We start from the raw sequence: 94,893 nt of genomic DNA, 5'->3' as shown, positions 1-94,893 counted from the left end.
CTAATCAAAAACAACAAAAACTTATATTTAGGGCTTGCTTGAATAACTAACCAATCCTGATCTTGCTTTTTTATTACTTTTTCAGCAACCCCTATTTAGGAACGTGGATTAAATAAAATGCAAAACTTCATCCTGTATCAAGCTTCCCTCTCCTTTATAAGGAGAGGGATTGAGGGTGAGGTAAGCCAGGGACATAAATTGTATGTTATTTAATTCTTATTCATTAGTAAGCTAATAAGCATTTAAGTTGATTTAATACTCAATTCCTGGTTGCGCCTTCACACCTTGATCGCGGAAAGGGTGCTTAACTAAGGTCATTTCGGTTACGAGGTCAGCACGCTCAATTAAAGCAGCCGGTGCGCCTCTGCCTGTGAGAATAACGTGTTTGTTAGCTGGTTTTTGCGCCAAACCCGCTAAAACGTCTTCTACTGGTAAGTAAGCCATTTTGAGGGCGATATTGATTTCATCTAACAAAACCAGATGAAAGTCTGGGTTGCGGATGTATTCTAATGATTTCTCCCAGGCGGCGCTAGCTTTTTCGAGATCGCGATCGCGATCTTGAGTTTCCCAGGTAAAGCCTTCGCCCATTGCGTGAAATTCTATCTGGTCTTCCCAATAGCTGAAAACCCTTTTTTCTGAAGGTTCCCAGCTACCTTTGATGAATTGCACGATCGCTACTTTATACCCGTGACCGAGCGATCGTAACACCATCCCCAAAGCCGCAGTGGTTTTACCCTTGCCGTTACCAGTATTTACAATAATTAACCCTTTTTCTGGTACAGCTTCTGCTATGCGCTTGTCTTGCACTTCTTTGCGTCGCTGCATCTTTTTGCGGTACTGTTCATCAGTCAGAGATGAAGACATTACCTCATCAATTAAGCGCCCAATTTCTTGGTCTGGGTTCAATTCTTGTGGTGTATTGTTTTGCATCAAGCTTGTCTTAGAAATAACTGTTAAAAGTGTTGAAAATGAACCAAAATAGTCTTACTTATCCAATTTCACTTAAATAACTTGATTGGAAATGTCCAGAAAGTTTTCATGGGAAATATTAATAGTGTGTTAGCTTTATTAATGATTTGCAGACAAGTGTGGAAATATATATGATATACAAGCCTAACTTATAATTTGAGTTTACTATTACTGTTTTAAATAATTTAATATGTTCATTAAAGCACTTTACGAGTAAAGATTTATTATTATCTCCTTTGGTACAGTCATAAGTTAGAGTAGCAACCGAGGGCGTTGGTTTAAGTCTTGGAGTATGATGTTTGATATCGAGAGTTATACATTTATTTTTGAATTTTGAGTTTTGAATTTTGAATTGTTAAGGATGTTGTTGTTTCCATTTTTCCCATAAAGGGTGCGTATCCTCTGGTTGCCCGTCATAGTTGAGCAATTGGTCTGAAATTATCACCCATGACTGGGCACTGCGTGTCCAAATGTTACCCACTGGGCGTAACCAACTTGTATCATCTAAGGTTCCGGCTTTGACATTGATAGTATTTGAGTTGTAAGTCCGTTCATGGAACAATCGCGTTCCGCAGTCGCCACAGAACAGGTTATTTACTTCACGTCCGCGATCATTTTTACGAGTCCAAGCCTTCGGTTTTCCTTGAACAATCACAACAGCATCTCGTGGTACGGTAAGAGACATTCCAAAGGCACTAGAGGATTGTTTCTGACACTCTTTGCAGTGGCATAGGTAAAGGGTTAACGGTTGGGCATGAATTTCATAACGAATCTGTCCACATTGGCAACCTCCAGTATATGGAAAACTCATAGGTTTCGCCTCCTGACAATTTGTTCCTCTAAAGGGAGAGATGGGGAAGATGAGGAAGAAGATACTTCTTTATCTTTTTTCTCTCTCTCATTCTTCATCCGATTCATCATCCTCACTCCAATACTGTTGAGGTGCATTTCCGTGAACTTCTAAAATCTTTGGTTTTTTGATTTTATTATCAGGCGGATTAATTGCTTCTAACTGGACATCAAATTTCCAGTTATCACCAAAATCATAAAGATAGGTCATTTTAGCACCCGGTTCTAGAGACAAATCACCAATCTGTACTTGGTCTGCAAATGGGGGTGTTTCCATGTAGGGATGACCGATTTTTATTATGCGACCAAAACGGTCTTTATAACTAAACTCGTACAGGTGATCGTAATCAAAGTCAAAAGCATCGAGAATTTTCTCTGCTAGCCAGCCTAATGGTTTTTTCGCTGGTATGGCAATGCGTCGCCAAGCCCGATAAATGGACACTTTAAAAATATAAATACCATCAGTGAAGCCTTGCTTGGGAACAAGTAGATTATGCTCCCATTCTGGAAAGAATAATTGAAAATGTGACTGCAATTTTCCAAAAGTTACATTTACATCATTCTGTAATTCTCCTCGTATCCCCAACGGAAATAGTAACTGCAACAGAGCATCACCAAAGGGCAAGCGTTGTAAACCAGTAATCCGCCATCCTTTGCCTGCTTGTGGTTTTCCATGTTTAATAGCTAGCAATCCAAATAACTCTAACAAAGCAACGTTATGCAGACCAGGGTAATAACTAATATCATGTTGGTCTTCATATTTAGGAAATGTTAAACCTTTATCTGGGACGCGAGGCCAAAGTTGAATGCATCTAAATAAATTGCCGAATGAGTCTTGATGCTCACCCAAAATTTCGTTATTTCCCCAAATTAACCAGGCTTCTAATAAGTTGAAATAGCGTTCTGTCGGGTTGAGATTTGACCATGATTCTAAGGTGGCTGCGTCTAATATTAAAATTTGCTTCTTCCCTTGGGATCTGATTTGGGCTATCCCAGAACTGCGTAATAACAGATATAGCCCATTAATGTAGGGGTATGATTTCTGTACGGGGCGTTTGAGTTTAGTTTCAATTGGGTGACTTAACTGAGAATTAAGTTCTGATAGTACTTTTAGCGGTAGAAGGTTATTAACACTACTAACTTCCACTCCATTTGGTTGTAATAAATCTATCAGAGTTTGAAAGTCATGCCCAATCGTACCGGGTTGATTTTCATCAATAGTGACTTTTTGTAGGAGTTGTTGTTGTGACTCTGTTAGGGAAGGCAGTTCAGGATTGAGTGTGCGTTCTAGCCGCGCAAATAAATCTTCCATAAATAAAAATTCTAAATTTTAAATTCACAATTTAACCTTCCGTAAAACCCTGTTTTCTTTATACTATGACTTCAGCAGTTACTCTAAAAAACATCGACTTGCCAAGTGTCACTGTCGGACTATCAACACCGTAAGCTTAATGAAATGTGAATGATAATATTTTCACCTTCTAGTTGACAATCCCAGGAATTTGATATGAATAGTAACACTCGTCTACAGATGATTTTAGCTGATACACGTATTGATATAGTATTAAGAGCGATCGCTCAACTAAATCTACCTAACTGGTGGTTAGCCGGGGGTGCAATCCGAAACACCGTTTGGCATTCAATTTTTGGTGAGAATTGTGGGTTAGGTATTAAAGATTTTGATATTGCATTCTTTGATATAGAGGGGAATCGTTCCCAAGAACTAGCAGCAAAGGCGACTCTCACAGAACAATTTCCTTATGACCAGTTTGATGTAAAAAATCAAGCCAGTTTTGCTCGTTGGCGTCTTGGTAGCAGACCCTACACTAGTACAGAGGATGCCATCACAGATTGGCTGCACACGGCTACTGCTGTAGGAGTTCGATTAGATGTTCAAGGTCAATGGCAATTTTTTACTCCCTACGGGTTAGATGACTTATTTGGTGGCATTATTCGACCTACGCCAGCACATACTCATAACCTAGACGCCCACAATAAGGCATCTGGGTTTTTACAAAAGTGTCCTTATCTGCGGTTGGCGTAAGGGATGCAGTCAGATTTTAATACAAGGGGCTTAAGCCCCTTGTCTCAACCCTTCGCGAGTAGTTTTATTCCAAAGATGACGCACGGGGATAACCATAGCAAGGCTTTGTAAGGAAAGCCCAGATTTTGGGTTGATAAAGCTCACCAATAGCACTAATGGGTACAGTCCAAACTTCACGAATTTCTCTGCGATGATGTGCTTTTTCAATCCGTTTATCATAACCTGCTTATCTTGTTTAATTTGTCAAGTTTTCATGATCCCAAATTAGATGAGCTTACCCTGCTAATACGGTTTGGATAAGTATCCTTTACCTTCCATATGGTCTGGGAAAAAGGTAAGAAACAAAAGGAAAGGGGTGAATATTTGAATTCACCCCTTTTTTTCTCAATTCACCGAAATTTGATGCGATATACAACACAGTTTTGCATTCAAGAATTTAGTGAATAAAATATCCTAATCTTAGTGTTAGCAAACTTTTGAAGTTAGCCTTGATTTTGTTTGATATATGAGTAGAGAAGTTCGCGATCGCTGTGGGGATTTACAATTAAGCATGGACTACTACCGCCACTTCTATTACTTACAAGAACGACAGTAACGCCCATCCGTGGACAAACCCCTAAACAACTGGTGCTAACAACTCGAAATTCACCCCATAATCCCTCAAATTTCAGACGAGATTTCAACCAATTCTCTAAGTCTTCGGAAGCCGTTGAGCCTGATTGCTCGTTTACACATTGTGAACACACAAGCAGCAAACCAGACTCCCATCGGGGAGAAATACTGGGAATAGATGTGTCTAATGGGCGAGAACTCAAGGGTGAATATTGGGGCGATGTCTGCTGAGAATTGGCTGAAAACCTCTTGAGGATACGTCGGAGCAATGTCTTACTCCACCGGATCAGTTTCTTCATGGACGACCCTACCTATTTCTCTGACAGAATAATATAAGTTTCCCCTTTAGTCTGTTCTATTTGGTCATCTAGTTCCAACAAAAATCAGATTGAGCAAGCAAAACCAAGTATACTGAAGAGGACATGAGGCTGAGAGAGCATTTCTAATTAGCTTTGCCATTCCCCTGAAAATTTAACGAGTGATCATCATTGACCCAAATTGCTTGTTGAGGTACAGAAATAGAAATTCCAGCTTGATCTAATGCAATTTTTAGGCGACGGCGAAACTCCCGCGCGACATCCCATTGTTTAAGAGGCTGTGTTTTAATCCAGACCCGAATAATCAAACCGCGATCGCCAAATTGATCTATTCCCAAAACTTGCGGCGGTTCCAAAATTTGAGGCTGCCATTGTATTTCTTGATTCATCTGAAAACCAATACTTTCAATCAACTTCAAAGCCTTTTCTGTATCGGCTTGGTAGGCGATCGGGATTGTTAAATCGGCTCGTGACCAACGACTAGAAAGATTGGCAACAACTTTAATTTCACTATTGGGAATCGTGATCAAGCGCCCTTCCGAATCCCGCAGTTGGGTCATCCGCAGATTCAGATTTTCTACTAAGCCTCCCACGTCTCCCACACTAATCACATCGCCTAAAGCATACTGGTCTTCTAGAATGATCAAAAAACCGTTAATAGCATCTTTAATTAAGTTTTGCGAAGCCAGAGACACCGCAACACCAACTAAACTGACACCCGCTAGCAAGGGAACAATATCTATTCCCAATGACACCAGCGCTAGCAAGAAACCTACTCCTATCCAGATACCAGTAGCAATGCTTTTAGTCACGCCAGAAAATGTGGAAACTCGTAGTTGCAGACGTTCAGAACTTTCTGGAGTCAATAAAGCACCACTGCTGATCAGAGTGGTAGTGAAGCGGTCAATTAGGGCGTAGGTAAAACGGATCGCCACATAGGTTCCCAGCAACACGACACCTAATCGCAAAGGAAATTGGGCGGCTGTGAGAATTCCTACCTGAAATGGTCGTGTATAGGGAAATAGACCCAAAATAAAGAAGCTTCCACCTCCCCAAATTCCGGCTTGAGTTAGCTGAAACAATCGTCTTTTGACTTCTTGGAGATGCTGCGTTTGCCGTTGATTCAGTTGTGTTGTAATTGGTTGAGCTGCTGCTACTGCTGATGAAATTGGGGAGTTTAGGGGACTTATGGGGGGTTGAGAGGCAACTAAATCCTTTTTGTCACGCCGCTCCCAGCTATATACTCCGCAACTCATGACAATCATTGCTAGGCCGATACCCGCAGCAATTTTACCTTGGTTGATTAGAAATTGAGTTTGTCTTTCTTGCTTTGCTTGTTGCAAGTCTTCTTGTAACTTTTGGGTGATTTGATTTGCCGATGTTGACATATCTACCTGTCGCAGTCCAGCATCTTCAGAAGTGATGGTCATCAGATATTGGCCGTTGACATAAATTACTGGTAGTTCGTTTACTTTCCGAACTTCTACCTTGACTGCTGTTTTTGCTGGTGCCTGAAAGTAATTTTGACCAATTTTATCCAACTTATTTTGAATGTCTTCTGAACGCTCAGGAAAGTTGGTTTTTGATGCTGCTATCTGAAATAACCGACGACCATCTAAATAAATCCAGCCTGAAACAACTCGATTATTTGAATCATTACTCACACTGGTGGGAGCTTGCAGCTGCGGTAAAAAAGGAATCTGGGCTGTGGCTTTGGGCACAGATACAACGGCTATGGCCATTGAACTAGCGATCGCCAAAAATTGAAAGCGCACTCAAACACCTCCTTGAGTAAAATTTACTATTGACTACTTATATAACTATCCTCCGCAATTGATTTTGGTAAATGTACCTATCTAAAGTTGAACTTTTTCCTTTAGATGATAAAATTTTGATGTTTTTTTGGTTATCCTCTATCTTGAGACAGATGACAATGTACTTAGAATCAGAAACTAAGGCTGATAAAAGTCTTACTCTTAGCAAAGATAAAACAAAAAGAAAGAACCTGGAGATGAAGTTGACATTATGATGATCAAACGTCAAGCTAGTTTTGAGGACTATTGACTAGTAGTTTGCTAATTACCAGCAAAAATTGCCAGTAGTAGAATAACCTAGTAGAGTGCGTAAATTTTACGTAACTTTTTTAATTTTTTGAGGAAACTTTTGATGACCGCAACTTCTCCCCGATTAAAGCACGAGGTTAAAGACCTCGGCCTAGCTGCCTTGGGAAGACAGCGTATTGAATGGGCTGGACGCGAAATGCCAGTTTTGCGGCAAATCCGCGATCGCTTTGCCCAAGAAAAACCCTTCGCTGGTTTACGCCTTGTAGCTTGCGCCCACATTACAACAGAAACAGCACATTTGGCGATCGCTCTGAAAGCCGGTGGTGCAGACGCGCTTTTAATTGCTAGCAATCCCTTGTCAACTCAAGATGACGTAGCTGCTAGCCTCGTCGTCGATCATGAAATTCCCGTCTTTGCTCAAAAAGGCGAAGATAACGCAACTTACAGCCGCCATGTCCAAATCGCCCTAGATCACCGCCCCAACATCATCATTGATGACGGTAGCGATGTGGTTGCGACATTAATCCAAGAGCGCCAACACCAAATTGCCGATTTGATTGGCACCACTGAAGAAACTACAACAGGAATTGTGCGCCTCCGGGCCATGTTCAAAGATGGCGTTCTCACCTTCCCCGCAGTGAACGTCAACGATGCTGATACCAAGCACTTCTTTGATAACCGCTATGGTACTGGACAATCTACTCTAGACGGCATTATCCGCGCCACAAACATTCTGCTGGCTGGTAAAAACATTGTCGTAGTTGGTTACGGCTGGTGTGGTAAAGGTACAGCCCTCCGCGCCCGTGGTATGGGTGGTAACGTGATTGTTACCGAAATTGACCCCATCAAGGCAATTGAAGCCGTAATGGATGGTTTCCGCGTCTTACCAATGGCAGAAGCTGCTAAAGTTGGCGACTTGTTTGTTACAGTTACTGGTAACAAGCACGTAATTCGCGCTGAACATTTCGATGTAATGAAAGACGGTGCGATCGTTTGTAACTCCGGTCACTTTGATATTGAACTTGACTTGAAATACTTGGCTTCTCAAGCTAAGGAAATCAAGGAAGTGCGTCCCTTCACCGAAGAGTACAAACTGCAAAGTGGTAAATCAGTTATCGTTCTCGGACAAGGACGTTTGATTAACCTAGCTGCGGCTGAAGGACACCCCAGTGCAGTAATGGATATGAGCTTTGCCAACCAAGCTTTAGCTGTTGAATACCTAGTGAAGAATAAAGGTAAGTTAGAACCTGGTTTGCACTCAATTCCTATTGATGTGGATCAAGAAATTGCTCGACTCAAGTTGGAGGCGATTGGAATTAAGATTGATAGCCTAACACCAGATCAAATTGAGTACATCAATTCTTGGACAACTGGAACTTGATACATTGATTAATTGATTTTTGGGGGGATAGGCTTTTGGGCTTATCCCTTTTTTTGTGTTTCGCGCAATAGCTCTTAGCAAGACGCTAAAGAGCAAAGGCGCAAAAGGAGGAATTGTCACTTCAAAAATCAGGTATGATGAAATATATTATTTTAAATTTTTATGTCAGCCAAAGATTTTTTTCACAATGCAGTTCGTTTAGCCTTAGAAAAAGATAATTGGTTTATTACTCATGATCCTTTATCTATTACAGTAGATGGTATCGAATTTCGTATTGATTTAGGTGCAGAAAGACTTTTAGCAGCAGAAAAGGATGGGCAAAAGATAGCAGTCGAAGTCAAATCTTTTCTAGGTAAATCAGAGATAAGTGAATTTCATACGGCTTTAGGACAAACACTTAATTACCGTTCTGTTTTAAGAAAAAAAGAACCTGACCGCATTTTATATCTAGCAATTAGTTCTGAAATATATACAGAGTTTTTTCTAATCCCGTTTATTCAAGAAGTAATTTTTGAATATAAATTAAAGTTGTTAATATTTGAAACTATTAAACAGGAGATTGTTTTATGGAAGGAATAAATTACTCAGAATTAGTTCAAACTGTTTTAGGAAGACATATAGAAAATCATTTATCTGAAGGAACAGAAAAGGAGTTAATTTTTGATTGTGAAAGAAATCGCTATCTAGTAGTTTATGTAGGATGGGAAGATGAAAAACGGGCTTATGGTTGTGTTGTTCATGTAGATATTAAAGATGGCAAAATCTGGATTCAGCGTGATTTGACTGAGGAAGGGGTAGCTAATGAATTAGTAGAGTTAGGAGTGCCAAAAACAGATATTGTTTTGGGTTTTAGATCGCCTTCTGTCCGGCAGTTTACTGGTTTTGCATCTGTTTAAATTTTTTGCATTTTAGCCGACAGAAGTTGAAAGTTGAGTAGATCAACTTTTTGACTTCGGGAACTTGATACATTGATTAGTTAATTTTCTGTGGGGATAGGCTTTTGGGCTTATCCCTTGTTTTATTTCGCACAAAGACGCAAAGAAGAGAAGAAAGTGCTTTACGGAAACTTTATAGTACTCCCCGCATGATACTAGCCAATACTAGAAATATATCTAACATAGCCGTAGTTGCCAAGACTTTAAATGTACTTAATAGCTTCTTGATAAGAAGAATCTAGAGAAATTTTAGGCAACTTACTTTTAGGAAAACTAGAAATTATGTATAGTGCCTTATTTATGAGAACATCCGTTGTTTTATCTCTAAGAGAATTCGCTAGTTTCTTCATGCGGAGATCAGCTTTTGACATCTCTAGATCAAATACAAATTTATTATCACTAAAGAGTTTAATATATTCTTTAATCTCTTCTATTTTAAAACCTTCAATAAATTTTTCGTAGTAAGTTAATGCTCTCTCATCAATACCATCTTTATAGCCTTTGCCATTTCCGCAATAACAAATACAAATAATTTTGACAAATAAACTTCTAACTGATTTTGGTATACCGGTTGTTGGGATCGAAACTGATATAGATTTAGCATGAGGATATTCATTATAAAAGTTATTATATTCAAAATGAACTGTCCTCAAATTTTGTAGTTTATCAATAAGCTCTGCTGCTAAACTATCTTCGTCTTTATACCGAAGACCATCGACTAATTCTAAAATTCTTTCAGTTGCTTCTCTTCTAAATGTATCAACATTTTTTCTGTATAATCCAAATTTAGAACCTATACGATATTTAGCTTCATCCGTTGCATTATTCCAGACATGAGGAATTAGTTTTTCTATGTTAACTCTAACAAACTGCTCTTGTTTATTATCACAATATTTTCCAAAAATAGATAGGAGAAAATCATCTTTTCTGACTTGAGGTTGTTTAGAAAACTCATTACCAATGATAGAAAAATCATCGGCATTTATTACATTTTTTCTTATATTATCTCTCAGTTGTTTTAAGCTAACTACAGAATAATCTGGTTTTGCATTTATTACATATTTCAAACAATATTCTAAGAAAAGAATCATTTCTGTTCCAGTAAGTTCAGTATCATTTGGATGTGCAGAACTAGCATGATTTCTGAAATAATTAACATTCTCTAATCTTTTAAAGTTAATATTATTAATTAACCCTATTCTTTTAAATATTTCTAGTAAGTCATGAGCAGATATAGCTTCAAGTTCTTCTTCTGAAAGTAAACCTTTATATTTTGAAGATATGCTTCCTGCCACATCATAAAAATATTGTAAATCATAACCAATTATTAATCTATTTAATGCCCTGATAGTTTCATCCCATAGGAAAGCTAAAGCACCATCAAATAAGCCGTTAATGATTGATGCTACAAATTTTGATAAATATGTGGCTTTGCTTTTTTCTTCTATTGTAAGAGTCTCTAAAGCACCGTACAGTGCAAATATCGCTTTTCTCCTTTCATCAACAGATGAGAAAATATTATCCGTTGGTAGTCCAAGATAATTTAGCAAATCAATGTATGGCTTATCCAATGCTGTAATAGAATTTTCAATTTGAGATGATGTAATCTTTGTTGGTATTAATATAATTTCTGTATTATCTTCAGCCATTTTTTTATCTAGTTGTATACTTGATTTTTAAAGGTACTAGGATTAAATTTATATTACAATATAGGAATCCGGTTTGATTTCTGAAAAGATACGTAGGTGTGTTAGCAAGGAGAGTACGGCACCAAACCCTTGATAATGGTGCGTTACGAACTTCGTTCTAACACACCCTACAATACCTAATTTTGTTCAAAAATCAAATATGAGTCCTATAGTAAAAATACGTAATATTGTCATCTGAAATCTACCTTCCCAAACAGCGTCAGCAGCATCTAATCAGTAGTCTTACCCTAGATGAAGAAAGTGTTGCTCAACTCTTGAATTTGCCATTATTACATCGTGAGCCTTTTGATAGAATGTTGATTTGTCAAGCTTTACAACATAATTTAACAATTGTAACTGTACATCTGGCAATTCCTCCCTACTCGGTCAGTGTTTTATGTTAGGATAATAACTGCTCAAAATCGGGAATAGAATAGCCTTTCCATTTTAAAAGTGCATAAGCATAGGCTTTTTTCAACATTAAATAATCAGCACTCACTCTCAGCGATCGCAACAATAATCTATCTGATTCACTTAATCGATGATTTTGATTTTTCTCTAAAAGTTGTAAATGTAGTTCTTGTAGTTATTGCTAGAAGCGATCGCTCCAACTCAGTTTTATAATTATGATGGACTCAAAGGCTTAAGTTTCAAGCTCAGAAGCTCAAAAGCACCTTCCTAGCACTCTGGTAAAAAACACTGAAACTATTAAGATTAGAAGCATCTACCTACTGAATACCCACTAATCTTTCCCAACCATGCCTCTGTCACGCATAGTAACGCTGATTGTTGGTCTGATCGTCATTTTGGGGCTAGCCCTATGGTTAATTGATTCCCTATCGCGCCTCTATTGGCAATTGTCCTATTCGCCGTTGCTAGGCAATTTGCTGCTGTTGCTGCTGATTGTCCTCATCGGAGCCTTGGTTGCCGCTTTCGTTTATTATGTATTGGTGATTCAATCTGGGGAAAAGCGATCGCGCCGCAATCCCAAGCGAATGACTGCGGTACAAATTCCTGCTGGCAAATCTGACGCTGCTTCTACAACTCTGTTGGCTGTGCGCCAACAGGTAGGACAAATTCAAGATGAAGTAGCACGTCAGGCTTTATTAAGTAAATCGCGGGAGATTGAAGCGAACCTAGCGCGGCGTGAGATTCAAGTAGTGGTATTTGGTACCGGGAGTGCTGGCAAAACTTCCCTAGTTAATGCGATTATGGGACGCATGGTTGGTCAAGTGGATGCACCGATGGGTACAACCCAAGTTGGAGAAACTTACTGTCTGCGATTGAAGGGATTAGAACGCAAGATTTTAATTACAGATACGCCAGGAATTTTAGAAGCAGGGGTGGCGGGAACAGAACGGGAACAAATGGCGCGAGAACTGGCAACAGAAGCAGATTTACTGTTGTTTGTGGTGGATAATGATTTACGGCGCTCAGAATATGAGCCACTGCGGGGGTTAGCAGAAATTGGTAAGCGATCGCTTTTGGTGCTTAACAAAACTGATTTATATACATATGAAGATAAAGAAGCCATCCTCGCTAGATTGCGTCAACGGGTACGGGGATTTATTGCTACTAATGATGTGGTGGCGATCGCTGCTAATCCCCAATCTGCACAACTCGAAACTGGCGAAACTTTTCAGCCGGAACCGGATATTATCCCTTTGCTGCGGCGCACCGCTACTGTTTTACGGGCTGAGGGCGAAGATTTGGTGGCGGATAACATTCTTTTGCAATCTCTGCGATTGGGAGACGAAGCGCGAAAACTCATCGATGGCCAGCGTCGCCGTCAAGCTGACAAAATCGTAGAACGGTTTCAGTGGATTGGTGCTGGTGTAGTATCAGTCACACCTATACCAGTCGTAGATTTATTGGCGACAGCTGCTGTCAATGCTCAAATGGTTGTAGAAATTGGCAGAGTGTACGGCTGTGAATTGAATATGGAACGGGGACGAGAATTAGCCCTTTCTTTAGCGAAAACGATCGCTAGTTTGGGCATTGTTAAGGGAGCAATTGAATTATTATCTACAGCTTTGCAACTCAATGTTGCCACCTTTATTATTGGTAGAGCAATTCAAGGCGTAACGGCAGCTTATTTAACGCGAATTGCTGGTAAAAGTTTTATTGAATATTTTCGTCATGACCAAGATTGGGGTGATGGTGGGATGACGGAAGTTGTACAGCGACAGTTTCAAATTAATCGCAGAGATGAATTTATCAAGGCTTTTATTCAAGAAGCGATCGCGCGAGTGGTTAAGCCGTTAACAGAAAAATCTGAGGTGGTTGAGGAAGATACGGAAGCTAAGGGCTAGTACCGCAAGGCGGAAGTCAAAAGTCAAAAGTCAAAAGTCAAAAGTCAAATAGGCAAACTTCCGCCACAGTGTACTAGCCTGCGGCAACGCTTTGTAGGAGTACGCATCTAGAAAATCGCCTAAAAGCTTATAAAGTAAGCTTTTTAGCTTTTGATAGATTATTCTATCAAAACCTATGATTGAGAGAAAAAAGAGTTTATGCCATACAATTTGGAACCTCTGCCATATCCTACAGATGCCTTAGAACCCTACATTGATGCACGAACAATGGAGATTCATCATGATTTTCATCATGGTGGCTATGTTAATAACCTGAATGCTGCGCTGGCATCGTATCCAGATTTACAGAGTAAAAGCCTAGAGGAATTGATTCGTGAATTGAACACTTTGCCAGAAGAGGTTCGTAATGCAGTTCGCAATAATGGAGGGGGTAAATTGGAGGTGATGAGTAGACCTAATCAAGATTGTCCTTGGTCTGAAGGTCATTATCCTATTATGTGCAACGATGTTTGGGAACACGCTTATTACCTTACCTATGAACCTATCCCACTATTCAAAAAACCCCTACTTCTTTTCGTAAAATGTGCTTGAAAACCTTGATTTTTCGTTTTCAGTTCTCAATAAGCTTAAGCTTTGTAGCACAAATATTATTAGTGGGATAGGTTCCTATCAAAATCGTCGTCCAGAGTATCTCAAACAGTGGTGGAATACAGTTAACTGGAACGAGGTGAACAACCGTGCTGGCTCCCCAACACTTTGGCTTTCTTTGCCATAAAAACCTAGTAGTCTGTCAGGGTTGAAATGAGGGATAGAGTCGTTTAAGCTTAATGCGTGCATCAACGGTTGTAAAACGCCAATCGATTGTTCACAATTGAGCATTTCTGCGCTGCTGCCAAGCCATTGTTTCTTGTTCCAAAGACGGTTTATGGCAGAGGTGATTGAGGAGTCACCGGATGAATTTCTACTAGTGGAAAATCACTGTTCAATTTGTACTGCTGCCCAAAAGTGTCCTCAATTGTGCAGTTCAGAATTACAAGTCTTCACAAGGTTACTCGGTTCTACAGTTAGCATTGAACGAGTCGAACATATTTTAAGTGGCGATCGCCGCTGTGCTTATCGTGTTTCTGTATTTGATCAAGCTATTGATTCCTAAGAAACACAAGGGTGTAGGGGTGTAAGGGGGAAGAAGGTGTTTGTTTTATATGTTGCGGGAGTTAAAAACTCGCCCGTGAGAGGCTCTTAAGAGTCAGTAAGGCGGCGTAGTTATAGATATTGCAGTTTCCATTTATTGATATAAATTCGCAATTATTGTAAATTGTAAGTATTGATGCCCTTAAATAAATATTAAGGATCGCGGTTCTTGAGAGAATCAAGATTTTTAGGCTTTCCCAACACATTCTTATCCTTACTTATCATGTCCAGCACTCCAATAAACCTGAACACAGTCCATCCGGTTTGGAAAAATCACATCCAGAAAGGAAACAGTAAGATGCAAGTGAAGTTATACTACGATGCGATCGCCTGCTATCAAAAAGCATTGACTCTTGCAGAGGAGGTATTGCAAGAAGCAACTTCCCACTTAAGTAATTCCGAGGCAATTCATATCTATGTGCTTTCATGTCAGAATCTTGCTAATTGTCACTTGGCGTTGGGACAGTTAATCGAAGCGGAAACTTACTTGCTCAAAGCCCAAAGCAGTGCATCAGATATAATGGGGGCTAGTAAGTTACTAATGGAATTTCGGACGCAAGCATATTCTGCGTTCTATGCGACATTTCAAGATTTAGTCAAGTTTTATGAAGCTCTTGGTCGGGAAGATGCGCTGTCTGAAATCATCATGCAATCCAAAGAACAAGCACTTAAGTTTCTTGGGCAAGTCGAAGCAACTTTACCAAGCAACTAATAGTGTAAATAAAATAGCGGTACTGGATAGATAAAGACTATTTCCCAAATACCGCTACAATCCTGTGTTGATGTCGAGGAAAGTCGCTAAAAACTCATGAATTAAACCATCAGACCAAAGTCGGTGCTTTTTCCATCTCTGCATTGTACTGACCAAGGCTGGCTGCTCCGTTTAACTTCGCTCGATGATAGAGTAATTTTTGTGCCTCAGATGTCTTCTGATCATTACCCTGCCAGTATTCTAAAGCTGGTTGCTGAATAGCGCGGGCATAGGAAAAGGTAACAGACCAAGGACACTGGGAAGCAAATTTAGCATTCATCACATTCAGATGTTCCGTTGAGCGTTCGTTACTCTGTCCACCGGAAAGGAAAGCAATTCCGGCAACAGTAACAGGTACGTTCTTGAGTAAGCATTGAATAGTCATTTCTGCTACCTGCTCTACACTCGCCGGATTGGGACAAGTCAAGCCAGAAATCACCATACTAGGTTTAAGTATCATCTGGTCAAACTCAACTTTTTGCAGACGCAGTTGATTAAATACCGCTTCTAAAGTTTCATCTGTTACTTCGTAACAATCTTCTATTGTATGGTCGCCATCAATTAATACCTCCGGCTCCACAATTGGTACAAGTCCTCCTTCCTGACACAAAGCAGCATAACGAGCTAGCGCATGAGCATTAGCTTCAATGCAAGTACCGCTGGGAATGCCATTACCAATGGTAATCACAGCCCGCCATTTGGCAAAACGTGCGCCCATTTTGTAATATTCAGCAATGCGCTCCCTTAGACCATCTAATCCTTCGGTAACTTTCTCACCTGGACAAGCTGCTAAGTCTTTAGCTCCGGCATCAACTTTGATACCAATGATCATACCCGCATCTTGCATCACCTTCGTAAAGGCAACCCTAGCCTGAGAAAACTGGCTAATAGTTTCATCGTAGAGAATAGCTCCACTGATGTATTCAGATAAACCAGGAGTTGTCAGAATTAACTCCCGATAAGCACGTCGTCGTTCTTCTGTCGTGGGGATACCTAATTTTTCAAATCGCTTGTTGCATGTAGCGTTGCTTTCATCCATTGCCAGGATACCTTTACCAGGAGCAACCATTGCCTTAGCGGTGTTTCTCAATTCCTGCGCGTATGCACTCATGTTAATCATCCCTCCGTTGGTTTTGGCGATCGCTAGATCCATTGCAATTATTATTGCAAATAAATTGCAATAAATTAAATCATTTGTTAAATTATTTTTGTATAGATACTATAACCTCCTATGTCAGGATTGCTTGTGGGAGATTGATTCTCCCACATTTTTTCTGATTATGCCAAAGTATAGGGAAACTAGATGGATTAGATAGGTGTTGATTTACCTGTCAATAATACTATTATATGTCTTTACTTTTATTCATATATATTCTCAATAATTTTGCAATGCTTTTTGCAGGAGACTACCGCTTGGACACACCGATATCCTCAACCGAACTTCAAAGTGTACTTGATTACTTTCGAGAGTGCAAGTAGTCGCCGTGAATGCATCTGAACAAGCAACAAGTTTGGCAATGGCGAGTAAAATCTGTCGGTTCGCTCATTTTGAGGAATGGAAGGGAATTAATATTTAAGTTTGAGATTTTTTATTAGTTATATAGAAATATATAGTTATATTTATATTTAATAATTTTAATAAACTTTGATAAATTATCTTCCTATTTTTTACTTTTACGCAAAAATACTTAAAAAATTAAACTTGCATTCAAGGTATCAAAATTCTTCTTCAATTATTTTTAAATCTTTCCGGAAACTGGAGGAAATGCCAGTAAATCTAGATAAAAGACTTACTGAGTAACCAGCTCATGACATACCACATAATCGGTAAATTACTACAAGGGCGTTACCAAATTGTCCAAACCCTTAGTGCAGGGGTGTTTGGACAAACATACATTGCCGTGGACGTAGATTATCCACAGAATCCACAATGCGTTGTTAAGCAGATCAAAGTTAGCAGTTCCGAGCCGGGCTACTTGGAGATGCTGAAGTTACTGTTTCTGACTGAAACCGAAACCCTTAAGCTTCTGGGAAGCCATCAGCAAATTCCTGAATTCATCGCCTGCTTTGAAGAAAATGAGCAATTTTATTTAGTGCAAGAGTGTATTGAAGGACATGCGCTGACTGCGGAATTGCCAATCAATCAACAGTGGGGGTGTCTGTGGACTGAAAGCGAAGTTGTAGAATTCCTGATCGATGTCTTAGGTATCCTAGAATTTCTTCACTCTCAAGGCGTTATCCATTGCGATATCAAACCGGAAAACTTGATCAGACGTAATAGCGATCGCAAGTTAGTTTTGATTGACTTTGGCTCAATCCAGTCTATTGATTTTGGTATAGGTGCGGAATTGCCCATTTATAGAATTCCTGTCACTTCATTGGGGTATATACCGCCAGAGCAATTTATTGGACAAACACAGCCCAATAGTGATATTTATGCTTTGGGTATGATTGCCATTCAGGCTTTAACAGGGTTAGAACCATTACAATTAAAAGCTGATCCTTATGCTAATGATAATGAAATTTTTTGGCGTTCTAAAAACACGCCAGTTAACGATTATCTAGCTGCTGTTCTCAGCCAAATGATCCGCTACGATTACCAAAACCGCTTTCAGTCTGCGGGTGAAGTACTGCGGGTACTCAAACAAATAATCTGGGAAACTCAGCCATCAGAAATATTAGAAGCAGATTCTCAATTTTCCCTAGAGGCGGCGATTGAAAATAATAGTTCTCAGAATCCTACATCGGGGAAATTATCGCCATTATTAACAGGAATGAAAGTAGGACTGGCGGCTAATTCTTTGTTGATGGGATTTGGTGTATATTCTTTAGTTAATAGTTCACCTGCATACTCAGAAACAGATACTTTATATAAAGCAACACAAGAATATCAATCAGGAGATTTGCAAAAGGCGATCGCACTCGCTAAATCAATTCCCTCCCACAGCAATGTTTATCCAGAAGCGCAAGCTACAATTGAAGAATGGCAACAGCAATGGCAAGTAGCTGCACAGCAATATCAAATAGCTGAAACAGCTTTTCATGAGAGCAGATGGTCAGATGTTCTTCATACTGCTTCTAAAGTTCCAAATATTTTATATTGGCAATCTAAAACACGCAAACTAGTTCAGCAAGCATCAGTCAACATTGAAACACAAACGCAAGATATATTAGCCAAGGCTTACGAAAAAGCCAGGGAAAAAGATTTTTCTACTGCATTACAATATCTGCGTCTAATTCCTCAAGAAAGTCATGCTGGTACTTTAGTTCAAGAAAAGTTGGCTGAGTACAATCGAAAGCGGCAGATCAGAGCAGCCTACTTTTTACAAAAAGCCTATAAACAAGCATCTATTGGTGATTTTGATCGGGCTGTCAAATTTCTCCGAAATATTCCCAACGATACTTTAGTTTATGCTCAAGCTCAAGTCAAATTGAATGAGTATACTCAAAAACAACGCGTGCGGACTGACAATCAAAAGGTAGCTTCTGCAAAAAGAACAAATTCATTTGTCCCTAAAAACTTAATCACTAGGGTTGAATATCTTCAGGGAGCAAATTACTTACAAGAAGTCAATATTCGGTAGTTATAGCAATTTTTAAATGCATGGAATACAGTCATTGTCGGGGCACAATATATTGTGCCTCGACGCGTGTTCTCAATTAACTAGACAAGGGGCTTAAGCCCCTTCTTAAAGCTCTGACTTTTCACGGGATCTAGAAAACCGCTCTCCTGCAACGCTACGGTGTACACACAATTTATCCGATTACCCAAAATCCTCTAAAACCTCACCCTATCCTATCTTTAATCCTTCTCCTTAGTAAAAAGAGGGACAGGTTTTACTACGTAAAACCAGGGTAAGGTATCTCAGGGGCTATGAGACTTAACCGTTAATTGCGTCACCAAAGACTTGTGTGTACACCGTAGCTTCCCTAGTAGCAAGTTAGGTTTTTGATTACTGAATCGATGCTCTAGGGTGTCGTCTGCGGTGGATTAGTAGGATTAGGAACTGGGATGATTGGTACGATGATTACAGGCTTTGATTTTGCGCCTTGCAGTTGAATTTGAGCTTGGTTACGGGCGTCAATTGCTTGTTGGTAATTAGGCTTGTATTTTATTGCTTGATCGTAAGAAGCGATCGCATCTTGATAGCGTTTCAAATTTAATAGCGCATTACCTCTGCTATACCAGCTTTCGGAATGGTCTGGTTTATAACGAACTGCCTTATTATAATGAGCGATCGCATCTTCGTATTTCTGCAATATATATTCTGAATTCCCCATATTATACCATGCTTGATAGTCATTTGGCTTAATTCTTGCGGCTTTATTATAAGATTTTATTGCTTCTTGATAGCGTTGTGTTTGATGCAACGACCAGCCCAAATTATACCATGCTTGATAGTTGCCAGGATTGTATTTAATTACTTGATTAAAAGATTCAATTGCTTCGGGATAACGTTGTAAATTTAGCAGTACATTACCTCTCGACAACCAAGCTTGATAATAATTTGGCTGGTATTCCACTGCTTTATCATAAGCCGTAAACGCATCTTTGTAGCGTTGCAAATTCACTAAAGTATTACCAAAATTATACCAAGCTTGCTCGTAGTCTGGTTTTAAATCAACAACTTTTTGGTAGGCTGCGATCGCTTCTTCATATCGCTTAGAATTCTGCAAAGCTAATCCTTTTTTGTACCAAGCTTCGTAATTATCTGGTTTGAGTTCAATCGCTTTTTCATAAGATTTAATTGCTTGGTCATATTGATTTAAATTACTGAAAGCTTCACCTTTAGCGTTCCAGACTTCTGAGTTGTCATTATTTAATTGTAAGGCTTTGTCAAAAGAGGCGATCGCTTCTTGATATCGCTGTAAATTTCCTAATACAAAACCCCGTCCAATCCAAGCTTCTAAATAATCTGGCTGAATTTGAATTGCTCTATCATATGCTGCTAGTGCATCTTTATATTTTTTTAATTTATCCAGCGTTTTGCCTTGACCATTCCATCCTTGAGAATAATCTGGTCTAATATTAACTGCTTTTTCATATACTGCTAACGCATCTTGATAGCGTTGTAAATCAAAAAGCGTATTTCCTTGTTTAGATAGTTCTATGGCGTTATTGGAATTAATGTGATTCAAAATAAATAGTGATGCTACTCCAGTGACCCCAATTAAAAATATCGCTAATAAAATTTTACCCAGTGTACCTTTTTTCGGTTCTTTTTTCAGTTGAGGTTTGTTGATATTCTTTGGTAGAGAAATCGGAGTTAACGCTATTGTTGCAACAGGTGGTAGTGTTAACTCTTTCAGCGCTTGTAATGCCATCGTTGCCGAAGGATAGCGTTGTCGAAAGTCGTAGCACACCATTTTATCTAAGAATTGAGCGAATTCTGGCGTTACCGTGGCTTGATTGTGCCAGATAATTTCATTAGTATCGGCATCTTTTACTATTTCCTCTGGTGATAATCCAGTCAGAGCTTGAATAGCAATTATTCCCACAGCATAGATATCACTACTTAATTTTGGCGTACCATGAGCTTGTTCTCCAGGAATATATCCAGGCGTACCTATAGCAACAGTAGCTATAGTTTGACCTTGGGGAGTAATCACTTGAGTAGTAATTTGTTTAACTGCACCAAAATCAATTAAGATTAATTTGCCATCTGGTTGGCGTCTGAGGATATTTCGGGGATTGACATCACGGTGAATTACATTCTGTTGATGGACAAATTCTAAGATTGTCAAAAGTTCTTGTAAAAGTGAAATTACTTGGTCTTGACTTAGGGTTTTACCTGGTGTTAATTCTTGACTCAGGTCGTGACCTTCAATCAATTCCTGTACGAGATAAAATTCGGCATTCTCCTCAAAATAAGCTAAAAGTTGGGGAATGCGATCGTGAGTTCCTAATTTATATAGAACTTGTGCTTCTGTATCAAATAAACGCCTAGCTGTCTCCAAAGTTACAGGATCACTTGCCTGGGGTTTGAGTTTCTTAACGACACATAGAGGTGAACCGGGTAATTGAGTATCACAAGCCACAAAAGTTTCACCAAAACCCCCACCTCCCAAGTTACTAATAATTTGGTATCTTCCTACAAGTGTGTTTCCCAGCATCTCGTTTGCCTAGTTAAGTGCGATGCGATCTGATTTCAATCTTGCCATATATTAAGGGGATAGGGGAAGTAAGGGAGTAGGAGAGGCAGGGTAAGCAGGGAAGGTAGGGGAAGAATAACTAATAATTAATAACCAATGACCAATGACTAATTTATATGATTCCTATTAGTGATAATATTCGTTGTCGGAATAAGCCAATTATTAATTACTGGCTGATTGGCATTAATGTTGCTGTATTTTTATGGGAACTTCAACTAGAATTTAGTGGTGAATTGGGCTATTTTGTTAATAGTTGGGGTGTGATTCCAGCCCAAATTAGTGGGGCAATTACAAATGCACTCTTATTTAACAACTCTGCTGCTTGGATAATTATAATTTGGCGGTCATTTTCACTACTTTTTGGGATATTTCTGCACGGCAGTTTTAGTCAAATATTGGGAAACCTCCTATTTTTGTGGGTTTTTGGGAAGACTGTAGAAAATATTCTCGGACATAGACGCTATCTCGGATTTTATCTGGCTGCTGGCGCGATCGCTGGGTTAGTCCAAATTCTGGCTGAACCGAGTTTGACAGTACCATTGATTGGGGGCAATGGCGCGATCGCAGCTATTTTAGGAGCATACGTTATGAAGTTTCCTAAAGCTAAAATTGACACTATCTTGCCACTAGTCATTGTGTATATTCCTATAGAAATTCCAGCTTTTTTCTATATATTTTGGTGGTTTGTACAACAGTTATTTTATGGTATTGGTAGTTTAAATATTCCCCCGGTTGGCGTAAATCAATCGGGTGTTGTCTTCTGGGGGCAGGTTGTGGGATTATTTATTGGTGCAGCTTTCATGCGATTTCAGAAATGAAGAAAAATTTCAGAGTCAGAATTCCAGAGTCAGAATCCAATCAGCTTTGGATTTTAACTTATTTATGTACCTTTTGATGGATTACATTTGTTAGCTAAAAAAACCATAGTTATAAGAATAGGGAATACCTACTCTTCAAATCGGTATTGTTGAGTTGCGAGCGGTGTGCAAGATGCCAAATGTTGATAGAATTAACTATAAAATCACTGATGAATTAGCAGTTATGCGGCAGCGTGTAGCTGAGTTAGAGCAATCAGAGATATCTTATCAACAAAGGCAAGCAGCCCTTGAGGAGCAATTAACAGAACTCAAAAGAAAGCTGCTAGTAGAAGGAAAAAATACCCATACTCAAGTTGTCGAGTATGATATTGAATTTCATCATGAACAGGGCACATCCACAGCTTTAAATCTGCCAACAGATGCAGCAGTGACTTTAGAGCAACTCCAACAAGAAATTGCACAGCGACAGCAGGTAGAAGTCTCTCTGAGAGAGAGTGAAGAAAGGCTGAGGCTAGCTCTAGAGGTTTCCCAGATGGGCTTGTGGGATTGGAATATTGTTACCAATCAAGTCATCTGGTCTGAAAATCACCAAGAGCTTTTTGGTGTGCTTCCAGGTAGTTTTGACAGCCCTTATGAGACATTTCAGAAGTACGTTTATGCTCAAGATAAGCAATCTGTAATGCAAGCGATCGCTCAGGCTTTGGCACAAAAAACTGACTACAATGATGAATTTCGGATAGTTCGAGCAGACCAAAGTGTACATTGGATTTCTGCTAAGGGAAAATTTATCTATGATCACCAGGGACAAGCGGTGCGAATGATCGGCGTTTGTATGGAAACTACTGTGTGCAAGCAGGCTGTAGAAAGTACTCGCGAACTAACGACTCAAGTCCAAGAACAGGCAAATATTTTAAATGCTATCCTCACCGCATCAGTTGATCACATTTATATCTTTAATCACAGAGGTTGCTATCAGTATGTCAGTCGTGATGGAGCAACTTTACTAGGCTTAAAGCCCCAGGAAATTGTCGGCAAGACTTTGCAAGAACTGGATTTACCCACAGACCTTGTAGAACAGGTAGATAATCAACGACAAGCTGTGATGAAAACTGGGCAGCCAATCAAGGATGAGTGTAAATATGTAACTCCTGATGGGGTGCATTATTATGAATACATCCTCACACCATTACGGAATTTACACCAAAACATTGAAGGCGTAATTACTGTTTGTCGTGATATTACCGAACACAAACGGGCAGAAAAGATATTACGTGCAAGTGAAGCCCGATTTCGGCGTTTGTTTGAATCTAACCTAATCGGGGTGGCTTTTTGGAATGTGGATGGCTTTATTATTGATGCCAATGATGCCTTTCTTCAACTAGCTGGCTACAGTCGTGATGATTTTGCGCTTTTAGATAGATTTAATTGGCGAGAGCTGACTCCTGTCGAATATAAGCATTTAGACGATCGCGCCATTTTGGAGGTGCAAACCACTGGAGTTTCTAGAATTTATGAGAAAGAGTACATCCATCGCAACGGTAAGCGAGTACCAATTGTTTTGGGGATGGCCTTGCTGAATGACTCCAATGATAATGGTGTTGCTTTTGTACTAGATATTACCGATCGCAAATTGGTAGAGAAAGAATGCGCTTATTTACTCCAACGAGAACGGACAGCACGCCAACAAGCAGAAATCGCCAACAAAATCAAAGATGAATTTCTGGCGGTTCTCTCCCATGAGCTGCGAACCCCACTCAACCCCATCCTGGGATGGTCGAAAATGCTGCGGACTCGCAAATTTGATCAAAAAACTACTAACCACGCCTTGGAAACCATTGAACGCAACGCCAAGTTACAAACCCAGCTAATTGAAGATTTGTTGGATGTATCTCGCATTCTCCAAGGAAAATTAAACTTGAATATCTGTCCAGTCAACTTGGTAATGGTAGTTGAAGCAGCACTAGAGACAGTAAAACTAGCAGCACAAGCCAAGTCAATTCAAATTCAGACCATATTTGATCCCATTTTGGGACAAGTGATGGGCGACCCAAATCGGCTTCAACAAGTTGTGTGGAATCTAATTGCCAATGCAGTAAAATTTACACCAACAGGAGGACGGGTAGAAATTAGACTCATGGAAGCTGGTAAGCAGGCTCAAATTCAGGTCAGTGATACAGGTAAGGGAATTCCGCCAGACTTTTTGCTTTATGTATTCGATTACTTTCGGCAAGCTGATGGTACAACTACGCGGACATTTGGTGGATTAGGTTTAGGATTAGCGATCGTGCGTAAGGTTGTAGATATGCATGGGGGAAATGTTCAAGCCGAAAGTCCTGGAGAAGAATTGGGTGCAACCTTCACTGTTGAGCTACCGCTTTTGGTTAGAAGTGAACAGGTTCGGCGTGAAGAGAATGAGTCTTCACCTTGTGATCCGGAATCCTCGCTGCTTTCGGACACTCAAGTTTTAGTGGTGGACGATGAACCCGATATTCGCGACTTAATTAGCTTTATTTTGCAAGACTACGGTGTAAAAGTAACCGTCGTAGCATCAGCACAGGAAGCATTACAAGCGCTGTCTGAGTCGATACCAGATATTTTAATTAGCGATATTGGAATGCCAAAGACAGACGGTTATATGCTGATGCGTGAAGTGCGATTGCGATCGCCCCAACAAGGAGGATTGATACCTGCGATCGCTCTGACAGCCTATGCAGGTGAAATGAATCAACAGCAAGCACTAGCAGCAGGATTTCAAATGCATATTTCCAAACCAGTAGATCCAGATGTATTGGTAAAGGCGATCGTTGATTTGATTAAACCAAACTGATATATAGCGTAAAGATTTTTGCGGATATTTAGTAATCTTTAGATCAATACAGTTCAGTTAAGGATAATTGTAGGTTGGGTTGAACGAAGTGAAACCCAACAAACCCTACAAAATGTTGGGTTTCGTTCCTCAACCCAACCTACGCTGGTTTTGGTTTTTGGCTCTAACCCAAGCGTATTGATCTTTAGATTACTTTTGCTAAGTAAGTAGGTCAAATTAAATATAAAACCTCACCCTGCCTCCGGCTTCCCTCTCCGAACTCACGGAGAGGGATTGAGGGTGAGTTTGATCTTATATTTAATTACGCCTACCTACTTATAAGCAAGGAACTTCAGTTCTTTGCGGGACATAACTTTTACGTTAAGTTAACATGTATGCAGTGCGTTGGGCGGCGAGCCACTCTTGTTGCACCTGGCGTCAGGGATTGGGGGTTAGGTCTGTATTGGACTCAACTGCAAACTGCTATAGGTGACATGACTCCTTTCCTGAAGGTAGGGAGGCAACTAAAGAATCACTTCAAAGACTTCCTAGTTACTCCCTTACGGGATTTCGACTTTGACCTAGACTGAGATATCTCAGTACAAGAGCAAACCGTCTGCATAGGCGTTTTGGATTCCCGACTGTCCATCGGTACTAATTAGTATCTTAATATATTAGTGGCAAATGCAACACTCGTAAATATAAAGCCGTGCTAGAAGCACGGGGTTTTAAACCCAACTTTTCGATAAACGGGCAGGTGTATATCCTGAGCCTGCGGAAGGGCAAGCTCTGTTACCACCGTAGACATCGCTATTTGACCAGCATTAGCCCAAAATTTGTAATATCAGCATATTACAAAACGAATGCGAAATGTGGGATAAATATATTGATTATTTTGCTATGAGTAACAATCAAGGCTGCGATTATCAATAATTTTTTGGGCAATCTAAATATAGTCCTTTTTTCTACTTAGCGAACCAATTGTTAAAGGAAGGAATATTTGATAAGAGCCAACTCCAGCCCATCTAATGCCAAAATGCATTCCTCGCACAGTTTGCTGATCCGATTTCTTGTCGGCGGCACTACTCTTATTGTGAGTATTTCTGCTTATTTTAGCTATGAAGCTGCTCGGAAAATAACCCTAGAAGAGTTGAGAGGAAGAGCTTTTTTAGAAGTACAAAGAGGGGTTGATGAAATTGAGGAGTGGTTGCATGTTCGCAAAGTGGAGGTGCAAACCCTTGCTGAGACTTCAACTGTACGCTCCTTAGACTGGTCTGTAGCAGAACCCTATTTAAAGTCAGAAGTTGACCGGATCAATGAATTTTTCGTTTTCCAAATAGCTACCCCGGATGGTTCGTATTTTAATACTATGGTTGGTCGGTCAAATAAGAATATTAAGGATCGAGACTACTTTCAAAAAGCACTAGCCGGAAAAAGCAACATTTCCGATCCTTTCATCAGCCGTTCCACAGGCATTCCTTTAATTGCGATCGCCACCCCAATTGGGTCAAATTCTCCTCAGAGTCGTTCACCAATTGGTGTCTTCAACGGCAACGTTAAAGTCGATCACATTGTTAAAGTTGTCAACTCGCTGCGCTACGGCAAAAACAGCTATGCATTTGCTTTGAATTCTCAAGGAAAAGCGATCGTCCATCCTAACTCAAGTTTCATGTCAACGCTAGAAAAACCTGCACCCAGCCTGCTGAAAATTCCAGATCGCAATTTAAATGCGATCGCACAGCAGATGGTAAATAAACAACAGGGAATTCAGTTGATGGAAATTGACGGCACCAAAAAGTATGTTGCCTATGTGCCGTTGCGAGAAGCTAATTGGTCTGTAGCTCTGGTGATCCCACGCCAAAATATTGAATCTCGACTGCAATTCCTCGATTTTATCGCCCTAATTCTGGGCGGACTAACAGTGATGATGATCACTGTCTTGTGGAGGGTGCAAGCGTTTGAACAGGTTCAACTGAAAAAGTCCAAAGCGGCGGCTGATACTGCAAACCATGCTAAAAGCGAATTTTTAGCCAACATGAGCCATGAACTGCGAACGCCCTTGAATGGTATTTTAGGTTGCGCTCAAATTTTGCTGCGTTCCCAAGATTTGCCGGAGCAACAGCAATATCATGTAAACATCATTGAACAGTGTGGCTCTCATCTGCTGACTTTAATCAATGACATTTTGGATCTTTCTAAAATTGAAGCGCGAAAACTGGAATTGCATCTTCATGATGTGCATTTCCCGTCTTTTTTACAGGGAATCGCGGAAATTTGCCAGATTCGGGCAGAACAAAAGGGCATTTTGTTTGTCTATGAACCCGCGATTAACTTGCCGAGTGGGGTTCATGTCGATGTCAAAAGGTTACGTCAAGTTCTCTTGAATCTGCTGGGGAACGCGATCAAATTTACGGATGAGGGTAAAGTTACTTTCAAGGTTGAGGTAATCGATCAACTTCCTGGTGATCAGCAGACGGTGAAATATCGCATTCGCTTGAGTGTAGAAGATACGGGAATTGGGATAAATCCAAGCGAGTTGGGCAAGATTTTTTTGCCATTTGAACAAGTAGGTGAGAAAAAGCGTCAGGCCGAAGGGACGGGGCTGGGTTTAGCTATTACTCAGCAGTTGGTGCAGATGATGGGTAGCGATATCCATCTTAAGAGTCAAATCGGTCAGGGTAGTACTTTCTGGTTTGAGATTGCGATCGCCGAAGCCAGCCAATGGGTGCAGTCTGTGATGGCTGCATCAAAAAGACAAATCATTGGCTTTGAAGGTAGCCCGCGCACCATCCTGATGGTAGACGATCGCTGGGAGAATCGCATAGTAATTACAAACTTACTGCAACCACTGGGTTTTAATGTGGTTGAAGCTATCAACGGTAAAGAAGGATTAGAAAAAGCGATCGCTCTTAAACCAGACCTGATGATTACAGATTTGTTCATGCCAGAAATGGATGGGTTTGAATTGATTCAACACTTGCGTCATACCCCAGATATCGCAGATGTCAAGATTATCGTCTCTTCCGCTAGTGTCTTTGAAACTGACCAACATCGCAGTCTGGAAGCAGGAGGTGACACCTTTTTGAACAAACCTGTACAAGTAGATGAATTACTGTATCAATTAGAGTTCAACTTAGGTTTGGCATGGATTTACCAGGAGTCTCAGTCTGAGGAACAAAGAATTAACTCTTCGACGACAACAAGTGATAGCCCATCAGATAAATTGATTTCTCCTTCCCCCGATGTATTGCGAGAACTGCTGACCTTAGCCAGTAAAGGTAACTTCAATGCCATCCTCAAATTGGCCGATCAACTAGAGGAAACAGACACAAACCTCGCTCCCTTTGCTAACCAATTGCGGCAACTAGCGAGGCAGTTTGACGAAGATTTAATCCTCAACTTCTTGACTCAATATGAGGTAAAAACAGGATGAGCGCGACAATACACAACCAAAAAAATTCCCGGAATTACGATCCTGCCAGAGGAATTATTTTAGTCGTTGACGATCACCTTGCAAACTTAGAAGTTTTATCGAGCTTTTTGGATCAGTCTCACTTTGAAGTTTGGGCGACTCGTAGTGGTGAAAAAGCCATTCAAAAATTAGACACCGATCATTTACCTGATTTAATTTTGCTTGATGTGATGATGCCGGGCATGGATGGGTTTGAAACTTGTAAACACCTAAAAAGCGATCCTCGTATCCAAGATATTCCAATCATTTTTATGACTGCTCTTTCAGATACTGCTGATAAAGTTAAAGGATTGCAATTGGGAGCTGTAGATTACATTACCAAACCTTTTCAGTATGAAGAGGTTTTGGTGCGAATAGAGCAACAACTGAAGCTGAGAAATTTGACGAAAACTTTGATTGCCAAAAACGCCGAATTACAACAGGCTCAAACCCAACTAATCCAAGCAGAAAAGGTAGCAGCCTTAGGCCATCTGACCGCAGGAATTGCCCATGAGGTGAATAATCCGATCAATTTTATATCTGGCAACTTAAATTTTGTAGAAGAGTATGTTCAGGAGGTTGTTGATTTACTCAAGCTATATCAAAAGTATCTGCCCAACCCACCTGTTGAAATTCAAAATGCTATTAAAACAAAAGATATCAGCTTTTTATTAAATGATTTATCTAAAATTATTCAATCCATGCAAGTTGGTACAGATCGCGTTATAGAAATTGTGTCATCGTTGAATAACTTCTCTCGTCACAGAGAAGAAGGCAATAAACTGGCTAACCTGCATGAAGGTCTAGAAAGCACGCTACTCATTCTCGGTCATCGACTCAAAGCAAATGCTCATCGTCCGACAATCCAACTAATCAAAGAATATGGAGAATTGCCACCTATTGAGTGCTATCCAAGCGAAATCAATCAGGTCTTTATGAATATAATTTGCAATGCGGTCGATGCAATTGAAGAAATCCAAAAAAATCAAGACTTTGAGGAAATTTCCAAATATCCTGGTGTGATTCGGATTCAAACTGAGTCAATTGGAGAACGAGTTATTCTCCGAATTGCCGACAATGGCTCAGGAATCAGCGAAGCAGACCGGACAAAAATATTCGATGCTTTCTACACCACAAAAACCATCGGTAAAGGAACAGGACTAGGTTTATCTATTGCTTACCAAATTGTAGTTAACAATCATCGCGGCAAGTTAACTTTCCATTCAACACAAAGGAACGGCACAGAGTTTGTGATTGAATTACCTATCCGATAAATTAGAAATTTCATTTGATTTAGAATCAACTTTGACTTGTCCTAACACTATCAGTCTTTCGTGGTAAAATACAAGATGAAAAACTCCAGCGTAGCAACATCAGTTTATAATCCTTCGGTTTCCAACCGAGGGAGATGCCAATAAATTTAAGACAGCTATCTACCGTTTGGATGGAAATGACTGAGCAACGTGATGCTGACTCACCGTCAACTGATTCTCAGAAATTGAGTAAACCGACCGATGGAGCAACTACCAAGTCGGTCGATAATTCCTGGACAAACCGCATTGGTGGTGTCTGGAACAAGGCAACAACACGTCTAACGCAACTCTTACCCGTGGAACAACTGGCACAGACGGTTGTTGAATGGTTTAGTGTGAGCGAGGCTCAGGTTGCAGAGATTTTAGAGAAAATCCGAGCCGAACTACCAACTACAGAAGCGCTGCTAATTGGTAAACCCCAAGCCGGAAAAAGTTCTATTGTCCGGGGATTGACAGGAGTTTCTGCCGAAATTGTCGGTCAGGGATTTCGTCCCCACACGCAACACACCCAGCGCTATGCCTATCCTTCCAATGACCTGCCGTTACTGATTTTTACTGATACGGTGGGACTGGGTGATGTTAAACAAGATACTAAAGTAATCATTCAGGAGTTAGTTGGCGATTTACAACAGGAAACTCGTTCCGCCAGAATCCTGCTTCTGACCGTCAAAATTAATGATTTTGCAACTGAGACATTACGACAAATTGCTCAACAGTTGCGCCAGCAATATCCAGACATTCCCTGTCTCTTGGTAGTTACCTGCTTGCATGAGGTTTATCCTCGCGATACCATCGATCATCCTGCCTATCCGCCAGATGATCAGGAAGTCAACCGCGCATTTGCCGCAATAAAGCAAGCCTTCGTCGGAATAACTAACCACTCTGTACTAATTGACTTTACCTTAGAAGAAGATGGCTACACTCCGGTATTTTATGGCTTAGAAGCACTGCGAGATTCCTTGGCAGAACTACTCCCACAAGCAGAAGCGCAGGCGATTTATCAGCTATTAGATCAAGAAGAAGCTGGGAAGCAAATTGGCAACCTTTACCGAGATGCTGCACGCCGTTATATTTTGCCATTTGCGATTATGTCAGCCACCCTCGCGGCTATACCTCTGCCATTTGCCACAATGCCGGTACTCACTGCATTGCAAGTATCAATGGTGGGTCTGTTGGGTAAATTATATGGGCAGACAATTACTCCATCTCAGGCGGGAGGCGTTGTGAGTGCGATCGCAGGTGGTTTTTTAGCACAGGCAATTGCACGGGAGTTAATTAAATTTATACCAGGTTTTGGTAGTGCGATCGCCGCATCTTGGGCAGCCGCCTATACTTGGGCACTAGGGGAAGCAGCCTGCGTTTACTTTGGTGATTTAATGGGAGGTAAGAAACCCGATCCCCAGAAAATTCAATTGGTGATGCAAGAAGCATTTCAAGTGGCGCAAAAACGGTTTAAGGGAATCAAACGTTAGGGATAGTTGTTGGGGTTTTCAACAAGTAGACCTTCACTTATTGCGGCTGCATTCAATTCGGAATCAGCAGATACAAATTTCACCAAAGGTAAACTGTTAGCTACACAGAGGGCATTTACCGCACGACCAGCCCCTAACTGAACTGCATCGTCACCTCGTAACCCGTATGCTTCAGCTAATACCATTGCAGAGTTGATAATGCTCTGTGTGGTTTCAACAACTTGGTATTCAGACCGGAGATCACTTTTGAACTGATTACATACTGCGATCGCATCCGTAGCAATGATACTTCCACCACGCGATCGCCGTGTAATTGCAGCGACAATTTCAACACTAGTAATGGCAGCAATCAGTAGATCATTTTTCAGTAGCGGGTCAAATAAACTCAAAACCCATGCTGAACCTATCTCACTGACGTAGCGTTTGACCAGCGCACTGCTATCTAAATAATAAGCTGCCATCTAGCAGCGTTCCTCAATGATTGTTTCAGAAACAGGCTTACCCTGTACCTGAATAAGTCGCTGTTCAGTTTGCTGATTATAAGCTGGTTGCTTGAGTTGTTTTACTAACCCAGAAGTTAACAGTGCTTTGTGAAATGTTGTCCGTTGAGTAACTTGTTCTTGCTCAACAAGATATCTCTGGATAGCCTGATTCAGCTGCTGTAGCTCCTCCGGCTCTAGGATCTCAAGCTGATTGAGGATTTGGTTAAGGATTGCCTGTGGCATAGGCTTCTACTGTTTACCTGGGCTACTTTGTCTATTATTTTACGGTGGATATATAGGAATCCGGTTTGATTTCTGAAAAGATACGTAGGTGTGTTAGCAAGGAGAGTACGGCACCAAACCCTTGATAATGGTGCGTTACGAACTTCGTTCTAACACACCCTACAATACCTAATTTTGTTCAAAAATCAAATAGGAGTCCTATAGCGTTTCCTAAGCAACTGAGGTACACCCAAATCTTGTTTAACAAAAGCTGCTTTTCCAAAAACTTTAAGACTCAAGAATCTCATATAGAATTTATACTGAATTCTGACGCCTTGGCAGAGCGTCTTTGCTTTGCTCCTGAGTTCTGAATTCTTCTGATAATAAAAGCATGAGTGGCAAATTAATTGTATTTGAAGGGGTAGAAGGCTGTGGTAAAACCAGCCAAATGCAGCTTTGTTCTGAGTGGTTAGAAAGTCTGGGTCTTTCTGTGGTTGTAACTCGTGAACCAGGAGGAACAGAGTTAGGCTTACATCTTCGCCGCTTGCTACTAGAAAAGGCAGAGGACAAACCAGTTGCAGAAGTGACAGAACTTTTGTTGTATGCTGCTGACCGATCGCAACATGTTGAACAAGAACTCAAACCAAATCTCGCAGCAGGGAAATATATTTTATGCGATCGCTACACCGACTCTACCATTGCCTACCAAGGATATGGTCGGGATCTTAACATGAATTTTATCAATCAGCTTAACTATATTGCTACTGGTGGCTTAGAAAGTGACCTAACTATTTGGCTAGATGTCGATGTCGAGGTGGGACTCTCCCGTAAACTAGAAAGCATTGTCGGACTAGACCGGATTGAACAGGAGACAATCGCTTTTCATCGGCGCGTTCAACAAGGATATGCACATTTAGCAACATCCTATCCCTCACGAATTGTTCGCGTAGATGGCAGCTTAAGTAAAGAAGCTGTACAACAGGTAATTCAAGGAATTTTGTGTGTACACCTGCACTTGGGGAACGAACCGCGAAGGCGCGAAGTACGCGTTCGCGGTTCGTTTCCATAGAAACCCTCTCCAACCCTGTGGCAAAATTTATTAGAGTCCTTCCTTAGTTAGTTTGCCCCGCATGACCGCAACCATTCCCAATCTTCCCAGTCTGTACGACCCCTTTTCCACTGAAGCCAAGTGGCAAAAATTCTGGGAAGACAACCAAGTTTACAAAGCTGACCCTAACAAAGGCGGCGAACCCTACTGCATCGTCATTCCCCCGCCGAATGTCACTGGCAGTTTGCACATGGGTCACGCTTTTGAAAGTGCGTTGATTGATACCCTCGTGCGCTACCACCGAATGCAGGGGCGCAATACCCTGTGGCTACCCGGAACTGACCACGCCAGCATTGCTGTCCATACTATGCTGGAAAGGCAACTCAAGACAGAGGGTAAGACTCGCTACGAGTTGGGGCGTGAGAAGTTCCTAGAACGCGCTTGGCAATGGAAGGCGGAGTCTGAGGGAACGATTCTGAATCAGCTACGACGCTTGGGTGTCTCGGTGGACTGGTCACGGGAAAGGTTTACCCTGGATGAGGGTTTATCTAAAGCTGTTGTCGAGGCGTTTACTCGCCTTTACGAGGAAGGGTTAATTTATCGTGGTGAATATTTAGTTAACTGGTGTCCAGCTTCCCAGTCGGCTGTGTCTGACGTAGAAGTGGAAAATCAAGAAGTTAATGGGAATCTCTGGTACTTCCGCTATCCCCTCACCGATGGTTCTGGTTTTGTAGAGGTGGCGACAACTCGACCAGAAACGATGCTGGGCGATACGGCAGTAGCAGTTAATCCCAATGACGATCGCTACAAACATCTCATCGGCAAAACTCTAACTCTGCCAATTCTACAACGAGAAATTCCCATCATTGGCGATGAATTTGTTGATCCCACTTTCGGTACGGGTTGCGTAAAGATAACTCCCGCCCATGACCCGAACGATTTTGACATGGGTAAGCGTCACAATCTGCCGTTGATCAACATTATGAATAAAGACGGCACTCTCAACGCCAATGCTGGGGAATTTCAAGGACAAGACCGCTTTGTTGCTAGAAAAAATGTGGTTTCTCGCCTAGAAGCAGATGGCTTTTTGGTGAAGATTGAAGATTATAAGCATACCGTTCCTTACAGCGATCGCGGTAAAGTACCTATTGAACCCCTTCTTTCAACTCAGTGGTTTGTCAAAATTCGCCCCCTAGCTGACAAAACTCTCGAATTCCTCGACCAGCAAACTTCTCCAGAGTTTGTCCCCCAACGCTGGACAAAGGTCTATCGTGATTGGTTAGTAAAACTCACTGATTGGTGTATCTCTCGCCAATTATGGTGGGGACACCGAATTCCTGCTTGGTACGCTGTCAGTGAAACGGCTGGCCAAATTACCGATAACACGCCGTTTGTGGTGGCGAAATCGGAAACTGAAGCTTGGGAGAAAGCTAAAGCGCAATTTGGTGAAAATGTCAATTTAGAACAAGACCCAGATGTGTTAGATACTTGGTTTTCTTCTGGACTTTGGCCATTTTCGACTTTGGGCTGGCCGGAACAAACTCAGGATTTAGCAACTTACTACCCAACTACCACTTTGGTAACAGGCTTTGACATCATCTTTTTCTGGGTAGCCAGAATGACCATGATGGCTGGGCATTTGACGGGACAAATGCCTTTCCAAACAGTTTATATCCACGGTTTGGTGCTGGATGAAAAAGGTCAGAAGATGTCTAAGAGCAAAGGTAATGGTATTGACCCGTTGTTATTAATTGACAAATATGGTACTGATGCCCTACGGTATACCCTAATTAGGGAAGTGGCTGGTGCGGGTCAAGATATCAGATTGGAATACGATCGCAAAAAGGATGAATCAGCATCGGTGGAGGCGTCTCGCAACTTTACTAATAAGTTGTGGAATGCTGCCCGGTTTGTGATGATGAATTTGGATGGACAAACGCCGCAACAATTGGGGAACCCAGTAGCTATAGAATTGAGCGATCGCTGGATTCTCTCGCGGTATCATCAAGTTGTTAAACAAACCACCAATTACATCGATAATTACGGTTTGGGGGAAGCAGCAAAAGGACTCTACGAATTCATTTGGGGTGATTTCTGCGATCAGTATATTGAACTGGTGAAATCTCGCCTTCAGCCAGATGCAGACCCGGTATCGCGGCGGGTAGCACAGCAAACCCTCGGCTACGTGCTGGAAGGAATTTTGAAACTACTTCATCCCTTCATGCCTCATATTACCGAGGAAATTTGGCAGACTCTCACCCAACAACCAGCAGATTCTCCGCAAACTTTACCATTACAAATCTATCCTCAGGTGGATGCAAACTTGATTGATTCAGCATTAGAAGAACAGTTTGAATTGCTGATTGGCACTATCCGCACAATTCGGAATTTGCGGGCTGAGGCGGATATTAAACCAGGGGTAAAAGTAACAGCGAATTTGCAAACTGAAAGCGAGAAGGAGCGGGAAATCCTTACTGCTGGACAAGATTACATTAAAGATTTGGCGAAAGTTGAGACTTTAACCATTACTGACAAGCAAGAAAACCAAACTGTTACAGCTAAAAAACCTCAAAGGGGTTTGAAGACAATTGGTTTAATTATTGTGGCGATTGTCTTTGGTAAATTGGGTTTAGCTGTGGGAAATGCCATTGATGACACTCCCATTGTCGGTACTTTCTTTGAACTAGTTGGTTTTGGTTACACAGCTTGGTTTGTTAGCCAAAATTTACTAACGGCTGAAGCGAGACTTAGGTTATGGAGACAGTTTTTCCCGCAGACAGAATTAGAACAACCACAAAAACCAGAAAATGCGATCGCTGGTGTGATTGGTACAATACAAGTGCTAATTCCTCTGAGCGGCGTAGTGGATATTGAAGTTGTGCGTGCCAAACTAGATAAAAGCTTGAGCAAAGCTGAAGCGGAAGTTCAATCCCTGAGCGCCAGATTAAACAATCCTAGTTTTGTAGATAGAGCTAGAGCAGACGTGGTGCAAGGAGCGCGGGACGCTTTAGCAGAAGCACAGAAGCAAGCAGAAATTTTGCGCGAGCGCCTTCAGTCCTTGCCGTAGGCATCGCCTGCGTGGCTTAGGATAACTGTAATGGGTAATGAGAGTGTCAATAATTCCCAATTACCCATTACCAATTAACAAGATCCAAATATCAATTCTGGCACTTATTTTTTTATTAATTTTTTTATTAATTTTGAATTTTGAATTGGAGCGAAGCTACCCTCATGCGATATCTAGCCCAGGTGCGTAAAAACGATTTTTTAGACCAGCACCAGTTACGCTTGTTGGCGCGTCAAGAAGCTGATAACTTGTGGGCGATAATTCCCGAAGAGGCTTTTATTCTGTTGGGAAAGGGAAAGATTATGAGTGAGAACTTGCTTATTCTAGTGGAACTTTCCTCTACAGGCGACATTGAAAGAATAGAAGACGCCACCAACTGGGTACTCCATCTGGTACAAAGCTACCTCACTATCGGCATTACCCCGGAATTTTTGCAGCAGGAAGCCGAACGAGCAGAACATTGGCGACAATCGCTGACGTTGCAAAACCAAGACTTAGCGCGACGTTCCTTAGAATTGGAAGCTCGTCGTGAACAAATTCAAGCCTTAGAAGAAAGCCTCAAACGTGAGAAAAATGTTTATCCCCAAGAGGAAAGTTAAAAGTTTGTAATTGTATTGCCTATAAAGCCACAGCACCCCCAAGTGTTTATCCTCCAGAACTAATAACCATGAAAAAACTCATCCTCCGGCTGATATTCGTCATTCTGGTGCTATGTAGATTGGTGGGTTACGCTGCTGTGAATAGCCCAGCGTCTGCTTCCGGCTGCGCGATCACCACCCGTTCCGCCCCTATTAGCAATGGAACGTTGTCCTACAACCAGGTCGGCACCGGACAACCGATCTTACTGCTGCATGGACTATTTGCCAGCAAAGAGCAGTGGAACAGTATGATGTGTCAGTTGTCTGAGGCGGGCTATTGGGTGATCGCTCCCGACTTACCAGGCTACGGCAACAGCACTGGGTTCGCAACGAGGGACTATGCCCTGGAGAATCAGGTTGCACTGCTGCACCAGTTAACGAATCAATTAGGAATTCGCTCCTTTGATGTGGCAGGGAGTTCGATGGGGGGAGCGATCGCCACCCTTTACAGCCAGCTTTACCCGGAACAGTTGCGTAGCCTTGCCTTTATCGGTTCACCTTTAGGTGTGACTGATTGGGCTTCGAGCGTCAAAAATTCCATCTTTGACGGCATAAACCCCTTTATTCCAACCACCAAAAAAGAATTTGACCTGGAAATTAGCCTGCTGTTTGTCACGCCTCCCACCATCCCTGATTCTGTTAAAACAGAGAAAGTGAACAACTACATCACTCATAACCGTCACTATCAACAGATTTGGGACATCGTGAACCTGTACGATGACGTTCTCTGTCAGGGGCGATCAACTCAGCTTCCGACCCTTGCTATTTGGGGTAGAGAAGACAAAATCTACGATATTCGTGGAGCTGCTCGGCTGCAACGCTGTATTCCCGGAAGCCAAGTGATCCGATTACCAAAGGCAGGACATCTGCTGCTAATGGAAAATTCAGAGGAGGCAACTGCGGATTACTTAAGATTTCTCAATGTGTTTCACTCTAAAAGCACATTGCCAATGTCTTAGAAAAGCTGGAAGAGTTAGGTTATATAGTTGCTAGAGTGAATAATTTATGAGTTAAAGAAACTTTTTAACTCATAACTTTTACTAAGATGCCAATAATTGCCGAATTAACCTGGCGACAGCTTTTTGCGTGAAGCGGTTAGCAATTTGTTGACCCAAACGTTGGACATCGGAATTTACCAATAACTGGGCAATTTGGGGTACAAGTTCCACTGGGTCAAAGCCTTTTGTTTCTCGGAGAATACCTAATATATGTTTGATATGCTCCAAGGTTTGTTGTTGCTCAACTGTCGCCGCCGGAGTTTTATTAACTGCTGTCAATCCTACCCGTTCTCGCAACAGGGAGGTAAAGTTATGCAGAACATTTTTACCTAAAGCATCGAGTCCGTTAACAGATTCATCTACTAACTTGTCACGAATGAAAGCACCGCGTTCAGATGACAGAAATTCTATCCCCTGATTCAGCACTAAATTAAAGTCGTAATCTTGACTATTACGCGCATTACGTAATAAGTTTTCTAAGCGATTCCAGCGAAACCTGCCATCTTTAAATAGCAAATCTTGTAATGATGCTCTTAATTGCGGTGCTGGGTCTGTTAACAGGCGTTTAGAAACGTAGGGATAAGCTTCGCTGAGAACTTTAAAGTTGGGATCTATAAATATTGCAATCCCTTCGAGCGTCACGAGGGAGCGAATAATTAAGGCGTAGTAGGGCGGTACGCGGAAAGGATATTCATACATCAAAGCCGATAGTTCATCGGTGATGCTTTTAATATTAAGATCGGCAACACTGGCTCCTTCAGCATCAGCAAAGACTCTCGCAAAAGCTGGGATAATTGGTGTTAAATCGGTTTCTGGTGATAAGAAATCTAACTTAACGTAGTCTTTTGCTAATCCTTCAAAGTCGCGGTTAACGACGTGGACGATCGCTTCAATTAAACCATAACGCTGCGCTGGCTGAATCTCACTCATCATCCCAAAGTCGAGATAAGCCAATTTGCCATCTGGTGTTGCTAATAAATTACCAGGGTGCGGATCAGCGTGGAAAAAACCGTGTTCTAGCAATTGGCGCAGGGAACACTGTACACCCACTTCAATTAAGTAACGAGCATTTATGCCTTGGGCTTTAATTTCTTCTGTCTGGGTTAATTTGATGCCGTTAATCCACTCCATCGTCAACACGCGACGATTGGTGTATTGCCAGTAAATTTTCGGTACATATATGTCTTTTATATGACCGTATAACTCGAAAAAACGTTCAGCATTTTCCCCCTCATGGATGTAGTCCATCTCTTCAAAAATGCGATCGCCTAATTCATCGAGAATCCCAACTAAGTCACTTCTTACCCGTTTGACCTTTTTCTGCACCCAAGCAGCGAGCTTACGCAAGATATACAAGTCAATGGTAATGCTCTCTCTTAAGTCGGGGCGTTGGATTTTAACGGCGACTTCTTCACCAGTTTTTAGCTTACCTTTATAGACTTGGCCCAATGAAGCCGCAGCAATTGGCTGGGCCGAGAGTTCGGCGTAAACCTCTTCTGGAGGTGCGCCTAGTTCTTCTTTGATAAACTGGTAAGCAATTTCGTTGGGGAAAGGCGGTAATTGGTCTTGTAGCTTAGTTAATTCTTCTAAATATACGGGAGGAACCAGATCCGGTCTGGTGGACAAAGCTTGTCCAATTTTGATGTAAGCAGGCCCCAGTTGGGTCAGCAATACTCGTAGCTGAGTAGCTCGGCGGCGATCATTTTTGACGACGATTCCCCGTTTACTATCCGACCACAACCCAAAAGCAAAGGATAGAGTCGGCGTCAACACGGCGAAAATCCGTTGTACAATTTGCAGGGGTCTGTTTTGGTAATGCGCCGCTATGCTCACGGGATCGTAAAGCATCTCAGGTTGGGCAGTTGTCCTCACCTTTTGGGCGGCTAAGAGGCTTGGCGATGTCTGCGACGGGCGTAGCTGCGGCACAACCAAGTCTTGTGTACCATTTTTTTCTGGCACTATATCAATAACGTCCAGTTCACCTCGGCCATTTGTGCCGTTGCGACTGTCCTCCTGAATCGGTCGGGAACTAGGGGGAAGTGTCTTAACAATCATGAAGAAGGCCATCGGTCAGAATGATAACGTTAAGTATTGTAACAATATGTTGAGGAATTGGGCATAAGTATTATTAGTCTCTGCCTATCTCCCCTGCTCCTCTACCTTTTAAAAGTCTTCAGTACCAATAGGTCTGCTACACTTAAATGGGCATACTAGTTCAATAGTAGTACTATTGCTAGTTGCTGAAAAATCATACTTAATTGTCCTTTAAGTTAGAAGTATCCGGCATCTGCCCTCATGGAGAATTTGGCTTGATGTTGCTTTGCCTGCGAATTGAAAACTTTGCCCTAATTGACCAACTGGAATTGGAATTTGGCGCGGGACTAAATGTGTTGACAGGTGAAACCGGCGCTGGAAAATCGATTATTTTGGATGCCATTGATGCTGCTTTGGGCGGTAAAGTCTCTAGTCGAGTCATTCGCACGGGGACAAGTCGGGCGATGGTAGAAGCGACTTTCACCTCAAACGCTCCCCTAGCTGCTTGGTTGACCGAACAAGAAATAGATTTGCTTGATGAAAATTCCGTAGTTATTAGTCGAGAAATCACAGCTACTACTAGTAATATCCGCAGCCGATCGCGGGTGAATGGGGTGTTGGTAAATCGGCAGATTATGGGAGGAATGCGCGATCGCTTGGTGGAAATTACAGCCCAAGGTCAAACGGTGCAAGTGGGACAATCTGCCCAAGTCCGCGACTGGTTAGATTTATATGGCGGCGACTCTCTAATGCAGCAACGCCATAAGGTGGCCACAAATTTTAGTACTTACCAACAGGCGCATCTAGCACTAGAAAAACGCCGGACATCAGAACGGGAAAGGTTGCAACAATTCGACTTGCTCACTTATCAAGTGCAAGAATTAGGAGCAGCCAATCTCAGCGAACCTAATGAATTGGAACAGTTGGGACAAGAACGGGAACGCCTGAATCATGTCGTCGATTTGCAACAAATGAGTTACAAGGTTTATCAGGCTTTGTATCAAAACGATAATGAAACTCCCGCCGCCGCAGATTTATTGGGAGACAGTGAGGTGACATTAAATGACATGGTGGAATATGATACGCAACTGCAACCCCTATTGGAATTGGTGCGGGACGCGCAAGCGGCGGTAATGGAAGTGGGAAGGCAGATTAATGCTTATGGGGATGGATTGGAAGCCGATCCGCACAGGTTGGAAGAGGTGGAAGAACGGATTCAGGAATTAAAGCAAATTTGTCGTAAGTATGGGCCGACACTAAAAGAAGCGATCGCTTATTACCAACGTATCCAAGCGGAATTAGCCCAACTTAACGACACCGAACAATCTATTGAAAACTTGGAACAGCAAGAAAAGGCGTATTTTGAAAAACTCACCCAAGCAACTAATCAGTTAACTCAACTGCGGAGTAAAGCGGCTGCTAATTTAGAATCACGTTTGATCGCTGAACTCAAGCCCCTAGCGATGGAAAAGGTAAAGTTTCAGGTTGAGATTGTGCCTGCTTTCCCAACTGCCACCGGAGCAGATAAAATTACCTTTATATTTAGTCCCAATCCTGGAGAACCACTGCAACCTTTAACGGAAATTGCCTCTGGCGGGGAAATGAGCCGCTTTTTACTGGCGCTGAAAGCTTGTTTTTCTCAGGTTGATGTGGCTGGAACAATGGTATTTGATGAAATTGATGTCGGGGTTTCGGGAAGGGTCGCCCAAGCGATCGCGGAAAAATTACACCAGCTAAGTCAACGCAACCAAGTATTATGTGTTACCCACCAGCCTTTAGTTGCGGCCATGGCCGATCGGCATTTTCGCGTAGATAAACAAACTATCAATCAAGGCAAAGGTAAAAAAGCTAACAATGACAATGCCGAGCAACGTACCGTTGTCAGAGTTACTACCTTGGATAATTTAACTACTCGCCGGGAAGAACTAGCGCAGTTAGCTGGTGGTAAATCTGCAAGTGATGCGATCGCTTTTGCCGAATCTCTGTTATTGCAAGCTGCTAACCACCGTCGTGGGGAGCAAATTTGACAAGTTTAACAAGAAAGAATTCAGGAGTCAGAATTAAGTATGTGTAAACAGTAGCCTTTTTAAGGGGAGCCAGTCGCTCAGAGGGGGTTTCCCCCATGAGCGACTGGCGTGGGTTAGGGGGATCTAAAAGTGCCTAAATTCACAGCGAAACATTTTTCAAACAACTTCTAAATATGTGGGTTTAAGAGGATGTTTTAAAAGTCTTGTTATCGGTATAAAAACGTTCTAAATCCTCCTAAATTCCCCTTAAAAAGAGGGACTTTGATTCCGGTTTCCCCCTTTTTAAGGGGGGTTAGGGGGGATCAATAAGTGGCTAAAATCACAGACAAACACTTTTAAAACATCCTCTAAGTCCTCCACTAATTGATTATTAATTCTGTATTATTCTTTAAGCTTAATTTTTAAAGGCGTAATATCATTTTACACAAATCCTGATAAGTTGTCGGACAAAGCGGATATTTCAATGTTTCCAAGGAATTCATGTTCTGATTACACAAGGAGTTAAGCGAATTATTAACTTGACAGAAGAACGTTGTCGAATTTTGGAATTCCTTTCTGGTTCTTGCCACAAATATTATTTATTAGCCTAAAAATATCTGATTAATGATTAGACATACTTCTGTTCTAATAATTCCATAAAATTGAAATTAAAAATTTTTGTATAGCTAGCTTTTTCAAAAAAATATCAAAGCTAGCCATGTACCGTCATAAGAGACGGTAAATAAGAACCTGGAAATTGAGAGGGTATCTCACATGACATCTTTTGAATCAAATGACAGTAACAGCATTGAAGCTCAGGGTATAAGTCTACAAATCTGGCGTACAGAATTTTTAGTATTACCGATTCCAAAAAGAGAGCTTAATCATCGTCGCGGGGAGCAAATTTGACAAGTTTAACAAGAAAGAATTCAGCAGTCAGAATTAAGTATGTGTAGACAGTAGCCTTTTTAAGGGGAGCCAGTCGCTCAGAGAGGGTTTCCCCCATGAGCGACTGGCGTGGGTTAGGAGGATCTAAAAGTGCCTAAATTCACTGGCTGCTCATCGCCATCTTCACTCTTAGCAATAACCTATTACTCAGACTACACCCAGAACTAGCCCGTTCTCAACTGCAAGGTTTAGTAATTGGCGGTGTCATCCTTGCCCTTAGCATCTTCCCCCAAGCCATTGACTGGCGCATTGATTATACGGCTTACTACAAACGTTTCCACAAGCTAGGTCTGAGCATCTCTCTTCCGTAGTCGCTGCTATTTTCATGAAGACTGTCCAAGGTAACAAGACAACCTCATACATTGTAACCAGACCAACAAACTAAATGTATCCTTAATATTCCGCTTTCTCTTGATTTTTTTTAAATTAAACTCTTTCGTTCTCAGTTACTTTAGATTAACTTCATAAAGTTTGGTTTAGTAATTCAGTAGATCCTGTTTTACTAGTTAAGTAAATATTGGGTTATCAGATACTCAAAATGAGCCTACATTTGGTAAGCCATCGGGAGGAAATCGAAGCAGGAAAGTTGAGAGTATTACTGCTTGATGAGTGTCATTTAATGTGGGGAGATTTAAGTGGATATGTCTGGGGAAAAACTGACCAAGAAATAGCAGTGAGAGTTGTTAATGTCCGCGACAAACAGACGTACTACGGGGCAGTTGACTATCTCCAGGGAGGCTTACTACTGAAAGCATATAATGCAGGTAACTCAGAAAATACGATTGATTATCTACATTATTTATTAGATCAGTCCCCCAACCAAAGATTGCTTCTTTTTTGGGATGGTGCTTCTTACCATCGTTCACATCTGGTTCAAAACTTTTTAGGCGAGATAAACCAAGGTTTGTCTCAAGAGCAGTGGAAAATTCATTGCGAACCCTAAAGCTCCTAATTGCCCATCACAAAATCCTATTGAAGATATTTGGTTACAAGCTAAAACCTGGGTGCGGCGTTTCTGTGCTTTGATTCCTTCGTTCTCCCATCTCAAATGGATGTTTGAGTGGTTTATCCGACACACTACCTTTGATTTTGACACTCTTCAAATGTACGGAGCTTTTTCAGAAATCAAATATTAGTCCTATATGAACTTAATGTTGCAGTATTTGACGACGAGGCAGATTTTCCGTATGTGCACGGTGATGCCTATGTTGTAGGTAGTAGCGGTGGAGGTGGTGTAGGCAATGAACGCCCAGACGGAACTCAGCAAAATCCAATTCTTCCTAACGCTAAAGAAGGTAACTGGCAAATATTCCGTGACGTTCCTGGTTGTCGCTGGTACGACCCACACACTCCCTATGGTTTTGAATTCCAAGCGCTTGACGACACATTATTTACTGAAATTCTAGATTTCCCCATTGGCCCAGATAATCGATTTTCTGTTTCAGTAGGAGATAGAATACTTGGTGAATTCGGTGCGGGAGACAGGGTAGACTTTACATCATTATTTGGTTCTGGTATTTCCAACTTTAAAATCACTGGCATCGATTCCTTATTGGGTTCAACAGAAGAAACTGCTTTCCCCATTCAATTAGCATTTAATGATCGTATCGGCAGTTTCAAAATGCGCCCATTTTCTCAAGAAAATTCTCCTCAGCCTGTTTCTGAATCCACATCTGCATTGGGACTATTGGCACTTGGCGCGTGGGGCATAATGAAAGCGCTCTCAATTCGTTTTGATAAGTAACCGTGAACCATTTCTACACCCTGCTATTTTCCCTCAGCATCATTCTCATCAACCCAATTGGTACAATGCGCGGGGAAATCTGGACTCAACCAAAAGTATTTGCCATTGTACTTATCTGCATACTCAACTTTTTAATTCTCTGTGAAGACAGGGAAAACCTGAAGCTGCCCCAAAGTTGGAAAATTAATAGGTTGCTGTGGGAAATATTTTTGGGAATTGGGTTTATTGCAACTCTCGCTAGTCCCGAACCCTGGCGATCGCTATTCGGTCAAGAACAGATGGGCGATGGCTTACTCTACTGGCTGCTCATCGCCATCTTTACTCTTAGCAATAACCTATTACTCAGACTACACCCAGAACTAGCCCGTTCTCAACTGCAAGGTTTAGTAATTGGCGGAGTCATCCTTGCCCTTAGCATCTTCCCCCAAGCCATTGACTGGCGCATTGATTATACTGCCACAACAGGGCAATTGATCCAGTCCAACATTCTGCGGAGTACCATTTTTCAAAATCAGCAACCAATCGGCTTGTATTCCCATCGCGGTCATGCATCATTTGTCCTCGCAGCAGTGGCAGTTATGACACTTGTCGGCTGGCAATGGCAATGGATAAACACACGTCTGGCTGCAACTGCTGGCATTTTAATTATCCCAGCTTTACTGCTGACTCAGACCAGGGCGGGAATATTAGCCTTACTGGTAGCGACTATTTACCTATTAGGACGCAAGCATTATAAACTCTTAGTCCTAGCAACGCTTGTATGTTTACTGATAATTGGCATTGCTACCAGCACTAGGCAGATCAATAATTTACCTCTGATTAAACAAATCACATCAGACCGGGTTGATCTGTGGCAGCTGGCCAACTATAGAATTAGTCAGCGTCCCTTACTAGGATGGGGAATGGATGGTTTTGGCACCGCTTATTCCTATGTCCGCCCCGGCAAAAAAATAACTAAAGTAATTCGCTTGGGTGATTTTAGTTTCGACTACCAAGACGAAAATGGCCAAATAAAAACCGCACAACTACCCACAACTAAAGCGCACAATCTAATTTTAGATACAACTTTATCCGTAGGGCTACTGGGGATGGCATCCTATCTTATCCTGTTAGGATGGTGTCTGTGGCAGGTTATAAAATCACCTTACCGGGGACTTGAAGCAGTTTTCATTGCTTACCTCGCCTTTACTTTCACCTGGTTCGAGTGTGCCCAATTTACCCATTTGGCTTGGTGGTCACTCAGTTTCTTTGGAGTCTCCCATTGCCTTGAAAAAACTGCACCTTAATAAGGCTATAATCATCTGCTTATTGTTTCTACTAGGCAACACCCAGCCTCAGCCAGAGTCACAATGGACACCACAAATGTCAGCTGAGTTTCAGCAGCGTTCCCAAGAAGCAATTACTCAACTCGCAGGTAAAAACTATGGGAATACAGCCTTCGAGAATGAGAAGAGATCCTACCCCAGAGCAATGATTGACTTTCTTGCAGGTAATCGAGAAAAAGCGATCGCTTTTCTGGAATCTGAAGATGCAGATGCTCAAAGGAATGCTCACACCTTGGGAATTGACTTTTACTCTGGTTTTACCCTCAAAGAGCAAGTCCGCAAATACTTCTATTTTGGCAAATATCTTGACCCAAACTATCGCCAGCGAATGAAGAAAGCCATGGGTATTTTGACCAAAAAAGACCCACTGACACGTACCTTTCTCAAACCTCGCCAATTCTGGGAACAGTCAACTGATAACTGCAATACTTGGGTAGACTGCCGCAACACAGATAATTTAAGAGCAATGCGGGAAGTCGCTGTCTATTTGTTTGCTGAAGAAACTGGGAACGAAGAGACACGCAAAATATATAAAGAGCGCATCCGCCGCAATGTTCGCACTCTCTACCAAATTGGACAAGGAGAATGGGATTCGGAAAACTACTTGGGACACGCTGTTACGACTTATGTAAATCTTTACGACTTTGCTCAAGATCAAGAAGTCAAGTCACTTGCTAAATCTGCACTCGATTGGTTTTTTACTTCCGGTGCGCTGAAGTATTGGCGGGGTGGATTTGGTGGGCCAAGTAAGCGCGATTATAGTCAGGGGAATTGTGTTTGGTGTTCCCTCGCTACCCATGAATTAGGGTTGTACTTTGGTGATTCACCCTTGGCAGATCCCAGCCTGACTCCGATGAAGTACACCTATTTACTAGCAGCTACCGTCCTCCTGTTGCTGTTGTGGCTTTGGCGCGTAAGCAATTCAAAAAACCTGTGGAACTGCTAAATTCTAAACCAACTTACAAAAACTGGAAACCCAGTGGAGACAACGCACCTCAGTTTCACGAAACTCTCTATTTTGGTAATTCCTTTCAGCTTGGCACATTAGCTCAAGGTTCCGGTGGGGACTGGAATGGCTTTAAGTTGATGGCATTTAATCAAAAACGCGGTGTTGATTACTTTATTGGATCAACAGGAACAGACCCTACTAAAATATCTACTTCTTCTATTGGTGGTGATAACATTGCCCAGTACCGCAATTTGGTTATCTGGCTCAACGATAAACCGAAAACGCCGTTTCAATTTTTCTTGCCCAAGTCTGCCAAGTTGGAAACCCACAATGGTGTAACTTTTATCTTGTACGAAAAGACATGGCTGGCGTTGAGACCAATTAATTTGCTTCTAGAGGGAATTAACGCAACAGCAACGCAGAAAATTCACTCCAGATATCCCGATGACCAAATTCTTACTGCGGCGGGGACTGGGAAAACAGTAACTGGATTTGCCCTAGAAGTCGGTGAACAGGAAACCTACGGCAGTTTAAGGCAGTTCCAGCAGTCTATAGTGAATAAGTCACTCTTAAACCTCAAACAGGTTAATAAGGGAGTAGTTGAGTATCAAGGGGTTTTTGGAAAGGTAAAACTCCAATATCAGGGTTTAAGTTTACCAAAAGTTTGGCGCAATGGACGCTACCACGACTGGCAAAAGCATTTTGCTGTTTACCAAAGTGCTGATGGTAATAAAATCCCAGTTGATTTGGGATGGAAGTCAGGTAAGCTCAGAGTTGAGGCGGGTGGGTATCAGTTCCAAAGTCAAAGCGAATAATATTAACATCATTGTCAGAATCTTTTATCGAATACTCACCGAACAAGGCAAAGGTAAAAAAGCTAACAATGACAACGCCGAGCAGCGTACCGTTGTCAGAGTTACTACCTTGGATAATTTAACCACTCGCCGGGAAGAACTAGCGCAGTTAGCTGGTGCTAAATCTGCAAGTGATGCGATCGCTTTTGCCGAATCTCTATTAATACAAGCTGCTAACCACCGTCGCAGGGAGCAGACTTGACCAAATAATTACGAATTATACTGACAAAGTTCACGCTGCCAATTCTGAAAGGCGTAAACCAGCAATATTATCGCAGGTAAAAGTCTCTTTACCCATCCATCGGCGGCAGATTAGCTCTATAATTTGGCCTGCCCAGTTGCGGAAAAACCATTGGCACAAAGAACCATCCTCTTGAGGAGTCATAGACAGAGGAATAAAGCCCTTCTTCTGCCATACCTCTGCTGCTGCATAGATATCATCAACAAGAATGGCAACGTGATGGACAGTATTAAAACCTTGCTCCTCAAATAAGCTAGCGATCTGTTCATGTGGCGTATTAGGCGCAAGCAGTACCAAAACCATGCCTGACGGCATTAAGGCTGAGAGAAAGTACATGCTAGCATCTTCGGGCAATAGGTTTTGCTCTGGACAAAAATCATCAGGCCATTTTCCTGGCCCTTCGGTGATTTTGCCATTATAGTTGATCAGAGTCTTTGTGTAGTCTGTGAGAGTTTCTGGATCAGGAAACAACAGTACATAGTGATCTACGACAACTAGTTCACCAAATAGATGTATGCAAAAGGATGAGTTTAAGAATTCGGGAGTCTTGCATTCTTGTTTATACAAGAGCAATCCGTCAGTTTCCACAAAAGGCGACTCCTTATTCATCGAAGTCTCGGCTAAGTTAAAATCTTTTGCAGCGTCTGCTGGAAGGTTATTGCTTATAATACTCACCTAGAAAAACGATCTAGTATTTAACATTGAGGCTCAGAAACAGGGACTATATTTTAATACGCTTGGGTTAAGCCCAAAAAATATACTGCCAACATTTTCGGGCATTTGTTGGGTTTCACGACTTTCAACCCAACCTCCAATTATCCTTAACTGAACTATATTGGATTATATTTACCAATCATAACTAAGATTGCTTTGAGCTAATGTCAAACACCTGCGACGCGATCGCATTTGCAGAATCTCTATTATTACAAGCTGCTAATCATCGCCAAAAAATTAAAAATTAAGCTTCTAGTAATGACTGACCGAGATAACCTCCTTCAGCTTTGACACCAGGTAAAGCGAAGAAATATCCACCACCAATAGGGCGAATGTACTCCTCCAAAGGTTCCCCAATCAGGCGATTTTGCACTGTCACAAATCCCTTCTCTAAGTCAGCTTGAAAACAGACAAACAACAAACCCATATCTAGCTGTCCAGCTTTGTCAAACCCGCGTGAATAGTTGAAACCACGCCGCAGAATCAAACTCGACTCTGATTTGCGTGGATTAGCAAGGCGGATATGAGCATCTAGGCGGATTTGTTGACCCTTTGGGTCTTGAGCATAATTGGGAATATCTTTCTCGTGATTCATCCCCAAGGGTGCGCCAGAGTCCTTATTGCGCCCAATAATTGTCTCTTGCTCCTGTAGTGGTGTCCGATCCCAGTGTTCGACTAAGTTGCGGATCACCCGCACCACTTGATAGCTTCCCCCTACTGTCCAAGCTGGTTCACCACTGTTTGGCTGTACCCAGACAATCCGGTTCATCAACTTTTCGTCACTTGCATTTAGATTTGCCGTCCCATCTTTAAAACCAAGCAGGTTACGCACCGTAGATTTGCCTTGTTTTTTGTGGGTATTCGGCGGCAGAAACCCCGCTATTTGCCAACGCAAAGTTATCAAGTCAGGCAAATTCTTAATGATGTCACGTAAAGCGTGGAGATTCGATTCCTCAGTATTTGCACAGAATTGCAACAGTATATCCCCATGACATAAATCTGGGTCAAGCTGGTCATTGGGAAAATTGGCCATAGTATCTAACCGTTTGGGTTTCAAGTTGCCGAGTCCAAAGCGGTTATCGAACAATGAGTTACCCACAGCTAGAGTGATTGTCAGGTTATTGGGAACCACTACAGGCCCAAGAATCCCCGAATCATTGGGTGGAAATTTGGGGTCGCGCGACTTGGGTGTTCCCCCTGCCATGAGAAACTGGATGCGCTCAGTTAAAGTTTTGAACAACCGCACTAAATCTGCTTTATTTGTAGCAGTTGTATCAAATGCGACCATCAATCCTGAAGCAGGAGTAGGGGTAAGAATACCTGCTTGGTGAAGCCCAAAGAAGGGCACGACCTCTTCAGATGGGTCAAGAGTTGTTCCCAGAAGAGTACGATAACCCAAAGTCGTCAAAGCTGCTATTCCACCTGCTGCGGCCATACCGATTAATAAGTCACGACGGCCTAGCTTGGGAGTAATGCGTAAACTTGGTTGCTTTGTAATAGACATAATTTACTCTTCTAGGTAATGATTGATAAATTACTCAACTCCCAAAGTGCCGCGCAGCTGAGACAAATCTTCAGCAAGAGCAGCGATCGCTGTTTTCATCTCTTTCTTGTCTGTTTCACTCACCTTGTCATAGGTAGCAAAACCACCATCAGGGGTTTTGTATTTAGCAAGTTTTTGGTCAACTTTGGTGAAATTTGCATCCACACGCGTCAGTAGTTCTGGGTTGGCTTTTTGGATGACGGGGCGCAATAACTGCACAATCTTTTGCGAACCATCTACATTAGCGCTAAAGTCCCAGAGGTCAGTATGGCTATAACGGTCTTCTTCTCCAGAAATCTTGGTTTTACCCACTTCTTCAATCAAGTCAGCAGCACCGCCAACCATATTTTTCGGTTCAATGGTCAAGGTGGCAATGCGCTTTTGTAGATCGAGTCCATCTTTCTGTAGCTTTTCGGCAAAAGGTTTCATCCCTTTTGTCGTTTTGTCTTGGAATAAAGCTTTCTCTATGCGATGGTATCCAGTGAATTGTGGGTCAGCCTCTTTTTTCGCAAAGTCATCAGCACGGGAATCCATGCTTTTGTCGAGGTCGGAGAACAATTCAGCTATCGGTTCGGCGCGTTCCCAGTGGACATGGGTAGAGGCATAGAGTTTCTGAGCTTTAGCAAGATCGCCAGCAATCACGGCATCTGTGAAAGTCTTGTTGTCTGCCACCAGTTGGTCAGTTTCTTTAGTGACGTAGACTTTGTATTCTGCGATCGCACCGACTAATTGACCTTGGTCTACAGTCCCTTTGGCTTGAGAATTTCCAGCTCCTGCTTTGACTGTGATTTTCCCTTTGGGATTGCTGCGTAAACCGCAAGCCATGTCATATTCACCCGGTTCTAGATTGGTTTTGAGCTTTTGAACGAAGCCAGGAGCAATATTTTCCTTTTCCTCAACGACTTTCACCCCAGACAAAATCTCCCACTCCAAAGGTTGGCTGCTTTTATTGGTAAGCACAAAGTTGTTTTCCCCAGATGCTAGTGTCAGCTGATTTGGTTCGCAACCTTTATCTGTCACAGCCAAAGCAGTTTCGGTAGAATTTTTAGTAGAGGTATCGCTGGCTACCTTAGCTTCTGGAGAATTATTCGTGGAAGTATCGCTTGATTTTTTGGATTCACAGGCAGCTACTGTCAAGGCAATTAGACAGATAATTGTTGAGTACTTTAAAACATTTTTCATTCTTGTATTTTCCTAAAAATTATTGAAGTAGCTAGGAATGCCTTGCTGTACTCTTCTGTCCAGCGTTATCCCCTAAGAAGAACAGCGACATGGTAGGAATTAGATAGCCAAAATAGGCGATCGCCTCGCTGACAGTCGGGGTATCGTTATAGCCAAAAAATCCCGTCAAAAGTGAACCGAGAAACCCGTTCTTGGGAAGTACCCCACTAGCATCGAATACCACTGTTTGTAGTGAATTCCAGACTCCGGCTTCATGGAAAGCTCTCACCCCACTTGCTAAGAGTCCAGCAGCAACCACGATAATGAAGGCTCCTGTCCATTTAAAAAATCGCTTCAAGTTGATGCGGATACCACCCTGATAGATGCCTACACCGACGGCTAGTGCGGCTGCATATCCAAACAATGCCCCCACGGGAGCTTGAATTCCCAAATTTTGCTGAAATGTGGCCAGCAAAAACACTACTGTTTCCAGACCTTCCCGCAGTACTGCAAAGAATGCCATCCCCACTAGTGCTGTACCCCATTTATCCCCCGACTGAATGGCAGTTTCAATTTGAGACTGTAACTCACCTTTAATCGAACGAGCCGCACGGCGCATCCAGAAAACCATCCACGTGAGAACCCCAACTGCGACGATGGAAATTACCGCTTCAAATAGCTCCTGTTCTTTTTGCGGAAACTCCTGACTGGTTATTTGCAAAATAATTCCAGCACCTAGACAAAGAATAGTCGCTAGTGCGATGCCAATCCAGACTGACTTCATCAAATGGGTACGACCAGTTTGCTTGAGATAACTGGCAATGATCCCAACGACAAGTGCAGCTTCAACGCCCTCTCGGAACATGATCAAGAAGGGAAAAAGCATGGATAACCTTATTAGTTATAATTACTATCAAATCATCATGAGAATAATAACTTAATTGAGAACATTTGTATATAACTGTGAGTAAAAAAATCTCTAAAGTCCTGGAAGAATAAATTTTCGGTTGAATTTAGGACTTACGGACTGTACAAAATAACTATCCTGTGTATTAACGAAATTTGGTTGTTTCAGGCTGTTGGAACATAGAGGAAACGAGCAAAATATGAGAGTTTATATGCATATTTCTGGTAGAGTTATTTTGGTTAGCTTCACCCATATTGGTGTCTGATAAGCCTCTGTCCAGTAGCATTGCGATTATTGGTAAGCGACTCCGTTGCACAGCATAGAAGTAAGTAGGCACATCTTGATTAATGCGAATTACCTCCGGGTTTGTCCTATAGCGCGAATAAGCCAGCATCTCATCCAGGACAGTGAAATTGGCTTTCTTACAAGGTAAGAAATTTATAGTCTGCGGTAGGGCATTCCGTGAACTCAAAACAAAGCTCAACGCCTACGCACAGCAGTAGCCGAATTGGAAGAGATACGCCTACACTGTATTGCTTGCAATCAGTGCAGGAGTATGTCACGAGAAGTGACTACGAACCCGGAGGGTGAAAACCTTGATATTTACACCCTGACCCACTTAGAAGCTTCTGGCGATCGCATCACTAAAGCATTAAACGCACAGTTAGTTTCTAGGTAACAGGTGAAAGTTAACTCCTGTACAGACGCGATTAATCGCGTCTCTCCTAAAGAAACCGTTGCAATAGACCAATAAAAACTTCTGGTATTTCCAAATGAGGTAAAATTCCGGCATCTGCGATCGCATAAAAATCTTGAATTGCCCTGGGATTTAAATTTGCCAATCGTCGTCCTAATTTGATCTTGGTAAATTGTGCCTTTTCTCCCCAAAACATCACAGTGGGAATTGTCAGTTGCTGAATATATAAACTCAGATCAAAGTAAAGATCGCCCCGCAAAAATGCCAAGGCGGCAAATTTGGCATTAGGCTGGTGTGCAGAGGTTAAATAAGCCTCCACCATCTCTTGGGATACTCGTTGTGACTTAGCAAACAAAAAACTTTGTAAAAAATTTCGGACTGCAATTTCATTTTCAGCACCAAGCATATAAATAAAATTGTCCAACAGAGGCGTATTGATCACCGAAAGCGGAAGTCTGCGTCCAGCACCCTCTCCAAAATCATCAAATCCAGAGGGGGACACCAAAAATAGTGCTTTGAATAAATTGGGTTGAACAATAGCTAGGCGGATAGCAAAAGCGGCTGTTAGAGACGAGGCTACCACCGTCACCGGCTGGCGACAAGTTTGGATGATAAACTCTGCGATCGTGCTGAGATAATCCCTAATTTTATAATCCCGGACTGGATGAGCCGATTCTCCCCAGCCGATGAGATCGGGGGCTAAAATGTGGTAATTAGAGGCAAAAGCCGGGTAAACTTTAGACCATTCGTATGCAGACGCCCCACCACCAAAGTTATGGAGAAACAGTAATGGGCGTATATCTTCAGTATCAGCGATCGCTCCGCTCGCACTTCGACTTGGCTCAGTGACCGCCGCAGGCAACGCCCAAGGTGCATTTGTTTGGGTATAGTAAACCATTGCCCCCAAGGATGTATGGATAATTTTATGTCCAAAGCCAGGAGGTTGAAACTGAAGCATAAAATTCAAAAGTTTAGTTTAATGGCATTTTACCCGAAGGCAAACTTACGAAGTATAAAGTAAAGCTTACCGATAAATCTGGGAGTAAGTAAAGTTTTTCTCTCCCAAGCTGTTTGATATTTAATTTACATATAGTCAAACTAATTTATAATTCATAATTCATCCTTGTTTTTGGTCACTATCTCCTGTGATCTGAACAAGTTGATGGAGGTTGTCACTACTGATGTGATAAGCTCCCCCAAAACCAACTACAAAACGACCTTCACTCGGAGTTAGCTGGAAAATCCGAAAGTCAGACAAGCCGCGCAAAACCTCGATAATTTGACCAAAGCGCCCTTGAAATTGCTCAACAATTTGATTCCACTCGTCAGTTTCACGCTCTATCAAAGTTCCCGTACAATCAAAACTCAGACGACGACGGGCAAAAATTAGATTACTCTTGGCTTCATCCTCGATAAACAAGACACTAACATGAGGATTGGCATAGAGATTTTTGGTATGAGTTGAAAGACCACTGACGTAAATGTAGATATTCTTGGAATCATCGATTACAAATGGAGCATAACTAGCATTGGGTATTGCCTGTGCGCTCACAGTGCTAATGATTACACTCTCAAATGCTTCAGGAAACTTTTCGTACTCAGCTTGAATGTTTTCAAGTTGACTCATAAGTAAATTACCGTTTGATTAGGAATACCTAATTAAGTATCCTAACGTGATTGAGCGATATCGACGACGGGCGTAGCTGGCGAATGAAATGCCAAAGATTTGGTTTAATTGTAGCTAGTCCCCCTCATTGAAGGGAATAGGTAACAGGTGATCGGTTACAGGTATCTCCTTTCCCCTAATTAAAGCAACTCAGGATTATCCAAGTTATGAGTACCGGAGGATTTGGAGAAACAGACATTGGGCTAAACTGAAGAAAGTTGTGAGGACGCAAATGTGACTGACAAAAATCGTTCTCAATGGGATTTAGGCAGGTTTATCGAAACCCTGACTTACTTTGAGGTAATTCCTTTTCTTAACTGTCTACAGCAGTTAATCCAAGGTCGTCCTAAGGATAATCAAGATAGACCCAATGGAGGAAGAAACGTGGGTGTAATATTAGTAGCAGGTGCAACAGGTGGTGTAGGTAAACGAGTGGTAAGGCGATCGCTCGAACAGGGTTATAAAGTTCGCGCCCTAGTTCGAGACATTGACAAAGCGCGGTCAATTCTTGGTAATGATATAGACTTGGTAGTTGCGGATATCACCAAACCAGAAACTTTAACTCCTTTAGTTATGGCTGATATCCAAGCTGTAGTTTGTTGCACAGCAGTGCGCGTGCAACCAGTTGAGGGAGACACAGCAGATAGAGCCAAATATTATCAAGGTGTTAAATTCTACCAACCAGAAATTGTTGGCGATACTCCAGAAAATGTAGAATATCAAGGTGTTAAAAACTTAGTCCAAGCCGCCGCAAAATATTTACCCCAAGCAAACGAAAAACCGATATTTGATTTCACAAAGCCATCAGCAGAATTAAAAGATAACTGGGGAGCGCTGGATGATGTCGTCATGGGTGGCGTGAGTGCCAGTAATATCCAATTAGGGGAAAATACAGCTTTGTTTGCTGGTAATGTCTCCACCGCTAACTCTGGCGGATTTGCTTCTATCAGAACCAAAAATTTTGATCCACCCTTCAACTTATCTGGTTATGAAGGTGTGAAATTGCGCGTCAAAGGTGACGGTCAGCGTTATAAAATATTTCTACGGACAGATACAAAATGGGATGGCATTGGCTACAGCTATTCTTTCGATACCGTAGCTAATACTTGGATAGATGTTCACATTCCTTTTGCAGATTTGGTTCCCGTCTTTCGGGCAAAACTTGTCAAAGATGCGCCGCCAATTGAGCAGAATAGAGTTTGTTCATTCCAACTGATGTTGAGCAAATTTGAATATGATGGGGCTTTGAATCCCAAATTTTCTGCCGGTGGTTTTGCTTTGGAGTTGGAATCAATTAAAGCTGACGGCGGGACAACTTTACCACAATTTATCCTCGTCAGTTCAGCAGGTGTGACTCGTCCCGGACGCCCCGGCATTAATTTAGATGAAGAACCGCCAGCAGTGAAATTAAATGATCAATTGGGAGGAATTTTAACTTGGAAGTTGAAGGGAGAAGATAGTTTAAGAGAAAGCGGAATTCCTTATACGATTATTAGACCTTGTGCTTTAACTGAAGAACCAGGGGGTAAGGAATTAATATTTGAGCAAGGCGATAATATTAGGGGCAAAATCAGCCGTGAGGATGTGGCAGAACTTTGTGTGCAAGCCTTAAAACTAGCGATCGCTTCTAATGTCACCTTTGAGGTAAAACAGGGAGATAATACTCTTAACTCTATCGATTGGCAGAAGCTATTTTCTCACTTAGAACAGGATAAATAAGTGAAGCTCCTACGACTTATAGTGGTTCTCGACAAGCGTGAGGTACAATTTTGACCTCTCTCCTAAAAGGAGAGAGGCTTTGAATTTTTCCCCCTTCCCGAAGCGGGAAGGGGGTTAGGGGGTTAGGTCTGTTTGCATACCTATTTTTCGCGGTAGCAAAACAACTCCCAATACGGTTCGGTTAAGATCCCTCCGCCTACGGCGACCCCCTCAAAAAGGGGGTAAAAGATGGTTATAAGCCAATACGGTTCAGATAAGCCCAAAAAATATATTGCGTAGGTTGGGTTGAGGAACGAAACCCAACATTTTCGGGCATTTGTTGGGTTTCACGACCTTTAACCCAACCTACAATTATCCTTAACTAAGCTATATTGGGTTATAAGCCCCTCTTTTTAAGGCTTATCATTACCAACATTTTTTAAATCTTCCGCTTCGTTGCTAACTCGCCTGGGAATAAATTCCGAGGCTAATAGCTCAAGTCCTCTGAAGAGGACTAAATATAAGATTTTAAGCGATGTGGATAGGTAAACTCTGTGAAAGGGAAAATTTCAGTCCACTTAAGTGGACTTGAGCTATCAGCCCAGAACTTAAGTTCTGGGCGGGATTGCCTGTCTGTGCGACACCTTGACTATTACGAAAATGTGGGTAATGACAAGCTTTTTAAGGGGGGTTGGGGGGATCTTCGAGGAATAAACACCTTAACCGAACCGTATTGAAACAACTTTGGTCAACCCTTAGATACAAGACGTTGCAAAATTAAATGATTACGTTCAGTTAATCTTGCTTCCCAGTTAGGTTCCACTACAATCGTGCTAATTTTTTCGACAACGATCGCAGGACCATTAATATTATCTTCTGGTTGTAAATCTTCTCGTCGATAAAGAGGAGTATCATGCCATCTATTATTACTAAATATTCTTACAATCTCAATAGATGTAGGAGGTTTATCTAAAGGGCGAGTACGAATAATTAAAGGTTCTTCGGGAGTCTCCATCTTCTGAATAACTTCTACTGAGGCGGATTCAACAATTAGGGTTTTCTCTAATTGAATAAAACCATAACGGGATTTATGTTCAGCCTCAAAGTCTTGCCGCATCATTGCTACTTCACCAGTCAAATCAACGGTCAATGTAGAGTTAGTTCCCTGATATTTTAAGTTAACTTTTTGGACTATTTCTACTTGACTACGCACTTGATCTATTTCACTTCTAGCTTGAGTTTCTAAATATTGCATTAACTGGTGTAATTTAGGAATTAATGCTTGAGTCAGAGGCTGTTCTACTCCCCCTTCTCTAATTGCCCGCACATCAGCTAATCCCATTCCATAAGCAGAAAGAACACCAGCATAAGGATGTAAAAATATCTTTTCCATTCCCAAAGTGTCGGCAATTAAACAAGCAACTTGCCCACCTGCGCCACCAAAACAACAAAGCACATATTGGCTGACATCATAACCCCGTTGCAGACTGATTTTTTTAATTGCATTCGCCATATTTTCCACTGCGATCGCCATAAATCCAGCCGCTACTTGTTCGGGAGTAGAATGATTTAATGTAGCGGCTTGAATGTCTGCGGCTAATTGTGTAAATTGCTGAATGACAGTATCTTTATCTAAAGGTAAATTGCCATCCATTCCAAAAATTGAGGGAAAATATTGGGGGTGGATTTTGCCTAACATCACATTGGCATCAGTAACCGTTAATGGTCCCCCGCGTCGGTAACAAGCAGGGCCAGGATTTGAACCAGCAGATTTAAATCCAACACGATAACTAGAACTATCAAAAAAGAGAATTGAACCGCCTCCAGCAGCAATGGTATTAATTGCTAATACAGGAACTCGCATCCGCGCCCCAGCAATTTCCGAATCTAGTTGTCGTTCATACTCTCCTTTAAAGTGGGCGACATCTGTACTTGTCCCTCCCATATCAAAGGTAATAACTAACTCAAAACCAGCCCTTTTACTAGTTTGAATTGCGCCGACAATACCGCCAGCCGAACCACTCAAAATACTATCCTTGCCTTGAAATTGTTGGGCTGCAACTAAACCTCCATCAGATTTCATGAACATTAATTTGACTCCAGGTAACTGACTCGCTACTTGGTTGACATAGCGACGTAGAATAGGAGTTAAATAAGCATCGACTACTGTTGTATCTCCTCGGCTGACCAACTTTATTAACGGACTAACTTGATGGGATACAGATATTTGAGTAAAGCCGATTTTTAGAGCAAGTTTGGCTATTTGTTGTTCGTGGTCATGATAGCGATCGCTGTGCATAAAAACAATAGCACAACTCTGAATTCCTCTGTTGTAAACTTCTTGTAAGTCGTTTGTAACCTGTTCAATATTTATCGGGATTAATTCATTTCCATGAGCATCATAACGTTCATCAATCTCAATTACTTGTTCATAAAGCATAGCTGGTAAAACGATATGACGGGCAAAGATGTGAGGACGGTTTTGGTAGCCAATTCGCAGCGCATCTTTAAAGCCTTTGGTAATCAGAAGAACGACGCGATCGCCTTTCCGTTCTAGCAGCGCATTTGTTGCTACTGTTGTCCCCATTTTAACCACTTCTATTGCTTCAGTAGGAATGGGTTCGTTGCTGGAAATACCCATGATATCCCGTATACCTTGGATTGCTGCATCTTGATATTGTTCGGGATTTTCTGAAAGTAGTTTGTAGACTATAATCCATTGCTGATTAGGCAGAGTAACAATTAAAAAACGTTCAGGATATCTTGATAGTTTGTTTATAATGTCCTGATTATCAGTAACAGCAACAATATCTGTGAATGTACCACCACGGTCAGCAAAAACCTTCAACATTACTCTATTTCCTGTATAATCATGAAAAATTAGCCCAAATTAAACTAATGCTTGCTCTACTTGGTCTTTAATTTCATGACAATTATGCCATGCAAAAAGTTTGTGAAAAACTTGGTTTTTGTATCCAACGCACAGATGATTAAAGTATAGTCAAAGTCCAAATCGATATCAAAAAAGTTCATCCCCAAAATTAATACTCATCTACAAATTGAGGATGAACCCACAAAAATTCACGGCGTTTGTTTTGCACCCGCACTAGACCACCAAAACTAGGATCTTTTTCTTTCAGAAGGGCGTGCAATTCTCGCAAAATCGAGCCTTGGGCGCGGATTGCATCACCTTCCAAGAAGGAGGCATCGCTCTTGGACTTCCCAGCCAAAGCCATATCACTTCCCTTCAAGGTAGACTCGATACTTTTTTGTCCGAGATCGAGTTGTTCTTCAATGGCTTTGTAGGTGGTGTCATCCAGTATGAATTTAGTTGTTGAAGCTGCTACAGGCAAGACTAGGCTCAGGGTTCCAGTCAAAATTCTGAGATAGGGGACTGCCTTGGTGAACCACTCACGCTGCAAGTCTAATTCATAGACCCCCTTTTTCTTATCGTTGGGATTTAAGGCTGGAAGTGGCTGACGTGCATGTTCGCACCAGAGGGTGAGTTGAAATTTGGCACTAATCCATTTGGGGCGATCGAAAAATTTCGGATCAACAGGCTTAAAGCTAAACAGGCGCGGGCCATCTTTCGCTTCATCGGTCAGCATCTGCATCAGCACTGCAAACTGGTGATCGACCTGGCTTAAAATGGTGCGCTGCTCCTGAGACAATGACTGAAAGCGCGCTTGATCTCGACGATCTAAGATAACCAAATCTTTGCGAATAACGTTTAGCTCGTCTTTTACAATGTATCGGAACTGCTCAATGCCGATTGCTTGGGATGGTGGCGGAGTCGTGGGTGCGTTATTTAGCAAACAATCAATGTTTTGCCATTCATCACATCCTGAAACTGTACAGAGAAACTCATCCCGATTCTTCTTTTTACTCTTAATTAGTTTCTCTACCTCAAATAGTCCGTTTCCAGGTGTATTCATGCCGCAAGGCGCAACACAAGAAACCATGACGTTACAACGCAATCCTTCCCAGAAGTTTTCAACTAGCCATTTAATCTCTTCCGTAAGATAAGACAAGAACCGTTCAGGATAAGCTGCCCGCACTGTGATTTTTACATCGGTGCCAACATACTCCAGTAATGCCCGACCGTTGTAGTCATTGTCAAGCATTAAGCCCCGTTGCCAGTGGATGCTGTCTTCGTAATTCGCCCGCCCCAGTGAGTATTTGTGCAACCTAACAATCAATTGGTAAAATAATCCTTCTGCCACTGCAAACTGTCCGCGACTGTCCACAATGCGGCAAATTTGCACCTGTTGCCTATCTCCGTCTTCCGGTTGCTCTCCCCAATTGGGCAATGGCTCCGGGCGTGTGTCGGGAACGAGTTGAGCAATCAGGGTGGTATTGCTAGGTTCTGACTGATCGAACACCACTTTATAGGACAGATCAAAGCGTTCCATCAGCCGCAGAAAGATTGGATGCAATTTTGAGGGGTAGCCTTCTTCGCCTGCAAATGGCGGATGGCTCCACAACTGGCTGAGATGCTCAAATTCCACTAAACCGTTGCGTTTGCGTGTCATTCCATCATCCAGCACAAAGCTGATCGCCTTTGCCAGCCAGTCGGGTTTGAGGATGACGATATCGCGCAGTGTTGGGTCGTAATGGTAATGGATGAAATGCCCTAGTCTATGGGAGATGCGAAGAAACAGTTCTGCTTGCTCCTTATCGATTCCCTGTTCAGCACAGATGGCAATGACATCATCATAGGGCAGATAGGCTTTATCGCTTGTCTGTAAAGTTTCCCGCACCTGCTGCCACTTTGCTGGAACGGATCGCCCCATTTCGGGAAGAGATGCAGCGACACGAGCAATAGTATCTTTCAATTCTGCAAGTCCAGTGCAATGCGTCGTATCCTCACTGGGTTTGCTGTTTACATGGAAGAAATCGATTACTGTATCTTTGCCGAATTGATCCAGAATTTCTTGTCTGTCAATATCCGGTTGTCGCTGTCCGGGGCCACCGTGAGTTGCAACTACCAACACCTTTGCCTCCGGTTCCCGATTCTTGATCAGCGTAATCCACTCTTTGACAAAGCCTTGCTGGGGGCCTTCCCGTGGTTTCCAGATCACCAGATATACGGCTGGCGCACTGAAAAACAACTGGTGCGTCGGTCGATAAACCCGTTGACCACCAAAATCCCAACCATTCAACGTGATTTCTGTGCCATTGTCAGGATCAGTGACGATTACAGGCTTAATCTCAATTCCGTGAGTCGTGGGGCGGTCATCCTCCCATTCATCCCCTCGCAATGCACCCAACAGACAACTCTTGCCCACCTCACCCTCACCAATTAGAATCAGCTTGGCTTCATTCAGTGTCACCAGTGCCTCTGCCTTTGCCCGCAGGTATTGCAAGACTGCTTCAGTGCCTTGTTCGTAAGCAGCAGCAAGATCGGGGTTGAGAGAATTATCATTCAGGGCGAGTTTTTCTAGATGAGGAAGCTGACCTAAAGAAACTGGTAAATCGGTTATGTAGTTACTTGTCAAGTCAATTTCTTGTATTTTTTTCAGGTTGCCCAACCAATCAGGTAACAAGTTTAACTCACACTGAACCGCTTTGAGTTTTTCAAGCTGCTGTAGATGGCAGATAAATGATGGAAATCTACTCAGCGGATTACCGCCAAGACCTAGAAGACCCAAAGAAAGCGTTTTCAAATTCCGAAGTTGTCCAAGTGATTCTGGTAATTCTTCGATTTGATTAACATGGATAGCTAGGTTTGTAAGAGACTCCAATTCGCTAATCCATGTAGGGATGGTAGTCAAATTAGTTTTCCAAACAAAAAGTTCTTCTAACTGTGTCAATCTCCTCAGAATTTGGGGAAGTTCACCAAAATTGTTTCCGCCTATGACTAATACTTTTAGCTTCTGAAGCCTACCTATTGGCTCTGGCAATAAAGTCAATCTGTTATAGCCAAGCTGCAACTCACTTAACTGCATCAGAGAACCCAGTGACTCTGGTAGTGCCGTCAGTTGGTTGCTGGAGAGATAAAGCTGTTGCAACTGGGTCAGGGATGCGATCGCCTCTGGCAGTTGCGTCAATTGGTTGTCGGAGAGGTTAAGCGTTTGCAACTGAATGAGAGATGCGATTGCCTCTGGCAGTTCCATCAGTTCGTTGTTAGAGAGGTCAAGATTTTGCAACTGGGTCAAGGATGCGATCGCCTCTGGCAGTTGGGTCAATTGGTTATTGGAGAGGTCAAGCTCTTGCAACTGGGTCAAGGATGCGATCGCCTCTGGCAGTTGGGTCAATTGATTGCTGGAGAGGTTAAGCGTTTGCAACTGGGTCAGGGATGCGATCGCCTCTGGCAGTGCTGTCAGTTTGTTACCGGAGAGGTTAAGCTGTTGCAACTGAGTCAGGGATGCGATCACCTCTGGTATCTCAGTGAGTTTCATCTCGCTGAGATCAAGTTCTATTGCTCCCTCTTGCCGCGCCTTTTTAATCCGCTGCTCTGCTTCCCGATAAGTTTTATCTCGTGCCATGACCAAATCCTTTTTATCACAATCAAAATCGGAGTAATAGCCAGACTTTTTCTGGGTAACAGCCTATACAGGTGGTTTAGCCAGAAAATCTCAGCCTAACATTCTAATAAACAGGAAGCAACGCCAAGGGTAAAAATTTTACTAGGTTAGATGATGTTGACAATTAAATAGTTTGCTGGTTTAGCGGAATTACAATTACAAATTCTGTACCTTGTCCAGGAGCAGAAATACATTGTAATTTTCCCTGATGTTTTTGGGTGATAATCTGATAACTAATAGATAAACCTAACCCCGTACCTTTCCCAACTGGTTTAGTAGTAAAGAATGGTTCAAACAACTGTTGTTGTACGTTTTCTGGAATGCCTAAACCATTATCAGCAATGCGAATAACTACTTGCTTTTCGCTGATGAGTTGAGTATGAATCTGAATTTGTCCCCGTTTGCATAGCGTCTCCCCTACGAGAAGTTCTGATGGTCGGAAGCTTCCACTCAGACTTCTGTCTTTGTCTTGTCCAAATGACGGATGACTAATGACTAATGACTCTTCAATTGCATCGATCGCATTTGCCAGAAGATTCATAAATACCTGATTCAGTTGTCCAGCATAACATTCTACTAATGGTAGATCGCCGTACTCTTTGATGACCTCAATTGCTAGATAGTCAGATTTAGGCTTGAGGCGATGTTCCAGAATCATCAACGTACTATTAATACCCTCATGGATATTCACAGCTTTCATCTCTGCTTCATCTAAGCGAGAAAAGTTTCGTAGAGATAAGACTATTTCTATGATTCTTTCAGCACCAACTGTCATAGAAGTTAGCAAGTTTGGCAAGTCTGCTATCAGGAAATTTAAGTCTATGGCTTCTGTTTTTTCTTGAATTTTAGTTACTGGATTAGGATAGTTTTGCTGATATAATTGCAACAAACTAAGTAAATCTTGGATATATTGATTGGCAAAAGTGATATTGCCATAGATAAAGTTAACTGGGTTGTTGATTTCGTGCGCTACACCTGCTACCAACTGCCCTAAGCCGGACATTTTTTCACTCTGCACTAGTTGAGATGCTAGATGCTTTGCCTCTTGGCGCAATTCTGCTTCAGAGTGTCGCAATATCTCTTCTGCTTGTTTGCGCTGGGTAATGTCGTGGAGAATGACGACATACTCCTGAAAATCCTGATGGGGTCGGTCTGAAATGGAAACTTCCAGGATTTTGTTTTTGCCGTTGCGGAGTAGAGCTTGTTCGCTGCGCTTTGTCCACTGGTCTGGATAGTAGACTAATGCAGGTAGCCATTTGTTGAGGTGATTTCCTAGCAACTCGGAGGGGTTGACACCAAAAAAAGATTCAGTGGCTGGATTAGCCTGCTGGATAATGCCTCGATCATCCACGACTAAAATACCATCCTGGGCGACAGTAAACAGGTGTTCGGCGGCTTCTCGTGCTTCTGCGATCGCCACTACTTGCGGTAAACTTGTCCAACAAGCGATCGCTACTCCCACAAATGCCACACTCATCAGTAGCACCACAAATAGATTTTCACCCGCCGCAGTTGTAACTTTGTTAAGTTTGACACCAAATAACCAGCCAATACCCACTGCGCTGCACAGTAAAAAAATCAAGATGAACACCTGAAGAATTACTGAGTCTTTGATAATTACCACAGGGCGCGTGCGATATCGCCGCATCCACCAACTACGATGGAATGGCGGGAAGGCCACGCGACGAATCACTGCATCTATTCCCATCACACCAATGGGAAATAATAGCCCAATTAGCAAGTTGAGCCAACCCCAAGCAAGTCCGCCCACCACCAGCACCACAACTTCTAACAGCAGAATGCCTAGAGATATGCGACCAAACAAAACTTCCGGCCGATCGCGCCGCAGCCAAAGCCCTAAATGGAATAACATAAAGCAGACAAACCACCCGATGTTACCAATAGCCACAATTCGCGCTACATCTCCCCAAATCAGATAGACCAAGCACAACACCAGTGTCAAGGTCAAAGCTGGGACAAACACACCCCGGCGTGATACAACGGAAAATACTGATGAAATGTGGTTATCTAAAGCCAGCTGATACAAAATTCGCGGGCAATTAGAAACGACCGTTGCCGAACCTAGTAGACAAGCAGCTACTAGCAAAAAGGAAACACTTACAGCAGCTGATTTTCCCCAAAAGGGCTGGGAAGCTGCCACAAGATTCAGAAAAGCATTGTCTTTGAGGTTTGAATCTGTTGCTAACCGCATCACTACCCAAGACCCCCCCAAAAAGATGGGTGGCATCATCCAAGCTGCAACATCTAGAAAGCGCAGCGTCTGAGTGGGATGGCGGCTATCGGCGACAAAGGAAGAAGCTGTTTCACAGCTGTAAGTTGCATAGGTGACGAAAAAGAACCATTTTGTCCAATCTACGAAGCCCAAAGAGGACGAATTGCTAGGAAAAAACCCCGGACTAACATCAGAAAACGCTAACCAGCCTAGACCTTGCACACAGAAGGTGATTAGCAGTCCAAAGGCTGGAATTACAAAAAACAAATGTAAAATACTCAGGGCGCGAGTACCACTAAACGCCACAATAAACGGCAATACTGTAAAGCCAATATCTAGGAATATTTCTGGACAGGTAATACCCAACGCCTCCAAATTCACCTTAATTAAATCTCTGAGTACTATCGTATTAACTGCTAAGTAGGAAACCCAATTGAGGAGGTATCCAATTGCGGCATAGCGAGCTAGTCCGGGGTAGTTTTGCAGCAGCTTGGTAGCATAGTTAGGTGTTCCTCCAGCCACATTTATAAAATGCATACCCAAGCGTTTTACCTGATAGTTAAGCAGCATTCCAAAAATTACCGCAGGTATCCAGACAAAAATAGCTTGGGAACCAAGAGCAGCATGAATTGCTGGAACCAATGCTGTCCAGGAAATATGAGCTGTCAAACCAAAGCCCCAACTTTCAACAGCACTCAGGCTTCTAGTCAAGCGAGGGTATGAAGATTCGCCCAAAGTGGCATCAGCAGAATGGGACATGATTAGCAGTGCTGGATGGGATATTGTAATTAAGCTTATTAGCTATAGTTCCCATCTCCTTAATGTTCTGAACAAAGACTTGATTGCATTAAAGGTTAGTAGAGATTGCCTGTACGGGACAGGTGGGGATACACTGTTCGCAGACGATACAGCGCGATCGCGTGAATGTCAACTTGTGTGTCTCTGGGTGAAGGGTGAGAGCTTCGGTAGGACAAACCCCAGTACACAAGCCACAGTGGACACACACATCCTCGTCGATCGCAATTTCGCCTAATGTATAAGAAACGTTAACATGGCGCGATCGCATCCACTCGATTGCTGCATCTAATTGATCAATATCTCCCGCTAGTTCTACTACCAGTTTGCCAATTTGATTTGGGGCAACTTGGGCGCGGATAATATTGGCGGCGACGTTGAACTCTTTGGCCAGTACGTAAGTTACTGGCATTTGCACGGCGCGTTTTGGGAAGGTGAGTGTTACTCGTTTTTTCACAGGTTTAGTAGAGGGGTTTTTCTGTTGTAGCGTAATCTAAAATACACAGGTTTGACGCAAATAATGGCCGAAACCCTTATTTTTAGGTAGCGGCAATTCATGAATTGCTCCTACAGCGTGTAGTTTTGCGTAAGTCTAAACACATATATAGCGGTTCTCGACAAGCGTGAGGTACAATTTTGACCTCTCTCCTAAAAGGAGAGAGGCTTTGAATTTTTCCCCCTTCCCGAAGCGGGAAGGGGGTTAGGTCTGTTTGCATACCTGTACCTCACCGGATTAAAAATGGCGATAAATCTTAGATTAACGCAAACCTAAAATTTCGGAAATCGCCGTTACAATATCCAGATAGAAGTTGCCTTTCACCGCCCGAAACAATTCAAATTTAGAGTCAGGGGCACCAAAAAACGGTCTGAGAAACCATCCTAACTGCATACCTACAAAAGCATAAAGCAATAACCAGGATCTTAAAATAGTAGTGCGGGTTTTTTTGCCAACTTCATCTTGTTGAGAAAGTAATTGCATTCCTTCATAGAGGAATTTAACGCCAAAGATGCCTGTAATGCCAAAAATTAACACATTCAACAGTTTAAAAAATTGATAAGAATCGGGTGTAGTGATCAGAAAAAATAGCGTAACTGGCGCCAAGCTAAATAAAAGTACACTAATCACTGATACAGATGTGAGCAACACAACAAAATGCTGTTGAATACTGCTCCGCGAACCAAACAAAACATTAAAAAAGAACAAAGTTGGAAAACAGATAATCAGTGTTAATAAATAAAATAGCGGAAGTTTAATAGCACCAGATAATGCTTGTGCCCAACTGTGAGATGCACCGATAATTGCGCCATAGATGGCAAAGAAAATGGAACTAGTTACGAATAAAGAACTGATTTTATTTTGTAATCTTATTCCGTGACGAATTTCTTCTAAGAAAGCCTGACGATCGCGCAATAAATTAACTAAAACACCAATCTGTTGAATTCTGTGATTTTGTTTTTTCAGCATAATTTTATATATTGGATATTTTGTTAAATTACTAATGACTAATTAACGGATTCCCAAAAGATAACTAATAGATTTAATGACGCTTAAATAGAAATTACCTTCTCTTTCGCGGAACAGTTCAAAGGCAGAACCAGGTGTACCAAAAAACGGTCTGAGAGTCCATCCTAACTGACTACCGACGAAAGCGTAAAGAAATAGCCAAAATTGTAAAATCTTTTGGCGTGTCTTACTACCTTCATTATCTTGTTCTAAAACTAAACTCGTGGCGTGATATAAAGACGAGACACCAATAAATCCAGTCAATGCAAAGATAAAGACATTTAACAGAATTAAAAATTGGTAATTATTGGTGGTAATTAAGAAAAACAGTGTGATTGGTGCAAAGCTAAATAAAAGTACGCTCGTGACTGAAACCGCAGTCAATACTAATGCTAAATGCTGTGCAAAAGTCCGCTTTGAACCAAAAATAATGTTAGCAAAGAACAACGTCGGGATACAAATCAGCAGTGTGATTAAATAAAGGGCTGGGAGTTTAATGGCGGAAGATATAGCTTGCATCCAACTATGGTATGCACCAATGATTCCGCCATAAGCCGCGAGAAATAAGGAACTGCAAACCAGCAGAGAAATGATTTTAGTTGGTAATCTTGTACCTTGGCGAACTTCCTCTAGAAAACTTGGGCGATCGCGCAGGAATCCAATCAATACTGCAAAGTATTTTATTCCTAAAGATTTCCGTTCAATCATGTTATCCTCATCCAGATATTATTCAAGTTTCATCTGAGTAATCACCGCCAGAACCATACTTCCAGGCATCAATCAAACGATGCCAATAATATTGTTGTTCATTTGGTTGATTCTTAATCCATATTTCTAACATTGGAGTCAACCAAAACAAGGCAGTATATACACCTAAATTCCCGTAATGCACCAGCCAATCTAACAAACTTCCTAAACCTACTTGCGGAATTATCTTGGCAACTAATCCCGGATGAAATAAACCAGTTTTTAACAGTGTTTGCGTTAGTGCCGAAAACTGTACTATATCCTGTAAAAATGGTTTTAGCACTGGTGTACCCAACTTTTGCATTTCCTGAAATACCGCCGAGAGTAGTTGGTTAATTTGATCTGGAGCAATTTTCTGATTTACACCAACACTCATCGCCCTTTGAAACAACCAAGTAACAGTCAAACTTGGCTGATAGGGTTGCAGCAATGCGATCGCTTTTGCAGATAATTGTTCCGTTTCCAGCGCTTCGTAAATACCAAATGTTAAACGCTTCAGGTGACGCACCATTGCCCCAAAACCACCAAAACTCAAGGGAGATTGACTTCCACTGCTATCTCCCACTGTTAGAATGCGATTCCAAGGGGTTTTTAGTGGACTTTGGCGATAGGTGGGAAAGAAACCAAATAGCGCCCGTTGAAATTTTAGCTTGCTCAATTCCACTCCCTGATATTCTGGTAAGAGACGCAGATATTCCTCAAACAGAGCTTCTAAACTCAAACGTTGGGGATGTGCATCCATGTATGTAAACAAGTAAGTGGTTCTGCCATCCCTAGCTGGGAAGGCTTCCCAGAAATACTGACATTGATTCTGCAAAGATGTGAATGATAATAATAAATCGCCTGAGTTATTTTCTGGAAAACCTTGGGCGCAACTTCCTACAACTAAGCACAGCGCGTCTGGTTTTTTGCCTTGGCGTGCTTGTTGAGTGATGGGTGAAAGATGTCCCATCGCGTCGATTAATAACCGAGTTTTGAATTGGTTATTTACCATCACCCCATCTGGATGAACTACCGCTTCGGTAAAGGGTGTATTTTCTAATAACTTTCCACCAACGGCGATAAATCGGGTTTTTAAAGTAGCCAGTAGATAAACTGGATCTACGCCGATATTCAAGACATCCTCTACCCAAACTTCCGTACCGCCATCAAAACTAACTCGTGCTGGGTTATATTGAGTAGCGATCGCACTTGCTAATTCCTGCTCTGTTAGCAAATTCAATTCCACAAACACATCTAATTCTTTGCGAGAAATATTCCATTCTTGTTCCCTCCCCCGCAAAATTCCCCGTTCCATCAACGCCACCCGCAGTCCCTTCACCGCCAAGGCGCAACCAATTAAAATGCCCAAGGTGCCACCGCAGATAATTACATCGAAGTCTACGCCGCCTAAAGGCTGTTGACTTTCTTTAACTAACGTTGGGATAGGTGCGGAGTTTTCTCGCAGAGATGTTAAGATGCGATCGCCTTGGCGCAACCCTGCAAAAACATCGCCTGGTAATTGGGAAAGAATTTCTTCAGTTAAAGACATTTTGGAAAAACTCAACTCTACATTCCAAAACTACCTGATAATGAAGAAACTAGATATAGCGGTTCTCACTTGAGTGAGGTACAAGAACCCCACCCCCAACCCCCTCCCCGCAAGCGAGGAGGGGGCTATAATTTACTTCATGTCATTAGGAAACGCTATATGATCATCGGCAATTACGAATTACGAATTACGAATTACAAGAGTATGTTCACGACCAAACCTGTAGAACGTCTGTATACTTTTGAGGAATATCTCACCTACGATGATGGCACTGACAAGCGCTATGAACTTCAGGATGGGGTACTGCGAGAAATGCCTCCAGCCTCAGATTTGCATGAAGCAATCATTACTTTTTTGTTAATTCGCTTCTATCTGGAAATCCAACGACTAGGGTTAGACTGGCAAGTTCGCCCTAGCGGTACTGGCGTTCGTACCTCCGTCAAAAAATCCCGCCTTCCTGACTTAATTGTGATGACTGAAGAACAGCGACAATCTATTCAGGGTAAATCGGCTGTGCTTGAGTTACCACCACTAGTAACAGTAGAAGTGGTTAGCGCTGAGTCTGTGAAGCGAGATTATCAAAAGAAACCACTTGAGTATGCAGCCTTCTCTATCCCTGAATACTGGATTGTTGATCCTCTGGAAGCAAAGGTGACAGTCTGCTTGTTAAATCAGGGAAGTTATAACCAAACAGTATTCACAGAGAACCAGCAAATCTGTTCTCCGACTTTCCCTGAGTTAACACTGACAGCGCAGCAGGTATTAACGGCTTAGAAATTTTTTATCTATATAGTAGGATCTAACATACTCTGACCTCTCTCCAAACCTCTCTCCTAAAAGGAGAGAGGCTTTGAGACTTACTCCCCTTCCCTCGCAGGGAACGGGCTGGGGGTTAGGTCTGTATTCACCTCAACTGAAAGCCGCTATATACTGTGCTACGCTACGGTATATTGCATCTCAACGAAAACAGCGATAAATTATCCTAGACCGAATAATTTAGAAATCGCAGGCAATAATTTATTACCCGCTTCAACTAGGGAAGCGATCGCAGGTAAGCCTGTAAATATCCCTTTCAACATGGTGATTGCCGTTTTTGCCGTCTTTTGCTTAATCGATTCTTGGGGATTTTTACCCGCTTCTGCCAAAGTCTTCACCTGTTCCAACGCCTCTGCTTTCTCTTCATCTGGCAAATCTGTTGATTGTGAAATGGCTTGTTGTAACTGCGTCAATAATTCTTTGATTCCCGGTTTATCAGTTTGCGGCGATTCAGCCAATTGCCCAATTGTATTGGTAAGATCACCGCTAATCTTACCCAGGTTGATGACTCCACTTATATCTCTGCCAGCACTGATATTGGTTGAATTATCTTGAGGCATGATGGTACTTCCTTGTGTATAAAAATTCGGCTGCTGGAGTGCAGTTGTAATCATATTTTCTAAACGAATAATCCACTTATCTTTTTCTACCAGCAATAATTGCTGACTCTGCGACAAAGCTTTGAGTTGATTATAATCATCAAAATATTCTGCACTCAGTTGAGATTTATCGCTACCTGCTGCGGTTTTGGCTCTAAGCAAGATTTTATCATCGCCGCGTTTCTCCATTGCCACAATTTCTAACTCGGCTTCAGGATGTTTTTCGGCAAGGTTTTTGAAGGCGATCGCCACAGCGCGGGGGTCAACGCTTTGATTATGATATAAATCGAGGGTGTCAAAAATTGGCTTGATAAAGTCGGCAAAATCCCCATCCTCGAATACCTCTTGTTTATTATCAGGTTTGCGGAGAGGGTCAGGGTCTTTTTTTGTGGGTAAGCGCATAAAGACATATTCACAACTCGCACCATGCAATTTAGTTGTATTTGTAATGCCCCAATCTTCGATGAACGCACCTGTGAGAGTTGCACCTGTTAAATCTGTGCCGTCTAGTTGGGTTTGCTTCAGTTTTGCTCTTGACAAATCGGCATCTTGTAAATTGGCTTCACTGAGATCAGTACTAATAAAGCTAGCATCTGCTAGGTTAGCTTTTTTTAAGTTGATCCTTCGGAGGTCTTGACGGTCAAAGTTTTTGTCCTGTCCCTGTCCTGTAACCAGCAGTTGACATACTTGTGAGTTTTGAAGATAAGTCAAACCAGGACGAACACGGTCAAGCATTTTGGCTTGATGCCAACAGCTACAGATAAGGATAGTGTTTCGGAAATCTGTACTTTTGAGCGTAGCTTGGGTGAAATCAGCACCTGTTAAATTAGCGCCACGAAAACTTGTACCTCCTGTTGCAGCAAAGGCGATCGCAATATTACGAACCAAGGAGTGTTTTTCGTCTCCTTTCATGGCTCGCCAACTGATGTTGATACTAAATAACGTTCCGGCGACGGCGACGGCGAAGGCGAAGGCGACGGCGAAGGCGACGGCTGCGGCGACGGGTCCGGCGACGGCGAAGGCGAAGGCGACGGCTGCGGCGACGGAGCCGGCGACGGCTGCGGCGACGGCTCCGAAACCAGCTACTACTCCTTGGCGAATTGTGACGAAGAAAAAGGCAATTAATAGGATTAGGGTAGTCCAGGCGCGAATCTGATTATTTAAGTTGGTAATATCAAATATTTGTGACACCAAATAGCCGTTGAAAACCCATAAAAATCCTGAAAGTCCCGACAACAGCAATGAGATAAGGACTAGGAAAATTGCCCAACGGCGTTGCAGTCCAGCTTTGGCATGGCTAAAGTTTGCACCTGTTAAATTAGCATTGCTGAAGTTTGCCCCTCGGATGTCGGCATAGCTAAAGTTTGCACCCGCAAGGTCTTGTCTACCTTTGAAGTTGCGTCCTCGGAGATTTTGACCGGAGAAGTCTAAAGCCATGTTCCACTTTACAGAGGTGAGCAAATTTTACTACACGTTCACCCCTGCAAATTCAGAAATTGTTACATATATTTGTTAGTTGAGCTTCAAACCCGCAACTTTGAGGCTCAAAGGTGCAACATTGAGCCTCAGAAGGTCAACATCGAGCCTTAGAAGGTCAACATTGAGCCTCAGAAGGTCAACATTGAGCCTCAAAAGGTGAACATTCAGCCTCAGAAGGTGAACATTCAGCCTCAGAAGGTGAACATTCAGCCTCAGAAGGTCATTATTAGAGGATGTTTGAAAAGTCGCAAAGTATACTAGAAACCTCGCTTCCATTCCTCTCTCCGAAAGGTCGATAGGCTTTGAAACCCCCATTCCCTTGTAGGGAAGGGGGGCTAGGGGGGTTAGGTTCCTGATGCTTTGATGTTACCCAAAATACTTTTCAAACATCCTCTTAAACTAGAGCCAATGATTAGCACTGTTTCACTAGACCTCTTGCAAAAGTCCCTAACACCCCACTCCCAACCCCTCCCCGCTTGCGGGGAGGGGAGCGTTTGCGTCAGCAAATGCGGGGTGGGGTTCTTAATTTTTGATTTATGCAAGAAGTCTACTATAAGATTATCTACATAACGCCGTGTGCAACTTTATCTCAAACCTAACCCCCAACCCCTTCCCTACTAGCGTTGGGGAGCAAGAATCAAAGCCTCTCAGGAGTGGGGGAGAGGAATGGAAACGGGGTTCTAAGAATTTTGCAAAGAACTTTATGTCCTTGGCTTACCTCACCCTCAATCCCTCTCCTTATAAAGGAGAGGGAAGCTAGAGACAGGATGAAGTTTTGCATTTTATATCATGTTCGCTTGATTGCTTATTAAACCCGAAGAACCCCACCCCGCCAAAATTATGCTTTCTCTCCCCTCTCGAAGAGCGGGGAGGGGTTGGGGGTGGGGTTCTTTTATGATAATCTGGCGGACATGATATAAAAGGCTCCGCCTCTTGACTTGATAGGAGGCGGAGCCTTTTAACTTGCAGCAGAGCCAAAATATAGACTTAACTGCAAAAATCAGGTGATCCCATCCTGCTGCGACCTAAGTTGTGTCTCTGGCTGAGTTGAGCCAGCAGGCAAAACCCGATGTTCAGATCCCAAAGTTCCATTAGGAGAATCTGGAGGCTTTGAGCCACCCGATCCCTTCCGAGACAATATAGCCTGAGCTAGGGTCTTAACCAAAATATACAGAATTGGCACTAAGAACAAACTCAAGAACGTTGAAAGAATCAGCCCCCCAAAGAGCGCTGTTCCTAAAGACCAACGGCTGCTGGCTCCAGCCCCTTGAGAGATTACCAAGGGCAAAAATCCTAACAGCGCTGCAAAGGAAGTCATCAAGATCGGTCGCAGACGTTCTTGCCCCGCTTTCACCGCCGCCCGCGTGTAGCTCATGCCCTGCTCATGCAGTTGATTGGCAAATTCCACAACTAAAATCGCGTTCTTTGCAGCTAGACCAATCAAAGTCACCAAACCTACCTGGCAATAGATATCATCCACCACTTTCGGGAAGAGACTACCTGCCATGAAAATATTGGAACGTAGCCAAATCGCCGTCATCGCTCCCAAGACTGCTAGGGGAACTGTCAGCAAAATAATGATCGGGTCAATATAGCTTTCATACTGAGCCGCTAGCACCAGAAAGACAATAACCAACGCGAAGGCAAAAATCAACCCCGTAGATCCCCCAGATGTCTTCTCCTGGAGATAAGTCCCTGTCCATTCATAACCAAATCCCTGAGGTAAGACCTCTTTAGCTAGTTCCTCCATCGCTTTAATCGCCTGTCCAGAACTAGCACCAGGAGCAGGAGCGCCCTGGACTTTGATTGACCTGTACAAGTTATAATGCGAAATGGTTTTCGGCCCCACAAAGGGAGTAACCTTCACCAAATTGCTCAACGGAATCATCGCCCCACTTCCAGAGCGAACATACAGCTTGCCAATATCATCTGGATTAGAGCGGAAAATGCCATCTGCTTGGACATATACTCGATACTGTCGCTGTCCCTGCACAAAGTCATTCACATATTTCGACCCTAAGTAACTTTGCAACGCCCCAAAGATGTCGCTGAGTTCGACATTGAGAGATTTAGCTTGGTTACGATTTACCTGGATTTCAAATTGGGGAGTGTCTGCGGTGAACTGAGTGAAGACTCCTTGTAAAGCAGGGTTTTTATTTGCCGCCGCAATGAACTTTCGAGCATTATCAACCAGGGTTTGAATCGGCGCATTTCCGGTTCGGTCTTGAATGATAAACTCAAAACCGCCTGTAGAACTTAACCCTCTAACTGGCGGAGCATTGACAGCGATCGCTCTAGCATCTGTAATTGTAGAGAGCTTTTTGTTCATCCTCTGAAGTATTCCATAGACAGACTCAGATTCTGTAGGTCTCTCTTTCCAGGGTTTCAGGTTAGCAAAGGCAATGCCTAAATTAGAAGCATTGCCATCGAAACCAAAGCCACTAATCATAAAACTAGCTCTAACTTCCGGAAGCGATGTTACTTCTTTAACAACCCGATTCATCACAGATTCGGTGTATTTCAAAGAAACCCCGTCAGGCCCTTGGACAACTACAAAGAAGTAACCCTGATCTTCCTCTGGAATAAATCCAGTCGGCACTGCTTTGTACATCAAACCCGTTGCTATTAAACCACAGATGAAAACCCCAATTACAATCGGCTTGACATGGGTAAGGTAGCTAACAAATCCGACATAGCGACGCGTAAACCAGCTAAACCCCCGATTAAACTGCGTAAAAAACCACCCCAAAGGACCCCGTGGAGTCTGAGCAGGGCGCATGAGGATGGCTGCCATACTCGGAGAGAAAGTTAAAGCATTGAAGGTCGAAATGGCAATAGAGCAAGCAACGGTTAACCCAAATTGTTTGTAGACAATCCCAGTAGTGCCGGGAATGAATGTCACTGGAATGAATACCGCCATCAGTACAAGTGAAGTGGCAATGACTGCCCCAGTCAACTCTTTCATGGCTTCCATAGCTGCATCAAGGGGCTTCATGCCCTGCTCCAGTTTGACTGCAACTGCCTCCACCACAATAATGGCATCATCCACAACAAGACCGATCGCCAGGACGAAACCAAATAAGGTCAGTGTATTAATCTGAAATCCTAAAACCAACAGAGCTGCACACGTCCCAATCAGGGAAACGGGGATCGCAACAGTGGGAATGATCGTGGTACGCCAGTCTTGCAAAAAGACAAAAATTACCAAGACCACTAGGATAATCGCCTCAACCAGAGTGTGTAGAACTTCTTCTAAAGAAATTTCTACAAATGGAGTGGTATCAAATGCCAACTGGGCTTTTAGTCCAGGTGGAAAACTCTTCGCTAATATTGCGATCTGGTCTTCAACAGCATGGGCAACGTCCAGGGCATTACTACCCGGAAGTTGATATATCCCCAAACCTACGGCTGCCTTGGGAGCACTTCCTGGGATGGTGAATTTGGCATCAGCAAGATAGCTCTCTGCTCCCAGTTCAACTCGACCGATATCTCTAACCTTAACTAGGGTGCTATTAACACTGCTATTAGTGTTACTATTAGTGCTGCCGCCATTAGTGTTGGTATTAGTGCTGCTATTAGTGCTGCTATTAGTGGCACCTTGACTCACTTTCAGCACCATGTCTTCAAATTCAGCCGCATCTTTAAAACGACTGCTTGCCCGTAAAGCAAATTCAAAGCTTTGATTATCTGGTGCTGGTTCCTGACCAATCGCCCCTGCACCCACCTGAATATTTTGTTCTTGCAGGGCAGTTGTCACATCTTGAGGAGTTAGTTGATGTTGGGCAAGCTTGTTGGGATCAAGCCAAAGACGCATGGCATATTTGCGCTCCCCAAAAATGGTGGCTTTTCCTACACCAGGAAGCCGTTTGATCTGATCGAGAATAAACAGATCAACATAGTTACTGATAAAAATGTTGTCATACTCATTATTTTCTGAGTAAAACCCAAAGACCAGAAGAAGACTGCTCGATGCCGTTTCAACGGTGACACCTGTTCGTTGAACAGTATCTGGCAATTGAGGTGAAGCAAGTCCTTCTTTGTTTTGAACGTTTACTTGAGCAATATCGCTATTGATATCAGTTGGGAAAGAAACAGTTATATTGCTCAAACCATCATTACCCGTGTTAGAAGATATATAAGATACATCTTTAACACCATTAATTTGTCGCTCAATAATATTGGTGACAGTGCTTTCTGTTGTTTGAGCATCCGCACCAGTATTGTTGGAGCTAACGGTGATTTGCACGGGGGCGAGGTCTGGTAGCTGAGAAATAGGAAGTATAGGAATACAGATGCTTCCCAGCAGCAAAATAATAAACGTGCAGACCGTCGTCAGGACTGGACGTCTGATGAAGGTATTGACAAACATAAATTAGGGAAAAGTTCAACACTAGTTAGTGACACAGTAGCTTTTTATTAAAGCCGTCATAATACCCCATCCCTGCATAGGGTGAGGATATAAGGCATTGAGCGACGATTGTATCTATATATCTCCTAGAAAAGAGAACAACTTTAAGATACAGTGTATCGTGGGGCGCATAGGAACGTGGGGAAAAGAAAGCGACAGTTGTCTTCGAGACTCAGGGTAAAGTACCTGAAAGCCTGAATAGAGATGCCTTCTAGGTCTTTTGTGAACTGGCTGCACCTATTTGGCAAAAACTGCTATTGTCTGCATTGGGTTAAATTAATTTGTTCGTCAGAATTTGCTGGTAGGCTTGGATTGTTTGCCTAGCGATCGCATCCCAGCTAAAATTTTCTAAAGCATATTTTTGGGCGTTTAATCCCCGTCGTTGGCGTTCTGCGGGATTTTGCAAAGCTTCTTGCAGTAACTCTACCAGCACTGAGACATCTGTTGCGCCTACCCAACCCGACTCGCTATCACGCACCTGTTGACAAATATGCACTTGGTCAGAAATTACCACCGGTGTTCCTGCTACCATCGCTTCAGCGACAGCAATCCCAAAATTTTCATAGTAGGAAGGTAGGACAAATAAATCAGCAGCTTGTAGTAAACTAACTTTTAATTCACCAGTGACAAAGCCCGTAATTGTAGTGTGCGATCGCAGTGGTGAATTTTGAATTTGGGATATTATCTTTTTTTCGTAATCTGGATCTTGGGGATTTGTTCCAGCTAAGACAAAATGAAACTTATAACCAACCGCTAACAGCTTCTCTAGCGCCGGAATTAACAAATTTAACCCCTTTTTTGGGTCAATTCGTGACATAAACAGCACTAAAGGCAGATCCTTTGGTATTTCCAACTGACTACGTACATTTTTAATCGGGGATTGACGGGGGATTACACCCAAAGGAATTACCAAATCTGGCGTAGATACTCCAAATCGTTCTGATATTTTGGCTTCTTGAACACTGGTAAAATGAATAGCTGCCGCTCCAGCTAAATTTTGACGTTCTATAATTGCGACATAAAGTTGTTTTAATTGCTTTTTCTTCTGTAAATCAGCCGGATCAAGAGTACCCAAAGGACGGAAAATATAAGGTAGCTTTTGCTGACGACACACAATAGCAGCAGCACTAATTATTGGGGAGAAGAGAGCATGAATATGTGCTATGTCAAACTCGTGACCATGACGTTTTAGCCAGTTTAATAAATCTAGGGAAAATTTGTAGCGACGAAACGGAGCGCAACGAAAGTAAATTATTTCATAGCCATCTTGTTTAATTGGTCGATTTAAAGGAACATCCAGAGGTGTTTGACCATTATCGCCATTACTATCAGTTGTGAGAATTGTAACTTCTACTCCCTCTTTTACCAACGCTGGAGCTAATCCTAGTACCATTTGACTTGGACCACCGTATATTAGAGAAATTGAGGGAACAATTTGTAATATTTTCATTTTTTTCTCTTTTGTCCTTTGTGGTTTTTCATTAGTCATTTGTCCTTTGTGAATAACTCATGACCAATGACCAATGACTAATGACTATTAACCAATTCTTGATAAAACTCTAATTGCTGTTTAGCCAAAGCTTTATTTGTATATTTAATTATTGCTTTTTGATAACCCATTTCACCGAGAGTATGAGCAAAAGAGGGTTTATCCATTAATTGAACTAAGCAATTAGCAAGGGCTTGAGCATCACCTTCAGGAAATACTAAACCAGTATCACCAATTACATAGGGAATTTCACCAGAATCAGAACCAATTACAGGTACTTGGCAAGCCATTGCCTCAATTAGCACATGACCAAATTGTTCTTTCCAGCCAACAGCAGTTAAGGTTTTAAACTTGTCAGTTGTTTCTGAAGGCAGTATTAAAGTACTCATTAAATTGATATAGTTTGGAACCTCGTCATGAGGGACACTTTCTATCAAAATTAACCGTTCTTTAATATTGTTTTCTGCCGCTATTTTAATTAATTCACTTTCTAATTCTCCCCGTCCCAGTAGGAGTAATTTCCAAGGTTTATTTTTCAAATTTATTAAGGCTTGTAAAAGTGTTAATAAACCCTTTTCTTGCACAAAACGCCCAACAAAACCTACCACAAAATCTCCTTTTTCAATGCCCAATTTAGCTACTAACTCTGGTTGAGCTTTGGGAGTAAATAGACTTTCATCTACGCCCAGTTGTGGCATAACTTTAATTGACCCTTGATATCCCCGTTGTCGCAAAACTTCTGCTCCATCCTGATTGCCAGAAATAATACCGTGGCTGTGGTTGAGGTTATATTTTTCTAACAAAGAAACTGGTAGCTTCAGGCTGTATGGTAGATTCCACCAAGTAAAAAACACATTTTTGGACTTGAGTCCTAAAAGTTTATTTAAGACAATCATTTGAGTATAAGCCAATGCTCTAGACCCTTGTTCTACCTGAATTATTTGGGGACGAAATTGTTTTAACAAAGATATCAAATCAGCGCCAAATGTCAGAAGTCCCTGATGATTTTGACTAAAATTAGAAATTGGAACTATTCTAAATTTACCTTCATCGCGGTATTCAGTTTCAATAATTCTGTTTTGCACTCCACCTGGTTTCCAGCGCTTTGGCACTACAACTGTCACCTGAATGTCGGGTTCTAGTTGAGATAAAGCGCGTAATTTTTCACAGTTGAGGTCTACGATATAAGTGTGACTAGCAACTAAGATTTTCATTGGTATTTATTAATTGTTATTCACTAATTCCCAATGCCCCATGCCCCATGCCCCATGCCCAATAGCTAAACTTGTTCATCCAATCGACTGTAAATTTGACCATCGTCCCATGTTGATTGAATGAGAGTACCCAAGGCTTTGAAAAAACCCAAAATGTAGAAAATAGCGCGAGTGGCAATTTTGATGGGGGAACCGCTTTTATGGCAAGGTGGGCGTCCCAGTACGTGACAGTCAAATAAACGGGCGTATAGGCGTAAAGCTTGAGTCGGAGTGAGGTTTTTCAGCCCCAGTAAAAAATGGTTGTGGTAGAAGGTGAGTTGATATTTTAGCGATCGCATACTAATATCATGACAACCCCCTGTTTCTTCGCCTAAATGTACCAAATGGGCTTCTGGGTCGTACCAAATCTTATATCCCGTCTGCCGCAGTCGCAAACAAAAGTCTGACTCTTCCCGCACTGCACTACCGCCAAACCTCTCATCAAACCTCAGTCCGTACTTAGTAAAAATTTCGCGGCGAAAAGACATATTACAACCCCTCGCTGTCAGTACTTGCTGGGGTTTAATCGTATGCACTAAATCAATATAATACCAAGCAATTCCTGGGTCCATTGCCTGGGGAGGCAGATATTCAATCTCTAAATCTCCTCCAGAATCACCCAATTTCATTCTGTCAAATACCCGTCCGGCCACAGCCCCCACCTCTGGGTTTTGCAAATAATTTTTCGCATGGGCTGCTAACAATCCTGGGGTTAGCTGAACATCATCATCAATAAATAATATTATTTCACCAGATGACCGCCGGACAGCATAATTCCGCGCCCCTGGCAAACTTGCCCAATCTAAGCGCAACCATTTAATTTTACCTACCTCCGTCATCTCTTCCAGGTAGGCTTTAATTTCTGGTTGGTGTTTTGGGGTTTGGTCTACCACCAAAACTTCAAAATTTGGATAGTCCTGTTTTAGGACATCGACAATGCTATCGCGTAGTGCTTTCTCTCGCCCATAGGTTGGTATAACTACAGAAATTAAAGGGTAATTAGCCATAATTTTTTCTACTACTTTATCTAAAGGTAATTGGAATTTTCGTTAATCATGCAAAACACTAATTTTGCTTATTCATGACTGTTCCAAGCATTTTCATGACGAATCGCTCTATTTTAATAAATGAAAATACATAAATTGCCAGTAAAATAGTCACTATCATTAAAGAAACTCCTATTTTCAAATAGTTATTTATCTGAATCAGATAATTTAAATTAGGTAATAAAACAAAATACAAAGGTTGATGAATTAGATAAATTTGATAAGAATAAATTCCTAATATACTAATAAAGCTTAGTGTCCGTCCAATTTTAGCTATTTTATCGAGACGGGATAATAATGCTTGAATACCCCAAAAAAATAAAGGAGTAAACAGTATGTCTATACCTAACATATATATATATTTGATTTTAAAAATAGTTAAGAAAATAAAAATAATAAATCCCACACTAAAAAGAATATTTGCAACCATAAAATCTATTTTTCTAAAACTTTGATGCTCTGCATAGATAAATCCCCAATAAATTCCCAGGGAAAACTGAAATAAATAACTTCCTATAAAATTATCTTGTAAGAAAAATAAATAATTATTCGGATCATTACCTATTAAAAAGTAAAAAGCTAAAAGCTTCGTTATTATTGCTCCTATAAGTCCTAAAACTAATATTTTTATCGGCTTGTTTTTACAAGATAAAAATATCAATGGTGTAAGTAAATAAGCCTCTAAAATTACTGTAAAAAACCAAAAGCCAGGGTTTATTGATTGGAATCTTATCCCGACTACACCTATAAATGATAAGAGAAAGTGTAGGTTTAAATTAATCTTAATATTAGCAAAAAAGTAAAGCAAGCAACTTAATCCCACGGCTAGTATATAAGCAGGATAAATTCTGTATAAACGTTTTATCAGCCATGATTTCCAGTTAATTTCAACCGGCTCCGTCTGGTTTTTTTGTAACTTATATATGAGAGCATAACTTGTGTTGAAACCAGCCATTAAAAAGAATATATCTACAGCAGCATATCCGAGCTTCGCTCCATTCCTATCTAAAATTGAAATTAGTTGCGAGCGGTCGGGATAATTTTGAAAAAAATGAAATATGACAATTGCTAAAATTGCTAATCCTTTTGTCTGATCAATCCAATTAAATCTAGTTTTGCGTGTTTGACTGTAAGTATTCATATATCTGATATCTCAGAGTTTATATTCAGCTTGATATCCAGTAATTCGACCTTTAGGGGCTGATTATTCGCTAATACCTGCTGATAGCTAGAAAGATACCAGACTTAGCCACTAAGAGAATTTAGCAACCCTTGGTTAAGCTTAATATACAAGTAAGGTTCTGTCCACCGACAGCGTACTGAAGTATTTTCACTATGTCCCGTCAGCTTATTAGAGGTTTTTGTTTTCCTGCTTTCTTAGGATCTGCTTGGTCTTTCTCTTGTTTATCTAATATCGGCAATTTAAAAAGAACTCCCGCAAAAAACCAGTAATAGACAGCAACTGGATCAACATCTAGAGGATAGTAATAGGTGTTGTAGGTAATAAACAATATAAACACCCACAAAGCTGCTCCGTAACTGCGGAAATTACGGTTCTTTATGGAGCGATAGGTTTTAACCCACATCCAGTAGGTAATTTTTAAAATTTTGGAATTTCTACAACCTAATGAGAACAAGGTTTTCAGACAGTGAAACTTAATTCTACATTTTGCGATGGCTCCGCCCGCCGTTCGCGTAGCGTCTCGCAGAGAAGGCATCGCAGCTTTATCTAGTGGTCAAACCTAGCTTATTGATAATAGTGTCAATAAATTTTGTCAGTTTGAGATTAAATGCTTTGATCACACCATAGATGATAAAAAGCGTGAAACGCTTATCATCAGCTAATTTTAGCTGTTTTAGGAAAATTATTTTTTTGACAAAACAACCTGCTGGGGGAAATATTTTGAGTACATTTACTTATGCTGAATGTGGGTTTAAAGCTTATAATTGTTAAACTTGTTACCAATACTCAGATGACCTAACGGTACAGTTTATCTACTAATACGTCTTAACCTTCAGTATAACCTTGCCTCTGCTGCGTAGAGATTATCGAATAACTCATTTTGTTTTTCAGCGTCGTGGGCATTGATCGCTTGTGCTAAAGCTCCAGCACTGAGAGACTCGTAATGTTCCTGTTTATCACTTCTATCTAAAAATTCTTGTACTTGTTGTAATGCCTGCTCTGCTAAATCATCGTAGGTATGATTGACAATTTTCCAATATTTTTCAGTTTTAGTTTGTTCACCATTTAGCCAATTACCCCAATGTCTGAGTTTATCCAGTGGTAATTCTAAAACATATCCATTTTCACCATGACGAACAATTTCTGGCAAAGCACATACATTGGTTGTAATTGCCGGAGTCGCAACAGAAAAACCTTCAATAATGCTATAACCATAGGTATCCATCAATGATGGCATCAGTTGAAAATGACTTTGTGATAGTAACTCAAGAACTTTTGCATTCGGAATTGTGTTATGCCAAACTACATTATCTAAATCGAGTAACTTGAAATCTTCTGCATATCTATTAGGATCAGGAAAATCAGTAGGTACGCCCAAACCACACCATAGTTCAGATACTATATGTATAGTAATCGGCAAACCTAAATTTGCTACTTTCTTGGCTAGTCTTAAAGCCACAACTCCGCCTTTTCTGGCAATGTGGTTGCCGATAAAAATAAGTTGAAGATTTTGCTGACTTCGATAAGACTTATGCTGGTTAACCGTGACAGGAAAATTTGGATGTATAACATCTACTTTATTGATTACTTTTGATGCTCCATCCCATTCTTTTATCCAGTTCATTAATCGGAATCTAGCATAATCAGATATGGCAATAATTTTTTTGCAGTTTTCTAATGCTAAACGATTATTGAGAAATTTATAAGTGAATTCTTCTAGTTTGGTTTGCGGATCTCTATACAAAAATCGATGATCTTCAAAAGTTATAAACCAAGGTTTATTAGTATAGATAATTCTATTAAAAGTATGAATTACCTGGTATCCGCCCCATACAGGTCGCCAAGGCATAAAGCTTCCTAAAGGATACCAAACTTTATCTATAGGATATTTGCCTGCGAGAAAAGTTTTAGAACGAATGAGAGTATGTTCAGAATTACGAGGAAGATTAGGAACGCTGAGATGTTGTTGACCACCTATAATAACTTTCACCATTTTTATCCTAATTAAAATTTTGTTTTGAATCGTTTATTTGGAATTTGTGGTTGAGATTCAGTATCTTTTCTCTCTTGTTTATCTAGTTCTGGCAATTTAAAAAGAACTCCTGCATAAAACCAATAATAGACAGCAACTGGATCAACATCTAGAGGATAGTAGTAAGTGTTGTAGCTAATAAACAATATAAACACCCACAAAGCTGCTCCGTAACTGCGGAAATTACGGTTCTTTATCGAGCGATAGGTTTTAAAGGCAATAATTGTTAAACTTGTTACTAGGCCCAGAAACGCTAGTACTCCAATAATTCCAACTTCATAAAGTACTTTGGGGTAGTAGGTTTCCACAAGCTTAGTTTGACCCATTGCACGGGCAGAGTTGGTTGCTCGACCTAGGCCACTTCCTAATGGCCCGTCTACGTTTTTCCAATTCTCTTCAAATTGCTGGATGATAAAATCTTGAGGTGGTGAAGCGTCCCAGCGACCTGTAAAACTCTCGGTTCTCTCTTGCACCAGAGCTGGGTTAGTCACCATCGCAATTCCCAAAATCAAGGCAAGCCCCACGCCTATGGGGATAAATCGTTTCAGGTTGGCAATTTGTCCAGTGACCAATAGCAAAATCCCGAAGCAGATTGGTACTAAAGCCAAGGCGATTCTCTGTCCAGAGATTACAGCATTAAGAAAGACTGTCACTAAAGAACCTAAACCTACCAGCCGCCATATTGCGGAGGGATCGGTGAAGCCGGTGGCAAAGGTAAAAAAGGTGCTGGCAATTAAGAACCATGCCCACTGCCAAGGAGCTACAAATGTCCCTGGTAGGCGAATAACCCCTTCATCGGGACTATATACTAGCGCTCCACCAATATAACACCTGGCATCGAGTGTTGCTCTAAATAAGGCATCTCCTTCAAGACCTCTAGTGCCTTGACATACACCAGTTAGTAGTAACAGGTATTGAAGAAATCCCAGCACACAGCAAATTAGTATGAGAACAATCTGGAGACGTGATAAAAATAGAAAATCCCGCTTATCCCGAATTAAATAGTAAGCACAACCAATCAGGGGGACATAGCCTAAAAATACTTTGAGTCCCAGAATTCCCATGCCTAATGGTATTTCTTTCTCTGCTTTTTCCAATAGCCCCACACTAGGCGGGTTAAACTGCTGACCACCATTGATAAACAACAGTGTTAGCAGACTGCAACCCAAAACAATATAAAGTGGGATTTTAATGCCTTGGGGAATAATTAGGGGTAGCCCCTGTTTCCGGCAAGTCTGCCAAAGTCCAATTAGGGCTGGGATGTAAAAAGCATCTTTAGCTAATTGGAGTATGGGACTATTGCCCAAGTAGTAGGTGATAGTACCCCCAACAGGTACATAAATGATGAAGGCATATAGCGCTTGGCGTGGGTATTTGTAGGAAAGGGACATGATGATTATCCCCAAGACACCAGGGACTGCTGCTTTAATTCCAGCTACGAAAAAAAGCAGAATGCCAACGAAGACACCGCCAAAGGTCGCGGTGGTGAGTAAGCTAGTGAGTTCTTTACGTGCTTGGGCTGTTTTGCGCTTTTGGGCTAACTGTTCTTTGAGGCTAAGGGTAGAAGTTTCTTTTTTAGCCTGCTTTTTCGAGTTTTTAGATTGCTGAGATTTTGACTTGAATTTTGGCATAGTGGTGCTGTAGCCTATCAGCATCAGAGAATCTATTATAGTTGACAAATTTCTTTGGATTGCTGTAACTCGTACAATCCGAATTCATCTCTAACTGATTGATTAGACCTCTTGCAAAAGTCCCTAACACCCCACCCCCAACCCCTCCCGAAGAGCGGCTATCCATTACCCGGATCTTTCTTAATAAAAATACAAGTTACTTAAAAGAAGCCAAAAGGATTGATGAGTATAGTTTTGGAATGAGAAAGAAATCGGAGGTAGTGGATTATGTTCAAGTGGGCAGAAGAAGAATTGAAACAAGCAGATTTAGGAGACACAAGGCGGAGCAAACGTCTAGTACGCATAGTAGAAGATTTGGCAACACAGCCAGCAAGTAGTGTACCTCAAGCCTGTGGAAATATCGCAGCAACAAAAGCAGCATACAATTTTTGGAATTCACCTTACTTTGAAGCAGACGATATACGCAACGCCCAGAGCAAAAGTACAATCTCAAGAATAAAAGAACATAATGTTGTACTGATAATTCAGGACACTACAAATATAGATTTAACTAGCCATCCATCTACAAGTGGAATTGGTTATCTAGATCACAGAAAAAGTCTCGGATTAAAAGTACATTGCACATTTGCAGCAAGTAGTAGTGGAGTGCCATTAGGAATTATGAATCAGCAAGTTTTGGCACGAGATATAGAAGATTTAGGGATTGCCAAAAAACGCCGTCAACGTGAAACACAAGATAAAGAAAGTCACCGTTGGTTAGATGCATTAAATTGAAATGGTACATTTACCGTTGGTTGATAGAACGCTATCACTATGTATTAAAAAGCGGTTGCAAAATCGAAGAATTACAACTCGAAACTGCAAAGCGAATCAATATGGCATTAGCAACATATTCAATTATGGCATGGCGTTTATTGTGGTTAACTTACGAAGCAAGACATAATCCTGATATCAGTTGCAATACTGTTTTAGAAACAGTTGAATGGCAGTCTCTATGTGCCACTATTAACAAAAAACCCAATTCCACCTTCAAAGCCACCTTCAAAGCGGGAAGCCGTACGAATGATTGCAACTCTGGGTGGTTTTTTAGGACGAAAGCGTGATGGTGAACCTGGTGTTAAAACGATTTGGCGTGGGTTGAGACGATTACATGATATTGCTGCAACCTGGGAACTGAGAACTAATTACAGCTAATCTTCAAGCTTCTCCAAAAGCGATCGCTTCTCGTTTTCGATGCACATTTCCATTTTTTTGTCAATACTGTAGATGTTTTTTCTACCTATAACCTTCTCTATGACTTGCTTTGAACTATGTTAAGAAAGATCCGGGTAATGGATAGCCGCTCTTCGGGAGGGGTTGGGGGTGGGGTGTTAGAGACTTTTGCAAGAGGTCTAATGAATTATTTGAAGAAGGATGCAGAATACAGAATCTGCAAAAAAGGGCTAAATATTGCAAAGTTCACGGATGAAGGCACTGATTAGTTGCTCTCAGACCCAATATTCGGGCAGGTTTTTCTTGCTGTTCCCAGTTAAGAGTTCCCTGTTCCCTGCCCGAAGGGCTTGGTGATAAATCTCTGGCTTAAATGTTCCGTGCATTGTGAGAACGATCGCATGAATTAAGGCTTCCGCTTTCAGCAGCGTTTCTTGAAACTCTATCTCAGGATCGGAAAGCGCCACAATCCCGCCACCGATACCAATAGAAGTTTGATTAGGAGTCAGAACAGCAGTGCGAATCACAATATTCAAATCGGCTGAACCATTCAATCCCAAAAAGCCGATCGCTCCTGAATACACTCCCCGCGCTTCTTGTTCCAGGCGATCGATAATTTGCATAGTTCTGAGTTTGGGCGCACCTGTCATCGAGCCTCCGGGAAATGAAGCCCGCACGCAATCTATTGCTGTTAAATCTGGTCGCAAATGCCCACGTACTGTTGTTACCAGTTGATGCATCGTTGCATAGGTTTCTACATCCATTAACTTCGGTACGTGAATGCTACCGACTTCACAAACTCGTCCCAAATCATTGCGTAACAGATCGACAATCATCAGATTCTCAGATCTGTCTTTTTCGCTGTTGCGTAGTTGTTCTTTGAGGATAAAATCTTCTTCAGGGAATTTTCCGCGTCTCTGGGTTCCCTTAATCGGCTTAGTTTCTACCCAACCGTCCTGATCAATCCGCAAAAATCGCTCTGGAGATGAGCAGGCGATCGCAATCTCACCAAAGCGTAAAAATGCCGCATAGGGGGCAGGATTGAGCCTACGTAATCTGCGGTAGAACGTCAATGGATCGGGGGTTATATCAGTATAAAGCTGATTTGTCAGGCAAACTTGATAGGTTTCCCCTTCATAAATTTCGTCTAAGCAATGGTGAATATCATTAATATAAGTCTGGTAATTACGACTTAACCGAAATTTGACTGGCTGACTATTTCCCTGAGCTACAAGGGGAGGAAGAGGAGTCAGGGTTTCGAGTTGTTGTTGGATAGTATCAAACCAAGTTTCTAACTGTTGTGTTTGTCCTTTTTTGATTAATTGCAGCAAATAGATACACTGTTCTTGGTGATCGATGGCAATCATGCGATCGGCAAATAAGAAAATTGCATCAGGTAATGGTGAAGAATGCACCAATGACGATCCAGACTCTGCCTTGAGTTCATAGCCAAAATAGCCAACAAATCCACAGTTAAAATCAAACGGTAAATCATCAGCTTGGCAACTTCGGAGGTCAATTTCTCGTTTGAGATACTCAAAAATACTTTCGCTGCGATGGGTAACACGATCTGACTGTGCGATCGTCAGTTCTTGCCTTTGGGTATGGTAGCGCACCAAAAGGCTGTTTTCCCCGCTCCCATCGCCCATAAACGAGAAGCGAGATAGACCGGGTTCCACACGGCTACTGTCTAACCAAAAGGCATTTGCTGCTTGCCGAAACAAATCAACAAATATTTCTTCTGTGTTCGGGTAAATATCCAGTTTGCGCCGATGAAGTTCAAACTTCACTTCCTGTTCTTGGCAGGGTTCATCGATAGGAGGAGCAATAAATCCATATCCAGTCCAATACCGCTTTTCTGGACTTCTTAATGATTTATCTGTAAATTGCAGTGTGATATCTCTAAAGTTTTCTAGCAATGTTTGTCCATATTCTGTACAGATAGACTCTGGGTGAAACTGCACACCCCAAAAAGGTAGATGCCGATGACGCAATCCCATCACCAGTCCTTCCTCAGTCCAAGCAATTTTTTCTAAACACTCAGGTAATTCATCAGCAACTATCAAGGAATGATAGCGCACCACAGAAAACTGACTGGGAATGCCTTGGAATAATTTGGAATCATTGTGATAAATCTTACTGAGTCTACCGTGTCGAACTTCCGGTGCATGAATCACTTTTCCACCATGTAGGTAACCAAGTCCTTGATGCCCCAGACAAACTCCCAGCAAAGGCACATCCACGTTTTCAATTATCTGTCGGGAGACTCCAAAATCTTCTGACCTTTCTGGACGACCGGGGCCAGGTGAAATCACAATGTTGTCAAATGCAATTTTTTTCAATTCATCCCAGTTAAGCTGATCATTAGGAATTACCAGAGGCAGTTCCTCATTTACCTCGGCAATCATCTGGTAAAGATTAAAGGTATAAGAGTCATAATTATCAATAATTAATGTGTGCATACATACTAAATTAACTCCCATATATAGGACTAGTATTTGATTTTTGAAAAGATACGTAGGGGAGCCAGTGCGTTGCGGAGGTTCCCTCCGTTGTAGCAACTGGCGTTGTGTTAGCGACAGCGTAACGCACCATCATCAAGGGTTTTGTGCGTTACGAACTGCGTTCTAACACACCCTACAATACCTAATTTTGTTCAAAAATCAAATATGATTCCTATAGAACGTTTTTGCACTTAGAATAGCATCTAGATAAGTTATCTGCTACTTGAAATTTTTTGATTCTATCTTTGTTAATAAATGATGCTACCATGCACTTTGCAGTTCTTGATTCTGGTTTTGCAGGTACTTCTCAATGACTATAGCAGTTCTCAATTGCAGGGAATACAGACCTAACAAGAACAGCTCCAACCCTTGTAGCGTTGGGGAGTAAAATTCAAAGCCTCTCTTTTAAAAGGCTACCGTGTACACACAAGTTATCCAATTACCCAAAACAAAAACCTCACCCTGTCTTGACTTTAATCCCTCTCCTTACTAAGGAAAGGGACAGATTTTGCATAGCAAAACCAGGGTGAGGTTTTCTTAATGCGATTCAATAAAGCGTAAATTGCGTCCAGAGAGACTTGTTTACCAAAGTTCGCGTTTATACCACAATTTCGCTAGATTTTGTGCCATTTCTGGACTTGATCTTCTTATTCTTAACCCTGATTTGCGGTAAATCTTTTTTATCTTTGTAAAAGTAACAAATTTCCACTAGAGTTGGCCATATTTCTAGAGAACCGTGAAATTGGCTAATGACATCATCAATAATTCTGGAAACGTTTTGCTGAAAAAAGTCGGGTTCAAACCCATAAAATACTCTCGATAAGTTCTCAGCAAATAATTGCAGGGACTGCTTACGTTCTTCATTCTGGGTAGACATTGAGGCTTTGACTACCTGGCTGTGGATAGCAGAGATTTTTTCCAGGATTTCCTCAGAGTCTAGCAACGTTACCTCGCCAGAGTAATCAAACTTGATTCCCAGATCATCAAGATGATAAACACTGCTTTTAATCTTCTTTTTCAGCAGGCTACATATTTCCTCATTAAAGAGTTCACTAGCCAGAGGATTACGCATATAATTATTTCTTATGTGGTTTTGGACAGCATCAACGTGTGCAGCCACAATCCCCTCTTGCTGTATCCAAATCCTGTAGATATAATCTTCAAATCTCAGCCGAGTTGGAAAAAATGGTGGTAAACCTAGCTGATTATCATATCCAGCGACTCCACAATCCATTCTCCAATTTTTGTTGGTAATGACAGGTCGAAAATTAGTAAGAATATAAAAATCATTCAGGTCATTTGGACTGATTTGATTTTCATCATTGAGATACATATGAATAAAATCAAGTGTATCGATATCATTAGTTCCTGTGCGAAAAGTTTGGGCAATCTTGACGATCGCATTATTCAAGACTCTTCCCTGTTGTAATACGAGGCTGTTTTCTCGAAAGTATCCCTTAGTCGTATTAGTTTCTAAATCCATTGCTGTATCAACAACCAATTCTCCAGCCTCGAAATTTTTCGGTACATGACTGGCTTTTTGACCTAGAACATCAGCAAAAGCTGTGAGTAAGTCAAAAGATTTATGGACGTAGCCGCCTTGTTGGCTAGACTTGATTAATTTACCTCGACATATTTCATCGCCTGTTAAAGATTCTGAGCTAGTTTCAATTAATGCATCTGGTCGCATATCATCATCTGCACTAACCATTAAATGACCAAGAGTATACATCAGCGTGAAGTTGCGATTTCCGCCATAACTAGGTCGGAATAAGTTTTTGACTAATGATTCAAGCTTGCGATCGCGCAGTCTTTCATTTAAAAATGTAATAAATTCCTCTTTCTGTTGCGGATCGACATAAAACACGTCATTGACAGTCTTAGTCTGCTCTAAAAGTGGGTAATATTTCTCGTGGTTGGCAATGCTGGAATCATCAAAGACGATAATTTTTAAAGCATGACCATTTGCCCAGAAGTTCTCATCATATTTTTCGATTGTCTCTGCTACATCTCTCAGTCGATGAGTCGGAATAACAAATATTGTCTCTTTTTGTTTCATAAAATGTGTTTAGGTTTATCAAATGAAGTATCAACACTTCAAACTCTGTTTAAATGTTCTCAGCCTACCAATCAAGGCATCGCTTTTGTTGCACTTTCATCAGGATTATTCAACGAAATTAAACTGATAGATCGCTACCAATTCCTAGCTTATTTTTACTACGCTCCAACTGTTTCCATAATGCCTCCATTTGATTAAAAGCTTCTTCAGGAGATAGTTTTCCACCAGTTTCTAAACTAGTAATGTAGCTAATCCTTTGAGCAAATTCTTGGAGGTTGGCGTTAAATATTAGGTTCTTTGGCTTCACTTGACCGTAGTAGCGATCGCGAGGGTAGAGAAAGCTATTTTTCTCTTCATAATTGGGCTGTAACATTAATTTACTCCTGATGAAAAACCTGATTTTTTAGCTATTGGGTGGCTGATTGCAGCGACCTGAGATAATTCCATTTGGCAATACTGTTTCGCAGAGAGTGACAGAATTGTGACCCTGAATGTCGTTGTTTTTTGAAGCCTCATAAATATAAACTCCAGTCTAGAAGTCAGGATTAGAGATTATCTTCCTATGGCAATTTGGAAAGCTTCGGCAACAGGACCCAGAACCAAAACAGGAAAAAATGTCAATGCTCCCAGAATCAAAATGGTGGCGGCAGTCACGCTGGTAAATAATGGAGTATCTGTATTTAGGGTTGCGATTGAGCGAGGTACGAGTTGCTTACACGACAGGCTATCTGCTAGCAGCAATAAAGCAATGATCGGAATAAACCGTCCCATCCAGAGGGTAAATGCTGTTGTCAGGTTCCACCACAAAGCAGTCGGGGCGGGTTGGGTATCTGCCAAGCCTTCAAACCCGGAACCGTTACCCGCCGCCGCCGATGCATACTCATAAATCACCTGCGTAAAACCATGAAAGCCAGGATTACTCATCCCTGCAAGTTGGTCAGGAAAAGCAAGGGTAATAGCACTAGGCAGCAAAATTAATAGCGGGTGAATCAGAATAATTACGCTTGCCAGCATAATTTCCCGTTTCTCGATTTTTCGTCCCAAAAACTCTGGCGTTCGTCCCACAATTAAGCCAGTTAGGAACACTGCCAAAAACATATATACCAGCAAAGAAGCGGCCCCAGTACCCATCGCTCCCCAAATCACTTGCAAAAACAGGTTGAGCAAAGCACAAAATCCACCGGATGGCATCAGCGAGTCGAACATCCCGTTAGCAGAACCAGTCATGGTTGCTGTTGTGGTGATGGCGAATAAGGCAGTTTCCGCCCAGCCTAACCGGACTTCTTTACCCTCCAAATTGGGCTGCTGACTACCCAACAGGGCATTCACGGCGGGATTGCCCTGATACTCCCCGATCGCAGTTACGCTAATTAAGACTACAAAAATGGCGAATACCATCCAGAACAGTAGGCGAGTCTGTTTTAAGTTACCGATGAAGATACCGTAGGTGTGGAGTAATGCCGTGGGAATCAGCAACATTGTTACCACTTGCAGCAAATTCGTACCGCCATTGGGATTTTCAAAAGGATGAGCAGAGTTGGCAGCAAAGAAGGCTCCACCGTTCTCACCCAGCATTTTGATGCTTTCAAAATGGGCAATGGGGCCACGAGCGATCGCCTGAGTTGCTCCCTCTAAGGTGGTAACATTTACAGGTTCGCCCAGGGTTTGAGGCACACCACCCAAGATCAACAACACCGTATTGACAATCGCCAAGGGTAGTAGTACTCGCGTCATCGAGCGAGTCAAATCTACATAAAAGTTGCCCAAAGGTCTACCTGTTAAGCCGCGAATGAAGGCAATTCCCACCGCTAATCCGGTAGCAGGCGCAACAAACATCAAGAAGCCCAATGCTGTTATCTGGCTCAGGTAGGACATTGTGCTTTCTGGTACATAGTGTTGCAAATCGGCAGCTACTAAGAAAGAAATCGTGGTGTGTAATGCTGTGTCCCAAGTGGGCATCCCTAAATCGGTGGGGTTCAACGGTAGTAAACTCTGAAAAAGCAGCAGTAGTAGTGCTAAAACTGCCATTGCTGTATTGCTGAGTAAGACTGCGATCGCATATTCTCTTCCAGTCATGCTCTTTTGTGATTCAATACCTATGAGGAGATAAATTAAGCGCTCCAATGGGTTCATCACTGGATCGAGCCAGGTTTTGTGCATGAAAAAGACTTCAGCTAAGTAGTGTCCGACGATTGGCACTAACATTACAACTAGGAACAGGGTGAGGAAGATTTGCACAAATCCTTGGAGCATAATTGGGAAGCTGGGGATAAAGCGATCGCCATACGCGTACTCACCTATTTAATCCTATAGTCAGAGCAATTGAGCGCCTGTTGAGTTAGAACAGTGGCAGGGTTTACTGCACACTTTAGATAATGGTTGTTGTTAAAAAATTGGCAGTTTTTACAGGGATGTTGCTGAAAATGTTTGATGCTTACTATTTCGTCTTTATCTTGTGCCGCAGTTTCTGGGGGATCTTCTACTGCTTTGCAGGCATATGAAACAAGAAAAACGACAATTGTCCAAACAATCATGAAGGAAATGTGAGCTAAAAATACTGCTACAAAGGGAATATCTCCTTCATGTGGTTTTGGAGAATCATGTGTTGCCTTAGTTAGGTTAGCTTCAATCAGGGTGGATTGATGAACACTGTTTTGGGCGGATACATCAAGTCGGAAAAGCTCCGAAATATGCATATTAAAAACCTTTAGTTAGTCGAACTCAGATTCAGTAAAGTTTATCTACAATTAAACATCTTCAGAAGATAGCTTAAGTAAATATTCATCTGTCTAATAATATGTAGAATTGAAACTAGTTATTACCTCTGAATCATCTGAATCAACAGATTGGCTAGCTGTTGGTCGAGCTTCCAGTAAGCAATAGTTGAGGGCGTAGTAAACAGAGTGAATTTTCTTGAGAGTGACTTTGAGAGCCGGAACCATCATGGGATGGGTTGCGATCGCTAAGATGTAGTCTCCAGCAAAAATTGTGGGATTTTCTGTTGCTGAAATGACTTGACTTTCTCGTAAAATTCCTAGAAAAATGCATTGAGCGGGTAACTGAATTTCAGTTAAATGAATGCCGCAGTAAACGCTATTCGCTTGGATTAAAACCCCAAATAGGCTTGGTTCTAAAGCTTTTTTATTTTTCAGCACAAAAGATTTTTTAACTCTAATAGTATTGTGCAATATTTTACAGACAAAATATTTTTTATTAGATATATTTTCAGGGTATATAAAATGTATTAAACAAATAAAATATATGTTTATTGATTAGCTAAATAAGCATATATTTAGAGATATAGCTTTGATATAGCTTTAGTTATAGCGTTTCCTAAGCAACTGAAGCTACGGTGTATACATCAGTCTTTCTGAACGCAATTTACGGTTAAGTCTCATAGCCCCTAAGATACCTCACCCTGGTTTTACGTAGTAAAACCTGTCCCTCTCCTTATTAAGAAGAGGGATTAAAGATAGGACAGGGTGAGGTTTTGGGTAATCGGATAACTTGTGTGTACACCGTAGGCTCTTCGAGAGGGGCTATGATGTATTTCATGTGATTAGGAAACGCTATAAGTAAGTGGGTCAAATTAAATATAAAACCTCACCCTGCCTCCGGCTTCCCTCTCCTTAGTAAGGAGAGCGATTGAGGGTGAGGTTTGATCTTATATTTAATTACGCCTACCTACTTACAGCAGTTTGCGATCAAATTCACCACAAAAAAAGCTATCTAATAGGCTCAAAAAACAGACCACAATGATTAAACCAATTTAGAGCATTTT

At 41.8% G+C, this 94,893-nt stretch carries 65 protein-coding genes and 6 pseudogenes; 30 read left to right on the top strand and 41 right to left on the bottom strand.

What is annotated here, in order from left to right; genetic code table 11:
• Positions 1–252: 252 nt before the first annotated feature.
• The 3 genes from cobO to V7K36_RS10490 all read right to left on the bottom strand — a co-directional run bounded on the left by cobO (position 253) and on the right by V7K36_RS10490 (position 3,130).
• Complete coding sequence (cobO, locus tag V7K36_RS10500; RefSeq protein ID WP_334832090.1) at positions 253–930, bottom strand: cob(I)yrinic acid a,c-diamide adenosyltransferase; 678 nt, start codon at positions 928–930, stop codon at positions 253–255.
• Between the two features lie 394 nt (positions 931–1,324).
• Positions 1,325–1,780 carry a GFA family protein gene (locus V7K36_RS10495; RefSeq protein WP_335115475.1) on the bottom strand — a complete coding sequence of 152 codons (456 nt, stop codon included), beginning with the start codon at positions 1,778–1,780 and terminating at the stop codon, positions 1,325–1,327.
• A gap of 87 nt (positions 1,781–1,867) precedes the next feature.
• Entirely contained in the window at positions 1,868–3,130 is a 1,263-nt protein-coding gene (locus tag V7K36_RS10490; protein WP_335115473.1) for a plasmid pRiA4b ORF-3 family protein, read from the bottom strand.
• Between the two features lie 195 nt (positions 3,131–3,325).
• On the opposite strand from V7K36_RS10490, the gene V7K36_RS10485 reads away from it, so the two are divergent.
• Positions 3,326–3,862, top strand: a complete 537-nt coding sequence (locus tag V7K36_RS10485; RefSeq protein WP_335115471.1) for a nucleotidyltransferase family protein — start codon at positions 3,326–3,328, stop codon at positions 3,860–3,862.
• A 482-nt stretch (positions 3,863–4,344) separates the two neighbouring features.
• Here the strand turns inward: V7K36_RS10485 and V7K36_RS10480 are convergent, their stop codons facing one another.
• Together V7K36_RS10480 and V7K36_RS10475 are read right to left on the bottom strand one after the other, a co-directional pair.
• Complete coding sequence (locus V7K36_RS10480) at positions 4,345–4,773, bottom strand: (2Fe-2S) ferredoxin domain-containing protein (RefSeq protein WP_335115469.1); 429 nt, start codon at positions 4,771–4,773, stop codon at positions 4,345–4,347.
• A gap of 143 nt (positions 4,774–4,916) precedes the next feature.
• A complete protein-coding gene (locus V7K36_RS10475; protein ID WP_335115467.1) occupies positions 4,917–6,566 on the bottom strand; it encodes a mechanosensitive ion channel family protein in 1,650 nt (549 codons plus the stop codon).
• 391 nt (positions 6,567–6,957) lie between these two features.
• Between V7K36_RS10475 and ahcY the strand changes: the two genes are divergently transcribed.
• The 3 genes from ahcY (at position 6,958) to V7K36_RS10460 (ending at position 9,131) form a co-directional block, all read left to right on the top strand.
• Positions 6,958–8,235, top strand: a complete 1,278-nt coding sequence (ahcY, locus tag V7K36_RS10470; RefSeq protein ID WP_334832104.1) for an adenosylhomocysteinase — start codon at positions 6,958–6,960, stop codon at positions 8,233–8,235.
• A 162-nt stretch (positions 8,236–8,397) separates the two neighbouring features.
• Positions 8,398–8,814, top strand: coding sequence for a XisH family protein (locus V7K36_RS10465; RefSeq protein ID WP_335115465.1), 417 nt, complete (start codon positions 8,398–8,400; stop codon positions 8,812–8,814).
• Complete coding sequence (locus tag V7K36_RS10460; RefSeq protein ID WP_334832108.1) at positions 8,802–9,131, top strand: XisI protein; 330 nt, start codon at positions 8,802–8,804, stop codon at positions 9,129–9,131. Before V7K36_RS10465 ends, V7K36_RS10460 begins: the two co-directional genes overlap by 13 nt.
• A 242-nt stretch (positions 9,132–9,373) precedes the next feature.
• On the opposite strand, the gene V7K36_RS10455 is transcribed toward V7K36_RS10460, so the two are convergent.
• Positions 9,374–10,819: a hypothetical protein gene (locus V7K36_RS10455; RefSeq protein ID WP_335115463.1), complete on the bottom strand. Its 1,446-nt coding sequence runs from the start codon at positions 10,817–10,819 to the stop codon at positions 9,374–9,376.
• Positions 10,820–11,046: 227 nt separating this feature from the next.
• On the opposite strand from V7K36_RS10455, the gene V7K36_RS10450 reads away from it, so the two are divergent.
• From V7K36_RS10450 to V7K36_RS10435, 4 genes are all read left to right on the top strand, one after another.
• Positions 11,047–11,262 (top strand): type II toxin-antitoxin system VapC family toxin, encoded by a 216-nt coding sequence (locus tag V7K36_RS10450; RefSeq protein ID WP_335115461.1) that lies wholly within the window; start codon positions 11,047–11,049, stop codon positions 11,260–11,262.
• A gap of 354 nt (positions 11,263–11,616) precedes the next feature.
• On the top strand, positions 11,617–13,170 hold the full coding sequence (locus V7K36_RS10445; RefSeq protein WP_335115459.1) for a YcjF family protein: 1,554 nt from the start codon (positions 11,617–11,619) through the stop codon (positions 13,168–13,170).
• A gap of 198 nt (positions 13,171–13,368) precedes the next feature.
• Entirely contained in the window at positions 13,369–13,761 is a 393-nt protein-coding gene (locus V7K36_RS10440) for a superoxide dismutase (RefSeq protein WP_442948455.1), read from the top strand.
• On the top strand, positions 13,754–13,945 hold the full coding sequence (locus V7K36_RS10435; RefSeq protein ID WP_335115457.1) for a Fe-Mn family superoxide dismutase: 192 nt from the start codon (positions 13,754–13,756) through the stop codon (positions 13,943–13,945). Before V7K36_RS10440 ends, V7K36_RS10435 begins: the two co-directional genes overlap by 8 nt.
• 15 nt (positions 13,946–13,960) lie before the next feature.
• On the opposite strand, the pseudogene V7K36_RS10430 reads toward V7K36_RS10435, so the two are convergent.
• Positions 13,961–14,089 (bottom strand): annotated as a pseudogene (locus V7K36_RS10430) (IS630 family transposase); the annotation flags it as partial.
• A gap of 6 nt (positions 14,090–14,095) precedes the next feature.
• On the opposite strand from V7K36_RS10430, the gene V7K36_RS10425 reads away from it, so the two are divergent.
• Together V7K36_RS10425 and V7K36_RS10420 are read left to right on the top strand one after the other, a co-directional pair.
• Complete coding sequence (locus V7K36_RS10425; RefSeq protein ID WP_335115455.1) at positions 14,096–14,323, top strand: hypothetical protein; 228 nt, start codon at positions 14,096–14,098, stop codon at positions 14,321–14,323.
• Between the two features lie 336 nt (positions 14,324–14,659).
• Complete coding sequence (locus V7K36_RS10420) at positions 14,660–15,073, top strand: hypothetical protein (protein WP_335115453.1); 414 nt, start codon at positions 14,660–14,662, stop codon at positions 15,071–15,073.
• Between the two features lie 109 nt (positions 15,074–15,182).
• Here V7K36_RS10420 and V7K36_RS10415 read toward each other — a convergent pair whose 3' ends face one another.
• A complete protein-coding gene (locus V7K36_RS10415; protein WP_335115451.1) occupies positions 15,183–16,223 on the bottom strand; it encodes a class I fructose-bisphosphate aldolase in 1,041 nt (346 codons plus the stop codon).
• Positions 16,224–16,920: 697 nt separating this feature from the next.
• Between V7K36_RS10415 and V7K36_RS10410 the strand changes: the two genes are divergently transcribed.
• On the top strand, positions 16,921–18,696 hold the full coding sequence (locus V7K36_RS10410; RefSeq protein ID WP_335115449.1) for a serine/threonine-protein kinase: 1,776 nt from the start codon (positions 16,921–16,923) through the stop codon (positions 18,694–18,696).
• A gap of 385 nt (positions 18,697–19,081) precedes the next feature.
• Here the strand turns inward: V7K36_RS10410 and V7K36_RS10405 are convergent, their stop codons facing one another.
• On the bottom strand, positions 19,082–21,226 hold the full coding sequence (locus V7K36_RS10405) for a serine/threonine-protein kinase (protein WP_335115447.1): 2,145 nt from the start codon (positions 21,224–21,226) through the stop codon (positions 19,082–19,084).
• A gap of 155 nt (positions 21,227–21,381) precedes the next feature.
• On the opposite strand from V7K36_RS10405, the gene V7K36_RS10400 reads away from it, so the two are divergent.
• From V7K36_RS10400 to V7K36_RS10380, 5 genes are all read left to right on the top strand, one after another.
• Positions 21,382–22,083, top strand: coding sequence for a rhomboid family intramembrane serine protease (locus V7K36_RS10400; RefSeq protein WP_335115445.1), 702 nt, complete (start codon positions 21,382–21,384; stop codon positions 22,081–22,083).
• Between the two features lie 172 nt (positions 22,084–22,255).
• Complete coding sequence (locus tag V7K36_RS10395) at positions 22,256–24,910, top strand: hybrid sensor histidine kinase/response regulator (RefSeq protein WP_335115443.1); 2,655 nt, start codon at positions 22,256–22,258, stop codon at positions 24,908–24,910.
• Positions 24,911–25,925: 1,015 nt separating this feature from the next.
• Positions 25,926–28,322, top strand: a complete 2,397-nt coding sequence (locus V7K36_RS10390) for a hybrid sensor histidine kinase/response regulator (RefSeq protein ID WP_335115441.1) — start codon at positions 25,926–25,928, stop codon at positions 28,320–28,322.
• Positions 28,319–29,614 carry a sensor histidine kinase gene (locus V7K36_RS10385; protein WP_335115439.1) on the top strand — a complete coding sequence of 432 codons (1,296 nt, stop codon included), beginning with the start codon at positions 28,319–28,321 and terminating at the stop codon, positions 29,612–29,614. Before V7K36_RS10390 ends, V7K36_RS10385 begins: the two co-directional genes overlap by 4 nt.
• A gap of 176 nt (positions 29,615–29,790) precedes the next feature.
• Entirely contained in the window at positions 29,791–31,125 is a 1,335-nt protein-coding gene (locus V7K36_RS10380) for a GTPase family protein (protein ID WP_335115487.1), read from the top strand.
• Here V7K36_RS10380 and V7K36_RS10375 read toward each other — a convergent pair.
• Entirely contained in the window at positions 31,122–31,586 is a 465-nt protein-coding gene (locus V7K36_RS10375; RefSeq protein ID WP_335115437.1) for a type II toxin-antitoxin system VapC family toxin, read from the bottom strand. The genes V7K36_RS10380 and V7K36_RS10375 overlap by 4 nt on opposite strands.
• The gene (locus V7K36_RS10370) at positions 31,587–31,850 is read right to left on the bottom strand and encodes a hypothetical protein (protein ID WP_335115435.1); all 264 of its coding nucleotides are present in this window, start codon (positions 31,848–31,850) and stop codon (positions 31,587–31,589) included.
• A 370-nt stretch (positions 31,851–32,220) separates the two neighbouring features.
• On the opposite strand from V7K36_RS10370, the gene tmk reads away from it, so the two are divergent.
• From tmk to V7K36_RS10350, 4 genes are all read left to right on the top strand, one after another.
• Entirely contained in the window at positions 32,221–32,898 is a 678-nt protein-coding gene (tmk, locus tag V7K36_RS10365; protein WP_335115433.1) for a dTMP kinase, read from the top strand.
• Between the two features lie 61 nt (positions 32,899–32,959).
• The gene (locus V7K36_RS10360; protein ID WP_335115431.1) at positions 32,960–35,944 is read left to right on the top strand and encodes a valine--tRNA ligase; all 2,985 of its coding nucleotides are present in this window, start codon (positions 32,960–32,962) and stop codon (positions 35,942–35,944) included.
• A gap of 164 nt (positions 35,945–36,108) precedes the next feature.
• Positions 36,109–36,543, top strand: a complete 435-nt coding sequence (locus V7K36_RS10355; RefSeq protein WP_334832148.1) for a hypothetical protein — start codon at positions 36,109–36,111, stop codon at positions 36,541–36,543.
• 137 nt (positions 36,544–36,680) lie between these two features.
• Entirely contained in the window at positions 36,681–37,541 is an 861-nt protein-coding gene (locus tag V7K36_RS10350) for an alpha/beta fold hydrolase (protein WP_335115429.1), read from the top strand.
• Positions 37,542–37,622: 81 nt separating this feature from the next.
• Here V7K36_RS10350 and V7K36_RS10345 read toward each other — a convergent pair whose 3' ends face one another.
• Entirely contained in the window at positions 37,623–39,635 is a 2,013-nt protein-coding gene (locus tag V7K36_RS10345; protein ID WP_335115485.1) for an ABC1 kinase family protein, read from the bottom strand.
• 257 nt (positions 39,636–39,892) lie between these two features.
• On the opposite strand from V7K36_RS10345, the gene recN reads away from it, so the two are divergent.
• From recN to V7K36_RS10315, 6 genes and pseudogenes are all read left to right on the top strand, one after another.
• Complete coding sequence (recN, locus tag V7K36_RS10340; protein ID WP_335115483.1) at positions 39,893–41,641, top strand: DNA repair protein RecN; 1,749 nt, start codon at positions 39,893–39,895, stop codon at positions 41,639–41,641.
• A gap of 1,477 nt (positions 41,642–43,118) precedes the next feature.
• A pseudogene (locus V7K36_RS10335) lies at positions 43,119–43,704 on the top strand (IS630 family transposase); the annotation flags it as partial.
• A gap of 53 nt (positions 43,705–43,757) precedes the next feature.
• Positions 43,758–44,312 (top strand): hypothetical protein, encoded by a 555-nt coding sequence (locus tag V7K36_RS10330; protein WP_335115427.1) that lies wholly within the window; start codon positions 43,758–43,760, stop codon positions 44,310–44,312.
• 65 nt (positions 44,313–44,377) lie between these two features.
• Positions 44,378–45,598 (top strand): O-antigen ligase family protein, encoded by a 1,221-nt coding sequence (locus V7K36_RS10325; protein ID WP_442948456.1) that lies wholly within the window; start codon positions 44,378–44,380, stop codon positions 45,596–45,598.
• A gap of 76 nt (positions 45,599–45,674) precedes the next feature.
• A pseudogene (locus V7K36_RS10320) lies at positions 45,675–47,401 on the top strand (hypothetical protein).
• Positions 47,402–47,444: 43 nt separating this feature from the next.
• Positions 47,445–47,642 (top strand): annotated as a pseudogene (locus tag V7K36_RS10315) (DNA repair protein RecN); the annotation flags it as partial.
• A 30-nt stretch (positions 47,643–47,672) separates the two neighbouring features.
• On the opposite strand, the gene V7K36_RS10310 reads toward V7K36_RS10315, so the two are convergent.
• From V7K36_RS10310 to V7K36_RS10290, 5 genes are all read right to left on the bottom strand, one after another.
• A complete protein-coding gene (locus V7K36_RS10310; RefSeq protein ID WP_335115423.1) occupies positions 47,673–48,356 on the bottom strand; it encodes a VOC family protein in 684 nt (227 codons plus the stop codon).
• Positions 48,357–48,639: 283 nt separating this feature from the next.
• A complete protein-coding gene (efeB, locus tag V7K36_RS10305; protein WP_335115421.1) occupies positions 48,640–49,899 on the bottom strand; it encodes an iron uptake transporter deferrochelatase/peroxidase subunit in 1,260 nt (419 codons plus the stop codon).
• A gap of 30 nt (positions 49,900–49,929) precedes the next feature.
• Positions 49,930–51,120 carry an iron uptake system protein EfeO gene (gene efeO, locus V7K36_RS10300; RefSeq protein ID WP_335115419.1) on the bottom strand — a complete coding sequence of 397 codons (1,191 nt, stop codon included), beginning with the start codon at positions 51,118–51,120 and terminating at the stop codon, positions 49,930–49,932.
• Between the two features lie 31 nt (positions 51,121–51,151).
• Positions 51,152–51,985, bottom strand: coding sequence for an iron uptake transporter permease EfeU (gene efeU, locus V7K36_RS10295; RefSeq protein ID WP_335115417.1), 834 nt, complete (start codon positions 51,983–51,985; stop codon positions 51,152–51,154).
• Positions 51,986–52,151: 166 nt separating this feature from the next.
• Positions 52,152–52,478 (bottom strand): hypothetical protein, encoded by a 327-nt coding sequence (locus tag V7K36_RS10290; RefSeq protein ID WP_335115415.1) that lies wholly within the window; start codon positions 52,476–52,478, stop codon positions 52,152–52,154.
• An 84-nt stretch (positions 52,479–52,562) separates the two neighbouring features.
• On the opposite strand from V7K36_RS10290, the gene V7K36_RS10285 reads away from it, so the two are divergent.
• Positions 52,563–52,685, top strand: a complete 123-nt coding sequence (locus V7K36_RS10285; protein ID WP_334832176.1) for a hypothetical protein — start codon at positions 52,563–52,565, stop codon at positions 52,683–52,685.
• A 46-nt stretch (positions 52,686–52,731) separates the two neighbouring features.
• Here the strand turns inward: V7K36_RS10285 and V7K36_RS10280 are convergent, their stop codons facing one another.
• Positions 52,732–53,661 carry an alpha/beta fold hydrolase gene (locus V7K36_RS10280; protein WP_335115413.1) on the bottom strand — a complete coding sequence of 310 codons (930 nt, stop codon included), beginning with the start codon at positions 53,659–53,661 and terminating at the stop codon, positions 52,732–52,734.
• 159 nt (positions 53,662–53,820) lie between these two features.
• Complete coding sequence (locus V7K36_RS10275) at positions 53,821–54,330, bottom strand: HugZ family pyridoxamine 5'-phosphate oxidase (RefSeq protein WP_335115411.1); 510 nt, start codon at positions 54,328–54,330, stop codon at positions 53,821–53,823.
• 273 nt (positions 54,331–54,603) lie between these two features.
• Here V7K36_RS10275 and V7K36_RS10270 point away from each other — a divergent pair, with 273 nt between their 5' ends.
• Positions 54,604–56,088 carry a CIA30 family protein gene (locus V7K36_RS10270; protein WP_335115409.1) on the top strand — a complete coding sequence of 495 codons (1,485 nt, stop codon included), beginning with the start codon at positions 54,604–54,606 and terminating at the stop codon, positions 56,086–56,088.
• Between the two features lie 727 nt (positions 56,089–56,815).
• On the opposite strand, the gene V7K36_RS10265 is transcribed toward V7K36_RS10270, so the two are convergent.
• The 7 genes from V7K36_RS10265 to V7K36_RS10235 form a co-directional block, all read right to left on the bottom strand.
• Positions 56,816–58,918: a hydantoinase/oxoprolinase family protein gene (locus tag V7K36_RS10265; RefSeq protein ID WP_335115407.1), complete on the bottom strand. Its 2,103-nt coding sequence runs from the start codon at positions 58,916–58,918 to the stop codon at positions 56,816–56,818.
• Positions 58,919–59,108: 190 nt separating this feature from the next.
• Positions 59,109–62,555 (bottom strand): leucine-rich repeat domain-containing protein, encoded by a 3,447-nt coding sequence (locus V7K36_RS10260; protein WP_335115405.1) that lies wholly within the window; start codon positions 62,553–62,555, stop codon positions 59,109–59,111.
• Positions 62,556–62,718: 163 nt separating this feature from the next.
• Positions 62,719–65,586 carry an ATP-binding protein gene (locus V7K36_RS10255; RefSeq protein WP_335115403.1) on the bottom strand — a complete coding sequence of 956 codons (2,868 nt, stop codon included), beginning with the start codon at positions 65,584–65,586 and terminating at the stop codon, positions 62,719–62,721.
• An 88-nt stretch (positions 65,587–65,674) separates the two neighbouring features.
• Positions 65,675–66,079 carry an NIL domain-containing protein gene (locus tag V7K36_RS10250; RefSeq protein ID WP_334832194.1) on the bottom strand — a complete coding sequence of 135 codons (405 nt, stop codon included), beginning with the start codon at positions 66,077–66,079 and terminating at the stop codon, positions 65,675–65,677.
• A gap of 300 nt (positions 66,080–66,379) precedes the next feature.
• Positions 66,380–67,087, bottom strand: a complete 708-nt coding sequence (locus tag V7K36_RS10245; RefSeq protein ID WP_335115401.1) for an actin-binding WH2 domain-containing protein — start codon at positions 67,085–67,087, stop codon at positions 66,380–66,382.
• A 42-nt stretch (positions 67,088–67,129) separates the two neighbouring features.
• Positions 67,130–67,834, bottom strand: coding sequence for an actin-binding WH2 domain-containing protein (locus V7K36_RS10240; RefSeq protein ID WP_334947301.1), 705 nt, complete (start codon positions 67,832–67,834; stop codon positions 67,130–67,132).
• A gap of 22 nt (positions 67,835–67,856) precedes the next feature.
• Positions 67,857–69,404, bottom strand: a complete 1,548-nt coding sequence (locus V7K36_RS10235) for an FAD-binding oxidoreductase (protein ID WP_335115399.1) — start codon at positions 69,402–69,404, stop codon at positions 67,857–67,859.
• A gap of 204 nt (positions 69,405–69,608) precedes the next feature.
• On the opposite strand from V7K36_RS10235, the gene V7K36_RS10230 reads away from it, so the two are divergent.
• On the top strand, positions 69,609–70,178 hold the full coding sequence (locus V7K36_RS10230; RefSeq protein ID WP_335115481.1) for a Uma2 family endonuclease: 570 nt from the start codon (positions 69,609–69,611) through the stop codon (positions 70,176–70,178).
• Between the two features lie 203 nt (positions 70,179–70,381).
• Here V7K36_RS10230 and V7K36_RS10225 read toward each other — a convergent pair whose 3' ends face one another.
• The 9 genes and pseudogenes from V7K36_RS10225 to hpsL all read right to left on the bottom strand — a co-directional run bounded on the left by V7K36_RS10225 (position 70,382) and on the right by hpsL (position 85,340).
• On the bottom strand, positions 70,382–72,256 hold the full coding sequence (locus V7K36_RS10225) for a pentapeptide repeat-containing protein (protein ID WP_335115397.1): 1,875 nt from the start codon (positions 72,254–72,256) through the stop codon (positions 70,382–70,384).
• A 1,042-nt stretch (positions 72,257–73,298) separates the two neighbouring features.
• A complete protein-coding gene (locus tag V7K36_RS10220; protein ID WP_334947295.1) occupies positions 73,299–76,667 on the bottom strand; it encodes an efflux RND transporter permease subunit in 3,369 nt (1,122 codons plus the stop codon).
• Positions 76,668–76,977: 310 nt separating this feature from the next.
• Complete coding sequence (gene hpsP, locus V7K36_RS10215) at positions 76,978–78,156, bottom strand: hormogonium polysaccharide biosynthesis glycosyltransferase HpsP (RefSeq protein ID WP_335115479.1); 1,179 nt, start codon at positions 78,154–78,156, stop codon at positions 76,978–76,980.
• A gap of 77 nt (positions 78,157–78,233) precedes the next feature.
• Positions 78,234–79,409 (bottom strand): hormogonium polysaccharide biosynthesis glycosyltransferase HpsO, encoded by a 1,176-nt coding sequence (gene hpsO, locus V7K36_RS10210; protein WP_335115395.1) that lies wholly within the window; start codon positions 79,407–79,409, stop codon positions 78,234–78,236.
• Between the two features lie 65 nt (positions 79,410–79,474).
• The gene (gene hpsN / locus V7K36_RS10205) at positions 79,475–80,455 is read right to left on the bottom strand and encodes a hormogonium polysaccharide biosynthesis glycosyltransferase HpsN (RefSeq protein WP_335115393.1); all 981 of its coding nucleotides are present in this window, start codon (positions 80,453–80,455) and stop codon (positions 79,475–79,477) included.
• Positions 80,456–80,513: 58 nt separating this feature from the next.
• Entirely contained in the window at positions 80,514–81,635 is a 1,122-nt protein-coding gene (locus V7K36_RS10200) for an acyltransferase family protein (protein WP_335115391.1), read from the bottom strand.
• Positions 81,636–81,837: 202 nt separating this feature from the next.
• Positions 81,838–82,071 (bottom strand): annotated as a pseudogene (locus V7K36_RS10195) (hypothetical protein); the annotation flags it as partial.
• A gap of 438 nt (positions 82,072–82,509) precedes the next feature.
• Positions 82,510–83,670, bottom strand: coding sequence for a glycosyltransferase family 4 protein (locus V7K36_RS10190; protein WP_335115389.1), 1,161 nt, complete (start codon positions 83,668–83,670; stop codon positions 82,510–82,512).
• An 11-nt stretch (positions 83,671–83,681) separates the two neighbouring features.
• Positions 83,682–85,340, bottom strand: a complete 1,659-nt coding sequence (gene hpsL, locus V7K36_RS10185; RefSeq protein ID WP_335115477.1) for a hormogonium polysaccharide biosynthesis protein HpsL — start codon at positions 85,338–85,340, stop codon at positions 83,682–83,684.
• A gap of 267 nt (positions 85,341–85,607) precedes the next feature.
• On the opposite strand from hpsL, the pseudogene V7K36_RS10180 reads away from it, so the two are divergent.
• Positions 85,608–86,534 (top strand): annotated as a pseudogene (locus V7K36_RS10180) (IS4 family transposase).
• Positions 86,535–86,827: 293 nt separating this feature from the next.
• On the opposite strand, the gene pabB reads toward V7K36_RS10180, so the two are convergent.
• From pabB to V7K36_RS10150, 6 genes are all read right to left on the bottom strand, one after another.
• Complete coding sequence (pabB, locus tag V7K36_RS10175; protein WP_335115387.1) at positions 86,828–89,011, bottom strand: aminodeoxychorismate synthase component I; 2,184 nt, start codon at positions 89,009–89,011, stop codon at positions 86,828–86,830.
• A 640-nt stretch (positions 89,012–89,651) separates the two neighbouring features.
• Positions 89,652–91,112, bottom strand: a complete 1,461-nt coding sequence (locus V7K36_RS10170) for a hypothetical protein (RefSeq protein WP_335115385.1) — start codon at positions 91,110–91,112, stop codon at positions 89,652–89,654.
• 118 nt (positions 91,113–91,230) lie between these two features.
• Positions 91,231–91,485, bottom strand: coding sequence for a DUF7219 family protein (locus tag V7K36_RS10165; protein WP_335115383.1), 255 nt, complete (start codon positions 91,483–91,485; stop codon positions 91,231–91,233).
• 179 nt (positions 91,486–91,664) lie between these two features.
• Positions 91,665–93,365: a potassium-transporting ATPase subunit KdpA gene (kdpA, locus tag V7K36_RS10160; protein WP_335115381.1), complete on the bottom strand. Its 1,701-nt coding sequence runs from the start codon at positions 93,363–93,365 to the stop codon at positions 91,665–91,667.
• Positions 93,366–93,409: 44 nt separating this feature from the next.
• Positions 93,410–93,808, bottom strand: coding sequence for a hypothetical protein (locus V7K36_RS10155; RefSeq protein WP_335115379.1), 399 nt, complete (start codon positions 93,806–93,808; stop codon positions 93,410–93,412).
• A gap of 93 nt (positions 93,809–93,901) precedes the next feature.
• A complete protein-coding gene (locus tag V7K36_RS10150; RefSeq protein WP_335115377.1) occupies positions 93,902–94,267 on the bottom strand; it encodes a TrkA C-terminal domain-containing protein in 366 nt (121 codons plus the stop codon).
• Between the last annotated feature and the right edge of the window lie 626 nt (positions 94,268–94,893).

The organism is Nostoc sp., from assembly GCF_036919555.1.
Classification (GTDB): Bacteria; Cyanobacteriota; Cyanobacteriia; order Cyanobacteriales; family Nostocaceae; genus Nostoc.
Note: the sequence above shows the minus strand (reverse complement) of the source record. Positions and strands in the feature narration are given on the sequence as shown.

Excerpts from the sequence above, each read along its gene's own strand:
- cobO (WP_334832090.1), bottom strand. The coding sequence starts at position 930 with ATGCAAAACAATACACCACAAGAATTGAACCCAGACCAAGAAATTGGG.
- V7K36_RS10495 (WP_335115475.1), bottom strand. The coding sequence starts at position 1,780 with ATGAGTTTTCCATATACTGGAGGTTGCCAATGTGGACAGATTCGTTAT.
- V7K36_RS10490 (WP_335115473.1), bottom strand. The coding sequence starts at position 3,130 with ATGGAAGATTTATTTGCGCGGCTAGAACGCACACTCAATCCTGAACTG.
- V7K36_RS10485 (WP_335115471.1), top strand. The coding sequence starts at position 3,326 with ATGAATAGTAACACTCGTCTACAGATGATTTTAGCTGATACACGTATT.
- V7K36_RS10480 (WP_335115469.1), bottom strand. The coding sequence starts at position 4,773 with ATGAAGAAACTGATCCGGTGGAGTAAGACATTGCTCCGACGTATCCTC.
- ahcY (WP_334832104.1), top strand. The coding sequence starts at position 6,958 with ATGACCGCAACTTCTCCCCGATTAAAGCACGAGGTTAAAGACCTCGGC.
- V7K36_RS10465 (WP_335115465.1), top strand. The coding sequence starts at position 8,398 with ATGTCAGCCAAAGATTTTTTTCACAATGCAGTTCGTTTAGCCTTAGAA.
- V7K36_RS10460 (WP_334832108.1), top strand. The coding sequence starts at position 8,802 with ATGGAAGGAATAAATTACTCAGAATTAGTTCAAACTGTTTTAGGAAGA.
- V7K36_RS10455 (WP_335115463.1), bottom strand. The coding sequence starts at position 10,819 with ATGGCTGAAGATAATACAGAAATTATATTAATACCAACAAAGATTACA.
- V7K36_RS10445 (WP_335115459.1), top strand. The coding sequence starts at position 11,617 with ATGCCTCTGTCACGCATAGTAACGCTGATTGTTGGTCTGATCGTCATT.
- V7K36_RS10440 (WP_442948455.1), top strand. The coding sequence starts at position 13,369 with ATGCCATACAATTTGGAACCTCTGCCATATCCTACAGATGCCTTAGAA.
- V7K36_RS10425 (WP_335115455.1), top strand. The coding sequence starts at position 14,096 with ATGGCAGAGGTGATTGAGGAGTCACCGGATGAATTTCTACTAGTGGAA.
- V7K36_RS10420 (WP_335115453.1), top strand. The coding sequence starts at position 14,660 with ATGCAAGTGAAGTTATACTACGATGCGATCGCCTGCTATCAAAAAGCA.
- V7K36_RS10415 (WP_335115451.1), bottom strand. The coding sequence starts at position 16,223 with ATGAGTGCATACGCGCAGGAATTGAGAAACACCGCTAAGGCAATGGTT.
- V7K36_RS10410 (WP_335115449.1), top strand. The coding sequence starts at position 16,921 with ATGACATACCACATAATCGGTAAATTACTACAAGGGCGTTACCAAATT.
- V7K36_RS10405 (WP_335115447.1), bottom strand. The coding sequence starts at position 21,226 with ATGCTGGGAAACACACTTGTAGGAAGATACCAAATTATTAGTAACTTG.
- V7K36_RS10400 (WP_335115445.1), top strand. The coding sequence starts at position 21,382 with ATGATTCCTATTAGTGATAATATTCGTTGTCGGAATAAGCCAATTATT.
- V7K36_RS10395 (WP_335115443.1), top strand. The coding sequence starts at position 22,256 with ATGCCAAATGTTGATAGAATTAACTATAAAATCACTGATGAATTAGCA.
- V7K36_RS10390 (WP_335115441.1), top strand. The coding sequence starts at position 25,926 with ATGCATTCCTCGCACAGTTTGCTGATCCGATTTCTTGTCGGCGGCACT.
- V7K36_RS10385 (WP_335115439.1), top strand. The coding sequence starts at position 28,319 with ATGAGCGCGACAATACACAACCAAAAAAATTCCCGGAATTACGATCCT.
- V7K36_RS10380 (WP_335115487.1), top strand. The coding sequence starts at position 29,791 with ATGACTGAGCAACGTGATGCTGACTCACCGTCAACTGATTCTCAGAAA.
- V7K36_RS10375 (WP_335115437.1), bottom strand. The coding sequence starts at position 31,586 with ATGGCAGCTTATTATTTAGATAGCAGTGCGCTGGTCAAACGCTACGTC.
- V7K36_RS10370 (WP_335115435.1), bottom strand. The coding sequence starts at position 31,850 with ATGCCACAGGCAATCCTTAACCAAATCCTCAATCAGCTTGAGATCCTA.
- tmk (WP_335115433.1), top strand. The coding sequence starts at position 32,221 with ATGAGTGGCAAATTAATTGTATTTGAAGGGGTAGAAGGCTGTGGTAAA.
- V7K36_RS10360 (WP_335115431.1), top strand. The coding sequence starts at position 32,960 with ATGACCGCAACCATTCCCAATCTTCCCAGTCTGTACGACCCCTTTTCC.
- V7K36_RS10355 (WP_334832148.1), top strand. The coding sequence starts at position 36,109 with ATGCGATATCTAGCCCAGGTGCGTAAAAACGATTTTTTAGACCAGCAC.
- V7K36_RS10345 (WP_335115485.1), bottom strand. The coding sequence starts at position 39,635 with ATGATTGTTAAGACACTTCCCCCTAGTTCCCGACCGATTCAGGAGGAC.
- recN (WP_335115483.1), top strand. The coding sequence starts at position 39,893 with ATGTTGCTTTGCCTGCGAATTGAAAACTTTGCCCTAATTGACCAACTG.
- V7K36_RS10325 (WP_442948456.1), top strand. The coding sequence starts at position 44,378 with ATGCGCGGGGAAATCTGGACTCAACCAAAAGTATTTGCCATTGTACTT.
- efeB (WP_335115421.1), bottom strand. The coding sequence starts at position 49,899 with ATGTCTATTACAAAGCAACCAAGTTTACGCATTACTCCCAAGCTAGGC.
- efeO (WP_335115419.1), bottom strand. The coding sequence starts at position 51,120 with ATGAAAAATGTTTTAAAGTACTCAACAATTATCTGTCTAATTGCCTTG.
- efeU (WP_335115417.1), bottom strand. The coding sequence starts at position 51,985 with ATGCTTTTTCCCTTCTTGATCATGTTCCGAGAGGGCGTTGAAGCTGCA.
- V7K36_RS10285 (WP_334832176.1), top strand. The coding sequence starts at position 52,563 with ATGTCACGAGAAGTGACTACGAACCCGGAGGGTGAAAACCTTGATATT.
- V7K36_RS10280 (WP_335115413.1), bottom strand. The coding sequence starts at position 53,661 with ATGCTTCAGTTTCAACCTCCTGGCTTTGGACATAAAATTATCCATACA.
- V7K36_RS10275 (WP_335115411.1), bottom strand. The coding sequence starts at position 54,330 with ATGAGTCAACTTGAAAACATTCAAGCTGAGTACGAAAAGTTTCCTGAA.
- V7K36_RS10265 (WP_335115407.1), bottom strand. The coding sequence starts at position 58,918 with ATGTTGAAGGTTTTTGCTGACCGTGGTGGTACATTCACAGATATTGTT.
- V7K36_RS10260 (WP_335115405.1), bottom strand. The coding sequence starts at position 62,555 with ATGGCACGAGATAAAACTTATCGGGAAGCAGAGCAGCGGATTAAAAAG.
- V7K36_RS10255 (WP_335115403.1), bottom strand. The coding sequence starts at position 65,586 with ATGTCCCATTCTGCTGATGCCACTTTGGGCGAATCTTCATACCCTCGC.
- V7K36_RS10245 (WP_335115401.1), bottom strand. The coding sequence starts at position 67,087 with ATGCTGAAAAAACAAAATCACAGAATTCAACAGATTGGTGTTTTAGTT.
- V7K36_RS10240 (WP_334947301.1), bottom strand. The coding sequence starts at position 67,834 with ATGATTGAACGGAAATCTTTAGGAATAAAATACTTTGCAGTATTGATT.
- V7K36_RS10235 (WP_335115399.1), bottom strand. The coding sequence starts at position 69,404 with ATGTCTTTAACTGAAGAAATTCTTTCCCAATTACCAGGCGATGTTTTT.
- V7K36_RS10230 (WP_335115481.1), top strand. The coding sequence starts at position 69,609 with ATGTTCACGACCAAACCTGTAGAACGTCTGTATACTTTTGAGGAATAT.
- V7K36_RS10225 (WP_335115397.1), bottom strand. The coding sequence starts at position 72,256 with ATGGCTTTAGACTTCTCCGGTCAAAATCTCCGAGGACGCAACTTCAAA.
- V7K36_RS10220 (WP_334947295.1), bottom strand. The coding sequence starts at position 76,667 with ATGTTTGTCAATACCTTCATCAGACGTCCAGTCCTGACGACGGTCTGC.
- hpsP (WP_335115479.1), bottom strand. The coding sequence starts at position 78,156 with ATGAAAATATTACAAATTGTTCCCTCAATTTCTCTAATATACGGTGGT.
- hpsO (WP_335115395.1), bottom strand. The coding sequence starts at position 79,409 with ATGAAAATCTTAGTTGCTAGTCACACTTATATCGTAGACCTCAACTGT.
- hpsN (WP_335115393.1), bottom strand. The coding sequence starts at position 80,455 with ATGGCTAATTACCCTTTAATTTCTGTAGTTATACCAACCTATGGGCGA.
- V7K36_RS10200 (WP_335115391.1), bottom strand. The coding sequence starts at position 81,635 with ATGAATACTTACAGTCAAACACGCAAAACTAGATTTAATTGGATTGAT.
- V7K36_RS10190 (WP_335115389.1), bottom strand. The coding sequence starts at position 83,670 with ATGGTGAAAGTTATTATAGGTGGTCAACAACATCTCAGCGTTCCTAAT.
- hpsL (WP_335115477.1), bottom strand. The coding sequence starts at position 85,340 with ATGCCAAAATTCAAGTCAAAATCTCAGCAATCTAAAAACTCGAAAAAG.
- pabB (WP_335115387.1), bottom strand. The coding sequence starts at position 89,011 with ATGCACACATTAATTATTGATAATTATGACTCTTATACCTTTAATCTT.
- V7K36_RS10170 (WP_335115385.1), bottom strand. The coding sequence starts at position 91,112 with ATGAAACAAAAAGAGACAATATTTGTTATTCCGACTCATCGACTGAGA.
- V7K36_RS10165 (WP_335115383.1), bottom strand. The coding sequence starts at position 91,485 with ATGTTACAGCCCAATTATGAAGAGAAAAATAGCTTTCTCTACCCTCGC.
- kdpA (WP_335115381.1), bottom strand. The coding sequence starts at position 93,365 with ATGCTCCAAGGATTTGTGCAAATCTTCCTCACCCTGTTCCTAGTTGTA.
- V7K36_RS10155 (WP_335115379.1), bottom strand. The coding sequence starts at position 93,808 with ATGCATATTTCGGAGCTTTTCCGACTTGATGTATCCGCCCAAAACAGT.